The sequence below is a fragment of the Stenotrophomonas sp. 22DLJC03 genome, assembly GCF_056861405.1.
On sequence record NZ_JBSPUG010000001.1, the window covers coordinates 56236 to 167866 of the forward strand.

Below are 111631 nucleotides of genomic sequence, written 5' to 3' on the forward strand. Positions count from 1 at the left end.
AGCGGGTCAGTACTGAATTCGCCGCGCTGCTGGCGCCGCGCAAGGGCCAGGCCGCGCCCGACGCGCTGGCCAACTATTGGCGCAGCCTGCCCGAAGGCAGCAATGCACCACTGCTGGCCGAAGCCGGTTTCCTCGATGCCAACGGCGCCGACCAGTCGCTGCGCGATTTCGCCCAGGGCACCGGCGTGAAGTCGTTGTCCGATGCCGCGCGTGCGCGGCTGGATCGCGTACTGCCTGCGCTGTTGCATGCGGCCACGCGCTCGCCACAGCCCGATGCCGCGCTGAAGCGCGTGCTTGGCCTGCTGCAGGCGGTGCTGCGCCGGACCAGCTATCTCGCCTTGCTGGACGAACAGCCCAGCGCACTGGCGCGGCTGGTGGACGTGCTGGCGCGAAGCGCGTTGCTGGCCGAGCGCCTGGCAGCGTATCCGCTGCTGCTGGACGAACTGCTGGACGTGCGCGTGTCCGGGCCGATGCCGGATGCCGCTGGCATGCTGGCCGAGTGCCAGCAGGTGCTGACGGTGGAAGATCCCGAATCCGCGCTGCGTTGGCTCAATGAAACGCGGCTGGCACTCAGCTTCCGCATGGCGATGGCCACGCTGGATGGCCGCCAGGGCGCGGTGGACAGCACGCGGCAACTGGCCGAGCTGGCGCAGGCGGTGGTGGTTACCGTGTTGGCGATGGCCGAGGCGGACATGCGCGCCGCACACGGCGAGATTCCCGGCGGGCGCTTCGCCATCATCGGCTACGGCAGCCTGGGTGGACTGGAGCTGGGCTTCGGCTCCGATCTGGACCTGGTGTTCCTGCACGACAACCCGGCCGGCGTGGATGCCAGCGATGGGGCACGGCCGCTGGAACCGGGGCGCTGGTACGCACGCCTTGCGCAGAAGGTGATGGCGCTGCTCGGTGCAGTCACCGCCGCCGGCCGCCTTTACGACATCGACGTTCGCCTGCGCCCGGATGGCGGCAAGGGCTCACTGGTCTCTTCGCTGGCCAGCTACACCGAATACCAGCGCGAGCGCGCGTGGACCTGGGAACACCAGGCTTTGGTGCGCGCGCGGGGCGTGGCCGGTGATGCCAGTCTGCTGGCCGATTTCGAACAGGTGCGTGCGCAGACGCTGGGCCGCGAACGCGATGCCGGTGTGCTGTATGCGGACGTGCTGAAGATGCGCGGCCGCATGCGCACCGAACTGGACCGCAGCGATGCCGCGCGGCTGGACCTGAAGCAGGGTGCCGGTGGCGTGGTGGACCTGGAGTTCCTGCTGCAGACCGGTGTGCTGGCGCGTAGCGCGCAGCATGCGGCGCTGCTGCAACCCCGCGATACGCCGTCGTTGATCGATGCGTTGGCGGCTGTTGGTTTCCTGCCGGAAGCCACCGCACAGGCGCTGCATGGAGCGCATGCCACGTTGTTGGATGTTGGCCTGGCCTGCACGCTGGACCGGCGGCCGCGACTGGCACCGACGACGCCGGCGATTGAAGAGGCATGTGCCGCGATTGCGGCGGCGTGCATCGCCGCGGAGCTGCCGTTCGCCTGAAGGGTTGCACCCACCAGAGCAATGGCCTGGCGATGACCCGCCGGATCAATGATCTGACCGTTGGCCTGCCGTTGGTAGGTGCCAACCTTGGTTGGCACAACCCATCAGCGTTCATGATCCTGGCAACGGCGTGCCAACCAAGGTTGGCACCTACCAGAGCGACAGCGGTCAGCCGGCCGCGCGCAGCGGCGCCATCTTCCACAACAACGCGCGGAACGGGGCCAGCAGGCACACGCCGATCGCCAGCTTCACCGCCAGGTCGCCGGCGGCCCAGCTCACCCACGGCAGGGTCGAACCGGCAAACGCGATCGACCAGAAAATGGTGGTATCCACCGTCGCGCTGCAGGTAGTGGCCACCATCGGTGCACGCCACCAGCTGCCACGGCGCAGGCGGTCGAACACGGTGATGTCCAGAAGCTGCGCCACGATGAAGGCCGAGCACGAGGCAATCGCGATGCGCGGGGTGGCCACCCAGATCGACAGCAGTACCGCCACCGCGAAACCAATCCACGCCACGCGGCGGGCAGGGCCCGGGCCGAAGCGGCGGTTGATCAGGTTGCTGACCAGGAACGCGACCGGGTAGCTGAAAGCACCCCAGGTCAGCCAGTCGTTGATCGGGTACTGCACCAGCACGTTGGACAGCAGCACCACCGCGCCCATGGCCAGTACCGCCAGCACCAGGGCGCGGGCGGTCAACGGGGCAAACACAGGGGCAGGACGCACGGACATGGCGAGCCAGGGGACAAAGGGGACAAAGGGGATCGCCCATTATCCGCCCGGCCCGCGGCAAAGCCAAAACCGGTCGTTCAGCTTTACAGCACCTCGCTCATCACGTCGCCGGCGGCGTAGGCGGTCGGCACATAGGCCAGCGCCTGGCCCTGCGCGCTCTTCACGGTCCAGCCGGCACCGGCGTCGGTGGGGTCGAAATGCACCTGCTGGCCGACCACGAAGGCCGCCGTCTGGTCCTCATGCACGCGCGCCGGCCAGCGCAGCGTGGCGGTCTGGTCGGCCTTGTCGGGCACCTGCAGCTGCACCTGGCGTTCGCCCGCCGCCGTAGTCTCCACCTTCTTCACTTCCATCGCTGGCAGCGGCACCGCCTTGGTGCGGTGGGCTTTCTCACGGCGCTCGCTGGCCTTGAACGGCGCCTTCGACAATTCAGCCAAGCCCGCCGACGCAGCGAGGGGCACTGACACCACGATCAGCGAGGTGATCAGCACGCTGGCCTCGCTGCTGTTCAACTGCGGCGCGGCGCCGGCATGGACGGTGGGCACCACCAGCGCCGAAAGCAGCAGGGCAGTGGCGGGAACGCGCAGGCAACGGAACATGGAGACCTCCTGGTCAGGGTGGGGACGGCGGCTCAGCGCCGGGTATCGAAAATGTCGCGCGGGCCGGTGGCCTCGGGCAGGTATTCCAGCGGGCGGCCCTGGTTGTCCTTCAGCTGCCAGCCCTGGTCGGCACCGGTTGGCTCGAAGTTCACGGTCTGGCCCACGGTGAACTGCACGGCCGGATCGCCGATGCCGCGCGGGTACTGCATGGATGCGGTGTTCTGCGGATCGTTGGCATCACGCAGCAGCACTTCGCGGCGGCCATCCACGGTGGTGGCGATGGCGCTCACCTGCATCTGCGGCAGCTTGATCTGCTGCTGACGGGCCAATGGGCGACCCGCGTCGGCTGCATCCTGGGCTTCCTTCGCCGCTGCCGCGCGGGCCGACGTCACCATCTGCGTGGACATCTCCAGGCTCGGCCCCTGCGGGCCCGGGTCGTGGATGATCACGATGCGGCGTTCGGCGTGGGCGGCGGTCGAGCAGGCCAGGCCGGTGAGAATCAACAGCGGCATCAGGACAGCGTGCGAAAGGCGCATCTCGTTCTCCTTGCGGGATTCAGGGGCTGGCTGCGGCGGCACCTGCCACCGGCACGTGAGGGATCACCAGTTCCTGCTGCAGCTGGCTGCGCTGGTGCAGGAAATCGAACACCGATTCCACCGTCACCACCGAATAGTTGCCGGAGATGCGCTCGCCGGCCGGATGGTCGGTGGTGGTGGCGTTGGCCACGAACAGGCGCGCACCCACGCGCTTGCCCAGGCCGATATGCAGCACGCTGGGCTGGTACTTCTGCTGGCGTAGCCACTGCTGGGCCTGTTCGCGCTTGACGATGGCCGGCGCGCCATCGGCCTGCGCCATCGCCGCCGCCAGCACTTCCAGCACCCACTGGTTGGAGTTCTGGTAGTCGGTGGCGAACGGGTAGGCGACCACGTTGTACCTGGTTTCGTGCAGCGCCTTTGGCTGGATCGACGGCGACACCAGCATCGCCTTCAACGCGGCACGCAGCGGCGCCGACGGCACGCCGATGCGCAGGTCGGTATGGCCGCCGCTCTCGCCGACGAAGTTGCCCAGCCCTTCGTGGTACAGCTGCGAGCTGTCGGTCTTGCAGCGGTTGAGCAGGTGCATCGCGCGCCAGCGGCCATCGTCCTCGCGCAGCAGGAAGGCCAGATGGCTGTGACGCAGGCCGTAGCGGCTCAGGTCCTGGCCACCACGTGCGGCGACCACCACATCCACATCGGGCAGCGCATCCAGGCGCTCGGCGGTGGTCCAGGCCACGTCCAGCATCGCCGCCTGCGAGGCCACGCTCGGGTAGCGCTCGCGGCACTCGGTGCTGTTGGCCCATGCCGGTGCGGTCGCCAGCAGGCTGGCGATCGGCAGCGGTGGGCGCTCGCCAGTCTTCGGATCGCGCAGCGCTGGCTGTTCGCGGTATGCATCCAGCTGCTGCTGGCACTGGTAAGAAATCGGGTCCAGCTCGGTGGGCGTGGTGGAGCAGGCAGCGAGCAGGGCCAGGGGCAGCAGGAGCAGGGTACGCATGAAGACGTTCAGTGTGATGGGGGAAGCTGGACTCTAACCGCGCAGGCGGATCCAAATGTTCAGAAATCGCTGGACGAACGGGTAGTGCCGGCCGCTGGCCGGCAATGGCAGGGTCTTCGGTAATGCATACAGCGTTGCCGGCCAGCGGCCGGCACTACCTCAATGCCAAACGCTGCTTCACTTCCGCAGCGATCCGCGCCGTTTCGCGCAGCGGCTCGATGCGGTCGTACTGCCAGTCCAGCCAGTGCGCCTGCAGTCGCCCGCGCTCGCGCAGCTGCTGCTGGAAGCGTGCCAGCCGCCCCTGCGCGGTATCAGCCAGCGCCACCATCACCGGCATGCGCGTGGCACAGGCTTCAGAAAGCAGGTTCACCGAATCGGGCGAGACGACCACGCGGTTGGACCAGCCCAGCAGGCCCGCGTACGGGTTCACGCCATCGCCGCCATCGCCCCAGATCACATGTGGCAGGTCGGCGAACTTCGCGCGCAGGATCTCGGCCAATGCCGGTGGCGTGCGCCGCGAAGTCGTGGCCAGCAGGCTGCCGCCCTCAGCGCGGATCTGATCGGCCAGCGCCTGGAACACGCCCACCATCGCTGCCTCGTCCCACGGGGCCAGCGGCGTCGGTCCACCCACCAGCAACGCGGTGCGCGGGCCGGGCAGGGTGCTGAAGCTGGCGAACGCGGCACGACCCCAGGCCAGCCAGTCGTCGTCCACCGGGTTGAGGCTGCCGAGCAGGGTCAGCACATTGCTGCCACGCAGGGCATCGTGCTCGGGCACCACCACCATGTCCCAGTGGCGGGCGCTGATGCGCGGGTCGAGGATCTGCACCACCTGGCTGCCACGCGCACGCAGCACGCGCAGGGCGCCGGCGGACTGGCGGCCACAGCCGATCGCCAACGGCGGGGCGTCCGCGGCCAGCGTCGCAAATGCCTCGCCGTAGCCGTCCACATCGCCCGGCAGGCGCCGCGGCGACAGCCAGCGCCAGGGCGCACGGGGCTGCAGGACCAGCGGCTGATGGGTACCCAGACGCAGCGCCGAGGCCAGCGCGACCGCCTGGCGGACATTGCCGGCACGGCCGTCAGTGACCGTCCAAGGCGCGCTCGATCGTTTCACCATTGGCATTAATTCGTTTCAGTCCTGCTGGGTGTTGCAACAGTCGCGACACTCTACACTGCGGCTCGTCGATTCGCCCCGCGCCGCCCGCGGGCACTGACCTTCCCTTAGCCGCCCTGGAGATCCACTGATGTCCCACGCGCTCGACGCTGCTGCCCTCGACCAGCTGTTCCGCACTGCCCGCACCCAGAACGCCTTCCTCGACAAGCCGGTCCCGGCCAGCCTGCTGCAGGAACTGTACGACCTGGTGAAGTGGGGCCCGACCGCGGCCAACACCACGCCGGCCCGTTTCGTCTTCGTCACCTCGAAGGACGCCAAGGCCAAGCTGGCCCCGGCCCTGTCCGAAGGCAACCATGACAAGACCATGGCCGCCCCGGTCACCGTCATCATCGGCTTCGACCTGGACTTCCACGAGAAGCTGCCGTACCTGTTCCCGCACACCGATGCCAAGGCCTGGTTCGACGGCCCGCAGGAAGGCCGCCACGAAGCCGCCATCCGCAACGGCAGCCTGCAGGGTGCCTACTTGATCCTGGCCGCGCGCGCGCTGGGCCTGGATGCCGGTCCGATGTCCGGCTTCGATGCGGCCAAGGTGGATGAAGCCTTCTTCGCCGGCACCTCCATCAAGTCGAATTTCCTGGTCAACCTGGGTTACGGTGACTCGGCGGGCCTGTTCCCGCGTCTGCCGCGCCTGTCGTTCGACGAAGCGGCGCGCATCGCGTAAGTCGTTGTATCGGTTTCGGGCCCGCCGTCCCGCGGCGGGCTCTTGCTACACCGTGTACCCACCCTACGATCCGGAGAGTTCCTGAGATGAGCGCCACCCGTAAACTGCTGCTGCCGCTGGCCCTGACGCTGGCCATCGCCGCCTGCTCCAAGCCGGCCGACACCGCTGCCCCGGCCGCCGATGCCGCCGCCCCGGCCACCACCGAGCAGGCTGCCACCCCGGCCGCCGATGCCGCTGCTGCCGCGCCGGCCGCCGAAGCGATCAAGATCGCCTCGGGCACCTACAAGCTGGACCCGACCCACACCGACGTGCTGGCCCAGTGGAGCCACTTCGGCTTCTCCAACCCGAGCGCACACTTCGGCAACGTCGAAGGCACCCTGGTGTACAACGCCGAAGACGTGACCAAGTCCACCGTGGAAGTGAAGTTGCCGCTGAGCGGCCTGAACAGCTTCACCGCCAAGTTCGACGAGCACCTGAAGAGCGCCGATTTCTTCGACGCCGCCAAGTTCGCCGATGCCACCTTCAAGAGCACCAAGGTGGAAGCTGCTGGCACCAACAAGCTGAGCGTGACCGGTGACCTGACCATCAAGGGCATCACCAAGCCGGTCACCCTGGACGTGACCGTCAATGGCGGCGGCGAGCACCCGATGGCCAAGGTTCCGGCCGCCGGCTTCGATGCCACCACCACCCTGAAGCGCAGTGATTTCGGCGTCGGCGCCTACGCCCCGAACGTCAGCGATGAAGTGAAGATCCGCATCACCACCGAAGCCACCGGCGAAAAGCCGGCGGCTTGATGCATCCAACTCACTCGTCGTGAGAAGGCAGAAGGCCCGCTGAAAAGCGGGCCTTCTTTTTGGGTGCTGGGGAACACGCTTTGGTAGGTGCCAACCTTGGTTGGCACACGAGCACTCCGCGGGCCAACCAAGGTTGGCCACTACCGGGTACGCGCGCTCAGCGCAACGCGCCCAACCACGCCACGCACGCTTCGCTCGGGCTCTGCTTGGCCTTCACCGTCATCCCGCTCACGCGCGCGAAGGTCTGCGCGGCCTGCGCCACCACCTGGCGTGCGATCAGCGCCGCCTGCTTGGTCGCGGCCTGCTGCTTGCGCAGTTGCACGATGTTGATCGACGGTCGGCCCACCGGCGCGTACTTCTGGTCGCGGCGCAGCACATCGGCCACCTGTGCCACTTCGAACTCGGCCTGCAGGTAACGGTGCTGTGCCTCCACCAGCTCACGCAGCGGTACGCGCAGGGCAGCGGTGTCGGCGAAGGCGGCCAGTGCCGCGTCGCAGGCGGCGTCATCGGCAAAGCGGGTACGCAGCGCGTCCACGCTGGCCAGGGTCAGTTTGGCCATGCGGCCCTCGTTGCTGCAGGAAAGGAGCGCGATTGTCGCATTGCTTGGCGTGCTCCGGGCCGGGAGGCCTCCGCTTTGGTAGAGTCGACTGTTAGTCGACTGTTCTTGGCGCGATGCCGGAAACCCCCGCGCTGCGCGCGATAGTCGACTCTACCTGGCTGGCATTTCAGGCGCAGCCGCATCCACGGAAGGAAGACCCATGCAGGACACGCAGTACTGGTTGAACGAATTCTGGACGGGCCTGAGCGTGCTCGATCTGCTGGGCGGCAGCGTGCTCGGCACATTGCTTGGCCTGGTGCTGGGCATCTTCGCCTGGCGCTGGCTGCATCGCCGCGCTTGGCTGCAGCGGCAGAGACGCTGGCATCACTGGCTGCTGGCCACCTACGTGGTGCTGTTGCCGCTGGCCACCGCCTTCTTCGGGCTGCAGCTGGGCTTTACTGCCGGCGCACACCGCGCGCTGTTCAAGCAGCTCGATCACTTCCAGCCGCACCTGCAGACCCTGGTGGAAGGCTGGAGCGAAGGCTTTACCGATTCACTGGACGACCCGCGCATGCGCGAGGCATTGCGCAGCCAGGGCACGGTGGGGGATGTGGCTGACACCATCGCCTCGGCTTACCTCAGCGAACACCCGCTGCCCGGCCTTGATCGTCTTGGCAACGGCTCGTTGGCACGCGGCACCGGCTGGGTGATCGGCAAGGTGCGCGAAGGCCTGCTGCGCGGCATGGTGGAAGACACGCTGGCGGACAAGGCCGGCACGATCGGGCTGGAGCCCAAGGTGGTGCGCGAGGCACTGACCATGCACGTGGATGAGCTGCTGCACACCCGTGGCGTGCTGCGGCTGGTGAAGGCGCAGATCAACGGCATGATGCCGGGCGTGTACTTCGGGCTGCTGTTGCCGTTGTTGATCATTGCGCTGCTGGTGGCGCTGGAGATCTGGGCCGCGCAGCGGTCCGGATGGACGCGGCAGGTGGCGTCCAGCACGGTAGTGCCGGCCGCTGGCCGGCAGCTGCGGGTACCTGCCGAAGGTTCATGAGGTTGCCGGCCAGCGGCCGGCACTACCCATTCGAAGGCGTGCGGGCCAACGGTCCGCACCCACCAAGCAGGTTCTGGTGCATGGGGTCAGATCCCTTTTCCAAAGGAAAAGGGATCTGACCCCGAGCCGGTCAATCGCCGTCGGTCTCGTCCGGGTGGGCCTTCCAGTAGCCAGTGGAACGGATCCAGTCGCGCGGCACGCCAAGATGCCCTTCGATGAACTTGCGCATCATGCGGGCGCGGCGCGATTCGGTGGCGATCCAGTAGAAGACATCGCCGTCCGGTGCCTCGAAGTCGGTCAGCATGTCTTCCAGCAACGTGCTGCTGGCCGCCGGGAAGCCGTTGCGCTCCAGCCAGTGGATGCGCACGTTCTCGTACTGCGGCAGGTCCTGGCGTTCGGCTTCGTCGCTCACTTCAATGAAGGCCTGCACTTCGGCGCCGTCCGGCAGCACGTCCAGCCAACGGGCGATGGCCGGCAGCGCGGTTTCATCGCCGATCAGCACATAGGCGTCGTAGCTGTCGGCCACCACGAACGAGCCGCGCGGGCCGCCGATCACCAGCGTATCGCCGGCCTTGGCCTGCTCGGCCCACGGCCCGGCAATGCCCTGGTCGTGCAGCACGAAGTCGATGGCCAGCTCGCCGGTTTCGTGGTCCCACCAGCGCGGGGTGTAGTCGCGGGCCGGCGAGGGCTCCTTGCCGGCCGGATAGCTGCGGCCTTCGGCGGTCAGCACCGGCAGCACCATCTCGCCGCTGCTGTTGGGGAAGAACAGCTTGATGTGGTCGTCGGCGCCGGGCGAATCGAAACCGGCCAGATCGTCGCCACCCAGCACGATGCGGCGCATGTGCGGGGTGACGTCTTCGGTGCGCAGCACGGTCAGTTCACGGAAGCGCACATCCAGGCGCAGGCGCGTGTTGTTGTGTTCGGTCATGGGGATACCTGTAAAGGTGTCGCGCGGGGGCGCGCGGCATGGGGGAGACCTGGCTGGATTCAGTCTGGCTGGGTCGTTGAAAAGGGTGGGCCCTCGCTACCGGCATTGCCGTTGAGCAGCGCGGACGCCCGCGTCAGCAGCGCCGCCACTTCTTCCGCCTCGCCCTCGGCCCAGCGGCCGTGGTGGTGCACCAGCGCCCGCTTGAACTCGCGCAGGGCGCCGGCCAGCGGCGGCGGCAGCGAGGCCTTGGTGATCTCGCGGGCGCGGTCGAAGGCGCGTCGCTGCGCCAGCCGCACCTGGGTGCGCTGCACCTTCAGCTCGAACTCGCCGGCGGTGGTGATGCGGAAGATCCGCTTGCCATCCACTTCCTCGGCCTCGATCCAGCCGGCCTGCTCGAAGCTGGCCAGCAGCGGGTACATGGTGCCGGCGCTGGGCGTGTAGGCCTGCATGAACTGGTTGCTGATCAGCTGCATCAGCTCGTAGCCATGGCGCGGCTGCTCGCCGATCAGGGCCAGCACCAGCAGGCGCAGGTCGCCGCGGCTGAGCACGCGCGGCTGGCCGTTGCGGCGCGGCACCGCCGGATCGGTGGAACGGGCTCTGGGAGAAGCGGTACGGCTCATTTCGATATATCGGTAAACGAGTGTGCAAACGATATATCGATATATCGAAGCCGACAATCATCGATCCGGCCACAAGCAGGTCCGTTTTGGGCCACGGCCGGCCCCGCGCACAGCAAAAGGGGCGCCCCTTGCGAGGCGCCCCGGCAACACTGTGGAAGGGAGTGAGGCAGGGCCAGACGGCGGACCGAAGCGGGCGAGGCCAACACTCGAGGCCTACCCTGAGGGCAGGGCGGGGGGGCGATCCAGAGGCAGGTGCGACACGTTGTCGCCGGTTCAGTACACCCGCCCCGGCCGCACCTACAGCGGCACCGGAGCTGCCCCACAACCGTCATCGGCAGCAGTAACACTGCGTCCTGCACATGGGCGCAGCGGCCCGCAAGCGACAGCCCGCGCAGCCAACAAGGCCCGCCGCAGGGCCTTCAGCGGGTCCGGCAAGCCCCTTGCGGACACTGGCCGGTTGCATCCATACGCCTGCGTAGCCAAGTGACGAAAGCCCTTGGTGCGCTACACTTTGCGGTCTAGAAATCTATACAACAGTCGCGCGCGTGCGTGCGGTTATGGGAGCGCTAATGAACTGGTTGAACGAGGTGCTGAACAACGACCCGAATCCTGTGGAAACCCAGGAGTGGATCGAGTCGTTGAAGGCCGTTATTGATGTCGAGGGCTCCGAGCGCGCGCATCAGCTGCTGGAAGGCATGGTGGAACTGACCCGTCGTTCGGGCGCCTACCTGCCGTTCTCTCCCACCACCGAGTACGTCAACACCATCGAGCCGCAGCTCGAGGCCAAGAGCCCGGGCAATGCCGAGCTGGAATGGCGCATCCGTTCGATCATCCGCTGGAACGCGATGGCCACCGTGGTCCGCGCCAACCGCAAGCCGGGTGACCTGGGCGGCCACATCGCCTCGTTCGCTTCCGGCGCCACCCTGTACGACGTGGGCTTCAACCACTTCTGGCGCGCCCCGAGCGAAAACCACCCGGGCGACCTGCTGTTCATCCAGGGCCACAGCGCCCCGGGCATCTACGCGCGTTCCTTCCTGGAAGGCCGCATCAGCGAAGAGCAGCTGGACAAGTTCCGCATGGAAGTAGACGGCGGTGGCTTGTCCTCGTACCCGCACCCGTGGCTGATGCCGGAATACTGGCAGACCCCGACCGTGTCGATGGGCCTGGGCCCGCTGGCCGCCATCTACCAGGCGCAGTTCATGCGTTACCTGGAAAACCGTGGCCTGATCGAGAAGTCCGACCGCAAGGTGTGGTGCTTCATCGGCGACGGCGAGAGCGACGAGCCGGAAACCCTGGGTGCCATCGCCCTGGCCGGCCGTGAAGGCCTGGACAACCTGATCTTCGTGGTGAATTGCAACCTGCAGCGCCTGGACGGCCCGGTGCGCGGCAACGGCAAGATCATCCAGGAACTGGAAGGCGTGTTCCGTGGCGGCGGCTGGAACGTGATCAAGCTGCTGTGGGGCGGTTACTGGGATGCCCTGCTGGCCAAGGACAGCGACGGCGTCCTGAAGAAGCTGATGATGGAAACCGTCGACGGCGAGTACCAGAACTGCAAGGCCTTCGGCGGCGCGTATACCCGCGAGCATTTCTTCGGCAAGTACCCGGAAACCGCTGCGATGGTCGCCGGCCTGAGCGACGACGACATCTGGCGCCTGAACCGTGGCGGCCACGACCCGCACAAGGTGTACGCCGCCTACCACCAGGCCGTGAACACCAAGGGCATGCCGACCGTCATCCTGGCCAAGACCGTGAAGGGTTACGGCATGGGCAGCGCCGGTGAAGCGCTGAACCCGACCCACCAGACCAAGAAGCTGGACGACGAAGCGGTGCGCCACTTCCGCGACCGCTTCAACATTCCGGTGACCGACGCGCAGCTGGCCGACGGCCAGGTGCCGTTCTACCACCCGGGTCCGGATTCGCCGGAAGTGCAGTACCTGCAGGAACGCCGTGCCGCGCTGGGCGGTTACCTGCCGCAGCGCCGCCGCAAGGCCGACAAGACCTTCGTGGCGCCGAAGCTGGAAGCCTACGACCGCCTGCTGAAGAGCAGCGGCGAGCGCAGCTACTCCACCACCATGGCCTTCGTGCAGAGCCTGAACATCACCCTGCGCGACAAGGAACTGGGCCCGCACATCGTGCCGATCGTGGCCGACGAAGCCCGTACCTTCGGTATGGAAGGCCTGTTCCGCCAGATCGGCATCTACGCGCCGTTCGGCCAGAAGTACAAGCCGGTCGACGCCGACCAGCTGATGTTCTACCGCGAAGACCAGAGCGGCCAGGTGCTGCAGCAGGGCATCAGCGAGCCGGGTGCGATCAGCTCGTGGATGGCCGCCGGTACCAGCTACTCGGTCAGCAACGTGCCGATGCTGCCGTTCTACATCTACTACTCGATGTTCGGCTTCCAGCGCGTGGGCGACATCGCCTGGCAGGCCGCGGACATGCGTACCCGCGGCTTCCTGCTGGGTGGCACCGCCGGCCGCACCACGCTGAACGGTGAAGGCCTGCAGCACGAAGATGGCTTCAGCCATCTGGTGGCCGGTGGCATCCCGAACGTGCGCAGCTACGACCCGACCTTCGGCTTCGAAGTGACGGTGGTGCTGCAGCACGGCACCAAACGCATGATGGAAGACCAGGTGGACGAGTATTACTACGTCACCCTGATGAACGAGAACTACACCCACCCGGAAATGCCGGAAGGCGCGGCCGAAGGCATCGTCAAGGGCATGTACCTGCTGACCGACGCCGGCAAGCCGAAGAAGGGCGAGCTGCGCGTGCAGCTGCTGGGTTCGGGCACCATCCTGCGCGAAGCCATTGCCGCCGCCGAGCTGCTGGACAAGGACTTCGGCGTGACTGCCGACATCTGGAGCTGCCCGAGCTTCAACGAACTGCGTCGCGATGGTTTCGACGTGGAACGTGCCAACCGCCTGCATCCGGAAGGTGAGCAGCGCAAGGCCTACGTGACCGAGCTGCTGGAAGGCCGCCAGGGCCCGGCGATTGCCGCCACCGACTATGTGCGTGCGTATGCGGACCAGATCCGTGCGTTCGTGCCGATGTCGTACACCGTGCTGGGTACCGATGGGTTTGGCCGTTCGGATACGCGTGCGAACCTGCGCCGGTTCTTTGAGGTTGACCGCTACTACATCGCCCATGCCGCGATTGCGGCGCTGGCGAAGGAAGGGAAGATGACCGCGAAGGATGTGGCCCGGGCGATCAAGCAGTACAAGATTGATCCGGAGAAGGCTAATCCTGTTGGGGTTTGAGTCTTAGTTGGTTCGTGCACTTGGGAAAGGGGCGGCCACTGGCCGCCCTTTTTCTTTGGCTTTCAAGCCGTGGAAGTAAATGTGTAGTGGCCCAAAAGTCAATGCTCCGCACCACCCGCTGACACAGGGGTATACGCAATGTCCCGGTGATCAACTTCAGCCCTGGCAAGGGCATTGCTGCTCTTTGCAAGAATTCCAGCGAGCGATCAGCCGCGTGACATAGAGTTGGCAGTCGCAGCGGTTCTAGCGCGCGTAACTCCTCTTTAGAAGTTCGACCCAGCAGCGCTCCCATTACCCTCGGCTTAAGGCCTTGCCGTCAGGACGGATTAGAGCGTTGCAAGCACTCCTCAATTGTCCCCGACGTCGGGGTACGACTCGCTGGAGCGCCGGTCCGGATGCAACTTCTACGCTTCCTATCCCCCTATCCGAACTCCCCGCAAGAGCTGCATAATCGCCGTGTCTTCGGAGAAGCTCTACAGGGGGAGCTGTGCTGGTAATACCGAATATGCCGCATCAGGACTCGACCGGATCGGAACGGCTAGTCCTCAAGTTACTTCGTGGGGTTGATTGGGGGCACGGTGCTCGTGCGCTGAACAGCCTGAATCTCCCGGAGCACCTCTACCAACGATGGGGCGAGATCGACTTCTTGGTGATTGGTCCCCGCGGCTTGATAGCTATTGAGGTTAAGGGCGGGGACGTGTCCTGCATCAACGGACGCTGGACCTACACGGATCGACTCGGTAGGGTTGTAAAGCGTTCCAAGTCGCCAGTGGTGCAGGCTAAGGATGCGTACTTCTCACTAATCCAGAACTATGTCGAAGGAGCCATGGGAAAAGGCTTCGACACATCCGTGCCCGCAGGGTTCTGCGTAGTGATGGCGGGTGCGGCAAAAGGAGAGCTGACTGGATTGTTGGGAACACCCGAGTTGCCAGAAGAGCTGACTGGCACACGTGAGGACGTCGCGAATCCTGCGGCGTTCGAGGCCTTCCTAACGCGCGTAGCGAAGCATTGGCAGAACAAGAGTGGGGCGAAGCGTGAGATCGCCTCCCGAGACGTCGATCTTCTGGTTAAGACCCTCAGGCCAGAATTTGACAAGGTCAGGCCCCTCGCTCTTTCTAGCGAACAGGCGATTAATCAACTGATCGAGTTGACGGAGGAGCAATACGAGGCTTTGGATCACTGGGAAGGAGCTAGTCGCATCCTTTGCTTGGCGCCTGCCGGATGTGGCAAGACATTGATAGCCGCGGAGCTCTTCAAGCGATCCAGAGCTGAAGGGGGGGATACCATAATGCTCTGTGGTACCGAAAACTTGGCTAGAGCTATAGGCATAGCACTTGGAGATCCCGGCAGGGTGCTGTCGCTGCCAGGCCTTGAATCGATGTCGGCCGAGCAGAGGCCATCCGCGGACTTTCTGGTGATAGACGAGGGTCAACAAGCTCTTGATCCGGAGCGGATGGGGATGGTCGACAGGCTCGTAAGCGGCGGGCTACAGCATGGCCGGTGGGCTTGGTTCGGAGATCCCAATTACCAGCTAAGTATCGACCCTGATTTAGCCTTGGTTTCGATCAGTAAACTCCGGAAATTCTCTTCCGTGCAGCCGAGGCTTCGTAATAACTGTCGAAATACTCCGGAAATTGTCAAGTTCGCCGAGCTGGCATCGGGAGTCAAGATTGGACATGCCCTTGCAAAGGGGCACGGACTCAACCCAAGGACGCAGGAAGTCACGGTCGAAGATGGGGCACTCCCTGTTGCTATCGGGATACAGGTGCGCGACTGGATATCACAAGGAATTCCCGCGTCAGAGATTTGCATCATCGTGGCGGGCCGCGTTGCAGCAGAGGTGTCGCGTGGGAGCGGGGTGGTGGGCGGATTCGATGTCGCGCCTTGGGGGGAAATACCAGCTCCGCCAAACATTGTCCGATACTGCGGCCTAGACGATTTCAGAGGGCTAGAGTCTCCCTTCATAGTCTTTTGTGTCCCCTCCTTCGAGGGGGGGGATCTGGAGCTCTCGAAGATGTTCTATCTAGCGATCACGAGAGCGAACTTCGCACTGACAGTGATTGCTCCCCAGCAGGTGATGGAGCGATTGAAAGCCAATGTCGAGGCGTCACTGGTTGCATCATTAGGATGAAATTATGGAAGATTTAGTCAAAGGGCGGGCCCAGTTTGCGCAGTACATCAGGAGCGTCCTCATAGGTCCCATGCAAGGAGATGACGAAGAGATTGAAGGCACCCCGCTTCTGCGCTACATGATGGGGATGCTATTTCCCCGGCAGGGTGAGATAGAGCTCGCTGAGGACGGGACAGAGGAGGGTGCTAGGGCGGCCAATGGCGAGTCCGAAGAGTCGAGGGATTCCGGCCGGCGCTCTCTGGCGTCATCCGTCGGACTGAGTTTCCTAGTGCCTACCGACGTTAACTTGTTAGCTACCGTTTCGGCCGGCATCTATGAGCGTACAGATGGAGGAGCTTCGTCGCGGCGTGACAAAGCAGCGTGGCGTCGCAGGCAACTTCCGAAGGAGAGCGCTGGAATTGCCCTCTCTGACGGAATAAGCAAAGCGAGTGTTCTTGGGGGGCGTGCCTCGCTTTACGTGAATTCCAGACCTTGGGGTGAGGGACGGAGGCTAATCACAGTAACTTTGGTGAATGCCAAACCGCCCTCCAAGACGCTCGACCCCGCCGCCGTGCTCTTTCAGTCGAGCCTAACGGTTGCTGCCCTTGATGGTGAAATCCTCCCATATCCACAACCGGAGTCCGCATTGGCGGTCGGTAAGGAAGAGGTTGAGTTGCGCCACCTGTACAGGGATTCACCGTCTTTCGCTCGAGGTCACGGCGCGGCGGCTATGTGGGATACGGAGTCGAAACCATGTAAGAAGGTTTGGGCCGACTTCCTTCCCGCGTGCGAAGTCCGCTCGGCAACGTTCGAAATTCGGGCTCCCACCCAATTAGATCCTCGCTATAGCGATGTAGAGTTCCTGGCCTTTCATCCGGAGCCGGGCGAGATCCAACGCGTCCTCTATGGGCTGGTCTCGGCCTTCGAAGCATGGGTGGAAGAAGAGGACGGCGCCGCTCGTAGCGCGGGAGCTAAAGCGGGCGCGAGTCTTGCTAGACGCTGTCGCGAATGGTGCAGGCGCATGCGCGACGGTGTTGAGGCATTGTCTGACGACGCAACCTTCAAGGCCTTTCAGCTTGCTAACAGAGCAATGCTGTGGCAGCGGCAGATGTCGGCAGCTGGTAGAGATGGACCTTACGCTCCTTCGATGGCGCGCGGGGTGCCTGAGCTCGGTCGCGGCTTAGGATTCAAGTGGCGGCCATTCCAGATTGCGTTCTTCCTTGGCACCATCCGCTCGCTTGTGGACGAGTCGTGTACGGAGCGGGACGTCGTGGACGTCATCTGGTTCCCCACGGGCGGTGGGAAGACCGAAGCATATCTGCTCGTCGCGGCCTTTGAGCTGCTGCGTCGTCGTATTACCAGCAGAGGGACTGATGCAGGTACGGCAGTGATGAGCCGCTACACCCTCCGCATGCTAACTACGCAACAGTTCCAACGAACCGGAACACTAATTTGCAGTTTGGAGCTGATTAGGCGGTCCAACCCAGGCGCACTTGGGCAGTGTCCTTTCAGTGTTGGGTTGTGGGTGGGCAAGAGCCTTACTCCGAACAAATTCAGTGTTGCCGAGGAGATGCTCGAGCAATGGGATCTTGGCAATCCGGATGCCAAAAATCCATTCCTGGTTGATCGATGCCCTGCGTGTGCCACGTTACTTTTGGACCACGTCAATCAAGTCGCTGGAGTCTCTTGCAGTTCTTCCAGCTTCAAGTTCCACTGCTTGAGCCCAGCATGCCAATTCCATTCTGGGTTGCCATTGCAGGTTGTCGATGAAGCCCTGTACAAAGACCCTCCCTCGATCTTGCTCGGTACGTTGGATAAGTTCGCCGGGCTCGCTTGGGACCATGGCCCGCGGACCTTCTTTGGAGGGCCGCGTGGCGAGCGACCTCCTTCTCTAATTATTCAGGATGAGCTCCACCTGATTTCTGGGCCTCTGGGGTCAATTAGTGCTCCCTATGAGATCGCTATCGACGGAATTATTAGAGCTAAAGGCGGCGGCGTTGGGCCCAAGGTTATTGCCTCGACTGCTACGATCAGGAACAGTCGGGAACAAGTTCGTGGGCTCTATGGTAAGTCATCAACTGTTTTCCCGTCCCCCATCAATCGGTGGGACGATGCATTTTTCTTCCGTTTGCAGAATCCATCGGAGAAGCCTGGGCGACTCTACATAGGCGCAATGGGCCAAGGTACGACTACTCCCGTTGTCTCCATGGTTTGGAGCGCTGCCGCGCTCCTGCAGGCAAGCGCTGAGACTCAGCTTCCCGGGGCGCTGGCTGATTCCTACCGAACGGTGTTGGCCTACCTCAATAGCCGTCGAGAGCTAGGCCGAACGATTACGGCCGCCTCTCAGGAAATTCCGGATCGCATGAAAGCGATTGCCTCCGCCGACGACAAGGTGAGGGACATAGGCGAGGTCATGGAACTCAGTTCGCAAATGACGAAGGACATGGGTGAAGCCATCCGAGCTCTAGAGCGTAAGGGGACGGAGAAAAATCCAGCCATTGGCTTTGTGCCTTGTACCAGCATTATATCGGTTGGCGTCGACGTAGATCGTCTGAGCGTAATGCTAGTTAATGGACAACCAAAGCTAACCTCGGAGTACATCCAGGCATCGAGCCGCGTTGGACGGTCCGACGCAGCGCCGGGTCTTGTGCTGACCCTCTACTCGTCCGCGAAGCCACGAGACAGATCCCACTACGAGGATTTCCTTGGATACCACCAAGCCTTCTATCGTTACGTGGAGCCGACGAGTGTGACGCCGTACGCTCCTCCGGCACGGGAGCGCACTCTCCATGCTGCGCTCATAACGCTTGTCCGCCATGCGACCCAGTTCGGTGCAAACGAATCGGCGAGGCGAGTGGACTTCACCAAGGAGCCCCTAACGAGCCTAGTCGATAATTTCAAGGATGCGGTCTGCACGGCCGACTCGTCCGAGGCGGACGAAACTAGGCAATGCATAGATGAGTTCGTACGACTATGGATGGACGTCGCCGCGAGCGGATCGCAGCTTTCATACGTATCGGGAGGACGGCAGCATCCGACCGGGCTGATAAGGGACTTTGGGGCCGAGGAGGTGCTGGGCTATCGTCAGGCTATGCGCTCTGTTCGCAACGTGGATCCCGACGTAGTTCTTTCCCCCGTGGAGGAGGCCTGAAATGAGCTCGAAAAGGTCCATTAGGCGTGGTCAGTTGGTGAGCCCTTTCGGTGTGGGTGCGATTTTGGATGTCGGTTCGGAGTCCTTTGCAGTAACAGACATCAGTCGCTGGAATATTAGCGGCCTCTCGCGGATTCAGGACAGCCGGTTAGAGAACAAACTGCGCAACCCCATAAGGACACCGTCAGGGAAGGAAAGTGAAGCCTCCGTAACCATTAGCCGATTCCCTCGCTGGCAATTCTGTCCTAAATGCCGTCGCATGCGGCGTATCAGCTCGGCCGAGGATCAGGCCCGGAAGTATAAGCCACCAAAGTGCGAGCACTGCAGCCCGAGCGTTGAGATGACGCCGATGGGTTTCGTCACCGTATGCGCGGAAGGCCATCTCGGTGATGTCGATTGGTACATTTGGGCGCATCGTCAAAGAAGCACCATCAATGGTGTTTGCTCGAGACAGACCTCGGATCTGTATTTTGAAACGTCAGGTCGTGGTGGTGGCGACTGGTCGTCCATTCGGGTCCGTTGCGGGTGCGGCGCCTACAGCGATTTTTCGGGGTTGGTACAGGTAGAGGCTCCAGCTGGAATGCGTTGCGGAGGCGGTCAGCCCTGGAAGAAAGAACGGTCACTATGTGCATCGTCTGTCTGGGTCTACCGACGTGCAGCAAGCAATCTTCACTTTCCGAGCCAAGTCTCTGCGCTTGACCTTGCTCTAGCTCATGAATCTGAGGTCCAGTCAACCAACCTTGTCCAGACCTGGATGGGTGATGGGCTGTACGGAGTGATCGAGATGGCGCACGCGCACCTGAAGGACTTAGATCGAACCTTGGCCGCGGTTAGTAATCAAATAGAAAGGTTTGCAGAGCGACATGGGTGCACTGTGGATGCAGCCCGGTCGGCATTGGCATTGGCGCTATCGGGAGAGGATGAGGCCACGAATCACGCTGAGAGTGAGGAGATGGACTCGCCCGACTTCCGATCGCAGATCCTGCGCGAGGAGTGGGCTGTCCTTGCGAACGGGCGGGATGTCGCTGGCAATACGCTCCAGATCCGCCGAAACAAGATCCCTCCTTCATGGTCTGCGGAGCTGAAAAGGACCGTTCAGGCGGTTTCGATGGTCAGGCGGCTTAGGGAGGTGCGCGCGTTGATTGGATTCAGGCGACTTTCACCGAGCACTGACAACCCGCTTGTGCCTGTTGATCTTGGAACGTCCAGCTCCCGCTGGTATCCGGGAGTCGAGGCTTGGGGAGAAGGAATCTTCATTCAACTCTCCGAGCCAGAGGTCGCTGCTTGGGAGCAGCGAGTACGAGCGACGATGGCGGTTAAGTTGGCGCGGATGGCACCGAAGGTGGCGGCGATGGGATGGGATGAGTCCATGTGCGCGACCAGGTTTCTGCTCTTGCACTCGCTAGCCCATGCTATCGTGCGCAGGCTTAGCTTCGACGCGGGCTACTCCGCATCTTCGATCCGAGAACGAATTTATTCGGCAGCCGGGTCCCAGCCAATGTGCGGAATATTAATTTACACGGCAGACGGGGACTCCGAGGGATCGCTAGGAGGCCTTGTCAGGATGGGAGATCCAGGTCGATTCGGAGCGCTGTTGCAGTCAGCGTTACAGGACATGGCTTGGTGTTCGGCAGACCCGGTATGCAGGGAAACTGAAGTCAGTGGCTTGGATGGTCTGAATGCCGCATCGTGCCATGCCTGCGTATTGGTCTCGGAAACGAGCTGTTCCTACAACAACAGCGCACTCGACCGGAGAACATTGGTTCGCATTGGTGAAATCGAGCCATTTTTCAATGTTGATGAGCTGGTGCGATCAGGGGAGAGCTAGTCGATGAGGTTTCCTAAGTTCACAGAGCTGGACAAGGAACAGCGTGCTATTTACGTCGGCGCTCCATCCAACGAATCAATACTCGTGATGGGCCCTCCGGGAACTGGAAAGACTGTTTTGGCATTCTTCCGGGCCGCGGAACTGCAGAAGAGGTACGAGAAGCAAAAGGAACAGTCCCGAAAGCCATTTGTCATCATGTTTAACCGCACTCTCAAAACCTATGCCTCCAAAAGAGAGGATGGCGTGGCGACGGGGGTTGGCTGCTCCACGATGAACCAGTGGGCGTGGGCGTGGTACAAAAAGGCAAGGGGGGGTTCACCGCCGTCGCTGGCGGGTGCTCGGTCTGTCTACGATCTTGATTGGGATGGGATGCTAGGACCGCTGCTTGAAAAAGCAATGAGCAGCTCTGAAAGAGTCAATTGGGGGCATCTAATCATAGATGAAGGTCAGGACTTCCCCCCTGGCATGTACCGGACCCTTTCAATCCTAGCGGGATTCATCTGCGCTCAAGGCGGGTCCCCCGCGGTTACGGTTTTCGCGGATGACAACCAGCGACTTAGCGAAAGGTCGAACTCGACGCTGCAGGAGATCGAAGAGGCGCTGTCCCTCAAGAAAGATAGGGTGTATCGCCTGAGCAAAAACTATCGGTGTAGCAGGCAGATCGCCGAGTTCGCCCGGCACTATTACGTCGGCCTCCGCAGCGGAACTCCCGACCTCCCTACACGGCTAGGTCCCTCGAAACCCAAGGTCGTAGTCGCGGGGAGCCTGGAGGTTGTCAGACGGAGGATCGTCGACTTCGTAAGTGCTCGTCGCCAGCTTGACGTCGGGGTGCTCTGTGCCAGGGAGTCGGAGCGTAAGAAGATCTTCAACAGTGTCAGCCACCGAATTAAGGATACTGGCGTCCTCGTCCAAACGTACTCGAGTACATGTAGCGACGTCCACCCCCCGGAAAAGCTAGTCTTCGACAAGGGAGGCTCTGTGACGGTGCTAAATTTTCAGAGCGCGAAGGGTCTGGAGTTCGATGCTGTATTCATCATCGACCCATTTTCGTCTGGACCCGGTGCGGTGGGTGTGCAGTCGAAGATGCAGTTATACGTCATGGCCTCGCGAGCGAGGAACCATTTAGAATTACTGTTGATGAATCCGCCAGACGATCTTGCTGGCTTTCTTCCTCCAGAGGAGCTATATGAGCAAGCGCACGAGTAATCGCAAGCCGGCGGCTGCCAGGCTTAAATCGTGGTACTTGCCATTGCATCAGGACGCATATTTCGAGGCGCTTGCCACAGGGGTGACTCCAGTCACCCAGGGAGCGGTGACCAGCATCGATGCGCTGGATCGACGGCTTCTGCGAAGGGAAGCCCATGGACTCGACTATGGTTCCGTGGGCTTGCTTGAATTGGCAAGAGCTCCATCGGAACACGGCTACGTCTTGTTGGGAAATTGCAGCGCCTTCTGGCTTCGTAGTGACGACGATCGTTCCGAGCTAGTGGATAAGTTGGAGCTTTTCCAAGACACGGTGCCGGAAGCCCTTCCGCTCCGTGTAGATGCGGGTCTGTTCGAGGGAAGGGACACAAGCTGCGGCGTCGCTGGTGGAGAGCTCGACCTTTCCATGGGTGAGGGTGTCCAGACAGCAGAAGAGCCGGCCTCTGGCACCGAGATGGCGCCCATCGTCATTCTCTCGGGCGCCATTGCTATGGCGCGGCATCGTCTTACGGAGCTCGGCATATCTGCGGACTTGCTCCCAGTGATCTTCCGTCTTGCGGACACCCTTCCGCCAGAAGAGCGCTGGGCAGCCGCCGTCGCCGTGGGTGCAGTGGAAGGGCTGATTGACTTGTTTGCATTGGATGCGCCGGTCTCGGGAGAGGAGTTGCTGGTCATTGCCGAAGCTGCGGAACTCCTTTCAAGCATGGATGCCGCGATGGGCATCGAGCTCAATGACTTCACTGCCCGCCTGCATCAAAGATGTAGTAGTGACTCGGGAGCTAAAGCAATTGCCAGCAAGTTCCGTGAAACGATTTCACGGCTCTCGGACAACCAGCTGGAGCTCAATACGGCGCGAATTGATGACTCAGGCCACATCGGACTGCGGGCACTGATGGTGTTCTTGCTCGCGCCTGAACCTGACGACTTGCTCCGATGGTTTTCTGCGCGTCAGGATGTTGGGAGCAGTGTATCTATACTTGCGGCTATATTTTCAGGTCTCTACGGCGGGCTGAGCGGAGTACCAAGGCACGTCAAGGGGCCAAGTGGTCCATCTTTCCTGTCCATCGGTTTGCTCTCTCATTCGATGCTTAATGCAAGCATGGACTACGCAGTCGAGCACGTCTGGTCCCAGCGCGGCGAAGAGCTAGTCGAAATGAAGGTGAGTGGCTTGCGGTTTGCGCAATCAGTAAAAAAGCCCAGCCCAGTCGTATCCCTTTTACTTGAATCAGTTCGAGGCGTGGGTGGCGTTGCAGAGGTAAATGCGGAGACTGGCACGGTCACCGTTGGGATGCCAGCCGAAGCTGCTGACCGAAGCGCAGTCGCTTCAGTACGATGCTCAAGATGGTTCAAGGGCTCGCAGGTCGTTGAATTTAGCTTGCGCCTTAGGCGTCCAGGTAAGGCGGGCCACTCCCGGGAATTGTTGGAACGCCTGCTGGATGCCGAGCTTGCCCCTGTACTTGCGAACTTAGGAAGTGGCACTAGCGAGGTGATTCTGTTGACGGAGGTGCCACTGGAATGCGACGACTTCGCTGCGGCACTGAGAGGAGCGCTTTTGGTGCTCCACGAGAGGGCCGAGTCGCTCGGACTAGTGCATCAGGCGCAGGGGGCGGCCAGAAAGCGTAGTTCCACGAGATCAAGGAAGAGTGACTCGCCTGATATAGCTATTTAGGCGGGTGCTGCCGGAAGACTCGCAGCGATCTTGTAGTTGAAGTGCCTGTGTTATTTGCCGAACATCTTTCTGCGGAGCATCGAAGATAGTACTAATTTGTGCTTTGAGGTCAAGTTCATTGCAATGGAGCAAGGCATTCGTTGGCGTGCCACTTTTGCCCCGAAAACCAGTGGGCCGGAATTAGATGAATCCTTTCACGTGGTAGAGGAGTTCCTGAATTTTTCCAGCCTGCCCTTGTCGGTACAGCAAGGTCGCGAAAGAACTACCTAATTTGCTTTCGCATAGGTACTCTGAACCTGCCTAGAGAAAATAGGATAAAGAATTTACTGCTTCAATGCTTAAGTCGCCAGTTCGGCAGTCCTACTCCGCTAAGCAATGAAATCTTGCTACAGGCAGTAGCTAAGCTGGTCGTGTGTAGTCGCGCCCAATGAAGGTCGAGCCACTAAGATGCATTAGAAACAGGCGGTCACTCAATGCTCAACGACCCGCAGCACGCGTAATGAGAGATTGCTGGGAGGCCACGGATGACAGTCTGGACTCTACGGGCAGTCGGGCTTGGCTCGGAGCGGAATGCTGGCCAAGTGCACGCTTGTGAAATGGCTAACTCTTGAGCGGGGCGATCCCCTTTAAATTTTATTTGCCTGATCCGAACGGTGACGAAGCACTACTAAGTTGCGACGATGGTTCCGCCTCGGCCAACTCTTCAGTACGCTTAGCCGAATTAAGTCTCCCTTTGCTATGCAGTCGCGCTGGCTAGTGCGTCGTTCAAGGCTCATCTTAAGTATTGGAAAATTTTGATCATCGGAGCGACAGCCTCCCGATGACCCGCGTTTCGCGGAGTTTGCGGCGCCAGCTCTCGAACGCTTTTCCTGCCCAGAGCACTTTGGTCACAGCTCTTCTGCATCGTCTCGCCCCAGGCCTGCTTGGGGCGATGTTAATGAGCGGCACCGACTTCCAGCGGACAGCCCGATGCCTGCTTCGTTGCACCAATACTCCACTGACTAGAGCCAGCTTCTCGAAAATTAGCACCTGAGGCCATCCTCGCTGGGCCAATTCAGTCACTGAGTGACGCATCTAGTTGCATTGCGTCGCAATTGACCCCATAAATCCACGATCGCTAACGTGGACAAATGGAATGCTTTCACTAGCCAACAGGCCGATTGAAGATGCCATCCGCTTCTTTGCCAAGTACGGAGTCGAAGCGGGCTACTTGGTCCCTACCAAAACTGGGCTCTCCAAGTCGATCATGGATGCCCATGCGACCTTCCGAGAGTACTTGCTGGGTGTTGGATACCATGACTTCAACACACAGGCCCAAGGGCCCGCGGCGAAGGTTCGACAGCCTGTCAAGGTATTGACGGTAGGGGGGTGGGAGGATCAGTTCGTCTCGCTGTATCGGCCGGAGACGAAGTCTGGAGATCCACGAGCTTGGATCACTCGTCTAGGTGACTATGCAGAAGCTGGCGATCTAGTCGCGATTCTGCACGATCACGGCCAGCTTTATGTAGTCAACACGAGTCGAAAAGGCCTGCTGGAGTCTGGCGGCGATCCCAGCACGCCTCTTGGCAGACTTCTGGCTAGCATTGGGGCTCCTAGTGATGTGGCAGAGGAGCTGTTGCATAAGTTGCGTGAAATACACAACGAGGGCCCCCTCCTAACCGTCACGTCAGGCCCAACCGGTGTCGGAATGACTTTGGAGCGTAGGCTTGGCATTGCACCAAATAGCCGTAAAGAGCCTGACTTCAAGGGCATCGAGCTAAAAGCATCGCGCTCTAAAAAGGGAGGGCGCAAGAGCAGCAATCGCATAACGCTGTTCTCACGCGTTCCAGTTTGGAAGGAAAGCCCGGTGAAGACCGGATTGGCTCTGCTTGAGGCCCACGGCTATAACGATGAGGATGGCCGGCTCCAAATCTATTGCACCCTCAGTGCGAAGCCAAACTCCCAAGGTTTCTATCTTGAACTCGAGGGTGGTGTTCTCTATGCGAGCCGCACCATTCACGGGCGCACGGAACGACTGCTCTGTTGGAAAGTCGAGGATCTGCAGCGCAGCCTGGCTGATAAACATCGAGAGACCTTTTGGGTAAAGGCTGTAAGCAATGGTGCCGGCGAACGTGAGGAGTTCCACTACATCGAGGTGGTCCACACCAAGGGGCCGCTTGAGGCGAATATCCCGGAGCTTCTGGCCATAGGCAAGGTTGAGCTAGATCTTGTAATGCACCGAGTTCCCGCGAAGCGGGCAGGGACCTATCGAGTTAGGGACCACGGGTACTTGTTCAAGATTCGCCCGCAAGATCTAGACATGCTCTTCCCGCCAGCAAAGCATTACATGCTGGATGGCAGCAGCTAAGAACATCCAGTAATGGACCGAATTGAACGGGCGCGCTAACCGCAGCGCCCGTTCAACACTTGGTCCTAGTCCTTTTGCTTCTTGGTGGGCTGCAAAATCTTCGCGAGATGCTCGCCAACTGACTGTGCAAGTCCGACCGGTACAGCGTTTCCAATCTGAGTGTACTTGGGAACTTCTCGATCGAAAATTCCCTCTCTGGGGTTTCCTGCTCGGCGGATGCCGCCCGTGGTTCGCTTTCCCGCAAACCTGTACCAGTCTGGGAACATTTGGAGGCGAGCCCATTCGCGAACAGTCAAAACGCGTGGCTGCGAGAAGTGGACGTAGTCATCTGCGAGGGATGTTGCAGTAATCGTGGGGCCCTCGGCACCCCATCGTGCGGGTAGCAAGCGCTGTGCAAACTTCTTCGTCTGGAACTCGCTTGGCACCTTGCCGCCATTCGCGTGCATGGCACGGAACTTGGCGAGGACATGTGCACTGTGCTTGCTGTATTCATGCTCAGTGACGATGTCGCCCTTCTTCAGCGGTGAACCACCAGCCTGCGGGGTACGAAGCAATTTTTGTATCTGCGTGCGTGCGGCTGACGGATAGTGAGTGGTCGATCCACCGTTCTCGTAATCAGGATCAACCAGATCGCCCAAAAGATCGATTAAGTCCGGCGTCTGGATGTCAGATCTTTTCGCAGGCAAGTAGCCCCGAAGGATTGCATCCTCAGGGTTTCCTTCTCGCTGGATACCGACGCCAACGTCATCTCGGATACCAACCATGAGTACGCGTGGGCGATTCTGGGGAACACCGTAGTCCTTGGCGTAGACAAGAGAATAGGCAACGGAATACCCAGGGATATCTTGATATGTGCCCAAAATATCCTTGAAGATCTCGCCCTTCGTCCCACCCTCGGTCCACTTGCTGTTCAGCAGGCCGCGAACGTTTTCAAACAAGAATGCGCGGGGCCGCAGTCGATGAATGATCGCTGCCATGTCCTGAAAGAGGTGGTTCGAGGGCAATTGTTCTTTGTCAACGGAATAGGAGCGCCGGTGCCCAATGCCAGAGAACCCCTGGCAAGGCGGGCCGCCGACCAAGAGATCGAGATCGCCGTTGTCAATGCCGAAAGTGTCCTTGAGTCGAGACTCAAGCGAGGGCAGGAATTGCTTGTCAAGGACCATGCCCTTCACATCCGAGGCGCTGTATCCCTGCTCACCCAGCCACTCGTGCCGCCCCACGCGATTCTGGATGTACGTTGCCCGAGCATGATCATTGAGCTCGTTGACGAAGACAGGCGTGAAGCCGGCTTGCTCAAGGCCAAGGGATAGGCCCCCGCATCCCGCGAAAAGGTCCACGACCTTGAGGGTCTTATCTACCACTGTAACTCTCCTAACTCGAAATTCTGGTCGGATTCTGGGTTGAGGGTGTCTCAACGCCCGCGACGGATCTTGCCAATCAGGCGTGCGATGGCGCGCTCTCTTGATGCTGTGGACCGAAGTTCGCACTCCCACACTGTGAGGACTCGCCAGCCCATGGCGCGAAGAGCGCGATAGTTCCTGACGTCACGGCGTTGGTTGTTTTCAAACTTCTCTTTCCAAAACAATGAGTTGGACGCAGGAATCCTGCCTTTCTGGCAGGAGTGCGCATGCCAATAGCACCCATGAACGAAGATCACAGTGGCGTACTTTGGCATAACAATGTCCGGCCGTCCAGGCAGGGTGCGGACGTGCAATCTGAACCGGAACCCCAGAGCATGAAGTGATCGTCGGACGCATAGTTCGGGCTTTGTGTCAAACCCCTTGATTAGGGACATTCGAGCACTGCGCTCCTCGATAGTTAGTGTATCTGCCATTGGCGCTGTCTCCTTTGCTCATCCCCTAGCGCCTTGTGGGGGCTAGTGGCTCGCTCGAAAGTGTCTCAGCCCATCTTGGCAGTTTGAGTGTGCCTGACTCTTCACTTGGGCCTGCTCGCCCATCTATTCAGGGAGTTCCGATTCGATATGAGTGGCCACCAGCACTACCGCCGGGGCCGCGAGGAAAGCCGGTGAGTCTTTGCGCTGGGCACGGCGAGTATCTTTGTGCTCAATGGAAGTGACGCCGTGGGGGCAGGCTGCAAGGCAGAGACACGTGTCTAAGGCCTACCGTTGCACCTGCACCCGCTCGGTTGCCATCACTGTCAACGCCACACAAGCCATCTTCAACCCTTCCATCACCCGATCCCCGAGGTATTCCTCGGGCGCGCCGTTCTGCCGAGTCCGCTCCGCAGCCAGCATCAACTCCGCCACCACACGCAGCCCCGCCAGCGCGCAATCCGCATCCGCCAGCTGAAGGCGCCGCCCAGGTAGTTGATGCCGCTCCGGCCAGGGCTGGCCGTCCGCAGCCGCACCGGTTCCGATGCGGTGCAGCGTGGCGACGAAGGCGTTGGGATCAACGGACGGCTCGCGCTCGGCGTCGGCGTTGTCCGGATCGTACTGCGCGTGCAGGGAACGGAAGTCCGATGTGTTCATGGCAATGCTCCGTACAGGACAGATAGCAGCGCCACCGATAAAGGCGGCGGACGATGCGTGGTTCGAAAGCCGGACAGTAACCAAGCCGGTGGGTCCGAAGACCCCCACGCACCGCCCGCCATGGAACGCGAACGGATTGCCAGCCGGCGCCACGCAAGGTGACGCCGGCTGACAAGCGCAAAACACAAGGCTACTGAACGGGCTTTCGAACCCCGCGCCACCCTTTTCCGGTGGCACGCCAAGAGATACCCGTGCAGCAACCAAATGCCAAGAAACCACAGGACTGATGATTGCCAGTCCTGACGCTTTCGGCATTGTCGCACACGGTGTTAAGCCAGCAAGCGATTGCGCTGCAACGGTCTTGAAGGGCTTGGCGCTATTGGCCCCAAGCGCAGGAGCGCCCGCAGCCAGGGCGATGGCCTAGGGCCAATCGCGACAGATTGAACCAGCGGTTCAGCCGGGCGGCGCCTCGGCCGTGGGCACGAAAGTCAGACGGACCCGTACCCGCGCATGCAGCGCGACGCCCTCAATCACGACCGGATCAAAGCGCCATTGGTCCACTGCGGTAAGGGCAGCACGATCAAGTTCCCGCCGTCCGCTGGACCGCGCCACCATCACGTTGGAAACGTGGCCCAGCTCATCCAATTGAGCAACCAACAGCACCGCCATGGGAGCCTGCAGGAAGGTATCGGGCGGCGTGGCGAGGGCCGTTGAATACAGAAGGGCGGGTGCGTGCTGCAGCTTGAAGGTGGGGTTGTCACCGGCCTCTACAAACACTTCAGTGGAAACCTGCGGATCTGCCGCCATGGCCATGGCAGGTGTAGCGCCCAACAGCATCAGAGCAAGGTTCAGTGCCAGGGCGGTGTTCAAACGGGGCATACGTGGTTTCCATTCCGGTGCGCTGCCAGCATAGCGGCCATCCACTGGCATCGCTTGCCTTGAATGCTGGTGTGCCGGACTGCTGCGTGGATCACACAGGCACACCGGGCCGTGGCCACAGCGCATCGTCACGCTCCAGGTCGTAGTCGCTGCCGAACGCCAGCGCCGCCTCGCGTGGTGGGAGGTCTGCGTAGCAGCCCAGCAGGTACTCATCCATGCCTGCATCGCGATGGTCGATGGCGAACAGGTGGAGCAGCTCCTTGTCGAAGGCTTCCAGCCATGTGGGGTCGATCTTGGTCATGAGCATCCTCCAGAGGGGGAGGGGAGGATGGCTGGAGTGCGTCTCAAAGGATGCGAGGTGAATCCGACGTGGTTCCGAATCTCATAGCGACCTGATTGCCCAGCGAAGCTGCCGGGGTAGAACCAATTCCTGAACACGCCCTGCCTCAGTGCTGAGGCGTAGCAGGGCTAACCAGAACTCTTCACTTCCGGTCGCATGCGTGTGCCTCTAATCTACGCTCAGCCACAAACGGAAAGGACGCCACTCATGGAGTTTTCCAAGTTGCCTGCCAATCAGCCCACGGCTGGAGAGTTCTTCAAGCTTCGCCCCGACGCTTCCCGTGGAGGAAAGGGGCATGGTGTCGTCTTTGAGAACGAACAGTCTTTGCTTACGCCGCCCCGACTGATCCTCCGTCCCGAAGCGGGGGGCTTTCCGCCCTTGCTCGAAATGCCCCGTTTGGTCCTACATCCGGAGCTGGGGGATCCGCCGCAGGATCTGGAGGGCGGAATGAGCGGCTACTGGCTTGTGTCAGAGCGTCTTTTCCAAGTGATGGAACAGATTGATCCTGACGCTTTCCAGTTCCATGCAGTGGACTATCGACTGGCCGATGGCTCTGCGGGACCCGCGTATCACCTCTGCGACGTGGTGCGCACCCTTGATGCGTTGGATGAGCAGTCATCCAAGTTGAAGATCATAGTGAGCGATGAGTACGAGAACGGGAAGTACTATCGGCTCACTGGTGATGTGAAGCTGGCCTTCGATCGCCAAGTGCTGGGATCTGCGCATGTTTTCAGGCTTCCATTCCATGGAGGCGTCTTCTGTGACCGCATCTTCAAGGACGCTGTTGAAGCGGCAGGCATCACTTCGCCTCAGCGTTCGAATGGCCTGTGGTTTGAGGATGTCGTGAACTGCTGAGATCCGAATCAAGGATGGGGTGACACGTATGGCGCACCGGACGCACTTCCAAGATCATCATGCAATAGAGCAGCAGACGCTGAAGAACAGTGAACTGCTCGACAAGCTGCAGCAGTCTGGAAGGTTCAACATCCACGCGGTGGAGAACAGAATCTTCCTGCCTGCGAGTCCTCAGCTGGCAGACGCGCTTGGAATCACTCCGCATAGCGGTGGTCCACTCCGGGCGTACCAGGACGGAATGCTGGAATGGCTGGACGAAATCCAGGAAACACGCGACGGTAAAGCAGCAATAGCAGGTGATCCCGCCGCCTTGGACAGGGTGACCAAGCGGGTTGAGCAGCTGCGGGATACCGTGAGGGCTGGTCTGATAAATGGTGACCTGTACACCAATACGCCGCTTGGCCAGACTCCCGCCTCCACTTCGCAAAGCGTCCGCAAGTTCTTTGATGAGGTCCCCGACTATCACAGACTGAATATTCGACAGGTTCAGTTGCTACCGACGCTGTCCAGCGTCGACCAGGGTTGGGGGGCGGTTGCAGGTTCGGAAATGCGCGTCGTGCGCACACTCGACCAGATCGATTCCGAGCAAAAGGCCATCACGCGTGGTGGCAACGTTGAGCTCCAGCGCCACGGTTTGTCCGTTGCCATATCAAACTCGCATCATGTTGGGCGTATCTCACTCTCCGAACCCAGCATTCAAACTGTCGAGCGCGTTCTGGGTGAAGAAGCGGCGCATCGCATTCGGTCTCCCTACGCTCAGGGTGGCAGTGCCTCACTCGACCTCCTTCTCGGCGAAGCCTCCACGAGCCACCTGATCCGCTCCGGCGGCCTGCTCGCCTCTGGCGCCGACGCCGTCATCACCGCCCGCCGCACTTCGCGGCTGCTGGAAGAAGGTAACGGCACCGCCGCCCAGTCCGAACTCACCCACGCTCTGGCACGCAACGGCGGTGGCTGGGTCGGTGGCATGGCCACCGCGTCGGTGATCGGCACGTCCAGCTTCGTCCCTGCGGCCATCGTCGCGGGCGATGCGTTGCTGATGAGCAAGGCGTTCGACAAGGGCGCCGATCTGCTCGACAACCGCGCCGTCTACCGGCAGACCGACAAGGCCGATGTCACGTGGCAGTTCGATGGCCGCAACTGGCAACGCCAGGCAGTCATGGACAGTGCGGGCGATGGCCTGGGCAATCCGGCTGAGCGCAGTGTCGGCGCCAGTTACGAGAAGGCCCGCGAGCTGGGCGCATACGCCCATGTAAAAGCGGTAGAGCTGGCGCTGGGCAAAGCGCCGCCGCCACAGGATCCTTTCAGCATCCCGGCGAAGGACGGCGAGGGCCGTCTGGACAATCCCAACTGGCACCGTGACGCGCAGACCGAACAGTGGACGCGGCAGGTCAAGATTGGCGTGTCCGGCGCCAACGACCGCGGCGTGTATGAGACACAGATCGCCAGCCCCGAGCGCGCCAGCGAGCTGAATCGCGAGGCGGTGCAGCGCATCGAGAACAACATCGCCAACGGCAAGGCCGCCATTGCCGCCAGCTACCTGGAGACCCGTGCTGCTACACGCGCCAGTGACTTCGTGCCGCTGGTGCCGGAAGCGGTAGAGCAGGCCCGTGCAAGGCCCGACGCCATCCATGGCTCGGACAACCAGCTCTACCAGCGCGACGAACAAGGGCAATGGAACCACGCTGGCCAGATCGCGCAGGGCAACATGGCGCTGGAGTTGGAGCTGACCCGCACCATCCAGCAGCCGTCGCTCGATCAGTTCAACCAGACCATTGCTGCGTTGGACGCGCGGCCGTTGCCGTCTGCGGCGGAAGTGAACCAGAACGAGCTGCGCCACAGCTACTACGCTGCGGGCGTCGCGCTGTCACCGGCGTGGGAGCAGGCGGTTGCCCTGGCCACGGCACGCACGCGCGAGCAGCACGGTATAACCGGGGCCACGCTACAGGAGCTGGGGCCTGTAGCCGAGGGCAACGCAGGCGCCTCCCGGCCCATCACCCATTACCAGGTACACCAGGATGGCGTGGCGCGCGCCGTAGCGACCACCAGCACGCAGGAGCTGCAGGCCGCATGGAATGAGGTGCGGGCGCGTGCCAATGAGCAGGCGCCGTTGCCGGACTCGCCCGAGCTGCGCATTGCCGCGCTGTCGGCGGGTGAGCAGGAGGCTTACCGGCAGGCACTGCAGGAGGCCAATCGGCAGGGGGCTGCGCAGGTGGATGCTGGGCAGGCTGCACGAGCGGCCGCGCAGGTGGCACATGGCGACAAGCCATCTGAGCAGGACGTGAGCGTGGAAGTGCGGCCGGGAGAGCCGGCCACTGCGCAGCCCATCGCGCCTGCAGCGGTTGCGGCGGCGCCGCCAGCGGTAGCGGTCCCGCAACCGCCTACGCCCGTCCCACAGGACAAGCCCGAGTTTCAGCGGCACGCCGAGCAGCGCGATCCGCCGCGGCGTGAGGCGGAGCCCCAACCTCAGCCCCATCCAAACAGCGAGGCGCCCACCGAAAACCGTGCCGCCTCACAGACGCCGGAGCCCACCGGGCCTATGCAGGCGCACCCGGCCGCACCTGAGCGCGCGATGCCACACGCTGCCGCGCCCCTGGCGGCGGCAACGCAGGCAGCGCCCACACAGCGCACAGAGCAGGCACCGGAGCCGGAGCCGGAGCAGATGGCTGCACCTGTGATTGCTCTCACTCCACAGCAGGACATGGCAGTTCAGGAGGTCGAGCCGGTGCCCTTCAAGGAGCCGCTGCCTGCTGAGCCTGCGCGCGATCCATGGCCTTTGGAGCAGGAAGCGGCACAACACGTGCCAGAGCCCGAACCGGCTCCATTGGATGACCTTCAGCCCGTCACTGCGGCTGTCACTGTTCCTGCCGAGCCGACGATAGCGCCAAGCCCTGAGCCGGCCGCGCCCGCACCCGCACCGGATGAGGCATCGGCCCCGAATCGGGCGCTGCAGGACCCCACGCAGGCCGGTCACCCCGATCATGCGCTGTATCAGCAGATCCGCGAGGGCGTGGAAGCGCTGGATGCAAAGCACGGCCGCAGCTTCGATGAAGTCAGCGAGCGCATGACCGCCAGCCTTCTGGTACTGGCCAAGGACAACGACCTGGAGCGGGTGGACCATGTGCTGGTGAGCAACGCTACGCGCGAACACCCAGCTGGGCACACGCTGTTCGTGGTGCAGGGTGAGCCAAGCAATCCGGCACATCAGCGCGCTGCGATGCCGACCGAGCTGGCGGCGCAGATACCGGTGGAGGAGTCACTGCAGCAGTTCGACTCTGTCAGCCGTGAAGCGCATCAGCGTGCGCTTGCGAATCAGATGGATCAGCAGCTGGAAGACCAGCGGGTGCAGCACGACATACAGATTCGTGCGGCGAGTATGTGATGGCAGCCGCTGGTTGGCTACGAATGTCGTTGAGAATCACAGCAGGGGTAGCGCCGCTCAGCTGCGCATTTGGTCGGCCTGGACAAACGCACTAGCAAGAACGATCACGCCATCGTCGAGGGGGATGGTACATCCGGGAATCTTCACAGAAAGGCGCAACAATGAATCCAGATGGGTGAAGGCGATGTAGCGAACATCATCCGCCTTGCCTCTCTGCCCAGCGAACGAATTCACAAGTCCCTGAGCGATGCTCTGGATGATCGAGAAGAGGTGGTCCGAACGGTCGATGTACTGCGCGAGACGCAGTATATCTTCCAGAACCCAATCAGGACTGAGGTCCAGTGTGTACTGCCGCTCACGACTTCCGTTCGTCGCTATGAAAGCGACCTTGCCGAATACGCCTAAGGCGCCAACAGTTCTTCCATCTCGCCGGAACTCGTACTGGTATTCGATGCCCGCGCTACCATCGGATGAAGGATCCGGAAGCATCCTGGGCCTCAGGATGGAGATTCTGCTCTTCTCATCTACGGCCGACTTCTCTTGAGGTTCGAAGTTGAATGGCATGAACGTGGTCACCAGTGTATGTGGCTGCATCACACCCTGTTGCTCAATGCGGTAGAGCTCAAAGCGAAAAGACGAGACATCGAGGTCAGAGACGCCTCAGGCAGGAAGATTGACGGCCTCAGCCGAAGCAATGCCTGCCGGGGCAGGTGAGGTTAACAGGGGCTATCAACCTGCCTGGACCTGCTGCTGCGGAACAAACAAGCTGCCTAGAACTACTTCTTCGTTCTGTAGCTGAATTCTGTCCGCTGGCATTGCGATGCCAAGTTGAAGAAATGAATCAATCCGAGCGACTGCGATGTAGCGGATGCTCTCAAAAATGCTGGGTTGATTGGAAAATACATTAACCAGTCCCTGCGCGACGGCGCGGATGAATGCAGAAGCTTCATCGGAATTTCCTATTTCCTCTTTGAAATCGATGATCGATTTCAGTACTTCACTGGTACTAAGGTCCAATGTGTAAATTCGCTCACGGCCGTTCTCGTCAATCGCAAGCGTTTCTGTTCCAAAGATGCCAAGCGATGCTATCCGCTCACCGTCACGACGGAAAGTGTATTGATACTCAGTGATTTCGCTTCCATCGGGCAGAGTCGCAGGTAGAACCCGTGGATAAGAAATTCTCACCCCGCTGGGTGCATCGAATGCAGAGTTGGAGTCGGGCCTGAACTCAATGGGCATCTTCTTTTCCTGGGATTGGTGCTGATGATGAATGTGGCGTGCCTTTGCGCTGCTGGTCTCCGGCTTCAGGCGCTGCTACTGCACCGGGCCGCGAATCACGGTAGCGCCGTACACGGACTCCGGCCGAAACCGATGCGAGGAGGCGGAGCAAGCGTCGTGTCTGTGGCCAAGGTCTGTATCCGCCAAGATTCTCCTGGCCCCACACCAAAGAACGCATTCTGCCCGCTGTCCCGTTCGGTGGGCTCATCCTGCTCAGATTGCGACACGCGGACTGGCGAACGTGTGTCATCAGCAATTCCATTGCTTTGTATTTAGTGAATATACGACTCCCTCCCGCCGCGCTCCACATCCTCGCCCGGACGCACCGCCGGAATGCACGCTGGTTCACACATTCAGCAAGCCGATCCCGCAGCTTGGGCCTCTCCACCTGCCCCCCATCCCACCTATGCCATCATCCAGCCAGGACCGCAGCACCCATCAAGGCTGAACAGGCATGGAGCAGGCAACACGCTACACCGCAACGCTTTATCTGGCCGCCCCCGGCACCCCGCTGAAGAGTGGGGGCATCTCCCCGCGCGGCCATATGTACCTGCAGGTGGCGGCGGGCGACGAGGCCCACAGCTACGGCTTCGCACCGCCGCGGCACGCGCCGGGCGAAGCCCCCACCGGCGTGCAGTACGCACAGGTGCGCCACGACGATGCCGACGAGCATCTGGACCCGTACTACAGCCGCACCCTGGAAATCACCGAGGAGCATTACGGCTGCCTGCGTGACTTCGCCGAGGAACCGGCTGAGTTCGAATTCGATGTCGATCGCCCGGCCACCATCAACCGTTGCAGCGATTTCGTTTGGGCCGCCCTGCACTATGCCGGCCTGCATCCGCTGCCGGCGCCACTGGACGGCGGCAGTAACCTGGGCGAGTTCGCGGTGCTCTTCAACCTGCCGGAAATCCAGTGCATTGCCGCACCGTTCCCGGGCAGCGATCTGAATGCCGAAACCCATCACGCGATGCCCGAGCGCGAGGCCGAACATCATCGCCAGGGCGACCGTGCCAGCGATGAGCCGCCGCCGACGCCGATTGAGGTGGCCGGCACGCTGCTGGACCCCTCACACCCGGACCATCGCCTGTTCGCGCAGCTGATCCAGAAAGTGGCCGAGCTGGACGCCGCACACGGCCGCCCGTTCGATGCGGCCAGTCAGCGCATCAGTGCCAGCCTGCTGGTGCTGGCCAAGCAGAACAATCTCTCGCGGGTGGATCACGTGCTGCTCAGCCAGCCGACCAAGAGCAGCCATGCCGCCGAGAGCATCTTCATCGTGCAGGGCGATCGCAACGACCCGGGGCACCGCCGGGCCAGCATCGCCACCGAGGTGGCGGCCAAGACCGATGTGGCCGATTCGCTGCGCTTGAAAGAGCAGTAATCCGCGCGCTTGCCATACGCGCGCCGGCGCACGCCACGCCCCCCACCTGCTACCATTCCCCCGCTACCCAGCCAGCCCACCCCGCGCAGACAGATGCAGGTCGGGCCGTCGTAGAACGGCCCAGCGAGCCAGGACACCCTCCCGTGCCCATTCAAGGACGCTCGCATGTTCCGTAATCCTCTCTTCCGCTCGGCCGCCTTGGCCGTTGCCGTTTCGCTCAGCCTCGGCGCGCCCTCCGCGTTCGCCGACAACGCACCCGCCGCCAGTGCCACCGCCTCTGTGCAGCGCCAGGCCGTGGCCAAGGGTCTGTACGAACTGGCCTACAGCCCGAAGCAGAACGCCGTGTTCGTCGCCTCGTCCGGCGGTTTCGGCGATGACGCCGGCCCGGCCCAGGTGCTGCGCCTGAACCCGACCACGCTGGCCGTGGAAACCCGCATCCCGCTGGAGCGCAAGGCGTTCGGCGTGGTGCTGGATGACGCCCACAACCGCCTGTACGTGGGCAACACCGTGGACCTGTCGGTGACCGTGGTCGACACCGCGCAGAACAAGGCTGTCGGCACCATCCAGTTGATGGAGAAGAAGACCGGCAAGGACGGCAAGGCCGCCTACACCCACGACCTGCGCGAGCTGGTGGTCGACAGCGCCGCCAACCGCCTGTACGTGACCGGCCACAGCAGCCAGCCGGACGTGAGCAGCGTGCTGTTCGTGATCGATACCAACACGCTGAAGGTGATCAACACCATCGACGGCCTGGGCAATGCCAAGGCGCCGGGCCTGGCGCTGGATGCGGCCAACAAGCGCGTCTACACCAGCAACCTGCTGGCCGATCTGGTGGTGGTGGGCACCGATTCGAACAAGGTGGTGGCGCAGCACAAGATCGCCGCCGAGCAGCCGATGAACATCGCTCTGGATCCGGCAGGCAAGCGCCTGTTCGTGACCGACCAGGGCTCGGAATTCCTGCGCGGCTACCAGGCCAAGAGCAGCGGCCTGGTCAGCAAACATCCGGGCCAGCGCGTACTGGTGCTCGACCGCAGCACCGGCAAGGAACTGGCCAGCATCCCGACCGATGCCGGTCCGCTGGGCATCCTGCTGGATGCACCGCGCAAGCGCCTGTACGTGACCAACCGCGAAGCCGGTACGGTGACTTCGTACAACAGTGACAGCTACCAGAAGGTGGCGACCTACAAGGTGCCGACTCACCCGAACAGCCTGGCGCTGGATGCGAAGAACAACGTGTTGTTCGTGAGCATCAAGAACGGCGAGAAGGATGACAAGGGCGCTGACGAGAGCGTGGCGCGGATTCAGCTGTAACGTTCGCGCTGGATTGAACGGGCCCGCGCCCTCGGCCGTCGGTCGTGGAGCGGGCCTTTTCTATTGATGCGGATTGCATGACGCTGGACTAGGAAGTGTTGCAAAAGCAGGGTGGCCGCTTGTTGCGGTGGGGTAGTACATGTAGCGTCATCAGCCTTCCAGGGGAGGCTTATCCAATGAGTACGTATACCGCGTTCGTCGAGCTGGCATTTGAGAGGCTGAACAAAGAGTTGGCGATACCGAAGGGATTCGCCGTGGCACTCTACGAAGAGGAAGACTCGTGGAGCTTCATCTCGAAGCTGGCGCAGCTCGTCGAGGCGGTCTTCACGCGGGCTGTCGTCGATGCCCTGCGCGAGCCGCTGATACTCGAAGTGATCAGCAATCTTCCGCAGGAAGTGAGGATCAACTTTCTGCGCAAGATGAACATCATCGACAGCGAACAGAAATCGATGTTCAAGGCCGTTGCAGAGATCAGGAACCAGTACATCCATGACCTCTCCAACATCGACGTTCCGCTGGATGCCTACATCAAGAATCTGGAGGACGGCGCAAGGAAGGGACTCTTCAAACGGTTCAAGCCGTACTTCGTCGACCCGAAGATGTCCATTGAGGAGTTCATCTCAGAATGCAGGCCACAGGTTTTCCATGTGTGCGTGCTGGAGCTGCTAAAGGTGCATGGAGCGGTGGCCTCCATGAACATCAAGAAGGATCACGAGGCATTCCTTCTGGCACAGACAAAAAGGTTGCTTCCGGAGAGGAATGAAAAGCAGTTCCTGCAGACTTACGAATTGGATGTGATGGAATACGTGCGTAAAGCGAAGGACGTCCTGAAGCGCGAGGGGTTGTACACCCTCCGGTTTCAGTAGCCGGGCGCCAAAACAGCCTCCGCGCCCGCTTACCCCATCCGCGGCGCGGGATTCTGCATCTCCTGCGCCTGAGCCTCGGCCTGCTGCTGCATGCCCAGCCCCAGCTTCTGCATCGACTGCTCCACCGGCGTCTGCGCCGCCACAGCGGTCGGCATCACCGCCCGCAGGTGCGCCGGATTGGCCGGGTCGCCCTGCACCACAAAGATGTTGTGCCCGGCCGGCTGGTTGGCCGTGGCATTGCTGACCAGCACGTGGTCGACCTGCTGCAGGCCTTGTTCGCGGGCGAGCACGGTCAGGCTGGCAGTCAGTCGCTCGCTGGTCTGGTCGAACGGGCGGCCATGCTGGGCGTCCAGTGCGGCCACGCCGTGGCGGATCTGCTGGTTGAGGCCATAGTCGGGATGGTTGGGGGTGATGTCTGCCATGGCGATCGAGCGAGCGTTAGCGGTGGGTCGTGGTGGGCCCGGTCAGTATAGATCCGGCCCGTGAAGCGCGCCCGACGAATCAGTCCGCCGCATGGTGGTCGTAGCTGATCACCCGTTCGGCCAGCCAGCGCCCGTCCACGCGGCGCCAGACCTGGATGAAGCGGGCCTGGCCCACCCAGCGCTCCACGCCGTCCTTGCCGCGCTCGTGGAAGCGGTGGTCTCCGATCTCCAGCGCTCGCTCGTCGTGCAGCGGGAACACGTGCAGCGAAGGTTCCACCAGTTCACGGCGCAGGCTCCAGCCGCCCTTGCGCGCATTGCTGCACATGTTGGCCACGCTGCGGCGGAAGTCCTCGCGGCTGCTGGCCGACTTGCCGTCCTTGTCATGGAAGAACTCCATGTCTTCGGTCGTCATCGCGGCGGCCCGGTCGGCGTCGCAGGCCTCGAACGCCACTGCGAACAACTGTGTATCCGCCTGGCGGATCTGTTCGCGCAGGTCATCGGTGGACGGCGCTGTGGCGACGAGGCCGGCGGCCAGCAAGGGCAGGGTGAGCAGCAGCATGGCGGAAGCTCCAAGGATGGTTCAGGCAGGCTCGCATTGCCTTTGGCCCGTTGCAGCCGGTCTGCGACGAAACGGGCTTTCCGCGGAGCGAATGCCCGCATTGGCGGCCCGGCCGAGGCGGCGTCGCCTGTGCAGGCGATGTCATGGCGACCGACGATTCCATCACGGTCGCGATAGGCGGCGGCCAATAGCCTGAAAGCCTCCCCTTCCACAGGAGCTCCCATGCCTGCTTCCCGCATCCGCCTGCACGTTGAAGACACCGGTGGCGACGGTCGCCCGGTCATCCTGATCCACGGCTGGCCGCTGTCCGCCGATGCCTGGAAGACGCAGGTGTCGATCCTGCGCGATGCCCAGTATCGGGTGATCAGCTTCGACCGCCGCGGCTTCGGCCGCTCCGACAAGCCGGCCGAGGGCTACGACTACGACACGCTGGCGGCGGACCTGGCCGGGTTGATCGAGGAGCGTGACCTGCGCGACGTCACCCTGGTCGGTTTCTCGATGGGCGGCGGTGAGGTGGCGCGCTATGTGGCCAATCACGGGCAGGATCGCCTGCACAGCGTGGTGTTTGCTGCTGCGGTGCCGCCGTATCTGCTGCGCAGTGACGACAATCCGGAAGGGCCGCTCACCCAGGAAAAGGCCGATGAAATGCGCAGCGGTCTGGAGAAGGATCGCGAGGCGTTCTTCGATGGCTTTACCCGCGATTTCTTCAGTGCCAATGGCCAGTTGATGGTGACCGAAGAGACGCGTCAGGCGGCGATCGCGCTGTGCCATCAGTCCGACCAGAACGCAGCGCTGGGGTGCATGAAGGCGTTTGCTACCACCGACTTCCGCGAAGACTTGAAGAAGATCGCGTTACCAACCTTGATCCTGCACGGTGACAGCGATGCCATCGTGCCGTTTGAAGGTTCTGGAGAGCGCACACACCGAGCCATTCCGGGCAGCGAAGTGGTGATCCTGGAAGGTGCGCCGCACGGCTGCAACACCAGCCATGCTGATCACTTCAATCTGGCACTGCTGAACTTCCTGAAACGGTAAGCTGCCGCGATGCGCGAACCGAAGACACCGCCGTGGAAGAAGCCCAACCCCAAGGGCCAGACATCGCAACCGCTGTCGGCCGCCCAGAAGGAGGCGGCGCGGCAGCGTGCGGAAGAGAACGGGCGGCGCTATCCGAATCTCGTGGACAACATGTGGGCGGCGAAGCTGCCGCGGGGATCCTGATCTGTAGTGCCGAGCCATGCTCGGCTCCGCTCTGCATCCATCCACGCATGGCGTGGATCTACTGCAACAGCAGCCGAGCGTGGGCTCGGCTCTACAGGTCGGCCAGCGGCATCCAGCCGGGTTCCCACCAGGGTGAGATCTTGCCCTGACGGACGGTGATTGCCTCAACCGGTACCCCAGCCAAGCGCGCAAGCTCAGCACGCAGCCATTCGGCATCCACCGGCACGGCCGTAGCCACCTGCAGCCGGTCACCCTGATGCCTCACCTGCACCGGGAGCATGGCCCGTGCATCATGCTCGCCGCCGGTGCGCCCGATCGGGTAGCGCATTGTTACCGGCCGCGACAGCTGCGCCAGTGCTGGCTGCCACGCCTGCAGCACGAGAGGCTGCCCGGCAGTGGGAACATGTACTTCAGCAATCGTGGCCGGGTAGCCGGTGATGCTCTCGACCATGACCTGGAAGCGCGCACCATCCGGCATGACGAGCACGGCGGCGATCAATGCGGAGAGCGAAACGAGCACTGCCGCGAGGTTCCAGCTGCGCGGCGCGGTGGCCGGGCGAGTTGCGGTGCGCAGGCCCGGTTTGCGCCGCAGCTTGCGCGCGTAGATGCGCCGGTCCTTCCGGCGCGGGCTGCTGCTGTGCTCGGGCAGGTTCAAAGGAACCCGTGGAAGGCGCGCTGCGCGGGCCTTGATCAGGCGCGACAGCAGCATCCACGCGATCACGAACGCCAACAGCGGAAGCAGCGTTCGCACCCACAGATACAGCGTGACCATCCACAACACCTCTACAGACGACCGTCCATGCTCGTCCACATCCTACCGGGACCGCGCGGCGGTTGTCGTATCCGCCAGCCGACAAGCACAGGGCGCTTGGTTAGGATGGTCCTTTGTTGTCACGGATGAACCGATGGTCTCTGCTGCTATCCGCTTCTGTCGTATCTGTGGTCCCGGCCCGATCCTGATGGTGCTGCAGGTGGTGGCGCTGCTGTCGATGGCGCTGACAGCCGGCTTCTTCCATTACCGCGTGGATCTGCTGCTGGAGCCGGTGGATGAAACCTGCGGCGGCCCGGATCCGGTGGCACGCATGCAGGTGGCGGAGCAGTTGATGGCCCGTTCGCTGGCGCTTGAGCCTTGGCAGCCGCTGCATTGGATTCCGCTGGCCGGCGTGACACTGGCCATGCTGGGTGCGATGTCGATCAGTCTCTATCGGCTCGGGCGCCTGCCGGGAAGATTGCGCCTGGCCAACTGGGGAATGATGGCACTGCATGGCGTGATACTGGCGTTGGCCAGTTGGGCGCTGCGTCTGTACGACACGGCATGGACCAGCGTAGCCACACTGTCTCCTGCGGCGTGCATGGTTGAGCTGGGTGAGCAGGGCAGGTTGCCGCTGGCGCAGGCGCAGCAGGTGGTGTTCGAGATCCTCACCCATGAGCATGCGCCGCTGCTGCGCAACCCTGATGATCTTGCCCTGGTGCTGGTCGCGTTGATGCTGATGGCGATGACTGCAGGATTCATGCTGTGGCGGGCGATCGTGCGCGAACGTCAGGTGCCGTCGCCCAGCCCATAGCGGGTGTGTGACCAACCACGCGCCCGCAATCGCGCTAAAGTCAGCACTTCGCTCCTGCAAGGATGTGCTGATGCGTTGGTTGCTGCGTGCTGTGCCATTGCTGTTGTGTTCGTTGGCGGTACATGCCGCCGAAGTGGACCGCCGGATCGCGGTGACCATCGACGACCTGCCGTGGGCACGGGTGGATGAGATCGTGCCGCCGGACCTGCAGGCACGTCATGAAGCGCTGATGGCGCAGCTGCGCCAGGCGGGCGTGCCGGTGGTCGGCTTCGTCAACGAGAACAAGCTCGAGATCGATGGGCAGGTGCAGCCGGCGCGGGTGCAGATGCTGCGCGACTGGCTGGACGCCGGCTACGCGCTGGGCAACCACACGTACTCGCACATGGATCTGAATGCCAAGGGCGTGCCTGCGTTCCAGCAGGATTTTCTGCGTGGCCAGACGGTGCTGCGGCCGTTGCTGGCCGAGCGCGGGCTGAAACCGCAGTGGATGCGCCATCCCTATCTACGTGCCGGGCGCACGCCGGAAGAACGCGCGGAGATGGATGTGTTCTTCAACGCACATGGCTACCGCGTGGCGCCGGTGACGGTGGACAACGGTGAGTGGGTGTGGGCGTTCGCTTATGCCAACGTGATGAACGAACAGCCTGACTCACCCGAACGCGAGGCAACGATGGCGCAGCTGCGCAAGGGCTATGTGCCCTACATGCTGAACAAGTTGGACTACTACGAGAAGCAGTCGCAGGCGCTGCTGGGCTATGCGCTGCCGCAGGTGTGGCTGATGCATGCCAACGAACTCAATGCAGCCACGTTTGCCGAACTGGTGGCGGCGACGAAGCGCCGCGGGTACCGCTTCATCTCGCTGGAGGACGCGATGCGCGATCCTGCTTACGCGCGTGGTGCCGAGGGCTACAGCGGTCGCTACGGACCGAGCTGGCTGCACCGTTGGGCGATGGCGGAGAAGAAGCCGAAGGACTTCTACGCTGGTGAACCCGAGGTGCCGACGTGGGTGATGAAGCTGGCGAAGGTGGATTCGGAGTGAGGCTCAGCGCTTGACGGCCAGCACACCGTCCAGCGCCAGTTCGGCCTTGAAGCCGGCCTTTTCCAGACGTTTGGCCACTTCACGCGGCACGTCGCGGCCGCTGGTCAGCTTGTTCGGCGCGCCGGTGTAGTGGAACAAGCGCCCGCCCTTGCGGATGACGCGGGCGAGGTGGTCGTAGAACACCTGCGAGTACAGTTCGCCGGCGATGCCGAAGCGCGGCGGGTCGTGCAGTATCGCGTCGACGCTGCTGCTGGCCACCTGTTCGATCTGCTGCGAGACATCGCCATGGCTGAACTGCAGGCGGCCACCGGTGGCAGCCGAATCCGGATCCGGGGACCACGGGTTGAGCGTGCGCAGCCACATCACGTCGGCATTCTTCTCGAACGAGCGGATCTGGCCGACACCGGCCTCCAGCGCACAGGCGGCGAAGTAGCCCAGGCCACCGCAGGTATCGAGGATGATCTTGCCGGCCGGGGCGACCAGCTCGACCTTGCGGCGCGCGTCCTCGAACGGTGACAGCTTCGAGGTGGGCAGCATCTTGATACCGTCGATCTCGAAGGTCGGTGCGCCCCATTCGGTCGGCACCAGCTTGATCAGCGAACCGCTGTAGCGCGAGATCGGCGCGAAGTCCTCGCCGTCCCAGTAGTACAGCGTGCGGTCCTTCAGCTTGCCCGGCCACGGGTAGGCCTGGCCACGGAAGTGGAAGCCGTCGGTGTTCAGGGCCACGGTGTCCTGGCTCCGGCCCAGGTCGAGCGATCCCTGCCAGTCGGCAGCGCCCTTGTCATGGGCACGGCGCAGGGTGTCAGCGCTGTCGCGGGTCAGCAGGGGGCCGGTGTAATGGGGCACGGCGGGTACCGGGGCGGTTCGTGGGAGGGCATGGTACCGCAGGGCTTGGCAGGGTTACTGAGATTCCGTAGTACAGGCCCAACCGGATGAGGGACTTGGTAGAGATGCAGTACCCAATGAGGGCGTCATGCCCATGGCGGCGCAGAATTCTTCGTGGAAGTCTCGTGCCGCTGAGGGTTGAAGAGCGTAGTGATAGGTCAGTATTCCTTCTTCATTTCTGATGAGAAGTTGCTGGATGCATATCATGTTTCCAGAACTGTCAGGGGCCGATGTGCTACGGATGACGATAGGCGTCCCGGACAGACTGTAGTCGGCACTCAGTTGGTCTGGAAGGCACGATCCTGATAGGAAAGTCAGGGATTGAAAGATGGCGGCGATCATTGGGGTCGGATCATGAGCCTGAGCAAGGAGGGCGACTTCGTCACCCTCACTGCTTCGTCAAGGAGTTTGGATGTCAATTGGCTCTGATGGAGCCGCGATTGCTTGCACAGGCGCGCGGTACACAGCCTTCCATCAACGTATTCATTGTCTGTGGAACATGAGCGAAGCAGAGTACTCTTGCGGTATGGCTACCCACTGTGTTTGGTGGGTAATACTCGTTATAGAAGGTATGGCACCTCCCGTTGTCTATTTGCGCGCTACCCTGGATGTTCCCGCTGACTGAGCTGTTGAATCTTACGGTTCCATAGGAAATGAAGTTCTGGCCAGCTGATACCTGACCATTGGGTGCATAGGCGATTACATAGTCAGTACTCTTTGCGTCGCTAGCACTGTTCGACTCGATGCTTGAGCAATGCCACGCGGCGCTCCCAGGCCCCACTGTGATGGACTCGCCCTTGGCGGGGTTCATCCCGATATCCGCGCAGGAAGCCTCGTGATACTGCTTCGTGGCTTCCGTTTGATCGTCGTAGCGGTATACATATTGTCCCTTCGAGTTGCGGGTGAGGGACTGCTCCACACTGATCGTTCCCCCAATGAAGTCAGGCCATTCCGCGCTGCGGACGATTCTTGATGGGGTCTTCGCTTCGTCAGCGATTTGTCCATCAGCTGGAGTTCCGTCTCTTGCATGAACGGATGCAGAGACAATGAACGTGAGAATCGCTATCTGCAGTTTCATTTGAGCCTCTCAGATCTGGGTGAGGGTCCATCTTCATTACTTGCCCCATTGCATTTTGGGGCGCATCAGGCAGATCTTCGGATTTCAAACATTTCTTAATTTTGTCTGTCGCTATTGGCACTTCACCGCATACACGGGCCCAGCCCCGATCAGCATGAGCGCCATGTAGTCACTGTCGCTGGCCTTGCCCTTCAGCGTCGCGCCCCTGTTGAAGTGGAAGATGCCGAAGCCGCCGGCCATGCGGATCAAGGCGCTGTCGATCTGTTCGGCGTCGTCGCGGAAGTAGCGGCTGATTTCACTGCGGGTGGCCTTGTGCAGGGCATTCGGCTCGCGCTGCCACTGGTCGCCGCGGCTGAAGGAGACGAAGTACTGGCTGCCTTCCTTCTCGATGCGGAAGTCGGCCGGTTTGCGCGCGCTGGTGGCGAAGCAGCCCTGCAGCGGGTCTGCGGAGAAGGGAAGCCCGGCGTCACCGCTACAGGCGGTGAGCAGCAGGAGTGCACCGGGCAGCAGCAGGCGGAGCGTGCGCATGGGATGTCCCGACGGGGCAGGTGCGGCTAGTGTAGGCAGCACGCGGGCACGGTCCGTACAGAAATTCGGCAAGCGCAAAGGGGTTTTCGGATGGCGCAGGGCAAGGCACCGTGGTGCGGCGTGGCCAGTTGGCTGGGGATCGTGGTGGGCTGGGGCGCGGGCACGCTGGCGGCGCAGGCGGCGGGAGACAACAGCCTGGCGGCGGGGCTGGGCGTGGGCGTGCTGGGCGCGGCACTGGTGGGCGGTGGCTTGGCAGTAGCTTCGCGCGTGCGCGGTGAGCGCTGGCCGTGGATCGGCATTGCCGGCGCGGTGCTGAGCGCGCTGCCGCTGCTGATGTACCTGCTGCGGATGATGTTGAAGCTCTAGCGGTAGTGCCGGCCGCTGGCCGGCACCAACCGGGTGCATCCGTCGTTCATGAGGTTGCCGGCCAGCGACCGTCACTACCCGGCGTGGATCATGCGCTGCGGTGAATCTCCACCGTCACGTGCACCAGCTCCTCATGAATCGCCAGCGCGTTGCGCACGGTATCGGCATCCAGACTGACGTCGCTGGTGACCACGCTGGCGCTGACCGCGTACTTGCCGCGACCCACTTGCCAGACGTGCAGGTCCGCCAGACGTGCCGGCCACGGACCCTGTTCGATCACTTGGCGGACTTCGGCCACCACCGGTGCATCCATCTGCGCGTCGAGCAGGATACGACCACTGTCACGCAGCAGGCCGATCGCCCAGACAGTAACCAGCACGGCGCCGACCAGGCCCATCACCGGGTCCAGCCAGGTCAGGCCGAGCAGCTTGCCGCCGAGCAGGGCGACGATGGCCAGTACCGAGGTGGCGGCGTCGGCCAGCACGTGCACGTAGGCCGAGCGCAGGTTGAGGTCGTGACCGTGCGCATGGCTGTGGTCGTGGTGATCGTGATCATGCCCATGGTGATGGTCGTGGTCGTGCCCATGCCCATGCCCATGATGGTGATGCGCGTGGCCCGGGCTGTCGTGCAGCCACCAGGCGCAGAGCAGGTTCACGCCCAGGCCCACCGCTGCGATCGCGATGGCTTCGTTGTAGTGGATGGGGGCGGGCACCCACAGCCGTTCCAGCGATTGCACGGCCATCAATGCGGCGACGCCAAGCAGGGCGATGGCGCTGGTGTAGCCGGCCAGGATCTCGATCTTCCAGGTGCCGAAGGCGAAGCGCGGATCGTGTGCGTAGCGCCGCGCACAGCGGTAGGCGAACACCGAGAGGCCCAGCGCCAGCGCGTGCGAACTCATGTGCCAGCCGTCGGCGAGCACGGCCATGGAGTTGAACCACCAGCCGCCGACGATCTCTACCAGCATCATGGCGACGGTGAGCCACAGGGCGCGGCGGGTATTGCGTTCGGCCAGCGGGTTGCCATCGTCGAAGCGGTGTTCGTGGCGGCGGGCGGCGGCGAGGGCGTCCAATTGCATGGCGGTGGGAGCTGGAGTGGATACCCCCATAGGGTATATGATCCCGCCATGGCCCATGTACACAAGAATCGAAAGCAGCTGCTGACACGGGTACGCCGTATCGCGGGTCAGGTGGCGGCGTTGGAGCAGGCGCTGGACACCCCCGAGGGGGAAGCGGGTGACTGCGCGGACGTGCTGGTGCAGGTCGCCGCCGTGCGCGGTGCAGCCCACAGCCTGCTGATGGAGCTGCTGCACGAGCACCTGCAGGAACACGTAGTGGGTGCCGACGACCCGCAGAAGCGGGCGGACGAGGCCGAAGTGCTGGTGGAACTGCTGCGCCGCTACGGCAAATAGCAGGGGTAGTGCCGGCCAGCGGCCGGCACTACCCGTGCCGGTACCGCGCGTTCCAGATATGCGTGGCGGCCAGCAGCAGGCTGCCGGTGACGGTCATCGGTGTTTCCCAGGCATGCGTTGGCAGCGCGAGCGCGCCGGCCAGCAGCAGGCCTAGACCCACGCCGGCGGTGGCCCAGGCCAGTACCGGCAGCGGGTGACGGCGCTCGGCCCGCCACAGCGCGTAGCCGGTCAGCGGCAGGGCGATGGCCACGAACAGCAGGTGCACCCATTCCGCTTCGGCCCAGGTGCCGAACAGCGGCAGCGCGGCGGCAAGCAGGGGCAGCGCCAGGCAATGCAGCAGGCACAGGCTGGACAGGGCGACCGCGCCGGCATCAAGCAGGGCGGCAGAAGGCGACTTCATCGGGGGAGGTTCCTTGCGCGACAATTGTTATACAGTAACATTTCCGTTCCGCAGCCAACCCGCTCCGACATGAACACTGTTTCCCGCGCCGACCGTCGCCTTCCGGTCACCGTGCTGTCCGGCTTCCTGGGGGCCGGCAAGACCACCCTGCTCAACCAGATCCTGCGCAACCGCGAGGGCCTGCGCGTGGCGGTCATCGTCAACGACATGAGCGAGGTCAACATCGATGCGCAGCTGGTGCGCGAAGGTGGCGCCGAGCTGCGCCGCACTGAAGAGACACTGGTGGAATTCAGCAACGGCTGCATCTGCTGCACGCTGCGCGATGACCTGCTGCAGGAAGTGCGGCGCCTGGCCGATGCCGGCCGCTATGACTACCTGCTGATCGAATCGACCGGGATCGGCGAGCCGATGCCGGTGGCGGCCACGTTCGCGGTGCGCGACGAGCACGGGTTCAGCCTGAGTGACATCGCGCGGCTGGACACGATGGTGACGGTGGTCGACGGCAGCGCATTCCTTGCCGACTTCGGTTCGACCCTGCGGCTGGCCGAGCGTGGCCAGCAGGCCGGGCCGGATGACGACCGAGGTGTGGTCGACCTGCTGTGCGAGCAGGTCGAGTTCGCCGACGTGATCGTGGTCAGCAAGGTCGACCAGGTGGACGACGAGGTGCTGCAGGACACGCTGGCAGTACTGCGTGGCTTGAACCGCGACGCCAAGCTGCTGCTGTCCAGCTTCGGCGACGTGCCTCTGGCCGAGCTGCTGGATACCGGCCGCTTCGACATGGAGCGTGCGCAACGCGCGCCGGGTTGGGTGAAGGAGCTGCGTGGTGAGCACACGCCGGAGACCGAGGAGTACGGCATCGGCAGCTTCGTCTACCGCTCGCGTCGTCCGTTCCACCCCGCGCGATTCGCCCGCGCGCTGCAGTCGGGTATGCCCGGCGTGATCCGCAGCAAGGGCTGGTTCTGGCTGGCCAACCGCATGGATTGGGTAGGTGAACTGAACACCGTGGGCGCGGCGACGCGCACGCAGGCGGCGGGCTTCTGGTATGCCGCGCGCGACCGCGTGCGGGCTGGGCTGGAAGACACCACACCGTTGTTGCCGCCGACGCCGTTGCCTTACAGCGACCTGGGATGGGCGCGGCAGCAGGCCGATTGCTGGAGCGCGCCGCTGCCGGGGCTTGAGGAATTCCCGGATTCGGCCGCGCACACGGCGATGCAGCGGCTGTGGCACCCATTGTGGGGTGATCGCCGCCAGGAGCTGGTGGTGATTGGTGTGCACATGGACGAGCGCGCGGTGCGTGCGGAGCTGGATGCGTGCCTGCTCAACGACCAGGAACTGCGTGCTGGGCCATTGTTGTGGCACCAGTTGCCGCAGGCGTTCCCTGTGTGGAAGCGTTGACGGTGCATTGATGATCCATGGGTTGCCGGCCAGCGGCCGGCACTACCCCTGGTCGATACGTCATGCGTGGATGGATGCATGGCGGAGTCGAGCATGGCTCGACTCTACAGACTGTCGCGCCATTGCCAGCTGTTGGCGGTGACCTGCAATATCTGCGTCGGCCGCAATGCCTGCAGCAGATGCAGGTCGTGGCTGACCATCATCAAGGCACCCGGCCATGCCGCCAGCAGTTCTTCCAGTGCCTGCAATGCGCTTAGGTCCAGTGCATTGCCGGGCTCGTCCAGCAGCAACAGCTGCGGCGCGGGATCGGCGTACAACACGCTGGCCAGTGCGCCTTTCACCCGTTCGCCATCGCTGAGGCTGCTGGCGGGGCGCTGGATGCGCTGTGCGTCCAGACCCAGTAGTGCGAGCCGAGTGCGCAGTTCGCCCGGGTCCGCCCCCGGATTGGCGGCCTGTACGCTATCGAGGATGCTGTGCTCGCCGGACAATCCCAGCAGTTGCTGGTCAAGCAGCGCCAGTGGCGCGTGGCGTTGCACCGTGCCATCGCGCGCTCGCAGCTGGCCGGCCAGCACACGCAGCAGGGTGGATTTGCCACTGCCGTTGTCACCGACCACGGCGATGCGCTGGCCGCGACGGATCTCCAGCTGCAACGGGGCACTGCAGCCATGCGGCAGCACCAAGGCCTCGGCCTGCAGCAGGCGCGTGCTGCCACGTTCCCCCGCACCGGCAAACAGCGCCAGTTCCGGCGCGGTGTGAACCGCGGATGCCGCTGCACGCAGCTGCTCTGCACTGGCCTGCAGGCGTTCTGACTGCACCTGCTGCGCGCGACCAAGGCTGGCTTCGGCACGCTGCTTCTGCCGGCCGAGCAGGATCGGTGCCTGGTTGGCCTGCTTTGCATCTCGGTTGCCACGTGCCTGGCGTTGCTGTTGGCGTTCGTGCTGTTCGCGCGCGCTGCGTTGCTGCTGTCGGTGCTGGGCGCGGGCATGGTCGAGCTGGGTGGCGGCGGCTTCGCGTTCGGCGGCGCGCACTTCGGCATAGTGCTGCCACGCGCCGCCATAGCGATGTAGGCCACGCGCATCGAGCTCGACAATCTGCTGCATGCGGCCCAGCAGCTCGCGATCATGGCTGATTGCCAGCAGGCCGCCGCGCCACTGCTGCAACTGCTCGTACAGTTGCTGGCGATGACGGGCATCGAGGTGGTTGCTGGGTTCGTCCAGGATCAGCCAGTCGGCACCGCTGGCCCACGCGCCGGACAGCGCCACCTGCATTGCCTGGCCGCCACTGAGGCGCGCAGCAGGCTGGGCGTGATCGAGATCATCGGGCAAGCCCAGCGCCCGCCACTGCTGCTGCAGGCGTTCGCGCAGGTCCCAACGGTCGCCTACGCAGGCGAAGTCGGTCTCATCGATGCTGCCGGCTTCGATGCGTGCGAGCGCCGACAGCGCTTCACCCACACCGGCCAACTCACCCACGGTGCCGGCTGGTGGATAGCCCGGTGTGGGCAACAGGAACACGCGGCCACTGCCACGCACCTGGCCACTGTCGGGCGACAGCCGCCCGGCCAGCAGGCGTGCGAGCACGCTCTTGCCGGCGCCATTGGCACCGACCAGGCCGGTAGCAACCGGTTCGAAGGAAAACGTCAGATCGGAAAACAGCGGACGGCCGTCGGCCAATCGATACGACACGCGATCGAGCGTGAGGGAATGCGGGGTCATGCGACCTCCATGGATGCCGGGATCTCCCCTGCGCGCAGGGGCGGGAAGAGTCAGGCCGTCTGTTGGGAAGACGGCGGCATCAATGGCGCATTGGTCGCGAGCCTCTGGGAGGAATGAGGGGAGATTATACCGCCCGCAGGGCATGCGAATTGTAGAGCCGAGCTTGCTCGACTGCTTTTGAGGAGCAGTCGAGCAAGCTCGACTCTACGTGGCACGGCCATCGAGCGCGGATCTACCGGCCTACGGCACGGTTTCCAGGCGTTCGCTGACGAAATCGATGAACACCCGCAGCTTCGGCAGCACATGGCGGCCAGACGGCCACAGCAGGTGGAAGATGCCGCAGGAATGCACATGCTCGTCCAGCACGGTGACCAGGCGACCATCGGCCAGCGCATCGCGTACCGAGTGCACTGGAACGAAGGCCAGTCCGATATCGCGCAGTGCCAGTGCCACGCGCGCTTCGATGGTGTTGGCCACCATGTGCACGGGCAGTTCCTGCGGGGCTTCATTGCCGGGCCACTGGATCGGCCACAGCTCCAGCTTGCCGGTGCTGGGGAAGCGGTAGTGCAGCAGGGTGTGTTGGAGCAGGTCGGCCGGCGCACGCGGAACGCCGCGGCGCTGCAGGTACGCCGGTGAGGCAACGATGCGGCGCGGGAACACGCCAAGGCGTCGGGCGTTCATGCGTGAGTCGCTGGGTTCGCCGACGCGCAGCACGGCGTCGAAGCCTTCCTCGATGACATCGACCAGCCGGTCGCTGAAATCCAGGTCCAGACGGATGTCCGGGTAGGCGGCCATGAACTCGGCCATCAGCGGCAGGGTGAGATCACCCACCAGCGGCAGGCCGATGCGCAGCGTGCCGCTCGGTGCGGCATGCGGCTGCGCCAGTTCGGTGCGCGCGGCATCGCGCTCGTCGAGGATGCGCCGGCAGCGCGCCAGGAACAGCTGGCCCTCGGCGGTGAGGGTGATGCTGCGCGTGCTGCGGTGGAACAGGCGCACGCCCAGTGCGTGCTCCAACCGCGCAACGCACTTGCCGGCGGCCGAGGCCGAAATGCCCTGCAGGCGTCCGGTCTCGACGAAGCTGCGGGTGTCGGCGGCGTGCACGAAAGTCTGCAGATTGGCGAGGTTGTCCAGGACTGACATGGGCGTGTGGGGGAATGAAAGCGGCAGGGTAGGTGGCTGCGATCACGTGGGAAGGCACCGCTACCGCAACACTGTGGTGCGGGGCGGCGCGGCGACCGTTGCGGCCTTGCAGTTCCGGCCATCATGCCGATTGCGGACTGCACGGTCCATGATGCCCGGAGCGGCAACCGGCTTTTTGCACGGGGGCGTGCTGCCTAACGTGGCGGCCTCTCCCCACGGATCACCGCGATGAACGCTGCCCTTTCCCTTGACCGCGCGCCGGCCCTGCCGTCGGTACAGCGGTTGCTGCAGCAGGTCCACCCACAACGCCTGGTCGGCGCGGTGGTGCTGGTGCGCGAGCACGGCGTGCTGCGTCATGCCAGCGCCACCGGCCTGGCTGATCGCGAGTCGGCCACGGTGATGCGCCGCGACCAGCTGTTCCGGCTGGCATCGGTGAGCAAGCCGCTGCTGACCACGGTGATCCTGCGCCTGGTGGCCGAAGGTGTGCTGGACCTGGATGCGCCGGTACAGCGCTGGTTGCCGGACTTCCGTCCGGCGCTGGCCGATGGCAGCACGCCGCCGATCAGCCTGCGCCAACTGCTCAGCCACAGCAGCGGGCTGGGTTACCGCTTCCTCGAAGCCGATGCGGATGGCCCGTACGCACGGGCCGGCGTCAGCGATGGCATGGATGCGAATCCGCTGACGCTGACCGACAACGTGCATCGCATCGCGCAGGCGCCGCTGTTGTTCGCACCAGGCAGCCAATGGATGTACTCGCTGGGCGTGGATGTGGCAGGTGCCGTGGCCGAAGCCGCGACCGGTGAAACCCTGCAATCCCTTTACGCGCGCCTGCTGGCCGCACCACTGGGGCTGGCTGACACTGCATTCGCGACCACCGACGTGGCGCGGCTGGCCACGCCGTATGTGAGTGACGCACCGCAGCCGCATCGCCTGCAGGAAGGCGAGGTGGTCGCACCGTTCGAGGATACGGTCGGCATCGAGTACAGCCTCGCCCGTGCTACCGATGCCAGTCGTTACCCCTCGGCCGGTGCTGGACTGATTGGCAGCGCCGACGAGGTGATGGCGGTGCTGGAAGCACTGCGCGACGTACAGGCCTCGAATCTGTTGCCGCCCGCGCTGGTGGCGGAGATGGCCACTCCGCAGGTGGGCGAGCAGGGGCCGCCGGAGCCGGCCGGCTGGGGCTTCGGGCTGGGATTTGCGGTGCTGCGCGATGCCGCCGCCAGTGGCACGCCACAAAGCGAAGGCAGCTGGCGCTGGGGCGGTGCCTACGGCCACAGCTGGTTCGTTGATCCCGCGCGCGGGCTGAGCGTGGTGGCGCTGACCAACACCCTGTACGAAGGCATGGATGGCGCCTTCGTCGATGAACTGCGTGACGCCGTCTATGCCGATCTGGAGGCTGCGCGATGAGCGGCCATGCCATTGATGCGGCGAGTCCTGCCGGCGAAGCTACACGCCTGCCGTGGGCCGGCCTGCTGGCGCTTGCGGGTGGCGGCTTCATCACCCTGCTGACCGAGACCCTGCCCGCCGGTGTATTGCGGCCAATGGGCGAGAGCCTGGGTGTGAGTGATGCCGCGGTGGGCCAGCTGGTCAGCGTGTATGCGCTGGGATCGGTGATGGCCGCACTGCCGATGACCGCGTTGACCCAGCGCCTGCCACGACGCCCCTTGTTGCTGGCCGCCATTGCCGGCTTCGTGGTGGTCAACACGCTGACCGCCGTGAGCAGCAGCTATCCGCTGATCCTCGCCGCGCGCTTCCTTGCTGGCGTCTGTGGTGGCCTGCTGTGGTCGCTGGTGGCCGGCTACGCCGCTCGCATGGTGGTGCCGTCACTGCAGGGCCGCGCGATTGCAGTGGCGATGGTCGGTTCACCGCTGGCGCTGTCGCTGGGCGTACCGGCGGGCACGTTGCTGGGCCAGCAGATCGGCTGGCGCTGGGCGTTCGCGTTGATGAGCGTGCTGGGTGTCGGGCTGCTGGCGTACGCGCGCTGGACACTGCCGGCGTTGCCGTCTGCCGGTGCCGGCCAGCGCATGTCACTGGGCACGGTGTGGCGCATGCCCGGCGTACGCAGCGCGCTGGCGGTGATGGTGCTGTACGTGCTGGCGCACAACGTGCTGTACACCTACATCGAACCGCTGGCGGTGGACGCCGGTGCCGGTCCATGGCTGGACCGCCTGCTGCTGGCCTTCGGTGTGGCTGCCATCGTCGGTATCGGCATTGCCGGTTGGGGCGTGGATCGCCACTTGCGTGCGCTGGTGTGGGCGGCGGTGATCGGCTTCCTGCTGCCGGTGCTGGCCCTGCTGCTATGGCCGGGACAGGCAACGGCGCTGCTGCTGGCGACGATCCTGTGGGGCGTGGCGTTCGGCGCCGTGCCAACCCTGTTCCAGACCGCACTGGCACGTCGCGCGGGTGCTGCCGCGGATCTGGCGCAGTCGATGCTGGTGACCGGCTGGAACCTGGCGATTGCCGGCGGTGGCGTCGCCGGCGGCGTGCTGTTGCAGGCCAGCGGCCCGAGCCAGCTGGGCTGGCTGCCGTTGCTATTGCTGGCGGTGACCGTGGCGTGGCTGCTGGCACGGCCGAAGGCCTGGGCGTAGCTGTTGATCAGTGATGACGCGGTACCGGCCAGCGGCCGGCACTACCGTGGTCCACGTCATCCACGCATCGCGTGGATCCACCGAGCGCAGCGACCCGCGTTTGCTTTTGCTTTCTTCTGTTGATTCCGTGGTGGGACGCCGCCGGAACCTGTCAGAGGCCGGGGCGGTCGGGTTCGCGGGGGTGTCTGCGGCATGGATGCCGCGGCCAAGCCCCCATGGACGGGTTTACGGCGTCCCCCGCGAACCCGACCGTCCCGGCCAACCCCGGGATAGCCGTACGCGACCCACCACGAGGGGCTCCGCCGTTGGCCGTCCTACTCGATCCCCTCACGCTCGATCGGCACACTCCGCGGGTTCTGCATGTGCTCCCGCGCCGCGCCATAGCGCTGCTGCCGCTTCTGATGGAACACCACGAACTCATCCCGTGGCAGCGGCCGCGAGAACAGCCAACCCTGCGCGAACTCGACCTTCCGGGTATGCAGATACGCCAACTGTGCCTCGGTCTCCACGCCCTCGGCGACCACCCACAGGCCCAGCTCCTTGGCCATGTCGATGATGTGCGGCGTGACCGGACTGGTCGCACTCTCGGTGCCGATCGCATCGATGAACGACTTGTCGATCTTCAGTGCATCCAGTGGCAGCTGCTCCAGGTACTGCAGGCTGGAAAAGCCCACGCCGAAGTCATCGATCGCCACGCTGTGGCCGGCCCGGCGTGCCTGCGCCAGCATCGTGCGTGCGCGGTCCAGGTCGAGGAAGCCGTGCTCGGTCGCTTCCATCCAGATCTGCTGCGGCAGGATGCCGCTGCCGGCCATGTGCTTGGCGATCAACTTCAATGCACGACCACTGCTGATGTCCTCGGCGGCGAGATTGATCGCGATGTGCGCGCTGCGGTCGGCCACCAGCAGCTCGCGCATGTCGCGCACCACGTTCTCGATCACCAGGTCGGTGATCGCGCCGATCATGCCGGTCTCTTCGGCCAGGGGAATGAACAGGTCGGGGCGGACCTGGGTGCCATCCTGACGCTGCCATCGAATCAATGCTTCGGCGCCCACGCAGATGCCGGTATCCAGTTCGATGATCGGCTGGTAGTGCAGGTACAGCTCGCGGCGGCGGATCGCGGTGGCCAGTTCGCCGCGCAGCGACAGCCGGCGGCGCGACAGCCAGATCACCAGGCCGGCACCCACGGCAGCCATCAGCAACCCGAGCGGCACGTACAGCCATGCCTGCTGGCGGAAGGTGGCGGCCAGTGCCGTGCGTGGCGTGGTGGCGATCGCCAGCCATTCGCCATTGCGGGCGGTGGCGTAGAGGGTGTTGCGGTCAAGCCCTTCGCCCGGGTTGCGCAGCAGGGTCTCCAGCAGCGCCGGATCCATGCCGTCCTGCTTGGCCAGCAGGCGGCCGTCCGGGCTGGCCAGGGCCAGGCGCACGTTGGGGTCGGCGATGACATCGACGAAACGGCGCGGGTCGACCAGCACGTCGTAGGCGCCGTACAGGATCGACAGCACCTGGCGGCGCCCGCTGGTTTCGGGGCGCACGTCCACCGCGATGCCGGCCCCTTCGCTGGTCACATGATCGGCCTTGGGCTGCTTCACATCGGCCAGGAACGGGCCCCACGACGTGCAGCGCAGCGTGCCGCCTTCGAAATAGCCCATCTGGTCGATCGACGGCGTGGTCATCACCAGGGTCTGCATGCGCCGGATATGGTCCGGGCTGCACGGCACGTGGACGCCTGCCTCCGCCGACTTCAGCGCGGCCAGCGCGTCATGGTAGGACTGGTCGGAACGGCGCAGGGCGCGGCCGGCGATGTCGCGCAGGCGCTGCTGCTCGACACTGACCGCACGGTCCCAGGTGGCATAGGCCATCACCGCGATCGGCACAGCCGCGGCCAGCAGCGCCAGCGCGGTGCCACCAATGATGATGCGCAGGCGGCTCATGGCTGGAGCTCCGGCGGGGCAGGCAGGTCAGGGCGCATGGTCAGGGCCGGTCCTTGGGCAGGTGCGGCTATCTGAGCATGGCGCCGGGCCGGGCGGAATGGGACGAATCCGGTATTCGGTCACAATGTGGTGAAAGCGACCGCCATTGACGTAATCGGGCCATCCGGCGCTGGCGCTCCTGGCCGGGGAGGACTAACGTCGAACGCTTCGCCCGCCCCAGTCCACGCCCATGACCGAGCCCGCAACGCCCCCCGAGCACCTGCGCCGCAGCCTGTCCAACCGCCACCTGCAGCTGATCGCCATCGGCGGTGCCATCGGCACCGGCCTGTTCATGGGCTCGGGCAAGACCATCAGCCTGGCCGGCCCGTCCATCGTCTTCGTCTACCTGATCATCGGCGCGATGCTGTTCTTCGTGATGCGCGCGATGGGCGAGCTGCTGCTGTCCAACCTGCAGTACAAATCCTTCATCGACTTTTCCACCGACCTGCTAGGTCCCTGGGCCGGCTTCTTCTGCGGATGGACCTACTGGTTCTGCTGGATCGTCACCGCCATCGCCGATGTGATCGCCATTGCTGCCTATGCACAGTTCTGGTTCCCGGGACTGGAGGCCTGGATACCGGCACTGGCCTGCGTGATGCTGTTGCTGGCACTGAACCTGGTGACGGTGAAGCTGTTCGGCGAAATGGAATTCTGGTTCGCGCTGATCAAGATCGTGGCGATCTGTGCGCTGATCATCACCGGTGCGGGCCTGGTGGCGTGGGGCTTCACTTCGCCCAGCGGCCATACCGCCGCGCTGTCCAACCTGTGGAATGACGGCGGCATGTTCCCGATGGGCCTGGTCGGCTTCTTTGCTGGTTTCCAGATCGCGGTGTTCGCCTTCGTCGGCATCGAGCTGGTTGGCACCACCGCCGCCGAGACCGCCAACCCCGAGCGCAACCTGCCCAAGGCGATCAACTCGATCCCGGTGCGCATCATTATTTTCTACGTGCTGGCGCTGATCGCGATCATGGCGGTCACCCCGTGGCGCCAGGTGGTGCCGGACAAGAGCCCGTTCGTGCAGCTGTTCGTGCTGGCCGGCATCCCCGCCGCGGCCAGCCTGATCAACTTCGTGGTGCTGACCTCGGCCACGTCTTCGGCCAACAGCGGCATCTTCTCCACCAGCCGCATGCTGTACGGCCTGGCCGAGGAAGGCCACGCGCCGCGCGGGTTGTCGAAATTGTCACGCGCCGCAGTGCCCGCCCGTGGCCTGCTGTTCTCCTGCCTGTGCCTGCTCGGCGGCACGCTGCTGATCTACCTGATCCCCAACCTGGTGACCGCCTTCACCCTGGTCACCACGCTGGCGACGGTGCTCTTCATCTTCGTCTGGTCGCTGATCCTGGTGGCCTACATGGTCTACCGTCGCCGCTACCCGGAGCGCCACGCCGCCTCGATCTTCAAGATGCCCGGTGGCGTTGCGATGTGCTGGGCCTGCCTGGTGTTCTTCGCAGGCGTGCTGGTACTGCTGAGCCTGCAGGCCGACACCCGCCAGGCCCTGATCGCTAGCCCGGCGTGGTTCGTGCTGCTGGGTGTGGGGTACTGGGTGCGTCGGAGGACCGCGAAGTGATCCAACGTCTTCGTTCCATCGATTGATCCATCGTCTCCAGACGTTTCATCCACGCATGGCGTGGATCTACTGTCAGCCGCAGGGAACTATCGAAGGCGGGGTGGGTCCGCTGGCGGGAGTCTCCGCGGCATGGATGCCGCGGCCAAGCCCCCAGGGATGGGTTTACGGCGTCTCCCGCCAGCGGACCCACCCCGCCTCCCAGCAGGAAATCGGCAGTTGCCGTTGCTGTTGAGGTTGCCGGCCAGCGGCCGGCACTACCGCAGGTGCAGGGCGCAGCCCTGCCAAATCCCCCATTCACTCGGTGTTAGCGGGCGCGGCCGGATTATCCGGCCGCCATGTCCCGCCACCCCCTCCTGCTCGCGCTGTTGCTGCTGCCCAGCCTGTGGCCCAGGCTGGCCGCCGCGCGCACGGTCTACCGCTGCGTGCAGGGCAACACCGTCAGCCTGGCCACTGCTCCCGAACCCGGCTCGCGCTGCACGCCGAAGGAGATCGACGACAACGCTGTCCAGGCCCCGAACCTGTGGGGCAACATGGGCGTGTTCAGTGGCGTGCTGTACGAACGCGAGCAGGACGGCGCGCTGGTCTATTCCACCCGCAACCTGCCCGGTTCGCGGGTGTTCCTGAAGTTCACCGTGGCCACGCCGCCGGGCGAGCCCGCGCACGAAGGCCTGGGCAAGGTCGGCAAGCCGCAGCTGGCGCAGCATGCCAAGCAGTTCAAGGCCGCTGCCAAGGCCACCGGCGTGGATGACGCATGGTTGCGCGCGATCGCCCACGCCGAAAGCAATTTCGACGCGCTGGCGGTCTCGACCAAGGGCGCACAGGGCGTGATGCAGCTGATGCCGGATACCGCGCAGGAGTACGGGGTGAGCGATCCGTTCTCGCCGCAGCAGTCGATCGATGGCGGCGCCCGCTACATGCGCGCGCTGCTGCGCCGCTACAACGGTGATCGGCCACTGGCCGCCGCCGCCTACAACGCCGGCATCGGAGCGGTCACCCGCTACAAGGGCGTGCCGCCCTATGCCGAGACCCTGGCCTATGTGGACAAGGTGATGGCCCTGTATGCGCGCTACCGTGAAGCGATGGGCATCCGTACCGAAGTGCCCGCGCGATAGGCTGGCGGTGCTGGATGTGTCGTGTAGAGCCGGGCCCATGCTCGGCTCATGGTGCCGGCAGCCGAGCATGGGCTCCGCTCTACAGGGCGTCTGCTCAGCGTGAGGTCGCGCTGCCGACCAGTTCGTAGCGTTCGACGCGGCCGACGCGGGTGATTTCTGCCTGCACGTCGGCGCGCTGCTTCAGCGCACGCCAGGCCGCATCGATCTTCACGTCACCCGGCAGCGACGGATAGGTACGCATGTCCTGCAGGCTGGCCAGTGTTTCGCCACGCTCGACGGGGGAGCGCAGTTGTTCGATCAGCACGGCGGCCGCGCCATCCAGATTGCCCTCGTCCAGCAGCATTTCGCGATGGAACAGGCGGGCGTCATCGCCCTCGGCGAGGATCGCCGCGCGAGCGACGTCCATTGCCTTGGCATCGCCACGTTCGCGCGCGGCGGCAAACTGCAGCAACGCCTGTGCTGCCTTGCCGTAGCCGCCGAGGCCCGGCATGTCATTCACCGCTGCGGTGGCGTCCTGCAGGCGGCCCAGCGAGCTGAGCACGAAGCCGACGTTGAACTGGTGCTCGGCGCCATCCGGGCCCAGCGCACCGATGCGCGCAGCCAGCTTCGCGGTGGCCAGCGCGTCGTCGGTGCGTCCCAACCGACGCAGCGCGGTGAACCGGCTGTTGAGCAGCCACGCGACCCATTCGGCTTCGGCCGCCGACGGGGATTCACCTTCGGCCGCTGCGCGGGCCATGCCATCGGTCAGGGCCAGGACTTCCTCGTTGCGGTCGAGCATCAGCAGCGTATTGCTGAACTCTGCCATGCGCGCGTCCAGGGCGCGGTCGAGCAGGCCGGACACGCGCAGCTCATCGAGATGCTTCTGTGCGGCCTGCACCGGATCGAAGCGTGCATCGCCGCGGTCGACATAGCGATCGAAGCGCTTGTCACTGCGCAGGCGGATGATTTCGGCCGGGCCATTGATGCGTGCCAGCGTGGCCGGGATGCCGTCGCCGCGACCGTTGTCGGCCTGCAGCGTGGCCAACGCCAGCCACAGCCCGGTCGGCTCCACGCCACCGCCTTTCCAGCCGTTGTCGAACAGTGCCTGCAGCAGTTCCATGCGTCGCTGTGGCTGGTCGCGCAGGCGGTACTGCAGGTAATTGATCGGCTGGCGCTCGATCGGCAGCGGGCCCTCGGCGTGCTTCAGTGCCTGCACCAGGTACCGGGTAGCCGGAGCCGGCTGGTTTTCGGAAAGTTCCAACGACACCAGGGTCAGCAGGATCTGTGCATCGTCCGGCAACGATTCCTGCGCCTGCTGCAGATAGCGCCGGGCCTGTGCCGGCTTCTTCTGCATCAATGCGGTCCAGCCCGCTACCTGCGCGGCGCGACCACGATGCTCGGCATCGAAATCATCCAGCAGCGGATCTTCCATCAGCTGTTCCATGGCGATCAACGCGCCCAGCGTATTGCCGCTGCGTGACTGCTGGATCGCTTCGTCCCAACGGGTGGCATAGGCCGTATGCACCGCGTCGCTGGTGACGGACGGCTTCTGTGGCGCCACCGCGATGGAGGCGGAGGCAGGGGCAACCGACAGGGCGGCGAGCAGCAGGGCAGTGAGGGGGAGAAGGCGGGGCATGGAGATTCTCCATCCGTGGGAAGAGCATTGAACCTGCTGCAGCCAGCGAGGACAAGCGCGATGGATGGAACTCTGGCGATCAGGAGTACGTTTGGCCATGGCGGATCGCGCGCGCAGCGTCTATCGTCGGTGCCTCTTCAGATTGCAGGCAGAGGCAACGCAGCACGATGGCACGGTGGCAATGGATGGCGGCGGGGGTCGCGTTGGCAACGGCGGTGGCATTGGCCGCGACCTGGTGGGATTCACCGCTGCAGACCTTGGCTGAACCGGCAGGCCCGGCGCCCACGCCGCTGGCCTGGACCGCACAGATCGAGATGCTGGCCGGCGATGGTCATCCCGGTGACCGCGATGGTGCGTCCGCGCAGGCCCGCTTCGCCGATCCCCATGCGTTGCTGCGCAGTGCCGACGGCAGCATCTACTTCACCGATGCCGGCGACAACAACCGCATCCGCCGCCGCCTGCCGGATGGCCGCATCGAGACCGTGGCCGGGCAGGGCGAGGGGCGCATCGACGGCCCTGCACTGCAGGCCAGTTTCAATACGCCCTCGGGCATCGCCGCCGATGCGCAGGGCAACCTGTACGTAGCCGACACCGGTAACCACGCGATCCGCCGTATCGGCACCGATGGCCAGGTGACCACGCTGGCCGGTGGCGAGCAGGGTTACGCCGATGGGCCGGCCGCGCAAGCGCGCTTCGATGCACCGATGGGCATCGCGGTGGACGCGCAGGGCCAGGTCTATGTGGCCGACACCTTCAACGACCGCATCCGGATGATCGGTACCGACGGCAACGTGCGTACCCTGGCCGGCGGCGAGCGCCCGGGGTTGGCCGATGGCCTGGGCGTCGCGGCGCGCTTCGATACGCCGGTGGCGCTGGCCTTCGATGCCCATGGCGCGCTGCTGGTGGCCGACCTGTTCAACAACGCGGTGCGTCGCGTCGGTGCCGATGGCACGGTCAGCACGCTGCTGGGCGATGGCGGCGTGATCAATGGGCCGCTGTCGCTGGCCACCACGCACGACGGCGTGCTCTACGTGGGTGACCTTGATGGCCGCATCGTGCAGGTAACACCGCAGGGCCACCAGATCGCACTGGTGGGCAACGGCCGCCTGCCGCGCCTGGCCCGGCCCAGCGGTCTGGCGATGGATGCCGACGGCAGTGTGCTGGTCGCCGATTCCGCCAGCTATCGCCTGCACCGCCTGCGCCCGCTGCCAGTGGGTGATTTGCCGGCACCGGCGCTGGTCGGGCCCGCTGCCGATGCAGCGTTGCCGGACACCGGTGGTCGCTGGCCATTGGCACCGCAGGACGGCTGGCATGAAGTGGTCGGCACGCTGGGCGAGGTGCGCGGCAACTTCAAGGGCGAGAGCCGCCACCACCTGCACGGCGGTTTCGATGTGCGCGGCGATGTCGGCCAGACCGTGTTGGCGATCGCCGATGGCAAGATCAGCAGCCCGGTAGCGGCGTGGAGCCTGGGGGGGCAGGCCGAGGGCCTGGCAGTGGACCGCCTCAAGTACATCCACATGCGGGTCGGCCGCACCCCGCGCGACCAGCCGTTCGATGCGCGCTGGCAGGCGTTGTACGACGAACAGGGCAAGCTGGAGCGGATGCGCGTGCGTCGCGGCACGCGCATCCACGTCGGCGATCGCCTGGGCAGCATCAACAACCAGGCGCACGTGCACCTGGCGGTGGGCACCGGCGGCTTCGAAACCAACGCCGTGGCGCTGGGCTTCCATAACTACGCCGACCACTTCGCACCGCGCATCACCGATGTCGCGCTGCTGGACGACAACGACCAGCCGCTGGCGGCGGGCAGCGACGGCGTGGTGATGCTGGCGCGGCAGGGACGTGGCGTGCAGATCGTGGTCGAGGCGTGGGACCAGGTTGACAACAACCTGTCGCGGCGCCGGCTGGGCATGTACCAGGTGGGCTACCAGATCCTCGATGCCGGCGGACAGCCGCTGCAGGGCTATGAGCAGCCGCGCTGGAACATCGTGTTCAACCGCATGCCGCCGCAGAACGAAGCGGTGCGCGTGGCCTATGCGCCGGACAGCGGCATCACCGTGCATGGCAGTGCGGTAACCCGCTTCCGCTACCTGGCCACCAACACCGTGCGTGATGGCCTGATGGAAACCGGGCGCTGGCAGCCGGCGGCATTGCCACCGGGCGAGTACACCGTGCGCGCCAGCGTGCGCGACTACAGCGGCAACGAAGGCGTGGGTCCGCGCGAGATCAGAGTACGGCTGCTGCCATAGCCGCAGCCGGGGCGCCGCAGCGTTCGCGCTCGGCGTCCATGTCTTCCAGCGGCCGCACTTCGATGCTGCCGAAGCGCGCCCACGGGAAGTCGCGGGCGACGCGCATGGCTTCGTCGCGGTCGCGGGCGACGATCAGGTTGAAACCGGCCAGCAGTTCGCGGGTTTCGGCGAACGGGCCATCCAATACACGGCTGTGGCCATCGCGCACGCGCAGGGTCTGCGCGGTGTCGACCGGCTGCAGCTTCTGCGCGGCAAGCAGCGTGCCTTCGGCCTGCAGCTTGTCTGCGTGGGCCAGGCAGTCACGCATCAGCGCGTTGAATTCTTCGGTGGGCAGGGCCTGGAGCAGGGCAGGCTCGATGTAGATCAGAAGCAGGTACTGCTGCATGGCACGGTCCTGGCGGGGGCGGGGTGTCCATGATGGCGCAGGTTTGCCTGCGGGCATGCTGCAGCGCGAAAAGCCGCCTGCGGCGGGCGATCGGCGAACGGCGGAGCCCCTCCGTGGTGGGGTTGGGTTGGTCGCTGAAAGCTGGGTTTCAGAGGGTGGGTCGGGCGGGTGGGATTGGCGGGGACGCCGTGAATCCGTCCCTGGAGGCTTAGCCGCGCCATCCATGGCGCGGATACCCCGCCAATCCCACCCGCCCGACCCCTGACAGATTCCGGTCGCCGAACCACCACGGGAAATCAACAACAAGAGCGAAAGCGGGTCGCTTCGCTCGCAAAGCCGAGGCCGCCAGCCAACCGCCGTTGCTGTTGCTTTTGCTTTTGCTTTTGCTTTTTTTCTTGATCTTCCCGTGGTGGAACGGAGACAGGAACTTGTCCAAGGCCGCTTGGGTAGGCGGGGCGGGGGTGTCCGCGGCATGGATGCCGCGGCCAAGCCCCCAGGGACGGGTTTACGGCGTCCCCCGACCCGCCTACCCACCCAGCCAAACCCATGAACCCGAGCTTTTCAGCGACCAACCCAACCCCACCACGGAGGGGCTCCGCCGTTCGCCGACTCCCGCCGAAGGCGCGCTTTCCACGGAAGAAACAAGTTTTAGAGGACGTGTCGATTTCCAGCCCCCTGGTTCGTTGTACCCAGTGAAGGGCACGCACCACGCGTCCCCACGGGAGACCGCAATGAAAGTGATGGTGATCGTGAAGGCCAACGCCGACTCCGAAGCCGGCCGCATGCCCAGCGAACAGGAACTGTCCGAAATGGGCGCCTTCAACGAACAACTGGTGGCCGCCGGCATCATGCTGGCCGGTGAAGGCCTGCACGCCACCCAGCGCGGTCGCCGCATTCATTTCGGCAGTGGCGCGCCCAAGGTCGAGGCCGGTCCGTTTGGCCCCGCCAGCGAGCAGATCGCCGGCTTCTGGCTGTGGGACGTGCGTTCGCTGGATGAGGCCGTCGAGTGGGCCAGCCGCGCGCCGTTCAACAGTGGCGGCACGCTGGAGCTGCGCCCGCTGATCTCCGCCGAGGATTTCGGCGAGGCCTTCACCCCCGAATTACAGCAGCAGGAACAGCGTCTGCGTGCGCAGCTGGAAGGTTGACCCGATTCATTTCCCCCGCCGGGCATGGCCCGGCGCTACCACCCTGAAACCCACGACGGAGCATTGCCATGAAATTGATTCCCTTCCTCGGCTTCAGCGGCCAGGCCCATGAGGCGATGGCGTTCTATGCCAAGGCACTCGGTGGCCAGGTCACCTCGGAAATGAAGTACCGCGACATGCCGCCCTCCGATGGCTCGCCGGGCTGCAACGAGATGCCGCCGGAAACCCTGGACCACGTCGCGCACAGCCAGCTGGAAATCGGCAGTGCCATCGTGATGGCGGCCGACGGTCCCGGTGGTGGCGAGGGTGGTTCGACCACCATCAATGTCGACGTCGACAGCATCGAAGAAGCCGAACGCGTGTTCGCGGCGCTGGCCGAAGGTGGCCAGGTGCAGATGCCGATCGCTGAAACGTTCTGGGCGCATCGCTGGGGCATGCTGATCGATCGCTATGGCAAGCCGTGGATGGTCAACTGCATGAAGCAGCCGTGATTCCTGCCTCTTTCATCCACAAGGAGCTTCACCGATGAGTGCACCGCAACCGCAGATGATCTTCGTCAACCTGCCCGTGCAGGATCTGAACGCGTCCAAGGCCTTCTTCGCCGCACTGGGCTACAGCTTCAACCCGACCTTCACCAACGACGATGCGGCCTGCATGGTCGTCAGCGAGAGCATCTTCGTGATGCTGCTGACCCAGCCGTTCTTCGGGCAGTTCACCAACAAGGCGATTGCCGATGCGCACAGCCACACCGAGGTGATCACCTGCCTGTCGGCCGACAGCCGCAAGGCGGTGGACGTGATGGTGGACAAGGCACTCAAGGCCGGTGCCAGCGAACCGCAGCCGGCGCGCGACTACGGCTTCATGTACCAGCGCGGCTTCCAGGACCTGGACGGCCATCTCTGGGAAATCGCACACATGGACGGCGAGCCGGGCTGACGGCCGCCGCAAGGGAGAACCCTCATGGCTTACGTGGATGCTTACGTGCTGCCGTGCCCACAGGACAAGGTGGCGGCCTACCGCCGCCTTGCCCGCAAGGCCGGTGCGGTGTGGAAGGACCATGGAGCGCTGCAGTACATGGAATGCGTGGCTGACGATGTGGAACCGGGAAAGAGCACGTCGTTTCCGCGTGCGGTCAAGGCCAAACCTGGCGAAACGGTGATCGTCGCCTTCGTGGTGTTCCGTTCGCGCGCGGCGCGCGACCGTATCAACGCGAAAGTAATGGCGGACCCGCGGCTGGCATCGCTGGGCCCGAAGGACATGCCGTTCGATACCAAGCGCATGTTCTGGGGCGGCTTCAAGCCGATTGTTGAAGCGTGAGCTGCGGCGCTTGTGCGGGCCCGGCGTGCGTGCTGTGATCGGCGCATGCTCGAGCCCGCACTGACGCAGCGTCTGGAAACCCTCTGGCGGATGGAATCGCCGGTGTTGATCGCGCGCCTGGCGCGGCTGCTCGCGGGCGATGTCGGCCGCGCCGAGGAGCTGGCCCAGGACACCTGGCTGGCCGCGCTGGAGCGCTGGCCGGAGCAGGGCATCCCGGACAACCCCGGAGCCTGGCTGATGACCACTGCGCGCAACCGTGCCATTGATGTGCTGCGCCAGCACCAGCGGGTGGCGCAGCAGCATGCGCAATGGGGCGAGGAGCTGCATCCGGTACCCTTGCCGGCACCGGATGACAGCCAGGCGCTGGAAGATGATCTGGGTGACGACCTGCTGCGGCTGATGTTCGTGGCCTGCCATCCGGTGTTGCCGGCTGACGCACGGGTGGCGTTGACCCTGCGCCTGCTTGGTGGCCTGACCACCGTGGAGATCGCGCGCGCGTTCCTGCAGCCCGAGCCGACCATTGCGCAGCGCATCGTTCGTGCCAAGCGCACGCTGGCGCAGAAGCAGGTGCCCTATGAAGTGCCGCGCGCGGAGGCGATGCCCGAGCGGCTGGGGTCGGTGCTGGAGGCGATCTACCTGGTGTTCAACGAAGGCTATGCGGCCAGTGCCGGTGACGACTGGATGCGTCCGGCGCTGTGCGAGGAGGCACTGCGGCTTGCGCGCATCCTGGCGCACCGGCTGCCGGTGCCGCCGGTGCTGGGCCTGCTGGCGCTGATGGAGCTGCAGGCCTCGCGTGCCGCAGCACGGACCGATGCGCACGGCGCGCCGGTGCTGCTGGACCAGCAGAACCGTGCGCGCTGGGATTGGCTGCAGATCGGGCGCGGGCAGCAGGTACTGGCACGCGCGCTGGCAGCCGGTGGTGGCGATGATCCCTATGTGCTGCAGGCACGCATCGCGGCATGCCATGCGGCTTCGCGCCACGCCGAAGCCACTGACTGGCCGCGTATCGTCTCGCTTTATACACAGTTGCTGCAGGTGCAGCCTTCGCCGGTTGTCGCATTGAACCGGGTAGTGGCGGTGCTGCGCTGCGAAGGTGCCTTCGCTGCATGGGCACAGTTGCAGCCGTTGCTGGACGATGCGCGCCTGCGCGATTACGCACCGTTGCAGGTGGTGCGTGGCGAGGTACTACAGTCGTTGGGGCGCGAGCACGACGCACGTCACGCTTTTGCGGAAGCCGCCAGACTCAGCCAGAACCAGGCAGAGCGCGGACTGCTGCGGCAAAGGGCCGGTCTGCCCCCCGTGGAGTGACCCCGACGAAGGCAGCACTTGTCGGCGGGCGCGCGAGCCGTTATGTTTCGCGCCCAGTGGACGCATGCGCGTCTGCTTTCCGTGCGTATTGACCGAGGAGCGGTTGGATGTATTCAAGGACGAAGAGCGCATCGCGCGCTTTTGCGCGCCTGCTTGCCTGTGCCCTGTGCGTGGCCGTATGGCCGATGGCCGTGCAGGCCGCAGACAAATCGCAGCAGGCCTACTGGGCCGGTTTTGCCTATACCGCCGATGCCGCCGCCGTGCAGGCGACCACGCCGCATGCGCACGCGGTGCTGGAAAAGCGCGGCCTTATTCCACTCAACCAGACCCTGGTCCAGGCGCTCAAGCGCCGTGCGCCGGCCCACCTGGAGTTGATCGACCAGCCGGTCGCGATGCTCGACGGCACCACAAGCGCCACCGTGCTGGCCGCAGCACTGGATCGGGAGCTGGTGTCGGTCGAACCGATCGGCAACCAGTACAAGGTGCTGGTCGAGGTGGCGCTGCAGGCGCTGTTCTTCGACTTCCGCGAGCGCCAGGTGATCGCTTCCTATCCGCTCACCCTGCAGCGCATCGACGTGCAGGACTACCGTCCTGACAGCGACGATATCGACGCGATCGTCGCTGATCTGCTGTATGGCAACGCCAGCACCAGCCTGTCGCAGGTCCTTGCGGCCAGCCTGGCCCAGGCCAAGCTGCCGGATGCTGCGGTGCGCCGCCTGCAGGTGGGCGGTGTGACCCTGTCCGATGCAGTGCGGGCCAAGTTGCCGGACCCGAAGTGGGAAGCGCCGCTGCGCGCCACCCTGGCCCATGAACTGTCCAAGACGCTGTCGTCCAACACCGGTGTCGGCCTGCTGCCGCCGGCCTCGGGCCAGGCGATCGGTGGTGCAATGGCTGCACGCTTTGCCGACGGCAAGGTCTACCAGCTGAAGATTCCCGAGCCGGACTACGTCATCAACGTGCAGGTCGATGCGCTGAAGAACGGCGTCATCGAAGAAACCGCGGCGATGAAGACGATGCTGTTCGGCGCCTTCTTCACCGCCAAGGTGACCGAGCCGTTCTCCGGCAAGGTCTATTTCGAACAACCGCTGCGCAAGGGTGCCACCAAGGTGGTGCCGGTCACGCAGTGGCAGGTTGACCAGTGGTCGGCCAGCTACGAAACCCTGCTGGCCGGCTTTGATGCCTTCGCCGGCGCCGCCGCCAAGCGTGCCGATTCGCGCGCCTGGCTGGACGAGCAGAAGCCGGGCGGCCGCCCGTTGCAGCAGCAGACCCAAGCCCTCCAGGAGTTGATCAAGTCATGTCGTTGATGCGTACCATCCTGCTGTTCCTCATCGCCCTGGCGGTGGCCTCGCCGGTCGCCGCGCAGACCGCCAGCTCGCGTGGTACCGGTTCGGCCAGCTACAGCCTGCGCCTGAGTGCCGACACCCGCGCCCAGGCCATGAACAAGGCCAAGGTCAATGCGCTGGAGGCGTACATCGCTGAAACCGGTGCGGCCAAGCTGCGCCTGTTCGAAGCCCGTCGCGCCGAGTTCATCGGCGAGATCGACCGCTACGTGCTCAGCGCCGTGCAGCTGTCGGACACCGAAGACAAGAAGGCCAAGACCTACAGCGTCACCGTCCGCGCAGAGATCAATACCACCCTGCTGCAGACCAAGCTGGATGCTGGCTCGGCCGTTGCTGGCGCCACCGCTGCGCAGCGCTCGCTGTTGACCTTCCTGTTCATGGCACGCTCGCAGGACACCGTGCAGTCGTTCCAGGACAAGGAATACCGCCGCACCGACGTCAGCTCCAGCTACAACGAGAACACCCGTGAAGGCGACAGCTTCCGTGGCAACTCGGTCAGCACCAACGGCAGCATCAACCAGAATGCGTCGATGTCGGTCACCAGCGGCGGCAGCACCACCCAGCGCAGCGACAACATCAGCTGGAAGGTGGCCAATGCCGCCGAGGTCAACACCGCGATGACCGGTGCCTTCAGCGCCGCCGGCTACGAGGTGGTCGAAGCCGAATACGTGGAAGGCGAGTCGCGTGGCCTGCTCAGCATCGAGCGCATCCGCAAGGATTTCAGCACCGGCAACGATCTGTCTGCAGCCACCCTGCGTGACACCGCCAACGGCATCCGTGCAGCCAACATCCCGTATATCGCCGTCGGCACCCTCGACGTCGGCATGCGCGACCGCGACCCGGCCAGTGGCAACACCCGCGTGTTCGTTACCGTCACCGGCAAGGTGCTGGACGTGACCGGGCGCTTCCCGCGCACCGTGTCGTCGGTGGGTCCGGTGCAGTTCTCCGGTACCGGTCCGAATGAAACGGTGGCCCGCACCAATGCCCTGCAGCTGGCCGCCGAGAAGGCTGCCCAGCAGATGATCAACGAGCTGAACGTCAAGGCGGTTCGTTGACGTTACCGCTGCGCTCGCCGGGCATTGCCCGGCGCTACCGGCTCTGGTGGGTGCCGCGCTTGCTCGGCACTGACCCGCTGCAATACCCGTTCTTGCGCGCCGCAGTGCGGCCGTCTCTCCCAAAGGAATCTCACATGATCCGTACCACTGCTCTCACCCTGGCCATCGCGGCTGCGACCCTGTCGATGCCGGCCCACGCCCAGTTCGGCAAGCTGAAGGACCTGGCCGGCGCCGCTACCGGCACCTCCAGCAGCAGCGCCTCCAGCGCCGCCGCTCCGGACGAAGCCGCGCAGGAAGCGCTGGTGCGTCGTTTCGTCAGCTCGCAGTCGCACTCGCTGCAGGCCCAGACCTCGTTCGCCCGCGCCTTCGGCCTGGCCGAGCAGGTGCAGCTGCTGGAAGCGGAGCGCCAGGCGCTGTCGTCCGGTTCGGTCAGCGTCGATGCCATGAAGAAGTCGGTGTCGGTCAGCGAAGCCGCCCAGGCGGCGATCAATGAGCGCCAGGCCGCACAGCCGGAACTGAACGCTGAGTCCAAGCAGCACTACGCCGAAGGCCTGGTCTCGCTGCTGTCTTCAGCCGCTGAAGCGCAGAAGCTGGGTGGCGAAGCCAGCGGCTTTGCGGCCGGCATGAAGAACCTGGGCGCGACCCAGCTGGCCACCGTCGGCCGCAAGCTGGCCGCCGGTGCATGGGTTGCCAAGGAATCGCCGGGCTTCATCAAGGGCCTGTACGGCTCGTCGAAGCAGGCGCTGACCTTCGCCAAGCAGAGCAAGGTGAAGGTGCCGTCCAACGCCGACTCGATGCTGGGCCAGCTGGACAAGATGGGCTGATCCGAGGCGAATCTCCATGCGTATGACTACCCGTTTGATCGGCCTGGGCCTGGCCGCCACGCTGCTTGCAGCGTGCGGCAAGCAGGACGCCCCGGCCGCCGCGCCTGCCAAGGACAAGGCAACCAGTGCACTGGCCAGCAATGCGCCAGTGGAAGCAGCGCCGCTGCGTGGCACGCCGGATTTCGGCGGTACCACCCAGGTCGCGCGTGAAGCCGACGGCATCGGCAGCACCCCGGAACTGGCGGTGCTGGCGGCATTGCAGTCGGCGGTGGCGCAGGTCAACGGCGTACGCGTGGCCAGCCAGATGCAGAGCCTGCGTGCAGGCCTGCATGTGGATGTGGATGGCGAACACGTCGGCGATATCCGCGCCGACGCGTTCACCCAGCAGATGATCGCCGGCTCGCAGGGCGCAGTGCTGGGCTATGAAATCCTGTCGCAGGATGAAGTGCGTCAGCTTGACGAGGAAACCATCGCCCGCGTGCGTGCCAGCGATGAAGGCTGGAGCTTCAAGGGCTCGGCCTCGGCCAGCGCTTCCGGCGAAGCCTCGGCCAAGGGCGGTTCGGCGTCGGCCAGCGTCAAGCAGAGCTATGACGAGAAGGTCAACGTCGATGCCAAGCGTGGTGCCAGCTCCTACGATTCCGATGTGACCCATCGCAGCATGCGCAGCTACTGGAAGGTGCGCGTGCGCGCACAGATCGCCCAGTACCGCGCACCGGACGAGCAGGGAAAGCCGAAGATCGTGGTCGCCCTGCCGCGCACCAAGGCCGGCAGCTATGCCGTCGGCGACGGCCGCGTGGACGCGGACGAAGTGGCCGATGCGATCCGCGCACGCCTGTCCGACACACTGACCCAGACCCAGCGTTTCATCGTGCTGGATCGCGAGTTCGGCGACGAACTGCAGGCCGAGATCGACCACATCAACAGTGGCAACGTGCGTCTGCAGGACACCGCTCGCGTCGGCCAGCAGCTGGCAACCGACCTGATCCTGATCCCGACCATCGAACGTTTCGAGTATCCGCGCAGCGTGCGCAACCTGCGCATGTCCGACCGCCAGGTGACCTCGTACTCCGGTGGCGGCCGCATCACCCTGCGTCTGATCAACGCCACCACCGGCCAGGTGGTAATGTCCGACAGCTTCGATCATCAGCTGGCCTCGACCGGTCCGAGCACCCTGCCGCGCGTGGTCAATGGCCGCAACATGGCCGCGGCGATGATGGAATCGCTGTCCGGCCAGATCGGCACCACCATCGTCACCACGCTGTTCCCGGTGTCGGTGGTTTCGGTGGACGGAGACCAGGTGGTGCTGAGCCAGGGCGGTGACACCGTGCAGGCCGGCCAGCGCTGGCAGGCCGTGCGCCTGGGCGAAGAACTGAAGGACCCACAGACCGGGCGCTCGCTGGGCCGCAGCGAGCACCCGTGCTGCACCATCCGCATCGACCGCGTCGCCGCACAGACCTCCTACGGCACCATCGAAGACGGCGTCGACGCCATGCGCGGCGGCTTCCGTCCTGGCCAGATCGAACTGCGCCAGAAGCTGGGCAGCAAGCCAGCTGCCACCGCTGCTGGCGGCGCGACTGCCTCGGCTGCGCCGGCCGCCGCTGCACGCCCGGCCGCCAAGCCGAAGCCCAAGCCCGCCGCCGCCCCGGCCGAAGACCCGAACTGGTAACACGCCAAGGCAGCACACAGATGGGGTCAGAGCCCTTTCCCGCCGGGAAAGGGATCTGACCCCTTCTTGTTTTCGTCCGTGTCGACCAAGGTCGACACCTACCAACAGCGGTGTGTCGACCAAGGTCGACACCCACCAACAGCAGCAGAAATCTGTCGAAGGCGGGGTGGGTCTGGTTGCGGGGGTGTCCGCGGCATGGATGCCGCGGCCAAGCCCCCAGGGATGGGTTTACGGCGTCCCCCGCAACCGGACCCACCCCGCCTACCCTCAGGAAGCCAGCTTCTGCTGTTGCTTCGGCCGTTGCCGTTGCTTCGGCAGGTGCAGGGCGCAGCCCTGCCGAATCCCATTACACTCCAGAAGGATTTCCCTGCTGGAGAGAGCAATGAAACGAGCAGTACTGGGCCTGCTGGCCCTGTCAGTGTCGAGCGCACTGATGGCGGCCACCCCGAAATTCGATGGCGCGCGGATCTCCGCCGACGTCAAGGAACTGGCCTCCGACGCCTATGAAGGCCGCTCGCCGGCCACCGCCGGCGAAGAGAAGACCGTCGCCTATCTCAGCAAGCAGTTCGCCGACGCCGGCCTGCAGCCGGGCGGCGATCTCAAGGACGGCAAGCGCCTGTGGACCCAGGCGGTGCCGCTGCGCAAGGGAGACATCGTCGGCGCACCGCAGCTGGCGCTGCACCAGGGTGGCAAGACCGTGCCGCTTGAGCAGGGCAAGCAGATTGCCGTGCGCGCTGCCATGAACGGCGCCAGCAACGTTGACATCAGCAAGGCCCCCCTGGTGTTCCTCGGCTACGGCGTGAAGGCGCCGGAACGCAACTGGGACGACTTCAAGGGCGTGGACCTGAAGGGCAAGATCGCCGTCGTGCTGATCAACGACCCGGACTTCGAAACCGGCCAAGGTGATTTCGACGGCAAGGGCATGACCTACTACGGCCGTTGGACCTACAAGTACGAAGAGGGAGCACGCCAGGGCGCGTTGGGTGTGCTGATCGTGCACGAGACCGCACCGGCTTCCTATGGCTGGGCCACCGTGGCCGGCTCCAACACCAACACCATGTTCGACGTGGTGCGCGACAACCCGGCCGAGAGCCATCCGCTGCTGGAAGGCTGGATCCAGCGCGACCTGGCCGTGGAGCTGTTCCGTTCGGCCGGGCAGGATTTCGAAGCGCTGAAGAAGAAGGCGCAGCAGCGTGACTTCACGCCGGTGCCGCTGACCGGTGCCAGCCTGGATGCGAAGTACGCGGTGAAGACCGAAGTGATCACCTCGCACAACGTAGCCGCGCGCCTGGAAGGCAGCAGCCACCCGGACGAGACCGTCATCTACAGTGCGCACTGGGATCACATCGGCGTGGGCGAGCCCGACGCACGCGGCGACCGCATCTTCAACGGCGCTCTGGACAATGCCAGCGGCACCGCATCGCTGATCGAGCTTGCCCGCGGTTTCGCCAAGCAGAAGCGCCCGCAGCGCTCGGTGCTGTTCCTGGCGGTGACCGCCGAAGAGAAGGGCCTGCTGGGTTCGGAGTACTACGCCACCCATCCGCTGTATCCGCTGGAAAAGACCGTGGCGATGATCAACATGGACGGCATGGCACCGTTCGGTCCGTCACGTGATTTCGGTATCTATGGCGCAGCGCGCTTCGAGTTGCTGGACCAGCTGAAGGACGTCGCGAAGGGCTGGGACATCCGTTACACGCCGGACCCGAAGCCGGAAGCCGGCCTGTTCTTCCGCTCCGATCACTTCCCGTTCGCCAAGCGCGGCGTGCCCGCGCTGTCGTGGTCGGCTGGCCAGGACTGGGTGGACGGCGGCGTGGCCGCAGGCAAGAAGGCCTCGGAGGACTACACCGCCAAGCGCTACCACCAGCAGGGCGACGAATGGCAGCCGGACTGGGTGTTCGCCGGTGCCGCCCGCGACCTGGAAGTGCTGTACACGCTGGGCAATCAGCTGGCCAACTCGCGCAGCTGGCCGAACTGGAGCAAGGACGAGTCGTTCCGCGCCGTGCGTGACGCCAGCGCCGACCAGCGCAAGTAAGGCAACGCGCCGGGCTTGCCCGGCGCCTCCTGGTAGTGCCGGCCGCTGGCCGGCAACCCTGTGATGCATGCGGAGATAATGGGCAGCCGGCCAGCGGCCGGCACTACCAGATGGGCTTCCATCCCCGCTTTCCGGCCCTTCGTCGCAGGCCGCTTGCTTGCCCGATGGGCCGCCCTATGCTCGGCTCACCCCCTTCCACCAAGGCGCCGCCGTGATCGCCAGCCTCTCCCTCATCCTCCGTCACCTGCTGGCCTGGGCCGCGGCACTGTTCGTGGCCGGCATGGTCTGGAGCGGCATTTTCAGCGGCATGAACGACGGCCCCGGCTGGGTGTTCGGGCTGCTGGTGATGTTCCTGATGATCTCGGCGCTGGGCAGTGCGGTGACCCATGTGCGCCGGGTCTGGCTGGTGGCCGGCCGCCTCGATGGCGCCACCCTGTCCGGGCGCCAGCGTCGGCAGATCGAACTGCCGATGGATGCCGGCCACGCCTTCGCGGTGGTCGAGGCGGCGGTGGGCGAGCTGCCGCGGGTGGAGGAGGTGGAAAGCTCGGCTGGCAGCCTGCAGGTGCGCGCCTATGTACGCCGCGTCGATCTGTGGAATGGCCGCCAGCCATCGCGCTGGAACCTGCCGGCGCGGCTGGCGATCAAGCGCAACAGCGTGCTGGCCACGGTCACGCCGGGGCAGGGCACCAGCACCGTCACCCTGCTGTTCGAACCGGACGCAGGCTGGTGGGCCGACCTGTTGGCGCTGGATGAGGGCAGCAACTACGAGAATGCCGAAGCGGTCACCCGCGCGATCAGTCGACGCGTTGCCGACCAGCGTCGCGACGAGCAGGCCGCCGCCGAACAGACCCAGGTCGAGAAGGAACTGTCGGTGGCGCGGCTGAATCTGCTGCATGCGCAGGTCGAACCGCATTTCCTGTACAACTCGCTGGCCAACGCGCAGGTGCTGACCCGAACTGATCCGGCGCGCGCCGAACAGATGCTCGGCCATCTGATCCAGTACCTTCGCAGTTCGCTGCCGCAGGTGGACGAATCGGTGTCCACCCTGGGTGTGGAGCTGGAGCGCACCCGCGCCTACCTGGAGATCCTGCGTATCCGCATGGGTGCGCGGCTGGCGGTGGAAGTGCAGGTGCCGACCGAACTGCATGAGGTGAAGCTGCCGGCGATGGCGCTGCAGACGCTGGTGGAAAATGCCATCAAGCACGGCCTGGAACCCAAGCCCGGCGGCGGCACGATCTGGATCCTGGCGCGTGGTTTTGATGACCACGTCACCGTTACCGTGGCCGATGATGGCCTCGGCTTCGGCCAGGGCACCAGTGGCACCGGCATCGGCCTGAAGAACCTGCGCGAGCGCCTGCGCCTGACCTGCGGCGAGCAGGCCGGTGTGGCGATCGTTGCCAACTTCCCCAGCGGCGTGGCCGCGACCATGACACTGCCGCAGTCGGCCAAGGAACGCAGCCATGCCGCTTGAAGCGCTGATCGCCGAAGACGAAGAACTGCTGCGGCAGTCACTGGTGGAGCAGCTGGGCCGGCTGTGGCCGGAACTGAAACTGGTGGCCGAGTGCGAGGACGGTGCCAGTGCGCTGGAGCAGCTGGCCGAGAAGCAGCCGGATATCGCCTTCCTCGACATCCGCATGCCTGGCATCAGCGGCATCGAGGTGGCACGTTCGCTGTCCGAATTGAGCCCGCGTACCCAGGTGGTGTTCGTCACCGCCTATGACCAGTACGCCATCGATGCGTTCGAGCAAGGTGCGATGGATTATCTGCTGAAGCCGGTGAGCGACGAGCGCCTGTTGGCCACGCGCGAGCGCATCCTGTCGCGGCTGCCATCGACGCGCCAGGACGACGCGGTACTTGAACGCCTGCTGCAACGGCTGGGTCCATCGCAGGGCAGCGCCGATCACCCGCCGCTGGCCTGGATCACCGCCAGCAACGGTCGTGAGACGCAGCTGATCATGCTGGAGGACGTGGCCTACTTCCGCGCCGACAACAAGTACACCACGGTGGTCACCGCCGCCGGCGAAAGCCTGCTGCGCACGCCGCTGCGCGAGCTGCTGGAAGTACTCGACCCGCAGCACTTCCGCCAGATCCATCGTTCGACCATCGTCAACATGAAGGCGGTGGCGGCGGTGAGCCGCGACGATACCGGGCGCGGTGTACTGCGCCTGCGCCAGCGTGCGGAAACACTGGTGGTCAGCCAGCCCTTCATGAGTCTGTTCCGCGGCATGTAGCCGCCCCGCATCTTCCGATACGCGGAGCTTTCCATGCGTTCCTTCCTGCTTATGGGCCTCGCTGCTTTGGCACTTGCCGGTTGCCAGAAGTCCACCGAGACCGCGATCACCCGCACCAACGCCAATGGCGTGGACACGCTGTACAGCAAGCGCACCGTGGTGGATGGGGTGGCGCGCTTCGAGTGCATCGCCAGCCGCAGCGGCCAGTGCCACTACCTGGTGCTGGACCCGGCCTGCAGTCCCGATGCCGTATGTGCGAAAGCGCCGATACGGTCGTTCGCGGTGGCGGTGGGCGAGACGCGGGAGTTCAGTGACCTGCCGAAGGGCTTCAACCAGTGCGTCAACGAGGAACGGAAAGAACAATGCCACCGTGAGTGATCACGGTGGCATTGTGGGTCCCCCCGCTTCCCCGAAGGGTCAGTAGGCTGGCTGCAGCGTCAGTTCGTGGTGGTGCTCGGTTTCACCCACGTGGTTGAGGCGTCCCACCAGTTCCGAATGCTGCTTCATGCGCCCGATCTCGGTCATGATGCGGATGTCCTCGTGGCGCAGTTCACGCCGGGCGGTGACCGCCTGCTTGTAGTCCAGCACTTCCGGATAATGCTCGGCCAGGTCCAGCGCCTCGGCCACGTGCTCGACGCTGTCGGCCTTGGAACTGATCCGCGCGCGGCTGTTGAACGCCTTCATCCAGCGCTCGAAACCGGCGGTGTGGTCGAACATGTTGGCCATGAACCAGATCACGAACAGGATCGATACCCATGAGCCGAACACGATCACCACGCGGGTGAAGGTGATATGGAAATCGTCGCGCCACAGGTAGTTGGCAATCAGGCCGAGGATCAGCAGCGACGCCGCCTGCCAGCCCACGATCGAGGCGATCAGCCATTGGCACTTGGCCTGGGCCAGCACAGCCACTTCGTCGCGGATCTGCTGCTCGCTGAGATTGCGCCAGTGCGCGACCTGTTTATCGAACGGGCTGCTGTAGAGCTCGTTGTCGCGAAGCAGAATTCCCAAACCCTTGAACAAAGCAATCATGGCTGGCTCCTTGTGGAACGTGCGTCGATCAGCGTTGGACGGTGTGGCGGGTTCAGTTCTAGCACTTCCAGCGAGCCGTGCAATGGGGCCAAGGCCAAGCGGCGTAAGGCTTCTGTCTGAATGAGTGAATGTTGCTGCGTTGCAGCATCGCGGCTGCAGCCTGCGACAAGATGTCGCAGGGTGAAACGTGCTGCGGCCGCACATGAAACCGTGGCTGAGTGCGGAGACTCGCCGTTGGCGTCGTGATCGCCCAGAATCGGGGCCGACCGCGCAGCGCGTGGCCGTTCTTCCGCCTTTCCTGGACCTGTGATGCCGGCTCTGCTGCAGCGATTCTCCCGCCCCGTGACCGCGCCGATCCGGCGCTGGGTCCTGGAGGCCTTCCCGCGTGGCCAGAGCGGCATCGATTACGACCATCCGCTGGGTGACCCGGGCTGGTTCGGCCCGGACAGCGTCACCTGGCGGCTGCACGCCGAATTTCCATCGATGCTGGCCGGCGGCCTGTGCGCACTGATGCTGCAGACCCTGCACCCGCGCGCGTTGGCCGGGGTCTACGACCACTCCAATTTCCGCCAGGATCTGGTGGGCCGCCTGCGCCGCACCACGGCCTTTGTGGCCGGCACCAGCTATGCGCCTGCCGGCGAGGTCGAGATGCTGGTGGCCAAGGTGCGCCGCATCCATGCGCAGATCCGTGGCCAGACCGCGCAGGGTGAGGGGTATGCCGCCGATGATCCGCAGTTGCTGACCTGGGTGCATGTGACCGAAGCATTCGGTTTCCTGCAGGGTTTTCGCCGCTACGGGCGCGAGGTACCCGAGCCCATTGCCGACCGCTATTACGACGAGTACCGCCGCGTGGCCGAAGCGCTGGGTGCGGTGGATGTGCCGCGCAGCGAAGCGGAAGTGGCGGCGTACTTCTGTGCGCGGCAGCCGGAGCTGCGCGTGGACGAGCGCTCGCGCGAGGTGCTGGAGGTGTTGTCCGGTGTGCGTCTTCCGGTGCCGGTGCCAGGCCTGTCGCGCGAAGTGTTCCTGGGGGCCGGTGCCGCGCTGCTGCCGGACTGGGCCGAAGGCATGCTCGAACGCAATGGCCGCCAGCGGGCGCAGGCGGCCGCGTCGGCGAAACTGATGCGGGGCATGGCGCCGCTGTTCCGCCGCGCACTGCCCGATGGCCTCGCCAGTCGCGCCTGCACGCGCGTGGGCGTGTCAGTGGCGGTGTTGCGCGAGTGGCCTGAACTGCTCCGGTAGGTGTCAACCTTGGTTGGCACGCATTTCGCGCGGTGCCGCAGAAGCGCCAACCAAGGTTGGCATCTGCCAGAGCGGATTCCGTAGTAGATCCACGCCATGCGTGGATGGGCTTCACCCGGCCGACTTCAACCCGCGCAACAGCATCTCCAGCGCCGCCGTCGCCTGCCGCAGGCGCGCGTCGCCATCCTCGCCCTCGGCGATCCAGAACGCGGCCTCGGCCAGGCTGCCGTAGATCAGCGATGCCAGCGCCTGCGCGTCCACCGGCGCCACCACGCCCTGCGCCACCAGATGTTCGATCAGGTGCTGCATCGAGTACACGCAGTGGCGCTGCGATTCCGGTGAGGCGCCACCCAGTACCGCGCGCGCATCGCGCAGCACGATGCGCTGGATCTCCGGTTCCAGCGCCATCTGCAGGTAAGCGCGGCAGCGCTGCACGAAGCCGTCCCACGCGTCATCTGCAGCATCGCTGATCGCCTGCAGGCGTACATCGGTCTCGGCATCGAGCTGGGCAACCACCGCTGCCAGCAGCCCTTTCTTGTCGCCGAAGTGGTGGTACAGCGCGCCGCGGGTCAGCCCGGCCTGCGCGGTCAGGTCGTCCATCGAGGTGGCGGCATAGCCATGCTCGCTGAACACCCGGCGGGCGGTGGCCAGCAGGCTGGCGCGGGTTTCTTCCATCTCGGCGCGGGTGCGGCGGACCATTCGGAGCTCCTTACATACGTGGCGCATGATTATTTACATACAGGACGTATGAATGTAGTCTCATATTCATACGCTCTGTATGTATTGTCGTGGCGCTTCCCGCGTCAGGCAAGTCGCTGCCCTGGAGATTGCGATGGCCACCCCTTACCGCGACCTGTTCGCCGCCCCCGGCACCGCCGGCCTTGCCATGGCCGGGCTGCTGGCCCGCCTGCCGCTGCCAATGACCGGCATCGGCATCATCACCCTGCTGTCGCAGCTGCGCGGCAGCTACGCATTGGCCGGCACAGTGTCGGCCACCTTCGTGCTGACCTACGCGCTGCTGTCGCCACAGGTATCGCGCTGGGTCGACCGCCATGGGCAGGGCAGGGTGCTGCCGTGGGCCACCGCGCTGAGCGCCAGCGGCCTGGTGGTGTTGTTGGCCTGCACCGTGCTGCAGGCACCGGACTGGACCCTGTTCGCCGCGGCGATGCTGGCCGGCTGCATGCCCAGCGTCTCGGCGATGGTGCGCGCGCGCTGGACCGCGATCCATCGCGGTCGCCCGCAACTGCAGACCGCCTACTCGCTGGAGACGGTGTTCGACGAGGTCACCTTCATTGCCGGGCCGCCGTTGGCGGTGGGATTGTCAGTAGCGGTATGGCCACAGGCTGGCGTGCTGGCTGCAGCCCTTCTGCTGGTGATCGGAGTGACCGCACTGGTCCTGCAGCGTGGCACCCAGCCGCCGTTGCAACCGGTTGACAGCGCCACACCACGTCGCTCCCTGTTGCGGCAACCGGAGATCCGCCTGCTGGCGTTGCTGATGCTGGCGATGGGAGTGATCGTCGGCACGGTCGACATCACCAGCGTGGCCTTCGCCGAACAGCGTGGCCAGCCCCTCGCAGCCAGCGTGGTGCTGTCGGCCTATGCGCTGGGCAGCTGTGCGGCAGGCCTGCTGTTCGGTGCGCTGAAGCTGCAGGTGCCGTTGCAGCGCCTGTTGCTGCTGGGCGCAGCGGCCACTGCGCTGACCACGCTGCCGCTGCTGGGGGTTGGCAGCGTGCCGGCACTGGCTGCAGCCGTGCTGCTGGCCGGGCTGTTCTTCGCGCCGACGATGATCGTGGCGATGTCGCTGGTCGAACAGCACGTCCCCGAATCGCGCCTGACCGAGGGCATGACCTGGCTGCTGGCCGGATTGAACATCGGCGTGGCGCTGGGCGCGGCGCTGTCCGGGCAGAGTGTCGATGCGGGGGGTGTACGCAGCGGCTTTGTCGTTGCGCTGGTGGCAGGCGGTGGCGTGCTGCTGTTTGCCGTGCTCGCGCAACGTGCACTGCGCCCGTCTGCGTCGACCACATCCCCTGAAGGAATCGTCCCGTGAGCGCTTCATCGCCTGCGCATGCCGCGCCTGTGCATCGCCATCCGTGGTGGGCGGTTTCCGCCGTCGGCCTCGCCACGTTCTCGGTGGTCACTACCGAAATGCTGCCGGTGGGCCTGCTGACGCCGATCGCCGACAGCCTCGGTGCTTCCGAAGGCACCGCCGGCCTGATGATCTCGCTGCCGGCCCTGCTGGCGGCGTTGTTCGCGCCGCTGGTGGTGGTGGTCGCCGGTGGCATCGATCGCCGCCGCATCCTGTGTGGGCTGCTGGGCTTGTTGCTGGTGGCCAACATCGCCTCGGCTCTGGCACCCGGTATCGCCTGGCTGCTGGCCGCGCGCGTGCTGGTGGGGCTCTGCATGGGCGGCATATGGGCCGTCGCCGGGGGCCTCGCGGCGCGCCTGGTGCCAGCACAGCGGATCGGCCTGGCCACCTCGATCATCTTCGGTGGCGTGGCCGCCGCCTCGGTCCTTGGCGTGCCACTGGGCGCGCTGATCGGTGATGCATTGGGTTGGCGCTGCGCATTCGCGGCAATGACGCTGTTCAGTGCGGCGGTCCTGCTGCTGCATGTGGTGGTGGTTCCCGCGTTGCCGGTGGCAACGTCGGTGCGGCCAGCGCAGTTCGTGCAGCTGCTCGGTCATCGCGGCCTGCAGCGCGGCCTGTGGTTGACTGTGCTGCTGGTGTCCGGGCACTTCATCGCCTTCACCTACGTGCGGCCGCTGCTGACGACGGTGTCGGGCGTGGATGCGAAGTGGATCGGCGCCCTGCTGTTTGCCTACGGCCTGGCCGGCATCGCCGGCAACTTCATCGCCGGTCCGATGGCCGCACGGCATCCGCGTGGAATGCTGCTGGCGATTGCCTTGGGCCTGCTGCTGACGCCGCTGTTGCTGCTGTGGGTGGGCAGTACGCCGGCCGGCGGCATTGCGGTGCTGCTGTTGTGGGGCCTGGCCTACGGCGGTGTGTCGGTGGGCCTTATGGGCTGGATGATGAAGGCGGTGCCGCACGCGCTGGAGATCGCCACCGCGTTGTACGTGGGCGTGTTCAACATCGGCATCGCAGCGGGCGCGTGGGGCGGGGGCCGTCTGCTGGATGGCATCGGGTTGTACGCCAACCTGTGGGCTGCGGCGGTGTTGGCTGCGAGCGCTCTGCTGATGGTTGCCACCACCCGCAGGTAGATCCACGCGATGCGTGGATTCCCACCCCGTGCCGACCAAGGTCTGCACCCACCAGAGCGAGGCATGCGCCAACCAAGGTTGGCAGCTACCGGGAAATGGAACGGGCGCCTTGCGGCGCCCGTTCCAGTTACATCACCACACCTTGACCCGCTTGTCCGGGGCCAGGTACAGCTTCTGGCCTTCCTTCACTTCGAACGCGGGGTACCAGGCGTCGATGTTGCGCACGGTGAGCGCGCGGAACTGGCCCGGTGCATGCACATCGGTCAGCAGCGAGTTGCGCAGCGCCTGCTCGCGGCTCTTGCTGCGCCAGGCCTGGGCAAAGCCGAGGAAGAAGCGCTGGTCCGGCGTGAAGCCTTCCAGGGTCTGGCCCGGCTTGCCCTGCAGCGACAGCTGGTAGGCATCGTAGGCAGTGCCCAGGCCGGCCACGTCGGCAATGTTCTCGCCCAGGCTCAGCTTGCCGTTGACGTGCACGCCGGGGAACGGCTCATAGCTGCTGAACTGCGCGGCCAGCGCATCACCGGCGGCGTTGAACTGCTTCAGGTCCTCGGCGGTCCACCAGTTGTGCAGCTTGCCGGTCTCGTCGAACAGCGCACCGGCGTTGTCGAAGCCATGGCTGATCTCGTGGCCGATCACCGCACCGATCGCACCGTAGTTCACCGCATCGTCGGCAGCGCCGTCGAAGAACGGCGGCTGCAGGATCGCGGCGGGGAACACCAGGCGGTTCTCCAGCGGCACGTTCATCGCATTGATGGTCTGCGGCAGCATCGCCCACTCGCTGTGGTCGACCGGCTTGCCCAGCTTGGCGATGTTGCGCTGGTACTCGAACAGTTCGGCACGCTGCGCGTTGCCCAGCGCATCATCGCGGCGGATCTCCAGGCCGCTGTAATCACGCCACTTTTCCGGGTAACCCATGCCCACGGTCAGGCCGGCGACCTTGGCCTTGGCGCTGGCCTTGGTCTGCGGTGACATCCAGGCCAGCGCATCGATGCGCTTGGCGAAGGCCGCGATGATGTTCTTCGCCATCTCGTCGGCGCGTTCCTTGGTCTTCGCGTCGAAGTGCTTCTCGACGTAGCGCTTGCCGATGGCCTCGCCTACTGCGTGGTTGGCGTCATCCACCGCGCGCTTCCAGCGGTCGCTCTGCTGCGGGGTGCCGCTCAGCGCAGTGCCGTGGAAGGCGAAACGGGCATCGGCGAACTTCTTCGGCAGGTACGCCGCAGCACGGTCCAGCGCGTGGAAGGCCAGGTAGTCCTTCCAGGCGTCCAGCGGCTCGGTGGCGACCAGCTTGGACAGGCCAGCCACGGCCTTGGGCTGCCACACGATGAAGTCCTGCTGCTTGCCCAGCGCCGCTGCATCGAGGAAGGCGTTCCAGTCCATGCCCGGTGCCTTGGCATTGAAGTCGGCCTGGGTCCAGGGGTTGGCACCCTTGGTCACGTCGTTGGTTTCTTCCTGGGTGGCGTGTGCCTGCGCGATCTTTGTCTCCAGTGCGAGGATGCGCTGCGCCTTGCCGGCCGGGTCGGCAACGCCGGCCAGCTGCAGCATCTGCGCGATGTAGGCCTGGTACTGCTTGCGCAGTTCGGCCATGCGGCCACCACCCAGGTAGAAATCGCGGTCGGGCATGCCAAGCCCGCCCTGCACCAGGTACGGCGCGGTGCGGTCCGGCTGCAGCATGTCCACCGACACCCACAGGCCGAACAGGCGGTCGGTGTAGAAGTTGGTGGCGTTGAGCAGGTCGACATCGGCGCGCATGTCGCCGCCGAGCGTGCGCGCCAGGCCGGCCTTGTCGGCGATGGCTTCGATCGCCTTCAGCTGCGGCTGCACCGGCGCGAGGCCGTGCTGCTCGATGCCGGCTTCATCCATGAAGGCGGCGTAGTAGTCGCCGATCAGCTTGTCGTCACCGTTGGCCTGGGCGTTGCCGGCAGCACCTTCCAGGATGGCGCGGGTATCGGCCAGGGTCTTTTCGGCGATGACGTTGAAGCTGCCGAAGCGCGAGCGGTCGGCGGGGATCTCGGTGTTCTTGACCCAGGTGCCGTTGGCGAAGCCGAAGAAGTCGTCGCCGGCGGCGATGCTGCGGTCCATGCCGCTGGCATCGAAGCCGAAGCTGCCCAGCATCGGCTTGGCCGCTGCGGGTGCGGCATCGGCCGGCGCGGCGGTACCGGCGGCCGGTTCGGCCGGGCGGTCGCAGGCGGCCAGGGACAGGCTGGCAACGATGGCCAGTGCCAGGGTGGGACGGCGCAGCTTGGACATGGACTTCTCTTGCAGCGGAAAACCCCAAGTCTAATCCGCCCCGGCCCAGCTGGCCGTTCCGTTGCACCGCAGCGCCTGTGCAGGATCTGGCTGAACGCGCGGATACGATCTTCACGGCGCCAGCTGCGTGGTGCATGCTGGCCGCTGGAACCCTGCGCGGACACGGGGAGGTGGCCATGCGGGGCGGTGCCAGGCGTCAAGAATGGCGTCCGCCGGCCGTTGAGGTCGGGGACGTGGAGGATTCGTTCGCGCATGAAGCCAGCCGACTGCACAAGGAAGACCGACCGATGCCCGCGCTGAAACGGGCGTTGGCCCGGCCGCTGCGCGCCATTACCTGGGGCGGCGTGCTGCTGGGCGTGTTGCTGGTGGCTGGTTTGACCACCATGCTGGCCAACGATCACCACCGCCGGCTGGAGGCTGCGCAGCGCCAGAGCCGCGCGCTGGCGGTGGGCAGCGAGCGCCTGCTGGCGCTGGAACTGCGCAACCTGGAACGGGCGATGTCCGGCATCGCCGCCGACGCCGCCGAACTGTTCCGCCGCGTGCCGGTACAGGCGCCGGCACTGCTGGATGCCGCCATCGGCGGTGTGCTGAGCCGCCATGCCGAGCTGCACAGCATTGTGGTGCTGGACCGCCACGGCCGCGCGATCACCGCCGGCAAGGGTGATCTGAACCTGCCGCTGTGGACCGACCCGCAGCGGCGCGGGCAGGGCAGCGCGCTGTACATCGGTCCGCCGCAGCAGGCCGGCGACGATGGCTGGGTAGTGCCGCTGGCGTTGGCGATGGCCGACGATCGCTGGCTGCTGGCGCGGCTGCGCTGCGGCGAACTGCAGCGCATCATCGGCGGGCTGGATGTGGGCCCGAACGGACTGGTCTCGATCAGCGATGCCGAGGGCTACATGCTGGCGCGGGTGCCGGATCCGCATGGCACGGTCGGCCGTCGCTTCGACCTGCCTCGGCGTGACCTGCTCGGCAAGCAGGCGGTGGTCGAGCTGGGCAGCGTGCCGGGCGTGGTCGATGGCGTGCCACGGATCATCACCATCAGCACGCTCGAGCGCAGCCCGCTGGCGGTGCAGGTCGGGTTGGCCGATGAGGACGTGCTGGCGCCATGGTGGCCGTACCTGCAGGCGTCAGTGGCGATCGTGCTGGCCTACGTGGGAGTGCTGCTGGTACTGCTGTACGCCGTGCGCCGCAGCACCCTCCGCCAGCAGTCGATGGCGGAGGAACTGAAGACCGGCCACGCCGAACTGCGGCTGGCGCACCAGGTGGGCCGTGTCTGCACCTGGTATGTGGACGAGGACGCGGCACTGCTGCGCTGGTCGCCGCTGGCCCGAGAGATCTTCGGGGTGCAGACCGATGCGCTGCCGGTGGCCGATTTCTTCGCGCGCGTGCACCGTGATGACGCCGCGCGCCTGCAGCACGCCTTCGACCAGGCGTTTGCCGGTAGTGCGGTGCTCGACCAGGTGTTCCGGCTGGTGCTGCCCGGTGGCGAGGTGCGTTGGGTCGGTGCGCGTGGCCAGCGGGTGGAGGTGGCTGACAGTGAGCGGCGCATGATCGGTGCACTGACCGACCTGAGCGAGCGCTACCAGGCGCGGGAGCAGATGGGCGAAGCGGAGCGTCGCTTCCGCCTGCTGTTCGACCGCAACCCGGCGCCGTTCTGGGTGTTCGATCCGGACACGCTGCGCTTCATCGAGGTCAACGATGCGGCGGTGCGCCAGTATGGCTACAGCCGCGAGGAATTCCTGGCGATGAGCATCCTCGACATCCGCCCGCGCGAAGGCTGGGACGAGGTGAAGGGCGCGATCGCCAAGGCCCGGGTCGGCGAGCTGCAGGACGCCACCGTGCGACTGCACCGGCGCAAGGACGGCAGCGTGTTTGAAGTACGTGCACATCTGTCCCGGCTCGACTTCGACGGCCAGCCGGCATGCCTGGTGCTGGCCGAGGATGTCAGCGAACGGCTGGCCTATGAGCGCGACCTGGCCTACCAGGCGCGGCACAACCCGGCCACCGGCCTGCTCAACGTGCGCGCGCTGACCGAACAGCTGGACGAGCACGATGCGGGCTACACCATTGCGTTCGTACAGCTGCGCGGCCTGCAGCTGGTGGCCGATACGCTGGGACGCGAGATCGGCGATGCGGTGCTGCAGTCGATGGCCACCCGGCTCGGCGGGCTGGGTGCACGCTGCGGCACGCTGGCCTTCCAGCCGGCAGAGGATTTCGTGTTCGCCATCAGCACCGGGCAGGATGTCCAGCGCGTGCTGGACGACCTGCTGCAGATCGTATCGGCGCCGATGCGCGGCAAGGATTCGCTGCACCAGTTCGAGCCGCGTATCGGCGTGGCTACGCACGTGGCCGGTGACGGGCACAGCGCTGAGCAGGTGATCGGCATGGCGGCACAGGCCGCGCATGCAGCGCGCGCCGAGGGCAATGTGGTGGTCTGGTTCGACGCGGCGGTGACCACGCGGCTGGCCGACCGCCTGCGCCTGGCCGGGCGCATCCATGCCGCCATCGACAACGAATTCCAGCTGTACTTCCAGCCGATCCGGCACGCCGGCGATGGCAGTCCGGCGGCGCTGGAGGCGCTGCTGCGCTGGCCGCAGGCTGATGGCAGTTTCATTCCGCCCAACGAGTTCATCCCGTTGTGCGAAGACACCGGACTGATCCTGGCACTGGGGCGCTGGGTGATCCGCGCGGCGGCGAAGGCACAGCGGCGGCTTGTCGATGCCGGTTGGGGCGAGCTGCCGATCGCGGTCAATGTGTCGGCGGTGCAGTTCTTCAACAGTGACCTGGTAACCGAGTTCACGCGCGCGCAGCAGGACTTCGGCCTGGCTCGCGGCGCGCTGCACGTGGAGCTGACCGAGAGCAGCCTGATGCGCAAGCCGGCGCAGGCGATGCAGACCATGCAGCGCCTGCACGAGCAGGGCATCAGCGTGTCGCTGGATGATTTCGGCACCGGCTACTCGAGCATGTCCTACCTGCAGCACCTGCCGCTGGACATCCTGAAGATCGACCGCAGCTTCGTTGCCGACGTGGAAACCAACCCACGCAACGCCTCGATCTGCCGCGCGCTGCTGTCGCTGGGCCACAGCATGGGGCTGACCATCATCGCCGAGGGCGTGGAAACGCCCGGGCAGCTGGACTGGCTGGCCGCGCACGGCTGTGACCAGGTACAGGGCTATCTGCTGGGCCGGCCGGCGCCGCTGGAGCAGATCATTGATGCGCTGGACGAGGTTCCCGCCTGATCGGGTTTCGCATCTGCCGGCCGGCGGCCGGCACTACCCGAGCGAAACATGACGGTAGTGCCGGCCGCTGGCCGGCAGACGCCAGACTCGGCTACACCCCCGCATCCACCAGATGGTCGATGAAGCTGCGCACCTTTGGCGCCAGGTGGCTGCGGCTGGTGTAGACCGCGAAGATGCCGATCGGCGAGGCCTCCCATTCGGGCAGGATGCGCACCAGGCGACCATCAGCCAACGCGTCTTCCAGCAGGAAATCCGGTTGCAGGATCACGCCCATGCCGGCGATTGCTGCTTCGCGCAGCACGTCGCCGTTGTTGGCGTGCAGCAGGCTGCTTACTGCCACCTTCACTTCGCCACCGGGCCCCTGCAGCGGCCAATGGTCACCGGCGGACCAGTAGCTGTAGCTCAGGCATGCATGTGCCTGCAGCTCCTGCGGGGTCTTCGGCGCACCGTGCACGGCCAGGTACGAAGGTGCGGCGCACAGGCTCACCCGCGATTCGCCCAGGCGGCGGGCGATCAGCGTGGGGCCGGGCTCGCGGGTGATGCGGATGGCCACGTCGTAGCCTTCTTCGACCATGTCCACCAGGCGGTCGGACAGGGCCAGGTCCAGTTCCACCTGTGGAAAGCGCTCGCGGTAGCTGGCCAGTAGTGGCCCGAGGCGAGCGATGCCCCAGCTGACCGGCGCGTTGATCCGCAGCGTGCCCGAGGGCTCCAGCGCCTGTGCACCGATGCTGGCCTCCAGCGCGTCGAACTCGGCCAGCAGGCGCACGCACTGGGCGTAGTAGGCGGCACCGGCACTGGTCGGGCTGACCCGGCGCGTGGTGCGGTGGAGCAGGCGCGTGGCCAGGCGCTTCTCCAGCGCGGCGACGTGGCGGGTGACGCCGGCGGTGGACAGGTCCAGGGCCTGCGCGGCAGCACTGAAGCCGTTGCGCTCGACCACCGCCACGAACACGCGCATCGCCTCGAGGGTGTCCATTATTGCGCCTTTTGAAATAAATACGGTCGAAAGATCGTATTTATAGATCCGTGAAGGCGCAATAACCTGTGGTCACTCCCTCAAGGTGTTTCCCCCATGCACACCACGACTGCTCCTGTTTCGCCGCTGGCCCCGTATGGCGCCACCCTGCTGCGCCTGGCCCTGGGCGTGCTGTTCCTGGTCCATGCGCTGACCAAGCTGCTGGTGTTCACCCCGGCCGGTACCGCCGCGTTCTTCGAATCGCTGGGCCTGCCTGGCGTGCTCGGTTACCTCACCATCGGCGTTGAGCTGGTGATCACCGCCGCATTGCTGCTGGGCATCTACGCACGCTGGGTGGGCCTGATCGGCGTGCCGCTGCTGCTCGGCACCATCGTCACCGTGCATGGCGCCAATGGCTTCAGTTTCGCCAACGCTGGCGGCGGCTGGGAATACCCGGCGTTCTGGGCGCTGGCGCTGGTGGTGCTGTTCCTGGTCGGCGACGGCAAGTGGACCCTGCGTTCGCGCTGATCGCCGCTTGATCCTGCAACTGGAGAATTCCATGTCCCGCCTGCCTTCGCTGTACATCTCACATGGTTCGCCGATGACTGCCCTGCATCCGGGCCAGGTCGGCGTGCGCCTGGCCGAGCTGGCGCGTGACCTGCCGGCGCCACGTGCCATCGTGATGGCCTCGGCGCACTGGCTGGGCCGGCAGCCGCTGGTCGGCGCGCACCCGCAGCCGCCGACCATCCACGACTTCGGTGGCTTCCCGCGCGCGCTGTTCGAACTGCAGTACCCGGCGCCGGGTGATCCAGCGCTGGCCGAAGAGGTGGCCGGCCGTATCGCCGCCGCTGGCCTGCCGGTGGCGCTCGACCCGCAACGTGGCCTCGACCACGGTGCGTGGGTGCCGCTGCGGTTGTTGCGCCCGCAGGCCGATATCCCGGTGGTGCCGGTGTCGATCCAGCCGTTGCTTGGCCCCGAGCACCAGTTCGCGCTGGGCCGCGCGCTGGCACCGCTGCGCGAGCAGGGCGTGCTGCTGGTCGCCTCGGGCAGCATCACCCACAACCTGCACGACTGGGGCGATTACCAGGACGGCAAGGAAGCGCCGTACGTGCGGCCTTTCATCGAATGGGTGGAGCAGCGCCTGGCTGCTGATGATCGCCAGGCCCTGTTGGACTATCGCCGGCAGGCGCCGTTCGCCGAGCGCGCGCATCCCACCGATGAGCACCTGCTGCCGCTGTTCTTCGCAATGGGCGCGGCCGGCGAGAGTGGCTTCGGTGCCCGTCGCATCGATGCCGGCATCGACGCCGGATTCCTTGCCATGGACCTGTACCGCTTCGACGGGGCATGAGCCGGGGCTGACGCGCGGCGGCCGTGGTCGCCGCGGTCGTGGCCGCGTGTGGTAATTTTTTCCGGGTTTCCGGCGCTGGCCCCCCGTGCCTCCCCGCGCGCCGCTTCCTGGAAGAAGCATGCATACCATCGAAGTCGTCCTGGCGATGCTGGTGGCCGTTGTCGCCAGCGGCTACCTGGTTCGCGTCCTGCCGTTCTCATTGCCGCTGCCGCTGGTGCAGATCGGCCTGGGTGCGGTGATCGCCGGGGTGTTCAACCGCGGGCACGCGCTGGAGCCGGAAGTGTTCTTCCTGCTGTTCCTGCCGCCGCTGCTGTTCCTCGACGGCTGGCGCATCCCCAAGCAGGGCCTGTTCCGCGATAAAGGCGCGATCCTCGAGCTGGCGTTCGGCCTGGTGGTGTTCACTGTCATCGGTGCCGGCCTGTTGATCCACTGGATGATTCCGGTGATGCCGCTGGCGGTGTGCTTCGCGCTCGCGGCGATCGTGTCGCCGACCGACCCGGTGGCGGTCGGGGCGATCGCCTCCAAGGCGCCGATTCCCAAGCGCCTGATGCACATCCTGGAAGGCGAGTCGCTGCTCAACGATGCGTCCGGCCTGGTCTGCTTCCGCTTCGCGGTGGCGGCGGTGATGACCGGTACCTTCTCGCTGGCCACGGCCTCGCTGACCTTCCTGTGGGTGGCGGTGGCTGGCCTGGCGGTGGGCGTGGCGGTCACCCTCGGTGTTTCCACCTTCCAGCGCTGGCTGTGGCGCCGCTTCGGCGAGGAGCCGGGTGCGGCGATGCTGGTCAACCTGCTGATTCCGTTCGCGGCCTACCTGCTGGCCGAAGAGATCAATGCTTCGGGCATCCTGGCTGCGGTCGCGGCCGGCATCTCGATGAGCTACGTGGAAATGACCGGCCGCGTCTCCGGCAGCATGCGCGTGCAGCGTGCCGGGGTCTGGAACATGCTGCAGTTCAGCTTCAACGGCATCATGTTCGTGCTGCTGGGCGAGCAGCTGCCGGGCATTGTCGAACGTGCCACCACCACCATGAACGAGAGCGGCCACCAGAGCGCGTGGTGGTTGCTGGTCTACGTGCTGGTGATCAACGCCACGTTGATCACGCTGCGCCTGCTGTGGGTATGGCTGTCGCTGCGCTGGAACCTGCTGCGCGCGCGGCGTCGCGGGCTGGAGCGTGGCGAGGCACCGAACTGGCGCATCGTGGTGGCCACCTCGGTGGCCGGTGTGCGCGGTGCGATCACCCTGGCCGGCGTGCTGACGCTGCCGTTGTTCCTGCCTGATGGCAGTCCGTTCCCGGCGCGCGACCTGGTGATCTTCCTGGCCGCGGCGGTGATCCTGTTCTCGCTGGTCGGCGCCAGCGTGGCGCTGCCGCAGTTGCTGAAGGGCCTGCAGCTGCCGGCCGATTCGGGCGAACGCAAGGAAGAAGACCTGGCACGCAGGCTGTCATCGAAGGCCGCGCTGGCGGGGGTGGAGCGCATGCGCCAGCAGATGGTGATGAACCAGAACACCGAGAACGTGCAGTTGTACAACGACGCCGCCTCGCGGGTGAGCCTGCTGTACCAGCGACACCTGGAGAAGGACAGCGACGGGCCCGACGTGGACCCGGAGAAGGTGCAGCGCATGGAACTGGGCTATCGCCAGCTGCGCAGCGCCGGCCTCAATGCCGAGCGCGAGGAACTGTTCCGGCTGACCCGGCGCGGGGTGATCTCCGATGAGATCTCGCGACGCCTGATCCGCAACCTGGACCTGCTGGAATCGCGCAAGCGCGAATGACGTTGCGGTCGGGCGCCGTCGATCGGGGTCAGATCCCTTTCCGCAGGAAAGGGATCTGACCCCAGGATCCGAGAGCCGTGCTTATTCCGGCTTCGTTTCCAGGAAATACGCCTCGACCTTGCCCTTGACCTTGATCGTCATCGGGTTGCCACGGCGGTCGCGGGCCTTGCCGGCCTGCACGCGGATCCAGCCTTCGCTGACCGAATATTCTTCGACGTTGTCGCGCTCGACGTCGTTGAAACGCACGCCGACGCCGCGCTCCAGCGCCTGCGCATCATGGAAGGGGCTGGCCGGGTTGATCGCCAGGTGGTCGGGAGGGGTATCGCTCATCGCTTCATTCAGGGTGACGGCCACCAAGGCCGGCTTCAGCGCTACAGGATAAACCGTAGAATGCCCGCCTGCCCCAAGGAGTGCCCGCCATGCCCGACAACAGCGATTATTTCGACTTCGAAGAAGACGTCCAGGATTTCGACGAGGCCGATTTCGAGGCGCGTGTCTGGAACCTGCTGGTGCTGATCAATCCGGGTGATGACGAACAGGCCCTGCAGCAGTTCAACCGCTGGCGCGAGCAGCTGGCCGAGCAGGGGCAGCCGCTGGAGGCTGACAGCGACTGGCTGCCGGCCCTGTTCACGGCCATCGCCTGGCAGTCGGGCTTCGACGTGGAGCGCGACGACCTGGATTCGCTGCAGTCGGCGGTCAATGAACTGTCGGCGCGCTTCAACGTACAGCTGGACTGGGGTGGTGACCTCGATGACGAGGACTTCGCCGAGGACCTGGACGGTGTGCAGCTGATGTCCACCGCTTTTGATCGCCTGCGCGAACACAACTACACGCTGTGGAGCGTGGATGCCGGCAGCGATGGCTTCACTGGCGTGATGGCACTGACCCGCGACGACGACGCGATGCTGGCGCTGTGTTCGCTGCTGAACGTGGAAATCCGCTTGGGCAGCGACCCGTTCTGAGATTGATCGGTAGCGCCGGGCCATGCCCGGCGGCTTTTCACCGCGCTGCGCGCTCGCAGGGCATGGCCCGGCGCTAACCATCTACGGCCGGTACTGCGCCCTGGCGTTGGCGATCACCGCTTTCACCAGCGCGCGGTCGGTATGCCGGGAAATCGCGCGGGCACCCAGCGCGATTGCCTGCGCACGCAGGTCTGCAGTGACATCGTAATGCGCGCCGCTGGCCTTGTTCTGGAAGGCCCGCGGTGGAATGCCGAGCTGCGCGGCCATGGCGTGCAGCTCGGGCAGGGTGTCGGCCATCAGGTGCGCCCAGCGCTGTCCGCGCCAGGGATGCACCGCGTCATCGACGTAGACCGACACCGCCGTGGCCGGATCAGGCCTGCGGCTTGCCGTCGGCGTCGGCGGCCGGGGTGGCCTCGGCGTCGGCAGCGCCTTCGGCGCCGGTGGTCTCTGCAGCAGCCTCATCGGCAACTGCTTCGCCTTCAGCGGCTGCGTCTTCGGCCTGCTCGCTGGCGAACTCGGCCACCAGCTTGTCCAGGTACTCCTCGGCGGTCTGGCCGGCTTCAGCGGCCAGGGTGTCCAGCAGCTTCTGCATCAGCTCGGAGTATTCCAGGGTGACCGTGCGGCCTTCGGCTTCCTGCATGTTCGACAGGTGCTTGAGCATGGCCAGCATCGGCACCGGGTTGTCGGCGTTGCCCATGGTCTGGCCACCGATGGCCAGCAGCCACTCACGGCCCTGAAGGCCGATGGCGGCCACGGCCTGGCCGTCTTCGCTGAGCAGCACGGCATGGTTCTGCACCTGCTCGCGCGCGTTCAGACGGAGGAACGGACGCTTGGCCTGCTGCTTCTTGCGCTTGTCGCGCTTGGCCTTGGAGTTCTGGGACATGGGGTGGAATCACCTGAAAAGGAAAGACCGCCATTGTAGCGGCCGGGCGCAGGTGGGGTCAGATGCCTTTCCCTTGGAAAGGCATCTGACCCCGATTCAGCGCACCGGCCCCTGCGCCGCCTGCACATCCGGGTCGGCGGTGGTGGCCGACAGCCCCACCTGCGGGCCGGCACCGGCCAGTGCGGCCTGCTCGGCGGCCTGGGTCATCACCACGATGCTGATGCGGCGGTTGATCGGGTTCTGCGGATCGGCCTTGTCAAACAGCACCGACGAAGACAGGCCGACCACGCGGGTGATCTTGCTGTCTTCCAGGCCGCCATCGATCAGCGCGCGGCGCGCGGCATTGGCGCGGTCGGCGCTCAGTTCCCAGTTGCCGTAGCCGCGCGCGGCCGAATAGGCAGTGATGTCGGTGTGGCCGGTCAGGCTGATCCGGTTCGGCACGTGGTTCAGGTACTCGGCCAGCTCGTGCAGGATCTGCTGTGTGTACGGCTTCAGGGTGGCGCTGCCGAGGTCGAACATCGGCCGGTTCTGCTTGTCCACGATCTGGATGCGCAGGCCTTCCGGGGTCAGGTCCAGCAGCAGCTGGTCCTTGAACGGTTCCAGCGCCTGGCTGCGGCTGATCGCTTCCTGCAGTTCCTTCATCAGCGCTTCCAGCTGCTGCTTGTCGCGCTGCTGCTCGTCCACCGGCTGCGGTATCGACTTCTGCTGGTTCTGGAAGGGATCGTTGCTGTTGCCGCGCGAAACATCGGTGGCGCCGCCGAGCTTGATCATCGAGGTGCTGGCACCGCCCGGCCCGGCCATGCCCGGCGCCGGCGTCGCGCTGGAGCCGACCAGCGGGCTGGGGTTGCGGAAGTACTCGGAAATGGCTGCGCGCTCGGGCTTGCTGGTGCTGGCCATCAGCCACAGCACCAGGAAGAAGGCCATCATCGCGGTCACGAAGTCGGCATAGGCCACCTTCCACGAACCGCCATGGTGGGCGGCGTGGCCGGCCTTCCTGACCCGGCGGACGATGACAGTGGGCTTGGTTTCGGCCATGGCTTACTTGACCGTCTTCAGGTGCTGCTCGAAATCGGAGAAGGCCGGGCGCACGTTCGACGGCAGCGTCTTGCGGGCGAATTCCAGCGCGATCTTCGGGTTGTAGCCACGCAGGCAGGCCAGCAGGGCGGTCTTCACCGACTCGTAGATACGGCTGTCCTGCTCGGCGCGGGCTTCCATCGCCGCTGCCATCGGGCCGACGAAGCCATAGCCCAGCAGGATGCCGAGGAAGGTGCCGACCAGCGCGCCGGCCACGTGGCCGCCCACCTCGACGATGTCGCCGCCGATCGAGCCCATGGTGATGACGATGCCCAGCACCGCCGCGACGATGCCGAAACCGGGCAATCCGTCGGCGACCTTGGTCAGCACCTGCGACGGCGCCATCGCCTCGGCGTGGTGCTTTTCCAGCTCCAGTTCCAGCAGCGGCTCCAGCTCGTGCGGCTCGATGTTGCTGCCGATCATCAGGCGCAGGCAATCGGTGATGAAGTCGATCAGGTGATGGTCGGCCTGCACCTTCGGGTAGTTGCCGAACAGCGCGCTTTCAGCCGGGCGCTCGACATGGTCTTCCAGCGCCATGAAGCCCTCGCGGCGGGCCTTGTTGAGCAGTTCGTACACCAGGCTGAGGACGTCGATGTAGTCCTGTTGCTTGTAGCGCGGGCCCTTGAACACGCCGACCATGGCCTGCAGGGTCTGCTTGACCGTCTTGGCCGGGGTGCCGACCAGGAACGCGCCCAGTGCGGCACCGCCGATGATGACCAGTTCGTAGGGTTGCCAGAGCGCACCCAGGCGTCCGTGGGCCCCGAGGTAGCCCCCGAGCACGCTGATGATGACGACCAGGAATCCAACGATGATGAGCATGGGGCGACGCAAGGAGGGGGGATATCTCCTTGTCGGCCCGTCGCCCGGTTTTCTGAAGAGGGAATTCTGTGAAATCGGTCAGCGGGGTATTTCAGCCCGCCACGCCGCTTTCCGCACCGCCACGCTGCAACGGGTCAGGCCAGGGCTCGCCGTTGCCGGTGAACGAAAGTGAGACGGAGTTCAGGCAGTGGCGCTCATGGGTCGGCGGCGGGCCGTCGGGGAACACATGGCCCAGATGGCTGCCGCAGCGCGCGCAGGTGATCTCGGTGCGGACCATGCCGTGGCTGGTATCGCGGATCTCGCGCACGTGCGCCGGGTCGAACGGAGCAAAGAAGCTGGGCCAGCCGGTGCCGGAATCGAACTTGGTGCTGGAGCGGAACAGCGGCAGCGCACACAGCCGGCAGCAATAGACGCCCTCGCGCTTGTTGTCGAGGAACACACCGCAGAACGGCGCTTCGGTGCCGTGCTGCAGCAGCACGCGGCGCTCCTCACTGCTGAGACCGGCAACCAGCGCCTCGGTCTGGGTGGTGGTCGGGGGCGTCAGGTCGAAGGCAGTCATGGCGGCGCTCCGTGGGGTCGATGGCCTGGGGATGCCCACAAACGTGGGGTTGCCGGCGCGACCTTGCAAGTGTGATGGCCGTTCATGGGCGGCACACAGGCGCAGGCGCAAGGTGAATGCGATCCATACCGGAGCGTGCCATGAAACTGTCCCTTTCCCTGCTGCTGGCCCTGCTGCCCGCGCTGGCGCTGGCTCAGGTGCCGACCGGTAATCCGACCGCCACCCGCAGCAGCACCACCGTAGCCCCCCAGCCGGTGGTGCCGCCCGTGCAGCCAGCGAGGCCGCAGCCGCAGGTGCTGCCTTCGCCGCAGCCAGTGCAGCCGATCAAGTCCACCGGCCCGGCCCAGGTTGCGCCCACCCCAGCGCCCAAGCCGGCCGACAAGGTGTACGACCGCAATGGCCGTATCGTCCCCGGGGTGCGTCCGGCCGGTCCGAACCGCGTGTTCGATTCGCGCACCGGCCGCTATTACGACAGCGTGCCGGCCGGTGACGGCCAGCAGATCAAGCGCTGATCTCGGATGTCAACCAAGGTTGGCAGCTACCGCACGCTGTCCGGCCTGAACGCACGAAAACAACATCCTGCCGATCACTGCTTTTTCGCCTGCGATTAACCGTTGCGGGACCACCGTGGCCCTGCGCCGGCACTCCGCCGCCGCATGTCCTTCGTCCACTGGATCGCGATCATGAAAAACCAGCAGAACCGTCATCCCGGCAAGGAACCGCAGGGCCGTAACCCGCAGCAGCAACAGCAGCAACAACAGCAGCAGATGGACCCGCAGCAGCCGCACAAGGGTGGCAAGCAGCAGGAGCAGCGCTCGCAGAAGCACCCGCAGCAGCGTTGACGGTTGCCATGACCGGGGTCAGAGACCGCTGCGCGGGATCCGACCCCTTGCCGAATCCTGACCGGGGTCGGATCCCGCACCGCGGGCTCTGACCCCAACCGCAGCCGCGCCTCAATCCGGAATCGGCAGGCTCAGCGTCTCCTTCACCTCTTCCATCACGATGTAGCTCTTCGACTCACGGACATGCGGCAGCGTCAGCAGCGTGCTGCCGAGCAGCTTGCGGTAGGAGGCCATTTCGCTGATCCGCGCCTTCAGCAGGTAATCGAAGTCGCCCGACACCAGGTGGCACTCCAGTACGTTCGGCAGCTTCAGCGCCGCGCGCCGGAACTCCTCGAAGATGTCGCCGGACTTGTAGGCCAGGCTGATCTCCACGAACACCAGCAGGCTGGCCTTCACCGCCGCCGGGTCCAGGTGAGCGTGATAACCGGTGATCACTGCTTCGCGTTCGAGGCGGCGCACCCGTTCGGTGCACGGGGTGGTCGACAGCCCGACCCGTTCCCCCAGTTCGGTGAAGGAGATACGGCCCTCGGCCTGCAGGATGCGCAGGATCTTGCGGTCTATCTTGTCCAGTTCACGGGTACGGGTGGCCATGGCCGTCAACCTTGGGGAATGAATTGCAGGGGAACATCCTGCCGGTTGAATGCAAATCAGGCAAATCAACTGGTATTGGCTGTCTATACTTCCCCAATTATGGTCCCGGCACGCTCCAGTGCAGGGAATGATCGGGTTGGAGAAGTCCCATGCGAGTCCTAGTCCTCGGCAGCGGCGTGATCGGCACCACCAGTGCCTGGTACCTGCGACAGGCCGGGTTTGAAGTCACGGTCATCGACCGTCAGCCCGGCCCGGCGCTGGAAACCAGCTTCGCCAATGCTGGGCAGCTGTCGTTTGGCTATACCTCGCCGTGGGCCGCCCCGGGCGTGCCGAAAAAAGCGATCGGCTGGCTGTTCGAGAAGCACGCGCCGCTGGCGATCAAGCCGGGCATGGACCTGGCCCAGTACCGCTGGCTGTGGCAGATGCTGCGCAACTGCACCCACGAGCGCTACGCGATCAACAAGGCGCGCATGGTGCGCATGTCCGAGTACAGCCGCGACTGCCTCAATGAGCTGCGCGCGGAGATCGGTATCGAATTCGAAGGCCGCGACCTGGGCACCACCCAGTTGTTCCGCACCCAGCAGCAGTTGGACGCCTCGGCGCAGGACATCGAGATCCTGGCCCAGTACGGCGTGCCGTACGAGGTACTGGACCGCGCCGGCATCATCCAGGCCGAACCGGCCCTGGCCCATGTCGACGGCCTGGTCGGCGCGCTGCGCCTGCCGCGTGACCAGACCGGCGACTGCCAGCTGTTCACCCGCCGCCTGGCGCAGATGTGCGTGGACGCCGGCGTCGAGTTCCGCTTCGACCAGGACATCACCGGTCTGGTCTCCGATGGCGAGCGCATCACCGGCGTGCACGTCAACGGCACGCTGGAAACCGCTGACCGCTTCGTGGTCGCGCTCGGCAGTTACTCGCCGGCGCTGGTCGCACCGCTGGGCATGCGCCTGCCGGTGTACCCGCTGAAGGGGTATTCGCTGACCCTGCCGATCACCGATCCGGCGATGGCACCGACCTCGACCATCCTCGATGAGAGCTACAAGGTGGCGGTCACCCGTTTCGACGACCGTATCCGCGCCGGTGGCATGGCCGAAGTGGCCGGCTTCGACCTGTCGCTGTCGCAGCGCCGCCGCGAGACCCTGGAACTGGTGGTCAGCGACCTGTACCCGAAGGGCGGCGACCTGTCGCGCGCGCAGTTCTGGACCGGCCTGCGCCCGGCCACGCCGGATGGCACGCCGGTGATCGGCGCCACACCGTTCCGCAACCTGTACCTCAACACTGGGCACGGCACGCTGGGCTGGACCATGGCATGCGGCTCGGGCCGCTACCTGGCCGACCTGATGAGCGCACGCCAGCCGCAGATCAGCACCGAAGGCCTGGATGTTTTCCGCTATGGCCAGTACGGTCACGCCCCGCAACATGAGAACCGCACATGCGTCCTGCCCGCGCGCTGATTGATCTGGGCGCCCTGCGCAGCAACTACCGCCTCGCCCGCGAACTGGGCGGTGGCAAGGCCCTGGCGATCATCAAGGCCGATGCCTACGGCCATGGCGCGGTGCGCTGTGCGCAGGCGCTGGAAGGCGAGGCCGATGGTTTCGGCGTGGCCACCATCGAAGAGGCGCTGGAACTGCGCCAGGCCGGCATCCGTGCGCCGATCCTGCTGCTGGAAGGCATCTTCGAAGCCAGCGACATGGCGCTGGTGGCCGAGCATGATTTCTGGTTCGCCGTCGGTTCGCCGTGGCAGCTGGAGGCGCTGGCCGCCTTCGACAGCCCGCGTCCGTTGACAGTGTGGCTGAAGCTGGACAGCGGCATGCATCGCCTCGGCCTGGACGTGGACAGCTTCCGCGCCGCGCATGCGCGCCTGTCGGCGCTGCCGCAGGTCGAACGCATCGTGCTGATGACCCATCTGGCACGTGCCGACGAGCTGGACAGCGAACGCACCCACGAGCAGGCGGCGACGTTCGCCCGTGCCATCGACGGCCTCGAAGGCGAGACCAGCGTGTGCAATTCGCCGGCGCTGCTGGGCTGGCCGGATGTGCGCAGCGACTGGGTGCGCCCGGGCCTGATGCTGTACGGGGCCAATCCGTTGCCGGACAACACCGATCTCACCGCGCGCCTGCGCCCGGTGATGACCATGCAGTCCAAGGTTATTGCCGAGCGCTGGATCGAGTCGGGGGAACCGGTGGGCTATGGCGCCCGCTTCGTCTCCAAGGCGCGCACCCGCGTCGGCGTGGTCGCGTTGGGGTATGCCGATGGCTACCCGCAGTTCGCGCCGAACGGTACCCCGGTGCTGATCGATGGTCAGCCCGGCGTGCTGATCGGTCGCGTGTCGATGGACATGCTGACCGTGGACCTGACTGCGCATCCGCAGGCGGGCGTTGGCAGCGTGGTGGAGCTGTGGGGCAATGCGCCGACGCTGTCCGAGCTGGCGCCGCGCTGCGGCGTGAGTGCGTACCAGCTGCCGTGTGGCGTCAAGCGCGTGGCCAGGGTGTACATGTAGAGCCGAGCCCATGCTCGGCGCTGTGACTGCGTGTCGACCAAGGTCGACACCTACCGATGGGCCTACCGCGCAGCGGTCGCCCGGTACGCGTCGCCGGGCGAGGCTCTGGTAGCGGCCGACCTTGGTCGGCGCCGTGAATGCGTGTCGACCAAGGTCGACACCTGCCGATGGGCCTACCGCGCAGCGGTGGCCTGGCTGGCCAGCTGGCGCTTCACCCAGTCATCGATCAGGCGCTTCTCATAGCGCAGCGGATCACTGTCGCTCTTCAGCCCTACGTTGTGCAGATAGCCGGTGTCGCTCAGGCGCGCATCGCCTTCGCTGATGATGCGGCCGCTGGCATCCTTCAGCGTGTACTGCAGGCTGATCCGCGGCGGGTAGATGTCACGCATGATCCGGATGTCACTGCCGCGGGGGCCATGCCAGGGCTCGTAGTCGCCGGCGCGCTTGATGTCGACCAGGGTCACGTCGAGGGTCTGGCCAGGCTGCAGCGGCTTGGCCGCCGTGGTCTGCAGGTAGCGCGCGAGCTGCTGCACCCAGTCGCCGCGCTCGGCTTCGAAGCGGTTGGTGCTCTGGCGGATCTCGGTGAATTTGGCCGGATCATCCCATTTCACGCTGACCGGGCCATCGGCCTGTAGCGCACGTGGTGCCTGCGCATCGGTCACGGTGCGCGGGGCCGCGTTGGCGCCGCCCGCCACCAGGGCGCCTGCCAGCAGGGCAATCGCGAGTGAGCGTTTCATGACGGTCTCCTGCGTCCCACCGATGGGGACGATGTTGATCACGGATCGAGTGTGATCCTGCTTCCAGGCAACGGCAATGGCCGATTGCGTCACATACAAGAGTGGTTGCCGCCAATTCATTGTCGTCAAGCATGACTGACGGCGCTTGACGCTGTGAATACGCTCTTTGGAAGATGCTGTGCCTCCAACCCGGCCTGTCCAAACGCCCTTGTCCACACTGCCGCCCCTAGTGGAGCGCCCACCGATGATGGTGCCGGCGCCCGAACCCGACCTGCATCATGGCGTGCTTGAGCGCATCAACGCAGGTTTCTGCGTGATCCAGGTGCTGTTCGATGGTGATCGTGCGGTGGACTACCGTTTCATCGAGGTCAACGATGCCTTCGAGCGGCATACCGGACTGAAGGACGCACGCGGCCAGCGCATGAGCGCGCTGGAACCGCACCACGAGGAAGACTGGTTCCGCATCTACGGTGAAGTGGCCCGCAGCGGCCGCCCGGCGCAGTTCGAGATGGAAGCGCGGGCGCTGGGCCGCTCGTTCGCGGTCGACGCGGTGCGCGTGGGGCGCCCGGGTGAGGACAAGGTCGGCATCCTGTTCTTCGACATCACCGCGCGCAAGCAGATGGAAGTTGAGCTGGGTGAAAGCGAAGCGCGCTTCAGTGCGCTGGCCGATGGCCTGCCGATGCCGGTCTGGGTGCTGGACGAGCGTGGCCATGCACGCTTCGTCAACAGCGCCTTCAGTGAGTTTTTCGGTGGCGACGAAACGCGCGTTCCCGAGGATGTGTGGCGTGGGCTGGTGCATCCGGACGACGCCTCGGTGTTCGAGTACGAGCTGCAGGAGGCCTTGAAGGCGCAGCGCTCGATGCATGCGTTGGTGCGTGCGCGGCGTGCCGATGGCCAATGGCGCTGGCTGGAGATGAATGCACGTCCACGCTTTTCGCGGATGGGCCGCTTCATCGGCCTTGCCGGCAGCAGCCCGGACGTGACCGAGCGCCGCGAAATCGAACTGGCCCGCGAGGAACTGCTGCAGTCCGAGCGTGCCGCGCGCAGCGCGGCCGAGAACATGGCGCGGCTGAAGGACGAATTCCTGGCCACGTTGTCGCATGAGCTGCGCACGCCGCTGACCACCATCCTGGGCTGGAGCGAATTGTTGCTGCAGCGCGTGGACAACACCAGCCCGCTGTACAAGGGCCTGGGCGTGATCGCCAACAGCGCTGGCGCGCAGAAGCGGCTGATCTCGGACATGCTCGATCTCAGCAGCATGCTGCTGGGCAAGGTGCAGCTGGAAGTGGAAGTGCTGGATCTGTGCGGCGTGCTGGGCGAAGCGATCGGTGCGCAGGAGCTGGTGGCCGAAGGCAAGGCGCTGGATGTGCACCTGCAGCTGCCCGACCGGCCCAGCCTGGTGCTGGGCGATGCCACCCGCCTGCAGCAGGTGTTCTGGAACCTGCTCTCCAACGCGATCAAATTCACCCCGGCCGAAGGCCGCATCGACGTGGCCCTGCAGGCCGATGGCAATCACTGGGTGATCACCGTGCGCGATACCGGCGACGGCATCGCGCCTGAGTTCCTCAACCACCTGTTCAGCCGCTTCCGCCAGGCCGATGGCACCACCACCCGCCGCCATGGCGGCCTGGGCCTGGGTCTGGCGATCGTGCAGCAGCTGGTCGAGCTGCACGGCGGCACGGTCACCGCCGCCAGTGAAGGGCACGGCCACGGCGCTACCTTCACCGTGCGCCTGCCGCAGCACCTTCCGGATGCCGAGCGCCGTCCGCTGCGCGAAGTAATCAGCGGGCCGATCCTGGAGCCGGTGATCGTTGAACCGTATCCGCTGCGCGGCATGCACGTGCTGGCGGTGGAAGACCAGCCGGAAGTGCTGGAGTACCTGCGGCGCATGCTGGAAGAGCAGGGCGCGAGCGTGTCCGCGGCCAGTTCCGCAGGCGAGGCATTGGCATTGCTGGCCGACACCGGCCATCTGCAGTACCACGTGATGCTGACCGACATCGGCATGCCCGGCATGGATGGCTACGGCCTGGTGCGTACGCTGCGCGAGGACATGGGCGTGGACGCGCTGACCCTGCCCGCGGTGGCGGTGACAGCACTGGCGCGCGCCGACGATCGCCGTCGTGCGTTGGCGTCGGGCTTCCAGGAGCATGTGGCCAAGCCCTATTCGGTGGCGCAGCTGGTGTCTGCGGTACGCAAGGTGCAGGTGCCGCGCGCCGACAGCGCGCTGCACTGAGCATTCACGGCTGATCGGCGACCCTGCACGCAGGAGGTCGCCGATGTCCCGTATTGCTCCCCGTATCCATACCGATCCGGCGCAGATCGCGCGCCTGGAGGCCCTGTTGCCGCAGCTTGAAGGCGAAACGCAGGTACAACTGACCCTGCACGATGGTCGCCGCCTGCTCGGCACCGTGGCGGTGAAGCCGACCCTGCAGCAGTACCGCAACGAAGCCGGCGACGAAGGCAGCAACGGCCAATTGCGCTTGGATGACTACGACACGCCGGTGCAGCAGCACCATGTGTGGCTGGATGAAATCGCCAGCATCAACCGCCTGCCACCCAAGGCACCTTGATCCGATGTAGAAGCGAACCCACGCTCGGCTGCGCCACCGCCCGAGCATGGGCTCGGGCTCGGGCACTGCGGTGATGTCAATGCTCGAACAACGTCGGGGTTGCTTCGAAACGGCGGGCGTACGCGCGCTCCTCTGCGACCCTCGCCACCTCGTCGTCGGCCAGGTCCGGCGCGCCGTAGACTGCATAGGCCACGCTGCCATCGGCGCCGTGGCCGACCTGGTGCAGGCGGTAGCGTGAGTGGCCACCGCCGGTATCTTCGGGGTAATGCACGGGCGGATGGCTGCCTTCCAGGTCCATCTCGCTGTTGTCTACCACGCCACCGACGAACAAGGCACGCATGCAGGCTCTCCTGGGGATTGGGGGAGCCTTTACCCTGAACGCTGCGATGTTTCCGGGGGATCAAGGCCCCGTTCGGGTTTCGCAAAGCGGCCGCCGGGGCTGGCCCGGCCAAGCCGGTACAATGGACGGCCCTCACGCTTTGAAGTAACCGCGCCGATGGCCTCCAGCGACGACGCTCCCCTGCAGACCCTGCTCCTGCCGTTCTCCCAAGGCGCCCTGCGCTGGCCGGAGGGTCCGGTGGCCTTCCTGCGTGCCCGCGATGGCTGGCCGCTGCGCGAAGTGGCCGGTGGCCGTGAAGTGCACTGCGAGCAGAGCTTCGCCCCGTTCGCGCAGCCACTGCAGCAGGCCGCCGGCTGGACCGTCAGCGGCCAGCTGGATGATGTGGCCGGCAAGGGCCGCTATCCGCTGGTGCTGGTGCTGCCGCCGCGCCAGCGCGAGGAAGCCCGTGCGCTGTTCGCCCGCGCTCTGGCGCTGGTTGCTGAAGGCGGCCGCATCGTCGCCTGCCAGTCCAACAACGAAGGCGCGCGTTCCGGCGAGGGCGACCTCAAGCAGCTGACCGGCCTCGGCGGCAGCCTGACCAAGAACCACTGCCGGGCGTACTGGACCGCGCCGATGCAGGGCCAGCACGATGCCGACCTGGCCAAGCGCTGGTCCGCCCTGGACGCGGTCCGCCCGATTGTCGGTGGCCGCTTCCTCAGCCGGCCGGGCGTGTTCGCCTGGGACCGGATCGACCCGGCCTCGGCACTGCTGGCCGAGCACCTGCCGGCCGACCTGGCCGGTCGCGCCGCCGACCTCGGTGCCGGTTACGGCTACCTGTCGCGCGAGCTGCTGGAGCGCTGCCCGAAGATCACCGCGCTGGACCTGTACGAGGCCGAGCAGCGTGCGCTGGCGCTGGCCGAGCTGAACCTGTCGCCGCCGCCGCGCCCGCTGCCGCTGCGTTTCCTGTGGCGCGACGTCACCGCCGGTATCGAGCCGGACTACGACGTCATCATCAGCAACCCGCCGTTCCACACGCCCTCGCGTGCCGACCGTCCGGACATCGGCCAGCGCTTCATCGCCGTGGCCGCGCAGGCGCTGCGCCCGGGCGGACGCCTGTACGTGGTGGCCAACCGCCACCTGCCGTACGAGTACACGCTCAATGAGAGTTTCGGTGCGGTGCGCGTGGTTGCCGAGCGCGATGGCTTCAAGCTGGTCGAGGCGGTGAAGGGCAGGGGGAAGGGCAAGTGAAGCTGGTCAAGCTCATCGCCAACCTGGGCTATGGCAGCCGCAAGCAGGTGCAGTGGATGTTCCGCGAAGGCCGCGTCACCGACGCCGATGGCGAGGTGCTGTACGCCGACGACCAGGTGCCGCATGAAGCGGTGCGCGTCGATGGCGAGCCGCTGGACCCGCCGGTGGGCCTGTCGATCGCGCTGCACAAGCCGGCCGGCTACACCTGTTCCACCAAGGACAAAGGTCGCCTGATCTACGACCTGCTGCCGCCGCGCTACCGCGACCGCGACCCGGTGCTGTCCACCGTCGGCCGGCTGGACCGCGACACCAGTGGCCTGTTGCTGCTGACCGACGATGGCGGCCTGCTGCACCGGATCATCTCGCCGAAGTCGAAGCTGCCCAAGGTCTACGAAGTGGAACTGAGCGAGGACCTGCGCGGCGATGAAGGGGCGCTGTTCGCCAGTGGCACGCTGATGCTGGAGTCCGAGAAGACGCCCTTGCTGCCGGCTGAACTTGAAGTGCTGGATGCGCGCCGCGCACGCCTGGTGCTGCATGAAGGCCGCTACCATCAGGTACGCCGCATGTTCGCCGCCACCGGCAACCATGTGCAGGCCCTGCACCGCAGCCGAGTCGGCGGGCTGGACCTGCAGGGACTGGACGAAGGGCAATGGCGGCAGCTCACTCCCACCGACCTGGATACGCTGTTCGCTCCATGACCACCATCGCTGCGCTGCCGTTCCTGCCCGACGCCGTCATCTTCGACATGGACGGCCTGATGATCGACAGCGAGCGGGTCTCGCTGGCCTGCTGGAGCCAGGCCGCCGATGAATTCGGCCTGGGCCTGGATGAAACGGTGTTCCTGCGCATGGTCGGTCTCGGCGACCGCGATACGCACGCGTTGCTGCGTGCGCAGGGGGTCGAGGACAGCGTGATCGAAGCCGTGGCCGCACGCTGCCACGACCTCTACGAGGAACGCACGCAGACCGGCCTGCCGCTGCGGCCAGGCATTCTCGAATTGCTGGAACTGCTGGAGGCGCACGCGATACCGCGTGCGGTCGCGACCACCACGCGGCAGCCGCGGGCCAACCGCAAGCTGTCCGCCGCCGGCCTGCTGCCGTATTTCGATGCGGTGATCACCAGCGGCGACGTGGCGCGGCCGAAGCCGGCACCGGACATCTACCTGCTGGCTGCGCAGCGGCTGGGGCAGCTGCCAGAGCGCTGCCTGGCGCTGGAGGATTCACCGGCCGGCACGCGCGCCGCGCTGGCTGCCGGCATGACCGTGATCCAGGTGCCGGACCTGGTGCATCCGGATGAGGAGCTGCGCGCATTCGGCCACCGCATCGTCGGCTCGCTGCTGGACGCGCACGCGCTGCTGCTGCCGTTGCTGCCGAGGTAACAGCCCGCCCCTGACGGTGGGTGCCGACCGTTGGCCGGCACGCCTTCCCATCACACCCGGCCGAACACCAGCGCCGCGTTGGTGCCACCGAAGCCGAAGCTGTTGGACATCACCGTATCCAGCTTCTGCTCGCGGCTCTCGCGCAGGATCGGGAAGCTTTCCACCTTCGGGTCCAGCTCGCCGATGTTGGCCGAACCAGCCACGAAGCCATCACGCATCATCAGCAGGCAGTAGATCGCCTCGTGCACGCTGGCCGCACCCAGCGAATGGCCGGACAGCGCCTTGGTCGAGGACAGCGGCGGCACCGCATCGCCGAACACTTCGCGGATCGCGTTGAGCTCGGTGACGTCGCCCAGCGGCGTGGAGGTGCCGTGGGTGTTGAGGTAGTCCAGCGGACGATCCACGCCCTGCAGCGCCATCTTCATGCAGCGCACCGCGCCTTCACCGGACGGCGCCACCATGTCCGCGCCGTCGGAGGTCACGCCATAGCCGATCAGCTCGGCATGGATGTGCGCGCCGCGCGCAACGGCGTGGTCGTAATCCTCCAGCACCAGCATGCCGCCGCCACCGGCGATGACGAAGCCATCGCGGTCCTTGTCGTAAGGACGCGAGGCGCTGGCCGGGGTTTCGTTGAAGCTGGTCGACAGCGCGCCCATCGCATCGAACATCACGCTCATCGACCAGTGCAGGTCTTCGCCACCACCGGCGAACATGATGTCCTGCGCACCGTGGCGGATCATGTCCGCGGCGGCGCCGATGCAGTGCGCCGAGGTCGCGCAGGCAGCCGACAGCGAGTAGCTGACGCCCTTGATCTGGTAGGCGGTGGCCAGGCAGGCCGAGACCGTCGAGCACATCGTGCGCGGCACCATGTACGGGCCGACCTTGCGCACACCGCGTTCGCGCAGCAGGTCGACTGCGCCGATCTGCCATTCGCTGGAGCCACCACCGGAACCGGCGATCAGGCCGGTACGCAGGTTGCTGACCTGCTCGGGGCTGAGCCCGGCATCGGCGATGGCATCGCGCATGGACAGGTAGGCAAAGGCCGCCGCATCGCTCATGAAGCGCTTCTGCTTGCGGTCGATCAGCGCGTCCAGGTCGAGGTCGACGCGGCCGCCGACCTGGCTGCGCAGGCCCGCGTCGGCGTGGTCGGACAATGCCGTGATGCCGGAGCGCCCTTCGCGCAGCGCATTCGAAACGGTATCCAGATCATTGCCGAGGCAGGACGTGATGCCCATGCCAGTGATGACGACGCGACGCATCAGAAGCTCCCGGTTTCAGTGAACAGGCCGACGCGCAGATCGCGCGCGCTGTAGATTTCGCGGTCATCCACGTACATGCGGGCGTCCGACTGAGCCATCACCAGCTTGCGGTTGATGACCCGGCTGATGTCGATCTCGTAACGCACGAGCTTCGCGTCCGGCAGCACCTGGCCGGTGAACTTCACCTCGCCGCAGCCCAGTGCGCGGCCCTTGCCGGGGGCGCCCAGCCAGGTCAGGAAGAAGCCGGTCAGCTGCCACATGGCATCCAGGCCCAGGCAACCAGGCATCACCGGGTCGCCGATGAAGTGGCAACCGAAGAACCAGAGGTCGGGGCGGATATCCAGTTCGGCGCGTACCATGCCCTTGCCATGCGGTCCGCCGTCCTCGCGGATTTCGGTGATGCGGTCGAACATCAGCATCGGATCGTTGGGCAAACGGCCGGCAGCGGCGCCGAACAGTTCACCGCGTGCGCTGGCCAGCAGCTGTTCGCGGTTGAACGCGTGGAGACGGGTCATGAAGCACAATCCTGGAAGCGAAGAACAGGGAAACAAGCGCCCGAGAATGCCCGTGGAAACTGCGCCGATCAAACATTTCAACCGTACGCAACCGTAGTGTTTTCAAGGGAATACGCGCATCCTGTTGATGTGCAACGACCATACCTGTGCGTGTGGTCGGTTCAGCCTGCCTCCGCCCTTTACGCCTGACATGACCCGACTGCGCAAGATCATCCACGTCGACATGGACGCCTTCTACGCGTCGGTGGAGCAGCGCGACGATCCGTCACTGCGCGGCAAGCCGGTGGTTGTGGCATGGCGTGGCGCGCGTTCGGTGGTGTGCGCGGCGTCCTACGAGGCGCGCGTGTTCGGCGTGCGCTCGGCGATGCCGGCCGTGCGTGCCGAGCGCCTGTGTCCGGATGCGATCTTCGTACCGCCGGACTTCGCACGTTACAAAGCGGTGTCACAGCAGGTGCGCGGGATCTTCCTGCGCCACACCGACCTGGTCGAGCCGTTGTCGCTGGACGAGGCCTACCTCGATGTGACCGAACCGAAGAGTGGCATCGAACTGGCCACCGACATTGCCCGCACCATCCGTGCGCAGATCCGCGAGGAGACGAACCTGACCGCTTCAGCCGGGATCGCGCCAAACAAGTTCCTGGCCAAGATCGCCTCGGACTGGCGCAAGCCCGATGGCCAGTTCGTGATTCCGCCGCAGCGGGTGGATGCCTTCCTGCTGCCGTTGCCGGTGAACCGCGTGCCCGGCGTCGGCAAGGTGATGGAAGGCAAACTGGCCGCGCGCGGCATCGTCACCTGCGGCGACCTGCGGCAGTGGGCACTGATCGATCTGGAAGAGGCGTTCGGCAGCTTCGGCCGCAGCCTGTACAACCGCGCGCGCGGCATCGATGAACGGCCGGTGGAGCCGGACCAGCAGGTGCAGTCGATCTCTTCCGAAGACACCTTCGCCGAGGACCTGCCGCTGGAAGACCTGGGTGAGGCCATCGTGCAGCTGGCGGAGAAAACCTGGAACGCCACGCGCAAGACCGAACGTGTCGGCCACACCGTGGTACTGAAACTGAAAACCGCACAGTTCCGCATCCTCACCCGCAGCTTCACCCCGGACCGCCCGCCGGAATCGATGGAAGAACTGCGCGACATCGCCCTGGCCCTGCGCGCCCGCGTCGACCTGCCGGCCGAGACCCGCTATCGGCTGGTCGGCGTCGGGCTTGGTGGGTTCCGCGAAAAGGAGCCGGTGGTGCAGGGGGAGTTGTTCGAGCACGACATGAACAATCCCACAGATACCTAATCATCAAACAGTGGGGTCAGAGCCCGTTGCGCAGCAGCGGGATCCGACCCCGTGCCGACCAACGGTCGGCACCCACCACCAGCAGCAGGTTCCGACAGATAGCGGGAAACTGTCGAAGGCGGGGTGGGTCCGGTTGCGGGGGCGTGAGCGCCATGGATGGCGCGACCGAGCCTCCATGGACGGATTCACGGCGTCCCCCGCAACCGGACCCACCTCGCCATCCCACGGATAGCCAGCTGCTGCTGTTGCTTCGGCTGTTGCTGTTGCATTGAGCGGGTGCAGGGCGCAGCCCTGCAAAAGAAACTCCTACTTCATGGCCACTGCATCTCGCCCTTGGCCACCTTCGCACTCAACTCCAGCGACTCCACGCCTGCCAGCTTCGGATAGCGCGACTGCATCGCCTTCACCAGCGCCGCACTGTCCTTCGCCTTTGCCGCCTCAACATCGAACACACGGATGTAGTCTGCGGTGAAGCGCAGCGCACTGGCATCCAGTGCCGCACCCGGCGCGTAATGCCCCGGCACCACCACCTTCGGCTTCAGTGCCTGCAGCCGCTGCAGGGTCTGCAGCCAGTCGGTGTGCGACTTCGGCGTCTGCGTGTCGGCCATCCACACGTGCTCGCCCGCCACCACCGGAATGCCACCGACGATCGCGCGCAGCGACGGCACCCACAGCACCGTGCGATCCGGGGTCGGGCCATCCAGGCCGATCAGCGGCAGGCGCTGGCCTTCCAGCTGCAGGGCATCGCCGTCCAGCACCTGTGGCACCACGATGCGCGCGGGCACGTCGCTGCCCATCTTCGGCCCCCAGTAGGCCAGCTTGCCGGCCTGGGTCTGCTGGATGTGGGCGACGGTCTGCGCAGTGGCGACGATGCGTGCCTGCGGGAACGCGTCCTGCAGGGTGGCCAGGCCGAAGTAGTAATCCGGATCGCCGTGGCTGATGTAGATCGTGGTCAGCTGCTTGCCGCTGGCGCGGATCAGCTCGACCAGCTTGCGCGCGTCGCTGGCACCAAACTGCGCATTGACCAGGATCGCGTCGTGGCGGCCTTCGATCAGCACCGAGGACACCGAGAACATCGCCTGCGGGCCGGGATGGAAGGTCTGCAGGTGCAGCTGGGATTTCGTCGCCATGGCCGGCGCCGCGGTGGCCGGTGCGGCCAGCAACGGAGCGCTGGCGAAGGTGGCGGCAAGGGCGAGGGGAAGCAGCAGGGCAGCGGTACGCATGGGAATTCCTTGTGGCGGATGGCGAGCCGAGCGTGGGCGCGGCTCTACAGGTGGGTAGCGCCGGGCCATGCCCGGCGGCCTGGCATCAGTACGCCGCGGTGATGATCTGCTTCGGGTACTGGTGCGCTTCCAGCTCAGCAACGAACGCGGCGCCGTAGTCGGCGTAGCTGATGCGGCTGTGGCCGCTGGCATCAGCGAGGAACGCCTTGGGCTGTACGCGGTACTGGCCGCGCTCTTCACCCGGGCCGATTTCGGCGGCCGGCGAGAAGAAGGTCCAGTCCAGGTCCTCCACCGCCTGCAGGCGGTTGAACGCCTCACGGTGGGCCAGTGCGTAAGGCTTGTAGGCCTCCGGGAAGGTGGGGGTATCGACCAGCTGCACGCCGGGTGCGACTTCCAGGCTGCCGGCACCGCCGACCACCACCAGGCGCGGCACGCCGGCCTTGCGTGCGGCGGCAGCCAGCTGCGCGGCGACCTCGCCGACGCGGCCGATGTCATCGCCCGGGCGCGGGCCGTAGGCACTGGCCAGCACGTCGTGGCCGGTGATGGCGGCAACCAGCGCGTCCTGGTCATCCAGCGAGGCGATCACCGGGTGGGCGCCGGCCAGTTCAGCCGGGAGGTCCTGTGCGCTGCGCACGATGACGGTGAGTTCGTGGCCGCGGGCCAGCGCGTGGCGGGCAATCTGGCGGCCGATGTTGCCGGTGGAACCAACGAGGGCGATCTTCATGGCAGGACTCCGTGGAGCGGTGTGGGGTGGGAATGGGGCCACTCTAGGCCGCTGCAGTCGCTCGAAAAACAGCGTATAACGCGCTTGTTTGTTGCATGGATCGAGCATATGGACCGAATGACCGCCATGACCGTGTTCGTCGAGGTGGCCGAGCGCGGCAGCCTGACGGCCGCAGCTGAAGTGCTGGACATGTCGCGGGCGATGGTCAGCCGCTACCTGGCCGAGGTCGAGGGCTGGCTGGGTGCGCGCCTGCTGCACCGGACCACGCGCCGGGTCAGCCTGACCGGACCCGGCGAGTCGGCGCTGTTGCGCTTCCGGCAGATGCTGGCGATCGGCGAAGAACTGCAGGGCGAGCTGGCCAGTGATGATCCCGAGCCGCACGGCACGCTGCGGGTGACCGCCAGCGTCTCGTTCGGGCAGAGCCACCTGGCGCGGGCAGTGGCCGGCTTCGTCGCGCGCCACCCGGCGGCGCGCATCGAGCTGCTGCTGGTCGA

General features: G+C 65.2%; 106 protein-coding genes (2 of these 106 running past the window's edge). 60 read left to right on the forward strand and 46 right to left on the reverse strand.

Annotated features, from left to right (window positions below; translation table 11 throughout):
• Positions 1-1532 carry the 3' portion of a bifunctional [glutamate--ammonia ligase]-adenylyl-L-tyrosine phosphorylase/[glutamate--ammonia-ligase] adenylyltransferase gene (glnE, locus tag AC13GA_RS00255; RefSeq protein WP_482997315.1) on the forward strand. Its footprint begins 1264 nt before the window's first position, so the window shows 1532 of its 2796 coding nt (coding positions 1265-2796); its start codon lies beyond the left edge, outside the window; it ends in the stop codon at positions 1530-1532.
• Positions 1533-1700: 168 nt separating this feature from the next.
• On the opposite strand, the gene AC13GA_RS00260 is transcribed toward glnE, so the two are convergent.
• From AC13GA_RS00260 to AC13GA_RS00280, 5 genes are all read right to left on the reverse strand, one after another.
• On the reverse strand, positions 1701-2261 hold the full coding sequence (locus tag AC13GA_RS00260; protein WP_136639534.1) for a queuosine precursor transporter: 561 nt from the start codon (positions 2259-2261) through the stop codon (positions 1701-1703).
• A gap of 83 nt (positions 2262-2344) precedes the next feature.
• Positions 2345-2857 carry a hypothetical protein gene (locus tag AC13GA_RS00265; RefSeq protein WP_482997316.1) on the reverse strand — a complete coding sequence of 171 codons (513 nt, stop codon included), beginning with the start codon at positions 2855-2857 and terminating at the stop codon, positions 2345-2347.
• 32 nt (positions 2858-2889) lie between these two features.
• Positions 2890-3393 carry a hypothetical protein gene (locus AC13GA_RS00270; protein ID WP_253079213.1) on the reverse strand — a complete coding sequence of 168 codons (504 nt, stop codon included), beginning with the start codon at positions 3391-3393 and terminating at the stop codon, positions 2890-2892.
• A gap of 19 nt (positions 3394-3412) precedes the next feature.
• Entirely contained in the window at positions 3413-4387 is a 975-nt protein-coding gene (locus tag AC13GA_RS00275; protein WP_482997317.1) for a DUF2145 domain-containing protein, read from the reverse strand.
• Positions 4388-4541: 154 nt separating this feature from the next.
• A complete protein-coding gene (locus AC13GA_RS00280; RefSeq protein WP_482997318.1) occupies positions 4542-5501 on the reverse strand; it encodes a mitochondrial fission ELM1 family protein in 960 nt (319 codons plus the stop codon).
• A gap of 127 nt (positions 5502-5628) precedes the next feature.
• Here AC13GA_RS00280 and AC13GA_RS00285 point away from each other — a divergent pair, with 127 nt between their 5' ends.
• Together AC13GA_RS00285 and AC13GA_RS00290 are read left to right on the forward strand one after the other, a co-directional pair.
• Positions 5629-6219: a malonic semialdehyde reductase gene (locus tag AC13GA_RS00285; RefSeq protein ID WP_279914024.1), complete on the forward strand. Its 591-nt coding sequence runs from the start codon at positions 5629-5631 to the stop codon at positions 6217-6219.
• Positions 6220-6305: 86 nt separating this feature from the next.
• Positions 6306-7013, forward strand: coding sequence for a YceI family protein (locus tag AC13GA_RS00290; protein ID WP_428709680.1), 708 nt, complete (start codon positions 6306-6308; stop codon positions 7011-7013).
• 157 nt (positions 7014-7170) lie between these two features.
• Here the strand turns inward: AC13GA_RS00290 and AC13GA_RS00295 are convergent, their stop codons facing one another.
• Positions 7171-7572 (reverse strand): hypothetical protein, encoded by a 402-nt coding sequence (locus tag AC13GA_RS00295; RefSeq protein WP_164079980.1) that lies wholly within the window; start codon positions 7570-7572, stop codon positions 7171-7173.
• Between the two features lie 199 nt (positions 7573-7771).
• On the opposite strand from AC13GA_RS00295, the gene AC13GA_RS00300 reads away from it, so the two are divergent.
• A complete protein-coding gene (locus tag AC13GA_RS00300; protein WP_482997319.1) occupies positions 7772-8605 on the forward strand; it encodes a hypothetical protein in 834 nt (277 codons plus the stop codon).
• 130 nt (positions 8606-8735) lie between these two features.
• On the opposite strand, the gene AC13GA_RS00305 is transcribed toward AC13GA_RS00300, so the two are convergent.
• Together AC13GA_RS00305 and AC13GA_RS00310 are read right to left on the reverse strand one after the other, a co-directional pair.
• Positions 8736-9533, reverse strand: coding sequence for a siderophore-interacting protein (locus tag AC13GA_RS00305; protein ID WP_482997320.1), 798 nt, complete (start codon positions 9531-9533; stop codon positions 8736-8738).
• Between the two features lie 59 nt (positions 9534-9592).
• Positions 9593-10153 (reverse strand): PadR family transcriptional regulator, encoded by a 561-nt coding sequence (locus AC13GA_RS00310; protein ID WP_482997321.1) that lies wholly within the window; start codon positions 10151-10153, stop codon positions 9593-9595.
• A 569-nt stretch (positions 10154-10722) separates the two neighbouring features.
• Between AC13GA_RS00310 and aceE the strand changes: the two genes are divergently transcribed.
• The 7 genes from aceE (at position 10723) to AC13GA_RS00345 (ending at position 25718) form a co-directional block, all read left to right on the forward strand.
• Positions 10723-13410 carry a pyruvate dehydrogenase (acetyl-transferring), homodimeric type gene (gene aceE / locus AC13GA_RS00315; RefSeq protein WP_046984452.1) on the forward strand — a complete coding sequence of 896 codons (2688 nt, stop codon included), beginning with the start codon at positions 10723-10725 and terminating at the stop codon, positions 13408-13410.
• Between the two features lie 505 nt (positions 13411-13915).
• Entirely contained in the window at positions 13916-15541 is a 1626-nt protein-coding gene (locus tag AC13GA_RS00320; RefSeq protein WP_482997322.1) for an NERD domain-containing protein, read from the forward strand.
• 508 nt (positions 15542-16049) lie between these two features.
• Positions 16050-18671 (forward strand): hypothetical protein, encoded by a 2622-nt coding sequence (locus AC13GA_RS00325; RefSeq protein WP_482997323.1) that lies wholly within the window; start codon positions 16050-16052, stop codon positions 18669-18671.
• Position 18672: 1 nt separating this feature from the next.
• A complete protein-coding gene (gene drmB, locus AC13GA_RS00330; protein WP_482997324.1) occupies positions 18673-20499 on the forward strand; it encodes a DrmB family protein in 1827 nt (608 codons plus the stop codon).
• 3 nt (positions 20500-20502) lie between these two features.
• The gene (locus AC13GA_RS00335; protein WP_482997325.1) at positions 20503-21705 is read left to right on the forward strand and encodes an ATP-binding domain-containing protein; all 1203 of its coding nucleotides are present in this window, start codon (positions 20503-20505) and stop codon (positions 21703-21705) included.
• Positions 21686-23371 carry a hypothetical protein gene (locus AC13GA_RS00340; protein ID WP_138464187.1) on the forward strand — a complete coding sequence of 562 codons (1686 nt, stop codon included), beginning with the start codon at positions 21686-21688 and terminating at the stop codon, positions 23369-23371. Before AC13GA_RS00335 ends, AC13GA_RS00340 begins: the two co-directional genes overlap by 20 nt.
• A 1135-nt stretch (positions 23372-24506) precedes the next feature.
• A complete protein-coding gene (locus AC13GA_RS00345) occupies positions 24507-25718 on the forward strand; it encodes an MvaI/BcnI family restriction endonuclease (protein WP_108270599.1) in 1212 nt (403 codons plus the stop codon).
• A gap of 65 nt (positions 25719-25783) precedes the next feature.
• On the opposite strand, the gene AC13GA_RS00350 is transcribed toward AC13GA_RS00345, so the two are convergent.
• The 5 genes from AC13GA_RS00350 to AC13GA_RS00370 form a co-directional block, all read right to left on the reverse strand.
• Positions 25784-27079 (reverse strand): DNA cytosine methyltransferase, encoded by a 1296-nt coding sequence (locus AC13GA_RS00350; protein WP_482997326.1) that lies wholly within the window; start codon positions 27077-27079, stop codon positions 25784-25786.
• Positions 27080-27129: 50 nt separating this feature from the next.
• Positions 27130-27552: a very short patch repair endonuclease gene (locus tag AC13GA_RS00355; protein WP_108270597.1), complete on the reverse strand. Its 423-nt coding sequence runs from the start codon at positions 27550-27552 to the stop codon at positions 27130-27132.
• Between the two features lie 285 nt (positions 27553-27837).
• The gene (locus AC13GA_RS00360; RefSeq protein WP_482997327.1) at positions 27838-28206 is read right to left on the reverse strand and encodes a hypothetical protein; all 369 of its coding nucleotides are present in this window, start codon (positions 28204-28206) and stop codon (positions 27838-27840) included.
• Positions 28207-28659: 453 nt separating this feature from the next.
• Positions 28660-29085, reverse strand: a complete 426-nt coding sequence (locus AC13GA_RS00365) for an energy transducer TonB (RefSeq protein ID WP_482997328.1) — start codon at positions 29083-29085, stop codon at positions 28660-28662.
• A gap of 91 nt (positions 29086-29176) precedes the next feature.
• The gene (locus AC13GA_RS00370; protein ID WP_482997329.1) at positions 29177-29386 is read right to left on the reverse strand and encodes a hypothetical protein; all 210 of its coding nucleotides are present in this window, start codon (positions 29384-29386) and stop codon (positions 29177-29179) included.
• A gap of 246 nt (positions 29387-29632) precedes the next feature.
• Between AC13GA_RS00370 and AC13GA_RS00375 the strand changes: the two genes are divergently transcribed.
• Positions 29633-30280: a DUF1629 domain-containing protein gene (locus AC13GA_RS00375; RefSeq protein WP_482997330.1), complete on the forward strand. Its 648-nt coding sequence runs from the start codon at positions 29633-29635 to the stop codon at positions 30278-30280.
• A gap of 28 nt (positions 30281-30308) precedes the next feature.
• Positions 30309-33659 (forward strand): XVIPCD domain-containing protein, encoded by a 3351-nt coding sequence (locus AC13GA_RS00380; protein WP_482997331.1) that lies wholly within the window; start codon positions 30309-30311, stop codon positions 33657-33659.
• 57 nt (positions 33660-33716) lie between these two features.
• Here the strand turns inward: AC13GA_RS00380 and AC13GA_RS00385 are convergent, their stop codons facing one another.
• Both AC13GA_RS00385 and AC13GA_RS00390 read right to left on the reverse strand, forming a co-directional pair.
• Positions 33717-34223 (reverse strand): hypothetical protein, encoded by a 507-nt coding sequence (locus AC13GA_RS00385; RefSeq protein ID WP_428709663.1) that lies wholly within the window; start codon positions 34221-34223, stop codon positions 33717-33719.
• 165 nt (positions 34224-34388) lie between these two features.
• Positions 34389-34898, reverse strand: a complete 510-nt coding sequence (locus AC13GA_RS00390; RefSeq protein ID WP_482997332.1) for a hypothetical protein — start codon at positions 34896-34898, stop codon at positions 34389-34391.
• A gap of 493 nt (positions 34899-35391) precedes the next feature.
• Here AC13GA_RS00390 and AC13GA_RS00395 point away from each other — a divergent pair, with 493 nt between their 5' ends.
• The 3 genes from AC13GA_RS00395 (at position 35392) to AC13GA_RS00405 (ending at position 38495) form a co-directional block, all read left to right on the forward strand.
• Positions 35392-36318, forward strand: coding sequence for an XVIPCD domain-containing protein (locus AC13GA_RS00395; RefSeq protein ID WP_482997333.1), 927 nt, complete (start codon positions 35392-35394; stop codon positions 36316-36318).
• Between the two features lie 165 nt (positions 36319-36483).
• A complete protein-coding gene (locus AC13GA_RS00400) occupies positions 36484-37629 on the forward strand; it encodes a YncE family protein (protein ID WP_482997334.1) in 1146 nt (381 codons plus the stop codon).
• Positions 37630-37805: 176 nt separating this feature from the next.
• Positions 37806-38495, forward strand: a complete 690-nt coding sequence (locus AC13GA_RS00405) for a hypothetical protein (RefSeq protein ID WP_482997335.1) — start codon at positions 37806-37808, stop codon at positions 38493-38495.
• 29 nt (positions 38496-38524) lie between these two features.
• On the opposite strand, the gene AC13GA_RS00410 is transcribed toward AC13GA_RS00405, so the two are convergent.
• Complete coding sequence (locus AC13GA_RS00410; protein WP_482997336.1) at positions 38525-38917, reverse strand: XVIPCD domain-containing protein; 393 nt, start codon at positions 38915-38917, stop codon at positions 38525-38527.
• Between the two features lie 79 nt (positions 38918-38996).
• A complete protein-coding gene (locus AC13GA_RS00415) occupies positions 38997-39476 on the reverse strand; it encodes a nuclear transport factor 2 family protein (protein WP_482997337.1) in 480 nt (159 codons plus the stop codon).
• Positions 39477-39698: 222 nt separating this feature from the next.
• Between AC13GA_RS00415 and AC13GA_RS00420 the strand changes: the two genes are divergently transcribed.
• Together AC13GA_RS00420 and AC13GA_RS00425 are read left to right on the forward strand one after the other, a co-directional pair.
• Positions 39699-40511: an alpha/beta fold hydrolase gene (locus tag AC13GA_RS00420; protein ID WP_337302587.1), complete on the forward strand. Its 813-nt coding sequence runs from the start codon at positions 39699-39701 to the stop codon at positions 40509-40511.
• A gap of 9 nt (positions 40512-40520) precedes the next feature.
• On the forward strand, positions 40521-40694 hold the full coding sequence (locus tag AC13GA_RS00425) for a hypothetical protein (RefSeq protein WP_004139657.1): 174 nt from the start codon (positions 40521-40523) through the stop codon (positions 40692-40694).
• Between the two features lie 91 nt (positions 40695-40785).
• Here AC13GA_RS00425 and AC13GA_RS00430 read toward each other — a convergent pair whose 3' ends face one another.
• The gene (locus tag AC13GA_RS00430) at positions 40786-41466 is read right to left on the reverse strand and encodes a hypothetical protein (protein ID WP_482997338.1); all 681 of its coding nucleotides are present in this window, start codon (positions 41464-41466) and stop codon (positions 40786-40788) included.
• A gap of 133 nt (positions 41467-41599) precedes the next feature.
• On the opposite strand from AC13GA_RS00430, the gene AC13GA_RS00435 reads away from it, so the two are divergent.
• Positions 41600-42259 carry a hypothetical protein gene (locus AC13GA_RS00435; RefSeq protein WP_295382312.1) on the forward strand — a complete coding sequence of 220 codons (660 nt, stop codon included), beginning with the start codon at positions 41600-41602 and terminating at the stop codon, positions 42257-42259.
• A 70-nt stretch (positions 42260-42329) separates the two neighbouring features.
• Positions 42330-43298 (forward strand): polysaccharide deacetylase family protein, encoded by a 969-nt coding sequence (locus AC13GA_RS00440; protein WP_482997339.1) that lies wholly within the window; start codon positions 42330-42332, stop codon positions 43296-43298.
• Between the two features lie 3 nt (positions 43299-43301).
• Here AC13GA_RS00440 and AC13GA_RS00445 read toward each other — a convergent pair whose 3' ends face one another.
• The 3 genes from AC13GA_RS00445 to AC13GA_RS00455 all read right to left on the reverse strand — a co-directional run bounded on the left by AC13GA_RS00445 (position 43302) and on the right by AC13GA_RS00455 (position 45789).
• Positions 43302-44144 carry a class I SAM-dependent methyltransferase gene (locus tag AC13GA_RS00445; RefSeq protein WP_480982564.1) on the reverse strand — a complete coding sequence of 281 codons (843 nt, stop codon included), beginning with the start codon at positions 44142-44144 and terminating at the stop codon, positions 43302-43304.
• 454 nt (positions 44145-44598) lie between these two features.
• A complete protein-coding gene (locus AC13GA_RS00450) occupies positions 44599-45261 on the reverse strand; it encodes a hypothetical protein (protein WP_480982563.1) in 663 nt (220 codons plus the stop codon).
• A 111-nt stretch (positions 45262-45372) separates the two neighbouring features.
• Positions 45373-45789, reverse strand: a complete 417-nt coding sequence (locus AC13GA_RS00455) for a hypothetical protein (RefSeq protein ID WP_430766254.1) — start codon at positions 45787-45789, stop codon at positions 45373-45375.
• Between the two features lie 90 nt (positions 45790-45879).
• Between AC13GA_RS00455 and AC13GA_RS00460 the strand changes: the two genes are divergently transcribed.
• A complete protein-coding gene (locus AC13GA_RS00460) occupies positions 45880-46155 on the forward strand; it encodes a hypothetical protein (protein WP_046984487.1) in 276 nt (91 codons plus the stop codon).
• 88 nt (positions 46156-46243) lie between these two features.
• Here AC13GA_RS00460 and dmeF read toward each other — a convergent pair whose 3' ends face one another.
• A complete protein-coding gene (dmeF, locus tag AC13GA_RS00465; RefSeq protein ID WP_482997340.1) occupies positions 46244-47230 on the reverse strand; it encodes a CDF family Co(II)/Ni(II) efflux transporter DmeF in 987 nt (328 codons plus the stop codon).
• 48 nt (positions 47231-47278) lie between these two features.
• On the opposite strand from dmeF, the gene AC13GA_RS00470 reads away from it, so the two are divergent.
• Positions 47279-47563: a metal/formaldehyde-sensitive transcriptional repressor gene (locus AC13GA_RS00470; protein ID WP_136639946.1), complete on the forward strand. Its 285-nt coding sequence runs from the start codon at positions 47279-47281 to the stop codon at positions 47561-47563.
• Between the two features lie 28 nt (positions 47564-47591).
• Here the strand turns inward: AC13GA_RS00470 and AC13GA_RS00475 are convergent, their stop codons facing one another.
• Entirely contained in the window at positions 47592-47963 is a 372-nt protein-coding gene (locus tag AC13GA_RS00475) for a MerC domain-containing protein (protein WP_482997341.1), read from the reverse strand.
• Between the two features lie 69 nt (positions 47964-48032).
• On the opposite strand from AC13GA_RS00475, the gene AC13GA_RS00480 reads away from it, so the two are divergent.
• Entirely contained in the window at positions 48033-49358 is a 1326-nt protein-coding gene (locus AC13GA_RS00480) for a GTP-binding protein (RefSeq protein ID WP_253079186.1), read from the forward strand.
• A 104-nt stretch (positions 49359-49462) separates the two neighbouring features.
• Here AC13GA_RS00480 and AC13GA_RS00485 read toward each other — a convergent pair whose 3' ends face one another.
• Both AC13GA_RS00485 and AC13GA_RS00490 read right to left on the reverse strand, forming a co-directional pair.
• Positions 49463-51070, reverse strand: a complete 1608-nt coding sequence (locus AC13GA_RS00485; RefSeq protein ID WP_482997342.1) for an ABC-F family ATP-binding cassette domain-containing protein — start codon at positions 51068-51070, stop codon at positions 49463-49465.
• 240 nt (positions 51071-51310) lie between these two features.
• Positions 51311-52210: a LysR family transcriptional regulator gene (locus AC13GA_RS00490; RefSeq protein WP_046984493.1), complete on the reverse strand. Its 900-nt coding sequence runs from the start codon at positions 52208-52210 to the stop codon at positions 51311-51313.
• 228 nt (positions 52211-52438) lie between these two features.
• Here AC13GA_RS00490 and AC13GA_RS00495 point away from each other — a divergent pair, with 228 nt between their 5' ends.
• On the forward strand, positions 52439-53617 hold the full coding sequence (locus AC13GA_RS00495) for a serine hydrolase domain-containing protein (protein WP_482997343.1): 1179 nt from the start codon (positions 52439-52441) through the stop codon (positions 53615-53617).
• The gene (locus tag AC13GA_RS00500) at positions 53614-54798 is read left to right on the forward strand and encodes an MFS transporter (protein WP_046984495.1); all 1185 of its coding nucleotides are present in this window, start codon (positions 53614-53616) and stop codon (positions 54796-54798) included. Before AC13GA_RS00495 ends, AC13GA_RS00500 begins: the two co-directional genes overlap by 4 nt.
• Before the next feature lie 314 nt (positions 54799-55112).
• Here the strand turns inward: AC13GA_RS00500 and AC13GA_RS00505 are convergent, their stop codons facing one another.
• Positions 55113-56729 (reverse strand): EAL domain-containing protein, encoded by a 1617-nt coding sequence (locus tag AC13GA_RS00505; RefSeq protein ID WP_295380931.1) that lies wholly within the window; start codon positions 56727-56729, stop codon positions 55113-55115.
• 229 nt (positions 56730-56958) lie between these two features.
• Here AC13GA_RS00505 and cycA point away from each other — a divergent pair, with 229 nt between their 5' ends.
• Complete coding sequence (cycA, locus tag AC13GA_RS00510) at positions 56959-58332, forward strand: D-serine/D-alanine/glycine transporter (RefSeq protein WP_136639950.1); 1374 nt, start codon at positions 56959-56961, stop codon at positions 58330-58332.
• A gap of 335 nt (positions 58333-58667) precedes the next feature.
• Positions 58668-59444: a lytic transglycosylase domain-containing protein gene (locus tag AC13GA_RS00515; protein WP_426354499.1), complete on the forward strand. Its 777-nt coding sequence runs from the start codon at positions 58668-58670 to the stop codon at positions 59442-59444.
• A 94-nt stretch (positions 59445-59538) separates the two neighbouring features.
• On the opposite strand, the gene AC13GA_RS00520 is transcribed toward AC13GA_RS00515, so the two are convergent.
• Positions 59539-61059 (reverse strand): tetratricopeptide repeat protein, encoded by a 1521-nt coding sequence (locus tag AC13GA_RS00520; RefSeq protein WP_482997344.1) that lies wholly within the window; start codon positions 61057-61059, stop codon positions 59539-59541.
• A 167-nt stretch (positions 61060-61226) separates the two neighbouring features.
• On the opposite strand from AC13GA_RS00520, the gene AC13GA_RS00525 reads away from it, so the two are divergent.
• On the forward strand, positions 61227-63308 hold the full coding sequence (locus tag AC13GA_RS00525) for a gluconolaconase (RefSeq protein ID WP_482997345.1): 2082 nt from the start codon (positions 61227-61229) through the stop codon (positions 63306-63308).
• Here the strand turns inward: AC13GA_RS00525 and AC13GA_RS00530 are convergent.
• Positions 63286-63693 (reverse strand): YciI family protein, encoded by a 408-nt coding sequence (locus tag AC13GA_RS00530; RefSeq protein ID WP_049449291.1) that lies wholly within the window; start codon positions 63691-63693, stop codon positions 63286-63288. The two genes, AC13GA_RS00525 and AC13GA_RS00530, sit on opposite strands and share 23 nt — an antisense overlap.
• Before the next feature lie 208 nt (positions 63694-63901).
• Positions 63902-64129, reverse strand: a complete 228-nt coding sequence (locus AC13GA_RS00535; protein ID WP_350259815.1) for a hypothetical protein — start codon at positions 64127-64129, stop codon at positions 63902-63904.
• A 295-nt stretch (positions 64130-64424) separates the two neighbouring features.
• Between AC13GA_RS00535 and AC13GA_RS00540 the strand changes: the two genes are divergently transcribed.
• From AC13GA_RS00540 to AC13GA_RS00600, 13 genes are all read left to right on the forward strand, one after another.
• On the forward strand, positions 64425-64838 hold the full coding sequence (locus AC13GA_RS00540; protein ID WP_049424778.1) for a YciI family protein: 414 nt from the start codon (positions 64425-64427) through the stop codon (positions 64836-64838).
• Positions 64839-64906: 68 nt separating this feature from the next.
• On the forward strand, positions 64907-65329 hold the full coding sequence (locus AC13GA_RS00545; protein WP_005407887.1) for a VOC family protein: 423 nt from the start codon (positions 64907-64909) through the stop codon (positions 65327-65329).
• Between the two features lie 34 nt (positions 65330-65363).
• Positions 65364-65774: a VOC family protein gene (locus AC13GA_RS00550; RefSeq protein ID WP_482997346.1), complete on the forward strand. Its 411-nt coding sequence runs from the start codon at positions 65364-65366 to the stop codon at positions 65772-65774.
• Positions 65775-65798: 24 nt separating this feature from the next.
• Positions 65799-66155: a DUF1428 domain-containing protein gene (locus tag AC13GA_RS00555; protein ID WP_032128771.1), complete on the forward strand. Its 357-nt coding sequence runs from the start codon at positions 65799-65801 to the stop codon at positions 66153-66155.
• Positions 66156-66200: 45 nt separating this feature from the next.
• On the forward strand, positions 66201-67463 hold the full coding sequence (locus AC13GA_RS00560) for an RNA polymerase sigma factor (protein WP_482997347.1): 1263 nt from the start codon (positions 66201-66203) through the stop codon (positions 67461-67463).
• Positions 67464-67570: 107 nt separating this feature from the next.
• A complete protein-coding gene (locus AC13GA_RS00565) occupies positions 67571-68767 on the forward strand; it encodes a hypothetical protein (protein WP_136639236.1) in 1197 nt (398 codons plus the stop codon).
• The gene (locus AC13GA_RS00570; protein WP_136639237.1) at positions 68758-69858 is read left to right on the forward strand and encodes a hypothetical protein; all 1101 of its coding nucleotides are present in this window, start codon (positions 68758-68760) and stop codon (positions 69856-69858) included. Before AC13GA_RS00565 ends, AC13GA_RS00570 begins: the two co-directional genes overlap by 10 nt.
• A gap of 134 nt (positions 69859-69992) precedes the next feature.
• The gene (locus AC13GA_RS00575) at positions 69993-70682 is read left to right on the forward strand and encodes a hypothetical protein (protein ID WP_253077888.1); all 690 of its coding nucleotides are present in this window, start codon (positions 69993-69995) and stop codon (positions 70680-70682) included.
• A 16-nt stretch (positions 70683-70698) separates the two neighbouring features.
• Positions 70699-72348, forward strand: a complete 1650-nt coding sequence (locus tag AC13GA_RS00580) for a CsgG/HfaB family protein (protein WP_295382190.1) — start codon at positions 70699-70701, stop codon at positions 72346-72348.
• Between the two features lie 382 nt (positions 72349-72730).
• Positions 72731-74380 carry a M28 family metallopeptidase gene (locus AC13GA_RS00585; protein ID WP_482997348.1) on the forward strand — a complete coding sequence of 550 codons (1650 nt, stop codon included), beginning with the start codon at positions 72731-72733 and terminating at the stop codon, positions 74378-74380.
• Positions 74381-74591: 211 nt separating this feature from the next.
• Entirely contained in the window at positions 74592-75851 is a 1260-nt protein-coding gene (locus AC13GA_RS00590; protein WP_012509918.1) for a sensor histidine kinase, read from the forward strand.
• Entirely contained in the window at positions 75841-76611 is a 771-nt protein-coding gene (locus AC13GA_RS00595) for a LytR/AlgR family response regulator transcription factor (RefSeq protein WP_004140108.1), read from the forward strand. The genes AC13GA_RS00590 and AC13GA_RS00595 overlap by 11 nt, the downstream gene beginning before the upstream one ends.
• 33 nt (positions 76612-76644) lie before the next feature.
• On the forward strand, positions 76645-76989 hold the full coding sequence (locus AC13GA_RS00600; protein WP_046983092.1) for a hypothetical protein: 345 nt from the start codon (positions 76645-76647) through the stop codon (positions 76987-76989).
• A gap of 39 nt (positions 76990-77028) precedes the next feature.
• Here the strand turns inward: AC13GA_RS00600 and AC13GA_RS00605 are convergent, their stop codons facing one another.
• The gene (locus AC13GA_RS00605) at positions 77029-77643 is read right to left on the reverse strand and encodes a hypothetical protein (protein ID WP_046983091.1); all 615 of its coding nucleotides are present in this window, start codon (positions 77641-77643) and stop codon (positions 77029-77031) included.
• Between the two features lie 309 nt (positions 77644-77952).
• On the opposite strand from AC13GA_RS00605, the gene AC13GA_RS00610 reads away from it, so the two are divergent.
• Positions 77953-78882, forward strand: coding sequence for an oxygenase MpaB family protein (locus AC13GA_RS00610; RefSeq protein ID WP_253077884.1), 930 nt, complete (start codon positions 77953-77955; stop codon positions 78880-78882).
• Positions 78883-78993: 111 nt separating this feature from the next.
• Here the strand turns inward: AC13GA_RS00610 and AC13GA_RS00615 are convergent, their stop codons facing one another.
• Complete coding sequence (locus tag AC13GA_RS00615) at positions 78994-79581, reverse strand: TetR/AcrR family transcriptional regulator (protein ID WP_253077883.1); 588 nt, start codon at positions 79579-79581, stop codon at positions 78994-78996.
• 133 nt (positions 79582-79714) lie between these two features.
• Here AC13GA_RS00615 and AC13GA_RS00620 point away from each other — a divergent pair, with 133 nt between their 5' ends.
• The gene (locus AC13GA_RS00620; RefSeq protein WP_482997349.1) at positions 79715-80929 is read left to right on the forward strand and encodes an MFS transporter; all 1215 of its coding nucleotides are present in this window, start codon (positions 79715-79717) and stop codon (positions 80927-80929) included.
• Positions 80926-82098 carry an MFS transporter gene (locus AC13GA_RS00625; RefSeq protein ID WP_482997350.1) on the forward strand — a complete coding sequence of 391 codons (1173 nt, stop codon included), beginning with the start codon at positions 80926-80928 and terminating at the stop codon, positions 82096-82098. Before AC13GA_RS00620 ends, AC13GA_RS00625 begins: the two co-directional genes overlap by 4 nt.
• Positions 82099-82230: 132 nt before the next feature.
• Here the strand turns inward: AC13GA_RS00625 and AC13GA_RS00630 are convergent, their stop codons facing one another.
• On the reverse strand, positions 82231-84342 hold the full coding sequence (locus AC13GA_RS00630) for a M13 family metallopeptidase (RefSeq protein WP_253077880.1): 2112 nt from the start codon (positions 84340-84342) through the stop codon (positions 82231-82233).
• 176 nt (positions 84343-84518) lie between these two features.
• On the opposite strand from AC13GA_RS00630, the gene AC13GA_RS00635 reads away from it, so the two are divergent.
• The gene (locus AC13GA_RS00635) at positions 84519-87581 is read left to right on the forward strand and encodes a bifunctional diguanylate cyclase/phosphodiesterase (protein ID WP_046983086.1); all 3063 of its coding nucleotides are present in this window, start codon (positions 84519-84521) and stop codon (positions 87579-87581) included.
• 91 nt (positions 87582-87672) lie between these two features.
• On the opposite strand, the gene AC13GA_RS00640 is transcribed toward AC13GA_RS00635, so the two are convergent.
• Positions 87673-88554 (reverse strand): LysR family transcriptional regulator, encoded by an 882-nt coding sequence (locus AC13GA_RS00640; protein ID WP_046983085.1) that lies wholly within the window; start codon positions 88552-88554, stop codon positions 87673-87675.
• 96 nt (positions 88555-88650) lie between these two features.
• Here AC13GA_RS00640 and AC13GA_RS00645 point away from each other — a divergent pair, with 96 nt between their 5' ends.
• From AC13GA_RS00645 to AC13GA_RS00655, 3 genes are all read left to right on the forward strand, one after another.
• Positions 88651-89061 carry a DoxX family protein gene (locus AC13GA_RS00645; protein ID WP_004140328.1) on the forward strand — a complete coding sequence of 137 codons (411 nt, stop codon included), beginning with the start codon at positions 88651-88653 and terminating at the stop codon, positions 89059-89061.
• Positions 89062-89092: 31 nt separating this feature from the next.
• Positions 89093-89881, forward strand: a complete 789-nt coding sequence (locus tag AC13GA_RS00650) for a dioxygenase family protein (protein WP_482997351.1) — start codon at positions 89093-89095, stop codon at positions 89879-89881.
• A 118-nt stretch (positions 89882-89999) separates the two neighbouring features.
• On the forward strand, positions 90000-91649 hold the full coding sequence (locus tag AC13GA_RS00655) for a Na+/H+ antiporter (RefSeq protein ID WP_012509929.1): 1650 nt from the start codon (positions 90000-90002) through the stop codon (positions 91647-91649).
• A gap of 81 nt (positions 91650-91730) precedes the next feature.
• Here AC13GA_RS00655 and AC13GA_RS00660 read toward each other — a convergent pair whose 3' ends face one another.
• Positions 91731-91979 (reverse strand): DUF3297 family protein, encoded by a 249-nt coding sequence (locus AC13GA_RS00660; protein ID WP_012509930.1) that lies wholly within the window; start codon positions 91977-91979, stop codon positions 91731-91733.
• 89 nt (positions 91980-92068) lie between these two features.
• Between AC13GA_RS00660 and AC13GA_RS00665 the strand changes: the two genes are divergently transcribed.
• Entirely contained in the window at positions 92069-92611 is a 543-nt protein-coding gene (locus AC13GA_RS00665) for a DUF6630 family protein (protein ID WP_046983083.1), read from the forward strand.
• Between the two features lie 81 nt (positions 92612-92692).
• Here the strand turns inward: AC13GA_RS00665 and AC13GA_RS00670 are convergent, their stop codons facing one another.
• The 5 genes from AC13GA_RS00670 to msrB all read right to left on the reverse strand — a co-directional run bounded on the left by AC13GA_RS00670 (position 92693) and on the right by msrB (position 95946).
• Complete coding sequence (locus AC13GA_RS00670) at positions 92693-92968, reverse strand: DUF4031 domain-containing protein (RefSeq protein ID WP_046983082.1); 276 nt, start codon at positions 92966-92968, stop codon at positions 92693-92695.
• A gap of 13 nt (positions 92969-92981) precedes the next feature.
• Positions 92982-93494, reverse strand: coding sequence for a hypothetical protein (locus tag AC13GA_RS00675; protein WP_482997352.1), 513 nt, complete (start codon positions 93492-93494; stop codon positions 92982-92984).
• A gap of 96 nt (positions 93495-93590) precedes the next feature.
• Complete coding sequence (motB, locus tag AC13GA_RS00680; protein WP_426354473.1) at positions 93591-94529, reverse strand: flagellar motor protein MotB; 939 nt, start codon at positions 94527-94529, stop codon at positions 93591-93593.
• Between the two features lie 3 nt (positions 94530-94532).
• Positions 94533-95387 carry a flagellar motor stator protein MotA gene (motA, locus tag AC13GA_RS00685; RefSeq protein WP_046983079.1) on the reverse strand — a complete coding sequence of 285 codons (855 nt, stop codon included), beginning with the start codon at positions 95385-95387 and terminating at the stop codon, positions 94533-94535.
• A 91-nt stretch (positions 95388-95478) separates the two neighbouring features.
• Entirely contained in the window at positions 95479-95946 is a 468-nt protein-coding gene (gene msrB / locus AC13GA_RS00690; RefSeq protein ID WP_426354471.1) for a peptide-methionine (R)-S-oxide reductase MsrB, read from the reverse strand.
• Positions 95947-96086: 140 nt separating this feature from the next.
• On the opposite strand from msrB, the gene AC13GA_RS00695 reads away from it, so the two are divergent.
• Both AC13GA_RS00695 and AC13GA_RS00700 read left to right on the forward strand, forming a co-directional pair.
• The gene (locus AC13GA_RS00695; protein WP_482997353.1) at positions 96087-96458 is read left to right on the forward strand and encodes a classical arabinogalactan protein 4; all 372 of its coding nucleotides are present in this window, start codon (positions 96087-96089) and stop codon (positions 96456-96458) included.
• A 144-nt stretch (positions 96459-96602) separates the two neighbouring features.
• Positions 96603-96788 (forward strand): hypothetical protein, encoded by a 186-nt coding sequence (locus AC13GA_RS00700; protein ID WP_049424811.1) that lies wholly within the window; start codon positions 96603-96605, stop codon positions 96786-96788.
• 111 nt (positions 96789-96899) lie between these two features.
• On the opposite strand, the gene AC13GA_RS00705 is transcribed toward AC13GA_RS00700, so the two are convergent.
• Positions 96900-97379: an Lrp/AsnC ligand binding domain-containing protein gene (locus AC13GA_RS00705; RefSeq protein WP_004140558.1), complete on the reverse strand. Its 480-nt coding sequence runs from the start codon at positions 97377-97379 to the stop codon at positions 96900-96902.
• A 149-nt stretch (positions 97380-97528) separates the two neighbouring features.
• Between AC13GA_RS00705 and AC13GA_RS00710 the strand changes: the two genes are divergently transcribed.
• Together AC13GA_RS00710 and alr are read left to right on the forward strand one after the other, a co-directional pair.
• Entirely contained in the window at positions 97529-98833 is a 1305-nt protein-coding gene (locus AC13GA_RS00710) for a D-amino acid dehydrogenase (RefSeq protein WP_482997354.1), read from the forward strand.
• Positions 98812-99879 (forward strand): alanine racemase, encoded by a 1068-nt coding sequence (gene alr, locus AC13GA_RS00715; RefSeq protein WP_426354466.1) that lies wholly within the window; start codon positions 98812-98814, stop codon positions 99877-99879. Before AC13GA_RS00710 ends, alr begins: the two co-directional genes overlap by 22 nt.
• 173 nt (positions 99880-100052) lie before the next feature.
• Here the strand turns inward: alr and AC13GA_RS00720 are convergent, their stop codons facing one another.
• A complete protein-coding gene (locus AC13GA_RS00720) occupies positions 100053-100616 on the reverse strand; it encodes a DUF3016 domain-containing protein (RefSeq protein ID WP_046983095.1) in 564 nt (187 codons plus the stop codon).
• Between the two features lie 244 nt (positions 100617-100860).
• Between AC13GA_RS00720 and AC13GA_RS00725 the strand changes: the two genes are divergently transcribed.
• The gene (locus tag AC13GA_RS00725) at positions 100861-102849 is read left to right on the forward strand and encodes a hybrid sensor histidine kinase/response regulator (protein ID WP_004140574.1); all 1989 of its coding nucleotides are present in this window, start codon (positions 100861-100863) and stop codon (positions 102847-102849) included.
• A 43-nt stretch (positions 102850-102892) separates the two neighbouring features.
• Positions 102893-103186 (forward strand): DUF3247 family protein, encoded by a 294-nt coding sequence (locus AC13GA_RS00730; protein ID WP_482997355.1) that lies wholly within the window; start codon positions 102893-102895, stop codon positions 103184-103186.
• Between the two features lie 76 nt (positions 103187-103262).
• Here AC13GA_RS00730 and AC13GA_RS00735 read toward each other — a convergent pair whose 3' ends face one another.
• Positions 103263-103526, reverse strand: a complete 264-nt coding sequence (locus AC13GA_RS00735; protein WP_005407925.1) for a hypothetical protein — start codon at positions 103524-103526, stop codon at positions 103263-103265.
• A gap of 156 nt (positions 103527-103682) precedes the next feature.
• On the opposite strand from AC13GA_RS00735, the gene AC13GA_RS00740 reads away from it, so the two are divergent.
• From AC13GA_RS00740 to AC13GA_RS00750, 3 genes are read left to right on the forward strand one after another with little or no spacing between them, the layout of a single operon-like run.
• Positions 103683-104753 (forward strand): class I SAM-dependent methyltransferase, encoded by a 1071-nt coding sequence (locus AC13GA_RS00740; protein WP_136639252.1) that lies wholly within the window; start codon positions 103683-103685, stop codon positions 104751-104753.
• A complete protein-coding gene (locus tag AC13GA_RS00745) occupies positions 104750-105451 on the forward strand; it encodes a pseudouridine synthase (RefSeq protein ID WP_046983072.1) in 702 nt (233 codons plus the stop codon). The genes AC13GA_RS00740 and AC13GA_RS00745 overlap by 4 nt, the downstream gene beginning before the upstream one ends.
• The gene (locus AC13GA_RS00750; RefSeq protein WP_046983071.1) at positions 105448-106131 is read left to right on the forward strand and encodes an HAD family hydrolase; all 684 of its coding nucleotides are present in this window, start codon (positions 105448-105450) and stop codon (positions 106129-106131) included. Before AC13GA_RS00745 ends, AC13GA_RS00750 begins: the two co-directional genes overlap by 4 nt.
• A gap of 50 nt (positions 106132-106181) precedes the next feature.
• On the opposite strand, the gene fabB is transcribed toward AC13GA_RS00750, so the two are convergent.
• Both fabB and fabA read right to left on the reverse strand, forming a co-directional pair.
• The gene (fabB, locus tag AC13GA_RS00755) at positions 106182-107390 is read right to left on the reverse strand and encodes a beta-ketoacyl-ACP synthase I (RefSeq protein WP_136639253.1); all 1209 of its coding nucleotides are present in this window, start codon (positions 107388-107390) and stop codon (positions 106182-106184) included.
• Positions 107390-107905: a 3-hydroxyacyl-[acyl-carrier-protein] dehydratase FabA gene (fabA, locus tag AC13GA_RS00760; RefSeq protein ID WP_004140661.1), complete on the reverse strand. Its 516-nt coding sequence runs from the start codon at positions 107903-107905 to the stop codon at positions 107390-107392. The genes fabB and fabA overlap by 1 nt, the downstream gene beginning before the upstream one ends.
• 190 nt (positions 107906-108095) lie before the next feature.
• Between fabA and dinB the strand changes: the two genes are divergently transcribed.
• Entirely contained in the window at positions 108096-109190 is a 1095-nt protein-coding gene (gene dinB, locus AC13GA_RS00765; protein ID WP_482997356.1) for a DNA polymerase IV, read from the forward strand.
• Positions 109191-109501: 311 nt separating this feature from the next.
• Here the strand turns inward: dinB and AC13GA_RS00770 are convergent, their stop codons facing one another.
• Both AC13GA_RS00770 and AC13GA_RS00775 read right to left on the reverse strand, forming a co-directional pair.
• Positions 109502-110413 carry an MBL fold metallo-hydrolase gene (locus AC13GA_RS00770; protein ID WP_482997357.1) on the reverse strand — a complete coding sequence of 304 codons (912 nt, stop codon included), beginning with the start codon at positions 110411-110413 and terminating at the stop codon, positions 109502-109504.
• Between the two features lie 85 nt (positions 110414-110498).
• The gene (locus AC13GA_RS00775; protein ID WP_482997358.1) at positions 110499-111137 is read right to left on the reverse strand and encodes an NAD(P)-dependent oxidoreductase; all 639 of its coding nucleotides are present in this window, start codon (positions 111135-111137) and stop codon (positions 110499-110501) included.
• A 108-nt stretch (positions 111138-111245) separates the two neighbouring features.
• Between AC13GA_RS00775 and AC13GA_RS00780 the strand changes: the two genes are divergently transcribed.
• Positions 111246-111631, forward strand: the 5' portion of a protein-coding gene (locus AC13GA_RS00780; protein ID WP_482997359.1) for a LysR family transcriptional regulator. It continues 544 nt past the right edge of the window; 386 of the gene's 930 nt are visible here — the first part of the coding sequence; the start codon lies at positions 111246-111248; its stop codon lies off the right edge, out of view.

Coding starts and splice junctions, on each gene's coding strand:
- dmeF (WP_482997340.1), bottom strand. CDS start 47,230: ATGCAATTGGACGCCCTCGCCGCCGCCCGCCGCCACGAACACCGCTTC.
- AC13GA_RS00635 (WP_046983086.1), top strand. CDS start 84,519: ATGCGGGGCGGTGCCAGGCGTCAAGAATGGCGTCCGCCGGCCGTTGAG.
- AC13GA_RS00610 (WP_253077884.1), top strand. CDS start 77,953: ATGCCGGCTCTGCTGCAGCGATTCTCCCGCCCCGTGACCGCGCCGATC.
- AC13GA_RS00495 (WP_482997343.1), top strand. CDS start 52,439: ATGAACGCTGCCCTTTCCCTTGACCGCGCGCCGGCCCTGCCGTCGGTA.
- AC13GA_RS00580 (WP_295382190.1), top strand. CDS start 70,699: ATGCGTATGACTACCCGTTTGATCGGCCTGGGCCTGGCCGCCACGCTG.
- AC13GA_RS00645 (WP_004140328.1), top strand. CDS start 88,651: ATGCACACCACGACTGCTCCTGTTTCGCCGCTGGCCCCGTATGGCGCC.
- AC13GA_RS00280 (WP_482997318.1), bottom strand. CDS start 5,501: ATGGTGAAACGATCGAGCGCGCCTTGGACGGTCACTGACGGCCGTGCC.
- AC13GA_RS00520 (WP_482997344.1), bottom strand. CDS start 61,059: ATGCCCCGCCTTCTCCCCCTCACTGCCCTGCTGCTCGCCGCCCTGTCG.
- AC13GA_RS00620 (WP_482997349.1), top strand. CDS start 79,715: ATGGCCACCCCTTACCGCGACCTGTTCGCCGCCCCCGGCACCGCCGGC.
- AC13GA_RS00265 (WP_482997316.1), bottom strand. CDS start 2,857: ATGTTCCGTTGCCTGCGCGTTCCCGCCACTGCCCTGCTGCTTTCGGCG.
- AC13GA_RS00530 (WP_049449291.1), bottom strand. CDS start 63,693: ATGCAGCAGTACCTGCTTCTGATCTACATCGAGCCTGCCCTGCTCCAG.
- AC13GA_RS00490 (WP_046984493.1), bottom strand. CDS start 52,210: ATGTCAGTCCTGGACAACCTCGCCAATCTGCAGACTTTCGTGCACGCC.
- AC13GA_RS00750 (WP_046983071.1), top strand. CDS start 105,448: ATGACCACCATCGCTGCGCTGCCGTTCCTGCCCGACGCCGTCATCTTC.
- AC13GA_RS00275 (WP_482997317.1), bottom strand. CDS start 4,387: ATGCGTACCCTGCTCCTGCTGCCCCTGGCCCTGCTCGCTGCCTGCTCC.
- AC13GA_RS00305 (WP_482997320.1), bottom strand. CDS start 9,533: ATGACCGAACACAACAACACGCGCCTGCGCCTGGATGTGCGCTTCCGT.
- AC13GA_RS00700 (WP_049424811.1), top strand. CDS start 96,603: ATGTCCTTCGTCCACTGGATCGCGATCATGAAAAACCAGCAGAACCGT.
- fabB (WP_136639253.1), bottom strand. CDS start 107,390: ATGCGTCGCGTCGTCATCACTGGCATGGGCATCACGTCCTGCCTCGGC.
- AC13GA_RS00435 (WP_295382312.1), top strand. CDS start 41,600: ATGGTCTCTGCTGCTATCCGCTTCTGTCGTATCTGTGGTCCCGGCCCG.
- AC13GA_RS00605 (WP_046983091.1), bottom strand. CDS start 77,643: ATGATTGCTTTGTTCAAGGGTTTGGGAATTCTGCTTCGCGACAACGAG.
- AC13GA_RS00615 (WP_253077883.1), bottom strand. CDS start 79,581: ATGGTCCGCCGCACCCGCGCCGAGATGGAAGAAACCCGCGCCAGCCTG.
- AC13GA_RS00380 (WP_482997331.1), top strand. CDS start 30,309: ATGGCGCACCGGACGCACTTCCAAGATCATCATGCAATAGAGCAGCAG.
- msrB (WP_426354471.1), bottom strand. CDS start 95,946: ATGACTGCCTTCGACCTGACGCCCCCGACCACCACCCAGACCGAGGCG.
- AC13GA_RS00550 (WP_482997346.1), top strand. CDS start 65,364: ATGAGTGCACCGCAACCGCAGATGATCTTCGTCAACCTGCCCGTGCAG.
- AC13GA_RS00735 (WP_005407925.1), bottom strand. CDS start 103,526: ATGCGTGCCTTGTTCGTCGGTGGCGTGGTAGACAACAGCGAGATGGAC.
- AC13GA_RS00485 (WP_482997342.1), bottom strand. CDS start 51,070: ATGACCCCGCATTCCCTCACGCTCGATCGCGTGTCGTATCGATTGGCC.
- AC13GA_RS00455 (WP_430766254.1), bottom strand. CDS start 45,789: ATGCGCACGCTCCGCCTGCTGCTGCCCGGTGCACTCCTGCTGCTCACC.
- AC13GA_RS00335 (WP_482997325.1), top strand. CDS start 20,503: ATGAGGTTTCCTAAGTTCACAGAGCTGGACAAGGAACAGCGTGCTATT.
- AC13GA_RS00290 (WP_428709680.1), top strand. CDS start 6,306: ATGAGCGCCACCCGTAAACTGCTGCTGCCGCTGGCCCTGACGCTGGCC.
- drmB (WP_482997324.1), top strand. CDS start 18,673: ATGAGCTCGAAAAGGTCCATTAGGCGTGGTCAGTTGGTGAGCCCTTTC.
- AC13GA_RS00295 (WP_164079980.1), bottom strand. CDS start 7,572: ATGGCCAAACTGACCCTGGCCAGCGTGGACGCGCTGCGTACCCGCTTT.
- AC13GA_RS00430 (WP_482997338.1), bottom strand. CDS start 41,466: ATGGTCACGCTGTATCTGTGGGTGCGAACGCTGCTTCCGCTGTTGGCG.
- AC13GA_RS00260 (WP_136639534.1), bottom strand. CDS start 2,261: ATGTCCGTGCGTCCTGCCCCTGTGTTTGCCCCGTTGACCGCCCGCGCC.
- AC13GA_RS00300 (WP_482997319.1), top strand. CDS start 7,772: ATGCAGGACACGCAGTACTGGTTGAACGAATTCTGGACGGGCCTGAGC.
- AC13GA_RS00740 (WP_136639252.1), top strand. CDS start 103,683: ATGGCCTCCAGCGACGACGCTCCCCTGCAGACCCTGCTCCTGCCGTTC.
- motB (WP_426354473.1), bottom strand. CDS start 94,529: ATGGCCGAAACCAAGCCCACTGTCATCGTCCGCCGGGTCAGGAAGGCC.
- AC13GA_RS00270 (WP_253079213.1), bottom strand. CDS start 3,393: ATGCGCCTTTCGCACGCTGTCCTGATGCCGCTGTTGATTCTCACCGGC.
- AC13GA_RS00595 (WP_004140108.1), top strand. CDS start 75,841: ATGCCGCTTGAAGCGCTGATCGCCGAAGACGAAGAACTGCTGCGGCAG.
- AC13GA_RS00395 (WP_482997333.1), top strand. CDS start 35,392: ATGGAGCAGGCAACACGCTACACCGCAACGCTTTATCTGGCCGCCCCC.
- AC13GA_RS00770 (WP_482997357.1), bottom strand. CDS start 110,413: ATGCGTACCGCTGCCCTGCTGCTTCCCCTCGCCCTTGCCGCCACCTTC.
- AC13GA_RS00345 (WP_108270599.1), top strand. CDS start 24,507: ATGCTTTCACTAGCCAACAGGCCGATTGAAGATGCCATCCGCTTCTTT.
- AC13GA_RS00640 (WP_046983085.1), bottom strand. CDS start 88,554: ATGGACACCCTCGAGGCGATGCGCGTGTTCGTGGCGGTGGTCGAGCGC.
- AC13GA_RS00310 (WP_482997321.1), bottom strand. CDS start 10,153: ATGAGCCGTACCGCTTCTCCCAGAGCCCGTTCCACCGATCCGGCGGTG.
- AC13GA_RS00565 (WP_136639236.1), top strand. CDS start 67,571: ATGTATTCAAGGACGAAGAGCGCATCGCGCGCTTTTGCGCGCCTGCTT.
- AC13GA_RS00365 (WP_482997328.1), bottom strand. CDS start 29,085: ATGCCCCGTTTGAACACCGCCCTGGCACTGAACCTTGCTCTGATGCTG.
- AC13GA_RS00400 (WP_482997334.1), top strand. CDS start 36,484: ATGTTCCGTAATCCTCTCTTCCGCTCGGCCGCCTTGGCCGTTGCCGTT.
- AC13GA_RS00475 (WP_482997341.1), bottom strand. CDS start 47,963: ATGAAGTCGCCTTCTGCCGCCCTGCTTGATGCCGGCGCGGTCGCCCTG.
- aceE (WP_046984452.1), top strand. CDS start 10,723: ATGAACTGGTTGAACGAGGTGCTGAACAACGACCCGAATCCTGTGGAA.
- AC13GA_RS00460 (WP_046984487.1), top strand. CDS start 45,880: ATGGCGCAGGGCAAGGCACCGTGGTGCGGCGTGGCCAGTTGGCTGGGG.
- AC13GA_RS00725 (WP_004140574.1), top strand. CDS start 100,861: ATGATGGTGCCGGCGCCCGAACCCGACCTGCATCATGGCGTGCTTGAG.
- AC13GA_RS00420 (WP_337302587.1), top strand. CDS start 39,699: ATGCCTGCTTCCCGCATCCGCCTGCACGTTGAAGACACCGGTGGCGAC.
- AC13GA_RS00555 (WP_032128771.1), top strand. CDS start 65,799: ATGGCTTACGTGGATGCTTACGTGCTGCCGTGCCCACAGGACAAGGTG.
- AC13GA_RS00650 (WP_482997351.1), top strand. CDS start 89,093: ATGTCCCGCCTGCCTTCGCTGTACATCTCACATGGTTCGCCGATGACT.
- AC13GA_RS00360 (WP_482997327.1), bottom strand. CDS start 28,206: ATGAACACATCGGACTTCCGTTCCCTGCACGCGCAGTACGATCCGGAC.
- dinB (WP_482997356.1), top strand. CDS start 108,096: ATGACCCGACTGCGCAAGATCATCCACGTCGACATGGACGCCTTCTAC.
- AC13GA_RS00480 (WP_253079186.1), top strand. CDS start 48,033: ATGAACACTGTTTCCCGCGCCGACCGTCGCCTTCCGGTCACCGTGCTG.
- AC13GA_RS00540 (WP_049424778.1), top strand. CDS start 64,425: ATGAAAGTGATGGTGATCGTGAAGGCCAACGCCGACTCCGAAGCCGGC.
- AC13GA_RS00665 (WP_046983083.1), top strand. CDS start 92,069: ATGCCCGACAACAGCGATTATTTCGACTTCGAAGAAGACGTCCAGGAT.
- AC13GA_RS00570 (WP_136639237.1), top strand. CDS start 68,758: ATGTCGTTGATGCGTACCATCCTGCTGTTCCTCATCGCCCTGGCGGTG.
- AC13GA_RS00415 (WP_482997337.1), bottom strand. CDS start 39,476: ATGCTGCTGCTCACCCTGCCCTTGCTGGCCGCCGGCCTCGTCGCCACA.
- AC13GA_RS00600 (WP_046983092.1), top strand. CDS start 76,645: ATGCGTTCCTTCCTGCTTATGGGCCTCGCTGCTTTGGCACTTGCCGGT.
- AC13GA_RS00440 (WP_482997339.1), top strand. CDS start 42,330: ATGCGTTGGTTGCTGCGTGCTGTGCCATTGCTGTTGTGTTCGTTGGCG.
- alr (WP_426354466.1), top strand. CDS start 98,812: ATGCGTCCTGCCCGCGCGCTGATTGATCTGGGCGCCCTGCGCAGCAAC.
- AC13GA_RS00450 (WP_480982563.1), bottom strand. CDS start 45,261: ATGAAACTGCAGATAGCGATTCTCACGTTCATTGTCTCTGCATCCGTT.
- AC13GA_RS00390 (WP_482997332.1), bottom strand. CDS start 34,898: ATGCCCATTGAGTTCAGGCCCGACTCCAACTCTGCATTCGATGCACCC.
- AC13GA_RS00410 (WP_482997336.1), bottom strand. CDS start 38,917: ATGGCAGACATCACCCCCAACCATCCCGACTATGGCCTCAACCAGCAG.
- AC13GA_RS00705 (WP_004140558.1), bottom strand. CDS start 97,379: ATGGCCACCCGTACCCGTGAACTGGACAAGATAGACCGCAAGATCCTG.
- AC13GA_RS00505 (WP_295380931.1), bottom strand. CDS start 56,729: ATGAGCCGCCTGCGCATCATCATTGGTGGCACCGCGCTGGCGCTGCTG.
- AC13GA_RS00405 (WP_482997335.1), top strand. CDS start 37,806: ATGAGTACGTATACCGCGTTCGTCGAGCTGGCATTTGAGAGGCTGAAC.
- AC13GA_RS00355 (WP_108270597.1), bottom strand. CDS start 27,552: ATGGCAGATACACTAACTATCGAGGAGCGCAGTGCTCGAATGTCCCTA.
- AC13GA_RS00320 (WP_482997322.1), top strand. CDS start 13,916: ATGCCGCATCAGGACTCGACCGGATCGGAACGGCTAGTCCTCAAGTTA.
- motA (WP_046983079.1), bottom strand. CDS start 95,387: ATGCTCATCATCGTTGGATTCCTGGTCGTCATCATCAGCGTGCTCGGG.
- AC13GA_RS00340 (WP_138464187.1), top strand. CDS start 21,686: ATGAGCAAGCGCACGAGTAATCGCAAGCCGGCGGCTGCCAGGCTTAAA.
- AC13GA_RS00630 (WP_253077880.1), bottom strand. CDS start 84,342: ATGTCCAAGCTGCGCCGTCCCACCCTGGCACTGGCCATCGTTGCCAGC.
- AC13GA_RS00425 (WP_004139657.1), top strand. CDS start 40,521: ATGCGCGAACCGAAGACACCGCCGTGGAAGAAGCCCAACCCCAAGGGC.
- AC13GA_RS00515 (WP_426354499.1), top strand. CDS start 58,668: ATGTCCCGCCACCCCCTCCTGCTCGCGCTGTTGCTGCTGCCCAGCCTG.
- AC13GA_RS00720 (WP_046983095.1), bottom strand. CDS start 100,616: ATGAAACGCTCACTCGCGATTGCCCTGCTGGCAGGCGCCCTGGTGGCG.
- AC13GA_RS00525 (WP_482997345.1), top strand. CDS start 61,227: ATGGCACGGTGGCAATGGATGGCGGCGGGGGTCGCGTTGGCAACGGCG.
- AC13GA_RS00695 (WP_482997353.1), top strand. CDS start 96,087: ATGAAACTGTCCCTTTCCCTGCTGCTGGCCCTGCTGCCCGCGCTGGCG.
- AC13GA_RS00655 (WP_012509929.1), top strand. CDS start 90,000: ATGCATACCATCGAAGTCGTCCTGGCGATGCTGGTGGCCGTTGTCGCC.
- AC13GA_RS00285 (WP_279914024.1), top strand. CDS start 5,629: ATGTCCCACGCGCTCGACGCTGCTGCCCTCGACCAGCTGTTCCGCACT.
- AC13GA_RS00675 (WP_482997352.1), bottom strand. CDS start 93,494: ATGTCCCAGAACTCCAAGGCCAAGCGCGACAAGCGCAAGAAGCAGCAG.
- AC13GA_RS00560 (WP_482997347.1), top strand. CDS start 66,201: ATGCTCGAGCCCGCACTGACGCAGCGTCTGGAAACCCTCTGGCGGATG.
- AC13GA_RS00385 (WP_428709663.1), bottom strand. CDS start 34,223: ATGCCATTCAACTTCGAACCTCAAGAGAAGTCGGCCGTAGATGAGAAG.
- AC13GA_RS00730 (WP_482997355.1), top strand. CDS start 102,893: ATGTCCCGTATTGCTCCCCGTATCCATACCGATCCGGCGCAGATCGCG.
- AC13GA_RS00575 (WP_253077888.1), top strand. CDS start 69,993: ATGATCCGTACCACTGCTCTCACCCTGGCCATCGCGGCTGCGACCCTG.
- AC13GA_RS00370 (WP_482997329.1), bottom strand. CDS start 29,386: ATGACCAAGATCGACCCCACATGGCTGGAAGCCTTCGACAAGGAGCTG.
- AC13GA_RS00585 (WP_482997348.1), top strand. CDS start 72,731: ATGAAACGAGCAGTACTGGGCCTGCTGGCCCTGTCAGTGTCGAGCGCA.
- AC13GA_RS00660 (WP_012509930.1), bottom strand. CDS start 91,979: ATGAGCGATACCCCTCCCGACCACCTGGCGATCAACCCGGCCAGCCCC.
- fabA (WP_004140661.1), bottom strand. CDS start 107,905: ATGACCCGTCTCCACGCGTTCAACCGCGAACAGCTGCTGGCCAGCGCA.
- cycA (WP_136639950.1), top strand. CDS start 56,959: ATGACCGAGCCCGCAACGCCCCCCGAGCACCTGCGCCGCAGCCTGTCC.
- AC13GA_RS00470 (WP_136639946.1), top strand. CDS start 47,279: ATGGCCCATGTACACAAGAATCGAAAGCAGCTGCTGACACGGGTACGC.
- AC13GA_RS00500 (WP_046984495.1), top strand. CDS start 53,614: ATGAGCGGCCATGCCATTGATGCGGCGAGTCCTGCCGGCGAAGCTACA.
- AC13GA_RS00710 (WP_482997354.1), top strand. CDS start 97,529: ATGCGAGTCCTAGTCCTCGGCAGCGGCGTGATCGGCACCACCAGTGCC.
- AC13GA_RS00545 (WP_005407887.1), top strand. CDS start 64,907: ATGAAATTGATTCCCTTCCTCGGCTTCAGCGGCCAGGCCCATGAGGCG.
- AC13GA_RS00375 (WP_482997330.1), top strand. CDS start 29,633: ATGGAGTTTTCCAAGTTGCCTGCCAATCAGCCCACGGCTGGAGAGTTC.
- AC13GA_RS00775 (WP_482997358.1), bottom strand. CDS start 111,137: ATGAAGATCGCCCTCGTTGGTTCCACCGGCAACATCGGCCGCCAGATT.